General features: G+C 71.7%; 96 protein-coding genes (2 of these 96 only partly in view). 50 read left to right on the top strand and 46 right to left on the bottom strand.

All coding sequences use genetic code 11. From position 1 onward, the window contains the following. The 11 genes from BKK79_RS22345 to BKK79_RS22295 all read right to left on the bottom strand — a co-directional run. Window positions 1-800, bottom strand: partial view of an amidohydrolase family protein gene (locus tag BKK79_RS22345; protein ID WP_071038817.1) — the 5' portion only. Its footprint begins 112 nt before the window's first position; only the first 800 of its 912 coding nucleotides appear in the window; it begins with the start codon at window positions 798-800; the stop codon falls past the left edge of the window. Window positions 801-929: 129 nt separating this feature from the next. Beyond that, complete coding sequence (locus tag BKK79_RS22340; protein ID WP_157903435.1) at window positions 930-1,868, bottom strand: tripartite tricarboxylate transporter substrate binding protein; 939 nt, start codon at window positions 1,866-1,868, stop codon at window positions 930-932. 352 nt (window positions 1,869-2,220) lie between these two features. Continuing rightward, window positions 2,221-3,153, bottom strand: coding sequence for a tripartite tricarboxylate transporter substrate binding protein (locus tag BKK79_RS22335; protein WP_071022241.1), 933 nt, complete (start codon window positions 3,151-3,153; stop codon window positions 2,221-2,223). Window positions 3,154-3,438: 285 nt separating this feature from the next. Further along, complete coding sequence (locus BKK79_RS22330; protein ID WP_071018591.1) at window positions 3,439-4,374, bottom strand: NAD(P)-dependent oxidoreductase; 936 nt, start codon at window positions 4,372-4,374, stop codon at window positions 3,439-3,441. Further along, window positions 4,371-5,057 carry a methyltransferase gene (locus tag BKK79_RS22325; protein WP_071018593.1) on the bottom strand — a complete coding sequence of 229 codons (687 nt, stop codon included), beginning with the start codon at window positions 5,055-5,057 and terminating at the stop codon, window positions 4,371-4,373. Before BKK79_RS22325 ends, BKK79_RS22330 begins: the two co-directional genes overlap by 4 nt. Before the next feature lie 132 nt (window positions 5,058-5,189). Then, entirely contained in the window at window positions 5,190-6,197 is a 1,008-nt protein-coding gene (locus tag BKK79_RS22320; RefSeq protein ID WP_071018594.1) for a Bug family tripartite tricarboxylate transporter substrate binding protein, read from the bottom strand. Window positions 6,198-6,260: 63 nt separating this feature from the next. Next, window positions 6,261-7,262 carry an amidohydrolase family protein gene (locus BKK79_RS22315; RefSeq protein WP_083384420.1) on the bottom strand — a complete coding sequence of 334 codons (1,002 nt, stop codon included), beginning with the start codon at window positions 7,260-7,262 and terminating at the stop codon, window positions 6,261-6,263. Between the two features lie 377 nt (window positions 7,263-7,639). After that, window positions 7,640-9,469 carry an enterochelin esterase domain-containing protein gene (locus tag BKK79_RS22310; protein ID WP_232346431.1) on the bottom strand — a complete coding sequence of 610 codons (1,830 nt, stop codon included), beginning with the start codon at window positions 9,467-9,469 and terminating at the stop codon, window positions 7,640-7,642. Beyond that, window positions 9,469-11,937, bottom strand: a complete 2,469-nt coding sequence (locus tag BKK79_RS22305; RefSeq protein ID WP_084085058.1) for a TonB-dependent receptor — start codon at window positions 11,935-11,937, stop codon at window positions 9,469-9,471. Before BKK79_RS22305 ends, BKK79_RS22310 begins: the two co-directional genes overlap by 1 nt. A gap of 116 nt (window positions 11,938-12,053) precedes the next feature. Then, window positions 12,054-13,187: a FecR domain-containing protein gene (locus tag BKK79_RS22300; RefSeq protein WP_157128502.1), complete on the bottom strand. Its 1,134-nt coding sequence runs from the start codon at window positions 13,185-13,187 to the stop codon at window positions 12,054-12,056. Next, window positions 13,169-13,711, bottom strand: a complete 543-nt coding sequence (locus BKK79_RS22295) for a sigma-70 family RNA polymerase sigma factor (protein ID WP_084085056.1) — start codon at window positions 13,709-13,711, stop codon at window positions 13,169-13,171. Before BKK79_RS22295 ends, BKK79_RS22300 begins: the two co-directional genes overlap by 19 nt. Window positions 13,712-14,108: 397 nt before the next feature. Between BKK79_RS22295 and BKK79_RS22290 the strand changes: the two genes are divergently transcribed. Next, window positions 14,109-15,140 (top strand): tripartite tricarboxylate transporter substrate binding protein, encoded by a 1,032-nt coding sequence (locus BKK79_RS22290; RefSeq protein WP_071038816.1) that lies wholly within the window; start codon window positions 14,109-14,111, stop codon window positions 15,138-15,140. A gap of 65 nt (window positions 15,141-15,205) precedes the next feature. On the opposite strand, the gene BKK79_RS22285 is transcribed toward BKK79_RS22290, so the two are convergent. Then, window positions 15,206-16,216, bottom strand: a complete 1,011-nt coding sequence (locus BKK79_RS22285) for a GlxA family transcriptional regulator (protein ID WP_071022251.1) — start codon at window positions 16,214-16,216, stop codon at window positions 15,206-15,208. Window positions 16,217-16,413: 197 nt separating this feature from the next. On the opposite strand from BKK79_RS22285, the gene BKK79_RS22280 reads away from it, so the two are divergent. The 3 genes from BKK79_RS22280 (at window position 16,414) to BKK79_RS22270 (ending at window position 19,902) form a co-directional block, all read left to right on the top strand. Beyond that, window positions 16,414-17,067, top strand: coding sequence for a DJ-1/PfpI family protein (locus BKK79_RS22280; RefSeq protein ID WP_071038815.1), 654 nt, complete (start codon window positions 16,414-16,416; stop codon window positions 17,065-17,067). Window positions 17,068-17,093: 26 nt separating this feature from the next. Beyond that, window positions 17,094-18,320, top strand: coding sequence for a DJ-1/PfpI family protein (locus BKK79_RS22275; RefSeq protein WP_071040295.1), 1,227 nt, complete (start codon window positions 17,094-17,096; stop codon window positions 18,318-18,320). Between the two features lie 100 nt (window positions 18,321-18,420). Next, window positions 18,421-19,902: a CoA transferase gene (locus tag BKK79_RS22270; RefSeq protein ID WP_083384422.1), complete on the top strand. Its 1,482-nt coding sequence runs from the start codon at window positions 18,421-18,423 to the stop codon at window positions 19,900-19,902. Window positions 19,903-19,930: 28 nt separating this feature from the next. Here the strand turns inward: BKK79_RS22270 and BKK79_RS22265 are convergent, their stop codons facing one another. From BKK79_RS22265 to cyoA, 5 genes are read right to left on the bottom strand one after another with little or no spacing between them, the layout of a single operon-like run. Further along, complete coding sequence (locus BKK79_RS22265) at window positions 19,931-20,371, bottom strand: hypothetical protein (RefSeq protein WP_071018600.1); 441 nt, start codon at window positions 20,369-20,371, stop codon at window positions 19,931-19,933. Window positions 20,372-20,416: 45 nt separating this feature from the next. Then, complete coding sequence (gene cyoD, locus BKK79_RS22260; RefSeq protein ID WP_071038814.1) at window positions 20,417-20,848, bottom strand: cytochrome o ubiquinol oxidase subunit IV; 432 nt, start codon at window positions 20,846-20,848, stop codon at window positions 20,417-20,419. Continuing rightward, window positions 20,845-21,486 carry a cytochrome o ubiquinol oxidase subunit III gene (gene cyoC, locus BKK79_RS22255; protein ID WP_071018604.1) on the bottom strand — a complete coding sequence of 214 codons (642 nt, stop codon included), beginning with the start codon at window positions 21,484-21,486 and terminating at the stop codon, window positions 20,845-20,847. The genes cyoD and cyoC overlap by 4 nt, the downstream gene beginning before the upstream one ends. A gap of 3 nt (window positions 21,487-21,489) precedes the next feature. After that, complete coding sequence (gene cyoB, locus BKK79_RS22250; RefSeq protein WP_071018605.1) at window positions 21,490-23,466, bottom strand: cytochrome o ubiquinol oxidase subunit I; 1,977 nt, start codon at window positions 23,464-23,466, stop codon at window positions 21,490-21,492. A 2-nt stretch (window positions 23,467-23,468) separates the two neighbouring features. Continuing rightward, window positions 23,469-24,500: a ubiquinol oxidase subunit II gene (gene cyoA / locus BKK79_RS22245; protein WP_442873276.1), complete on the bottom strand. Its 1,032-nt coding sequence runs from the start codon at window positions 24,498-24,500 to the stop codon at window positions 23,469-23,471. 198 nt (window positions 24,501-24,698) lie between these two features. Here cyoA and BKK79_RS22240 point away from each other — a divergent pair, with 198 nt between their 5' ends. Next, entirely contained in the window at window positions 24,699-26,132 is a 1,434-nt protein-coding gene (locus tag BKK79_RS22240; protein WP_157128501.1) for an aminotransferase-like domain-containing protein, read from the top strand. A gap of 118 nt (window positions 26,133-26,250) precedes the next feature. Here BKK79_RS22240 and BKK79_RS22235 read toward each other — a convergent pair whose 3' ends face one another. Next, window positions 26,251-26,973 (bottom strand): alpha/beta hydrolase, encoded by a 723-nt coding sequence (locus tag BKK79_RS22235; RefSeq protein WP_071038813.1) that lies wholly within the window; start codon window positions 26,971-26,973, stop codon window positions 26,251-26,253. Window positions 26,974-27,211: 238 nt separating this feature from the next. After that, window positions 27,212-30,565, bottom strand: a complete 3,354-nt coding sequence (locus tag BKK79_RS22230; protein WP_071038812.1) for an SNF2-related protein — start codon at window positions 30,563-30,565, stop codon at window positions 27,212-27,214. 670 nt (window positions 30,566-31,235) lie between these two features. On the opposite strand from BKK79_RS22230, the gene BKK79_RS41625 reads away from it, so the two are divergent. Both BKK79_RS41625 and BKK79_RS22220 read left to right on the top strand, forming a co-directional pair. After that, complete coding sequence (locus BKK79_RS41625) at window positions 31,236-31,403, top strand: hypothetical protein (RefSeq protein ID WP_232346430.1); 168 nt, start codon at window positions 31,236-31,238, stop codon at window positions 31,401-31,403. A 101-nt stretch (window positions 31,404-31,504) separates the two neighbouring features. Beyond that, window positions 31,505-31,831, top strand: coding sequence for a hypothetical protein (locus BKK79_RS22220; protein ID WP_198173389.1), 327 nt, complete (start codon window positions 31,505-31,507; stop codon window positions 31,829-31,831). A gap of 73 nt (window positions 31,832-31,904) precedes the next feature. Here the strand turns inward: BKK79_RS22220 and prpR are convergent, their stop codons facing one another. Then, window positions 31,905-33,875, bottom strand: coding sequence for a propionate catabolism operon regulatory protein PrpR (prpR, locus tag BKK79_RS22215; protein ID WP_071038809.1), 1,971 nt, complete (start codon window positions 33,873-33,875; stop codon window positions 31,905-31,907). Window positions 33,876-34,108: 233 nt separating this feature from the next. Here prpR and BKK79_RS22210 point away from each other — a divergent pair, with 233 nt between their 5' ends. Further along, window positions 34,109-34,996 carry an isocitrate lyase/PEP mutase family protein gene (locus BKK79_RS22210; RefSeq protein ID WP_071018630.1) on the top strand — a complete coding sequence of 296 codons (888 nt, stop codon included), beginning with the start codon at window positions 34,109-34,111 and terminating at the stop codon, window positions 34,994-34,996. A gap of 75 nt (window positions 34,997-35,071) precedes the next feature. After that, window positions 35,072-36,508, top strand: coding sequence for an MFS transporter (locus BKK79_RS22205; protein WP_071018632.1), 1,437 nt, complete (start codon window positions 35,072-35,074; stop codon window positions 36,506-36,508). Between the two features lie 64 nt (window positions 36,509-36,572). On the opposite strand, the gene BKK79_RS22200 is transcribed toward BKK79_RS22205, so the two are convergent. The 3 genes from BKK79_RS22200 to BKK79_RS22190 form a co-directional block, all read right to left on the bottom strand. Then, the gene (locus BKK79_RS22200; protein ID WP_071038808.1) at window positions 36,573-37,907 is read right to left on the bottom strand and encodes a sensor histidine kinase; all 1,335 of its coding nucleotides are present in this window, start codon (window positions 37,905-37,907) and stop codon (window positions 36,573-36,575) included. A 164-nt stretch (window positions 37,908-38,071) separates the two neighbouring features. Then, window positions 38,072-39,370 (bottom strand): alpha-hydroxyketone-type quorum-sensing autoinducer synthase, encoded by a 1,299-nt coding sequence (gene cqsA, locus BKK79_RS22195; RefSeq protein WP_071038807.1) that lies wholly within the window; start codon window positions 39,368-39,370, stop codon window positions 38,072-38,074. A gap of 295 nt (window positions 39,371-39,665) precedes the next feature. Next, window positions 39,666-40,121, bottom strand: coding sequence for an Lrp/AsnC family transcriptional regulator (locus tag BKK79_RS22190; protein WP_071018637.1), 456 nt, complete (start codon window positions 40,119-40,121; stop codon window positions 39,666-39,668). Between the two features lie 90 nt (window positions 40,122-40,211). On the opposite strand from BKK79_RS22190, the gene BKK79_RS22185 reads away from it, so the two are divergent. After that, window positions 40,212-40,847, top strand: a complete 636-nt coding sequence (locus BKK79_RS22185) for a LysE family transporter (protein ID WP_198173388.1) — start codon at window positions 40,212-40,214, stop codon at window positions 40,845-40,847. 53 nt (window positions 40,848-40,900) lie between these two features. On the opposite strand, the gene BKK79_RS22180 is transcribed toward BKK79_RS22185, so the two are convergent. Then, window positions 40,901-41,188: a nicotinamide mononucleotide transporter gene (locus tag BKK79_RS22180; RefSeq protein WP_071018639.1), complete on the bottom strand. Its 288-nt coding sequence runs from the start codon at window positions 41,186-41,188 to the stop codon at window positions 40,901-40,903. 201 nt (window positions 41,189-41,389) lie between these two features. Here BKK79_RS22180 and BKK79_RS22175 point away from each other — a divergent pair, with 201 nt between their 5' ends. Further along, window positions 41,390-41,614 carry a ParD-like family protein gene (locus BKK79_RS22175; RefSeq protein WP_071018641.1) on the top strand — a complete coding sequence of 75 codons (225 nt, stop codon included), beginning with the start codon at window positions 41,390-41,392 and terminating at the stop codon, window positions 41,612-41,614. Next, entirely contained in the window at window positions 41,614-42,444 is an 831-nt protein-coding gene (map, locus tag BKK79_RS22170) for a type I methionyl aminopeptidase (protein ID WP_071018643.1), read from the top strand. The genes BKK79_RS22175 and map overlap by 1 nt, the downstream gene beginning before the upstream one ends. 18 nt (window positions 42,445-42,462) lie before the next feature. On the opposite strand, the gene BKK79_RS22165 is transcribed toward map, so the two are convergent. Continuing rightward, on the bottom strand, window positions 42,463-43,839 hold the full coding sequence (locus BKK79_RS22165) for an ATP-binding protein (protein ID WP_071040293.1): 1,377 nt from the start codon (window positions 43,837-43,839) through the stop codon (window positions 42,463-42,465). A gap of 40 nt (window positions 43,840-43,879) precedes the next feature. Beyond that, window positions 43,880-44,614, bottom strand: coding sequence for a response regulator transcription factor (locus BKK79_RS22160; protein ID WP_071038806.1), 735 nt, complete (start codon window positions 44,612-44,614; stop codon window positions 43,880-43,882). Between the two features lie 209 nt (window positions 44,615-44,823). Between BKK79_RS22160 and BKK79_RS22155 the strand changes: the two genes are divergently transcribed. From BKK79_RS22155 to BKK79_RS22130, 6 genes are read left to right on the top strand one after another with little or no spacing between them, the layout of a single operon-like run. Further along, window positions 44,824-46,194, top strand: a complete 1,371-nt coding sequence (locus tag BKK79_RS22155) for an efflux RND transporter periplasmic adaptor subunit (RefSeq protein WP_084085052.1) — start codon at window positions 44,824-44,826, stop codon at window positions 46,192-46,194. Window positions 46,195-46,197: 3 nt separating this feature from the next. Beyond that, complete coding sequence (locus BKK79_RS22150; RefSeq protein WP_071038805.1) at window positions 46,198-49,353, top strand: efflux RND transporter permease subunit; 3,156 nt, start codon at window positions 46,198-46,200, stop codon at window positions 49,351-49,353. After that, window positions 49,350-50,849, top strand: coding sequence for an efflux transporter outer membrane subunit (locus BKK79_RS22145; protein WP_232346429.1), 1,500 nt, complete (start codon window positions 49,350-49,352; stop codon window positions 50,847-50,849). Before BKK79_RS22150 ends, BKK79_RS22145 begins: the two co-directional genes overlap by 4 nt. A 5-nt stretch (window positions 50,850-50,854) precedes the next feature. Then, window positions 50,855-52,096: an efflux RND transporter periplasmic adaptor subunit gene (locus tag BKK79_RS22140; RefSeq protein WP_071018649.1), complete on the top strand. Its 1,242-nt coding sequence runs from the start codon at window positions 50,855-50,857 to the stop codon at window positions 52,094-52,096. A gap of 13 nt (window positions 52,097-52,109) precedes the next feature. Beyond that, on the top strand, window positions 52,110-54,086 hold the full coding sequence (locus BKK79_RS22135; RefSeq protein WP_071038804.1) for a MacB family efflux pump subunit: 1,977 nt from the start codon (window positions 52,110-52,112) through the stop codon (window positions 54,084-54,086). A gap of 4 nt (window positions 54,087-54,090) precedes the next feature. Beyond that, entirely contained in the window at window positions 54,091-55,545 is a 1,455-nt protein-coding gene (locus tag BKK79_RS22130; protein ID WP_232346428.1) for an efflux transporter outer membrane subunit, read from the top strand. A gap of 70 nt (window positions 55,546-55,615) precedes the next feature. On the opposite strand, the gene BKK79_RS22125 is transcribed toward BKK79_RS22130, so the two are convergent. The 4 genes from BKK79_RS22125 to pstS form a co-directional block, all read right to left on the bottom strand. Further along, window positions 55,616-55,924 carry an H-NS histone family protein gene (locus tag BKK79_RS22125; RefSeq protein ID WP_071038802.1) on the bottom strand — a complete coding sequence of 103 codons (309 nt, stop codon included), beginning with the start codon at window positions 55,922-55,924 and terminating at the stop codon, window positions 55,616-55,618. 711 nt (window positions 55,925-56,635) lie between these two features. Further along, window positions 56,636-57,079, bottom strand: a complete 444-nt coding sequence (locus BKK79_RS22120) for a BLUF domain-containing protein (protein ID WP_071038801.1) — start codon at window positions 57,077-57,079, stop codon at window positions 56,636-56,638. An 11-nt stretch (window positions 57,080-57,090) separates the two neighbouring features. After that, window positions 57,091-57,816, bottom strand: coding sequence for a GTP cyclohydrolase I (gene folE / locus BKK79_RS22115; protein ID WP_071022283.1), 726 nt, complete (start codon window positions 57,814-57,816; stop codon window positions 57,091-57,093). Window positions 57,817-57,949: 133 nt separating this feature from the next. Then, window positions 57,950-59,026: a phosphate ABC transporter substrate-binding protein PstS gene (gene pstS, locus BKK79_RS22110; protein WP_071038800.1), complete on the bottom strand. Its 1,077-nt coding sequence runs from the start codon at window positions 59,024-59,026 to the stop codon at window positions 57,950-57,952. Between the two features lie 235 nt (window positions 59,027-59,261). Between pstS and BKK79_RS40500 the strand changes: the two genes are divergently transcribed. After that, entirely contained in the window at window positions 59,262-59,459 is a 198-nt protein-coding gene (locus tag BKK79_RS40500) for an arsenite efflux pump ArsB (RefSeq protein WP_156811444.1), read from the top strand. 39 nt (window positions 59,460-59,498) lie between these two features. On the opposite strand, the gene BKK79_RS22105 is transcribed toward BKK79_RS40500, so the two are convergent. From BKK79_RS22105 to BKK79_RS22095, 3 genes are all read right to left on the bottom strand, one after another. Further along, window positions 59,499-60,755: an arsenic transporter gene (locus BKK79_RS22105; protein ID WP_071038799.1), complete on the bottom strand. Its 1,257-nt coding sequence runs from the start codon at window positions 60,753-60,755 to the stop codon at window positions 59,499-59,501. A gap of 90 nt (window positions 60,756-60,845) precedes the next feature. Further along, the gene (locus BKK79_RS22100; RefSeq protein ID WP_071018660.1) at window positions 60,846-62,912 is read right to left on the bottom strand and encodes a penicillin-binding protein 1A; all 2,067 of its coding nucleotides are present in this window, start codon (window positions 62,910-62,912) and stop codon (window positions 60,846-60,848) included. Between the two features lie 85 nt (window positions 62,913-62,997). After that, window positions 62,998-63,936 (bottom strand): alpha/beta hydrolase, encoded by a 939-nt coding sequence (locus BKK79_RS22095; RefSeq protein WP_083384429.1) that lies wholly within the window; start codon window positions 63,934-63,936, stop codon window positions 62,998-63,000. A gap of 513 nt (window positions 63,937-64,449) precedes the next feature. On the opposite strand from BKK79_RS22095, the gene BKK79_RS22090 reads away from it, so the two are divergent. After that, entirely contained in the window at window positions 64,450-64,692 is a 243-nt protein-coding gene (locus BKK79_RS22090) for a hypothetical protein (RefSeq protein ID WP_071022287.1), read from the top strand. A gap of 34 nt (window positions 64,693-64,726) precedes the next feature. Here BKK79_RS22090 and BKK79_RS41975 read toward each other — a convergent pair whose 3' ends face one another. From BKK79_RS41975 to BKK79_RS22075, 4 genes are all read right to left on the bottom strand, one after another. Beyond that, on the bottom strand, window positions 64,727-64,849 hold the full coding sequence (locus tag BKK79_RS41975) for a hypothetical protein (protein ID WP_257786786.1): 123 nt from the start codon (window positions 64,847-64,849) through the stop codon (window positions 64,727-64,729). Window positions 64,850-65,032: 183 nt separating this feature from the next. Further along, a complete protein-coding gene (gene adhP, locus BKK79_RS22085; protein ID WP_071038798.1) occupies window positions 65,033-66,055 on the bottom strand; it encodes an alcohol dehydrogenase AdhP in 1,023 nt (340 codons plus the stop codon). A 184-nt stretch (window positions 66,056-66,239) separates the two neighbouring features. Then, window positions 66,240-66,557, bottom strand: coding sequence for a YnfA family protein (locus BKK79_RS22080; protein ID WP_071018664.1), 318 nt, complete (start codon window positions 66,555-66,557; stop codon window positions 66,240-66,242). After that, window positions 66,554-67,585, bottom strand: a complete 1,032-nt coding sequence (locus BKK79_RS22075; protein WP_071018666.1) for a 5'-nucleotidase — start codon at window positions 67,583-67,585, stop codon at window positions 66,554-66,556. Before BKK79_RS22075 ends, BKK79_RS22080 begins: the two co-directional genes overlap by 4 nt. Window positions 67,586-67,843: 258 nt before the next feature. Here BKK79_RS22075 and BKK79_RS22070 point away from each other — a divergent pair, with 258 nt between their 5' ends. Beyond that, complete coding sequence (locus BKK79_RS22070) at window positions 67,844-68,482, top strand: hypothetical protein (protein ID WP_232346427.1); 639 nt, start codon at window positions 67,844-67,846, stop codon at window positions 68,480-68,482. Next, window positions 68,479-69,000, top strand: coding sequence for a hypothetical protein (locus BKK79_RS22065; RefSeq protein ID WP_071018668.1), 522 nt, complete (start codon window positions 68,479-68,481; stop codon window positions 68,998-69,000). The genes BKK79_RS22070 and BKK79_RS22065 overlap by 4 nt, the downstream gene beginning before the upstream one ends. Before the next feature lie 52 nt (window positions 69,001-69,052). Here the strand turns inward: BKK79_RS22065 and BKK79_RS22060 are convergent, their stop codons facing one another. Beyond that, complete coding sequence (locus tag BKK79_RS22060; protein ID WP_071038797.1) at window positions 69,053-71,185, bottom strand: EAL domain-containing protein; 2,133 nt, start codon at window positions 71,183-71,185, stop codon at window positions 69,053-69,055. 145 nt (window positions 71,186-71,330) lie between these two features. Further along, window positions 71,331-72,224, bottom strand: a complete 894-nt coding sequence (locus BKK79_RS22055; protein ID WP_071018672.1) for a LysR family transcriptional regulator — start codon at window positions 72,222-72,224, stop codon at window positions 71,331-71,333. A gap of 195 nt (window positions 72,225-72,419) precedes the next feature. On the opposite strand from BKK79_RS22055, the gene BKK79_RS22050 reads away from it, so the two are divergent. The 26 genes from BKK79_RS22050 to BKK79_RS42070 all read left to right on the top strand — a co-directional run bounded on the left by BKK79_RS22050 (window position 72,420) and on the right by BKK79_RS42070 (window position 102,128). Continuing rightward, on the top strand, window positions 72,420-72,653 hold the full coding sequence (locus tag BKK79_RS22050) for a hypothetical protein (RefSeq protein ID WP_071038796.1): 234 nt from the start codon (window positions 72,420-72,422) through the stop codon (window positions 72,651-72,653). Window positions 72,654-72,772: 119 nt separating this feature from the next. Next, window positions 72,773-74,890, top strand: a complete 2,118-nt coding sequence (locus tag BKK79_RS22045) for an FUSC family protein (RefSeq protein WP_071040289.1) — start codon at window positions 72,773-72,775, stop codon at window positions 74,888-74,890. Between the two features lie 31 nt (window positions 74,891-74,921). Then, entirely contained in the window at window positions 74,922-75,131 is a 210-nt protein-coding gene (locus BKK79_RS22040; protein WP_071018678.1) for a DUF1656 domain-containing protein, read from the top strand. Then, window positions 75,128-76,027 (top strand): efflux RND transporter periplasmic adaptor subunit, encoded by a 900-nt coding sequence (locus BKK79_RS22035; RefSeq protein WP_071038795.1) that lies wholly within the window; start codon window positions 75,128-75,130, stop codon window positions 76,025-76,027. Before BKK79_RS22040 ends, BKK79_RS22035 begins: the two co-directional genes overlap by 4 nt. Further along, window positions 76,024-77,502, top strand: a complete 1,479-nt coding sequence (locus tag BKK79_RS22030; protein WP_071018682.1) for an efflux transporter outer membrane subunit — start codon at window positions 76,024-76,026, stop codon at window positions 77,500-77,502. Before BKK79_RS22035 ends, BKK79_RS22030 begins: the two co-directional genes overlap by 4 nt. A gap of 128 nt (window positions 77,503-77,630) precedes the next feature. Then, window positions 77,631-78,083, top strand: coding sequence for a hypothetical protein (locus tag BKK79_RS22025; protein WP_071018684.1), 453 nt, complete (start codon window positions 77,631-77,633; stop codon window positions 78,081-78,083). Beyond that, window positions 78,080-78,370, top strand: coding sequence for a type II toxin-antitoxin system RelE/ParE family toxin (locus BKK79_RS22020; RefSeq protein WP_071038794.1), 291 nt, complete (start codon window positions 78,080-78,082; stop codon window positions 78,368-78,370). Before BKK79_RS22025 ends, BKK79_RS22020 begins: the two co-directional genes overlap by 4 nt. 384 nt (window positions 78,371-78,754) lie before the next feature. Then, entirely contained in the window at window positions 78,755-79,096 is a 342-nt protein-coding gene (locus tag BKK79_RS22015; RefSeq protein ID WP_071018686.1) for a hypothetical protein, read from the top strand. Window positions 79,097-79,425: 329 nt separating this feature from the next. Then, a complete protein-coding gene (locus tag BKK79_RS22010; protein WP_071038793.1) occupies window positions 79,426-79,614 on the top strand; it encodes a hypothetical protein in 189 nt (62 codons plus the stop codon). 257 nt (window positions 79,615-79,871) lie between these two features. Beyond that, the gene (locus BKK79_RS22005) at window positions 79,872-80,093 is read left to right on the top strand and encodes a hypothetical protein (RefSeq protein ID WP_071018689.1); all 222 of its coding nucleotides are present in this window, start codon (window positions 79,872-79,874) and stop codon (window positions 80,091-80,093) included. Between the two features lie 241 nt (window positions 80,094-80,334). Then, window positions 80,335-81,594, top strand: coding sequence for an ROK family protein (locus tag BKK79_RS22000; protein ID WP_071038792.1), 1,260 nt, complete (start codon window positions 80,335-80,337; stop codon window positions 81,592-81,594). Beyond that, window positions 81,581-83,233, top strand: coding sequence for a sugar ABC transporter ATP-binding protein (locus tag BKK79_RS21995; protein WP_071038791.1), 1,653 nt, complete (start codon window positions 81,581-81,583; stop codon window positions 83,231-83,233). The genes BKK79_RS22000 and BKK79_RS21995 overlap by 14 nt, the downstream gene beginning before the upstream one ends. Before the next feature lie 94 nt (window positions 83,234-83,327). Beyond that, window positions 83,328-84,323: an ABC transporter permease subunit gene (locus BKK79_RS21990; protein WP_084085050.1), complete on the top strand. Its 996-nt coding sequence runs from the start codon at window positions 83,328-83,330 to the stop codon at window positions 84,321-84,323. A gap of 142 nt (window positions 84,324-84,465) precedes the next feature. After that, window positions 84,466-85,401, top strand: coding sequence for an ABC transporter substrate-binding protein (locus BKK79_RS21985; RefSeq protein WP_232346492.1), 936 nt, complete (start codon window positions 84,466-84,468; stop codon window positions 85,399-85,401). Window positions 85,402-85,431: 30 nt separating this feature from the next. Further along, on the top strand, window positions 85,432-86,922 hold the full coding sequence (gene zwf, locus BKK79_RS21980) for a glucose-6-phosphate dehydrogenase (protein WP_071018694.1): 1,491 nt from the start codon (window positions 85,432-85,434) through the stop codon (window positions 86,920-86,922). Window positions 86,923-87,060: 138 nt separating this feature from the next. Continuing rightward, entirely contained in the window at window positions 87,061-88,743 is a 1,683-nt protein-coding gene (pgi, locus tag BKK79_RS21975) for a glucose-6-phosphate isomerase (protein ID WP_071040286.1), read from the top strand. Next, complete coding sequence (locus BKK79_RS21970) at window positions 88,740-89,660, top strand: carbohydrate kinase family protein (protein WP_071038790.1); 921 nt, start codon at window positions 88,740-88,742, stop codon at window positions 89,658-89,660. The genes pgi and BKK79_RS21970 overlap by 4 nt, the downstream gene beginning before the upstream one ends. Window positions 89,661-90,142: 482 nt before the next feature. Continuing rightward, entirely contained in the window at window positions 90,143-91,768 is a 1,626-nt protein-coding gene (locus BKK79_RS21965) for an ABC transporter substrate-binding protein (RefSeq protein WP_198173387.1), read from the top strand. Window positions 91,769-91,855: 87 nt separating this feature from the next. Then, window positions 91,856-92,833 (top strand): ABC transporter permease, encoded by a 978-nt coding sequence (locus BKK79_RS21960; protein WP_071038788.1) that lies wholly within the window; start codon window positions 91,856-91,858, stop codon window positions 92,831-92,833. A 10-nt stretch (window positions 92,834-92,843) separates the two neighbouring features. Next, complete coding sequence (locus BKK79_RS21955) at window positions 92,844-93,671, top strand: ABC transporter permease (protein ID WP_071018701.1); 828 nt, start codon at window positions 92,844-92,846, stop codon at window positions 93,669-93,671. Window positions 93,672-93,682: 11 nt separating this feature from the next. Further along, a complete protein-coding gene (locus BKK79_RS21950) occupies window positions 93,683-94,750 on the top strand; it encodes an ABC transporter ATP-binding protein (protein WP_071038787.1) in 1,068 nt (355 codons plus the stop codon). 29 nt (window positions 94,751-94,779) lie between these two features. Continuing rightward, entirely contained in the window at window positions 94,780-95,922 is a 1,143-nt protein-coding gene (locus tag BKK79_RS21945; RefSeq protein ID WP_084085046.1) for an ABC transporter ATP-binding protein, read from the top strand. Window positions 95,923-96,030: 108 nt separating this feature from the next. Further along, the gene (locus tag BKK79_RS21940; RefSeq protein WP_071038786.1) at window positions 96,031-97,692 is read left to right on the top strand and encodes an amidohydrolase; all 1,662 of its coding nucleotides are present in this window, start codon (window positions 96,031-96,033) and stop codon (window positions 97,690-97,692) included. Next, the gene (locus BKK79_RS21935) at window positions 97,692-98,708 is read left to right on the top strand and encodes a CobW family GTP-binding protein (RefSeq protein ID WP_071038785.1); all 1,017 of its coding nucleotides are present in this window, start codon (window positions 97,692-97,694) and stop codon (window positions 98,706-98,708) included. Before BKK79_RS21940 ends, BKK79_RS21935 begins: the two co-directional genes overlap by 1 nt. 334 nt (window positions 98,709-99,042) lie before the next feature. Continuing rightward, window positions 99,043-99,813: a ferredoxin--NADP reductase gene (locus tag BKK79_RS21930; protein WP_071018710.1), complete on the top strand. Its 771-nt coding sequence runs from the start codon at window positions 99,043-99,045 to the stop codon at window positions 99,811-99,813. A gap of 680 nt (window positions 99,814-100,493) precedes the next feature. After that, window positions 100,494-102,128 carry a methyl-accepting chemotaxis protein gene (locus tag BKK79_RS42070; protein WP_071018712.1) on the top strand — a complete coding sequence of 545 codons (1,635 nt, stop codon included), beginning with the start codon at window positions 100,494-100,496 and terminating at the stop codon, window positions 102,126-102,128. A gap of 40 nt (window positions 102,129-102,168) precedes the next feature. On the opposite strand, the gene pdxR is transcribed toward BKK79_RS42070, so the two are convergent. The 6 genes from pdxR to BKK79_RS21895 form a co-directional block, all read right to left on the bottom strand. After that, window positions 102,169-103,710: a MocR-like pyridoxine biosynthesis transcription factor PdxR gene (gene pdxR / locus BKK79_RS21920; protein WP_071018714.1), complete on the bottom strand. Its 1,542-nt coding sequence runs from the start codon at window positions 103,708-103,710 to the stop codon at window positions 102,169-102,171. Between the two features lie 595 nt (window positions 103,711-104,305). Further along, window positions 104,306-104,659: a SorB family sulfite dehydrogenase c-type cytochrome subunit gene (gene sorB / locus BKK79_RS21915; RefSeq protein ID WP_071018716.1), complete on the bottom strand. Its 354-nt coding sequence runs from the start codon at window positions 104,657-104,659 to the stop codon at window positions 104,306-104,308. A gap of 11 nt (window positions 104,660-104,670) precedes the next feature. Continuing rightward, complete coding sequence (gene sorA, locus BKK79_RS21910; protein ID WP_071038784.1) at window positions 104,671-105,942, bottom strand: SorA family sulfite dehydrogenase catalytic subunit; 1,272 nt, start codon at window positions 105,940-105,942, stop codon at window positions 104,671-104,673. Between the two features lie 78 nt (window positions 105,943-106,020). Beyond that, complete coding sequence (locus tag BKK79_RS21905) at window positions 106,021-107,460, bottom strand: NAD(P)/FAD-dependent oxidoreductase (RefSeq protein WP_071038783.1); 1,440 nt, start codon at window positions 107,458-107,460, stop codon at window positions 106,021-106,023. Window positions 107,461-107,488: 28 nt separating this feature from the next. Next, the gene (locus tag BKK79_RS21900; protein WP_071018721.1) at window positions 107,489-107,890 is read right to left on the bottom strand and encodes a nuclear transport factor 2 family protein; all 402 of its coding nucleotides are present in this window, start codon (window positions 107,888-107,890) and stop codon (window positions 107,489-107,491) included. A gap of 284 nt (window positions 107,891-108,174) precedes the next feature. Continuing rightward, window positions 108,175-109,611 carry an amino acid permease gene (locus tag BKK79_RS21895; RefSeq protein WP_071018723.1) on the bottom strand — a complete coding sequence of 479 codons (1,437 nt, stop codon included), beginning with the start codon at window positions 109,609-109,611 and terminating at the stop codon, window positions 108,175-108,177. Window positions 109,612-110,082: 471 nt separating this feature from the next. On the opposite strand from BKK79_RS21895, the gene BKK79_RS21890 reads away from it, so the two are divergent. Next, window positions 110,083-111,051 carry an AAA family ATPase gene (locus tag BKK79_RS21890; protein WP_197524072.1) on the top strand — a complete coding sequence of 323 codons (969 nt, stop codon included), beginning with the start codon at window positions 110,083-110,085 and terminating at the stop codon, window positions 111,049-111,051. Further along, complete coding sequence (locus tag BKK79_RS21885; RefSeq protein WP_071018727.1) at window positions 111,048-112,994, top strand: cobaltochelatase CobT-related protein; 1,947 nt, start codon at window positions 111,048-111,050, stop codon at window positions 112,992-112,994. Before BKK79_RS21890 ends, BKK79_RS21885 begins: the two co-directional genes overlap by 4 nt. Here BKK79_RS21885 and BKK79_RS21880 read toward each other — a convergent pair. Then, on the bottom strand, window positions 112,922-113,383 hold the 3' portion of the coding sequence (locus BKK79_RS21880) for an MFS transporter (protein ID WP_084085043.1). It continues 1,005 nt past the right edge of the window; the window shows 462 of its 1,467 coding nt (coding positions 1,006-1,467); its start codon lies beyond the right edge, outside the window — the gene reads right to left on this strand; the stop codon is at window positions 112,922-112,924. The genes BKK79_RS21885 and BKK79_RS21880 overlap by 73 nt on opposite strands.

Raw genomic sequence — 113,383 nt, 5'->3', positions numbered from 1 at the left:
TTGACCGTGCCCGCGGCCTCGGTGGTGTGGGGCCAGTCGCTGCCCCATACCAGCCGTTCCGGCACGGCCTGTACCAGGGCCCGTCCCAGCGGCAGCGTGTCGGCGTAGCTCGGCCCGTGCACGGCCGAACGCATGTAGGCGCCCGACAGCTTGACCCACGTGCTGCCGCGCTCGAGCAGGCGGCGCAGCGCCGCGTAGGCCGCGCCCGCGGTGCCCTCGGCCGGGTCGATGCGGGCCAGGTGGTCGACCACCAGCGGCACCGGCAGCGCCGCCAGCACGGGTTCGAGCGCCACCAGTTGCTCGGGATGGACGAAGACCTGGATATGCCAGCCCAGCCGCGCGGCCTTGCCGGCCAGCGTGGTGAGCATGGCGGCCGTGGTCTCGCCCCACGACTGCGGCGTGACGAAATTCACCCGCAGGCCGCGGATGCCGCGCGCGTGCAGGCGGTCCAGTTCGTGCTCGGCCACCTCGTGGCCGACCACCGCCACGCCGCGCGCGCAGTTGCCGAGCTGGTCCAGCGCGTCGAGCGTGCAGGCATTGTCGGTGCCGTAGGTGGACGGCGTGACCACTACCGCGCGCGCGGTGCCGAGGCGCGCCTGCAACCGCCGGTAGGCGGCCACGTCGGCATGCGGCGGCGTGCGCCGCCAGTGCGGCGACGGCGCGAAGCGCGGGTCGAAGATGTGCATATGGCTGTCGCAGGCCAGCGCGGGCACGGCCTGCGCCGGCCGGTTGAGGCCGGCGGAGTGCGGCACGGCGGAATCGCCCGGCACGGGATCCAGAGGGGGGCTGGTGGCGAACATGGGTGTGGCGTGGCAGGGGTCTCAGGAATCTCAGGAATCTCGGAATCTCGGAATCTCGGAATCTCGGAATCTCGGAATCTCGAGGGGCGCAGGAGTTGCAGGAGTCGCAGGGACCGGCGCCCCGGTGGCTCAGTCCAGATGGATATTGCCCTGGCGCACGACCGTTGCCCACTTGCTGTCTTCCTTCTTCAGGAAGGCGGCAAAGTCGGCGGGCGAGGAGCCCACCGGCTGCGCTCCCAGGTCGGCCAGGCGGCGCTTGACGTCTTCGTCCTCCAGCGCGTCCACCACGGCCTTGTGCAGGGTACCGGCGATGGCGGGGGGCGTTCCCGCCGGCAGGAAGATGCCGTTCCACTCGTAGGCTTCGTAGCCGGGAATGGCCGCCTCGGCCACCGTGGGCACGTCGGGCAGGCGCTTGGAGCGGACCGGCGCGGATACCGCCAGCGCGCGCAGCTTGCCGCCCGCGATCAGGGGATAGGAGGCGGCCACGGTGCTGAACATGAAGTCCACCTGCCCGGCCATCACGTCCGAAATCGCCGGCCCACCGCTCTTGTACGGCACATGCACCATCTCCAGGTGGAGCCGCTGGCGGAACAGCTCGGCCGCCAGGCGCTGCACCGTGCCGCCGCCGCCCGAGGCGAAATTGAGCTGGCCCGGCTGCGCCTTCGCCCTGGCGACCAGGTCACCGACGGTCTTGAACGGCGAGTCGGCCTTGACGATCAGGATGTTCGGCGCCAGCAGCACCAGCGACAGCGGCTGCAGCGCCTGGCTCGCATAGGGCATCCTCGGGAACAGGTGCGGATTGATGGAGTACGGCGTGGCATCGTACAGCAGGGTGTAGCCGTCGGCGGGTGCCTTGGCCACGAAGGCCTCGCCGATGGTGCCGCTGGCGCCCGCGCGATTGTCGACGATCACGCTGCGGCCCAGCCTGGCGCTCATGCGGTTGGCCAGCAGGCGGGCCACGGCATCGGCGGCGCCGCCGGGCGCGTAGGGCACGACGATGGTGATCGGGCGTTCGGGATAGGCCGCGTGCGCCGCGGGGAGGGCGAGGCAGGCCAGCGCGGCCAGCATGGTCCCCATGGCCTGCAAGGCGCGCCGGGCGCGCGGATAGGATGGAAAGCGCTTCATTGTCGATGTCTCCAGTTGCCGGCGAGCGGTGGCGACCGCCTGGGCCGCGACGATGGTGTTGGCGCCGGGTTTGTTGTCGACCACGAAGGGTTGGCCCAGCGCGCGGCTGGCATAGTCGGCGAAGGCGCGCGCCACCACGTCGGCCCGCCGGCGGCGAAGCCTGCCACGAGGCGCACCGGCCTGGCCGGATAGGTGCCGGCCTGCGCCAGGCAGGCGCCGGACACGGCCAGCAGGAGCGCGGCCAGGGCCTGGCCGGCGCGGTGGCCACGATGTCGCTTGTCCATGGCAGGGGCCCTCATTCCAGGTGGATGCCGCTGGTGCGGATCACGCCGGCCCACTTGCCGGTCTCCGCCTTGACGAACGCGTCGAATTCGCGCGCGCTCGAGCCCACGCCCTGCACGCCCAGTTCCGCGAAGCGCTGCCGCATGCCCGGGCTGGCGACGCTGGCGCGCGTCTCGGCCTCCAGGCGCGCGATGATCGCGCCAGGCGTGCCGGCCGGCGCGAACAGGCCGTTCCATTCGTGCGCCTGGAAGCGCGGCAGGCCGGCTTCGGCCATCGTCGGCACCTGTGCCCAGCCCTGGCCGCGCTCGGCCGAGGTGATGGCCAGGGCGCGCAGCTTGCCGCTCTTGACGAGGGGGCCGCTGGCGGTGGTCGCGCTGAACATCAGGTCGACCTGGCCGCCGATGAGGTCGGTCAGGGCCGGCGCTCCACCGCGGTACGGGACATGGGTGAGCGAGATCCGCGCGGCCTGCTGAAACAGTTCGCCCGCCAGGTGCTGCGCGCCGCCGTTGCCGGCCGAGGCGAAGGTGAGCTTGCCGGGACGGGCCTTGGCCGCCGCGATCACGTCGGCCAGGGTCTTGAACGGCGAGGCGGCGGGCACCACCAGCAGCAGGGGGGCCTGGTTGACCAGCGAGATCGGCGTGAAATCCTTGGCCGCATCGAACTGCAGGCTGGGGAACAGGCTCGGGTTGACCGTGAAGGCGGTGGCATCGAGCAGCAGCGTGTAGCCGTCCGGCCGGGCCTTGGCGACCGCCGTCTCGCCGATGGTGCCGCTGCCGCCCGGCCGGTTGTCCACGACCACCGGCTGGCCCAGGCGGCCGGCCAGCTGGGTGGCCAGCAGACGGGCCGTGTTGTCGGCGTTGCCGCCGGCCGGATAGGGGACGACCAGGCGGATCGGCCGCTCGGGCCAGGACTGTGCCTGCGCCGGCGCGGCGCCCAGCGCCAGCATGGCCGCCGCCAGGGCGGCCAGCGAGGCCAGGGAAGCGATGGCGCGCAGGATGCCGGCGACGGGGCCGTCCGGCGAGGTTCGTGGTATCAAAGTTGTCTCCTTTCGGGGCGCCGGCCGTGCGGCCGGCGCCCATATTGCGCTTTCGGTTGCGCTTCCAGTTGCACTTCTCATTGCGCTTCTAGTGCTTCGAGCACTTCGGACACGCCGAGTGCCTCGTGTGCTTCGCGCGTCTCTGGTACTGCGGGTGCAGCAGGTGCAGCAGGTGCAGCAGGTGCCGGGGCTGCCTCAGGCCGCCACCGTGCCGGCCGCCTCGAGCACGGCCAGCGCATTGCGCGCGGCGCCGAGGCCCATGTTCACATAGGCATCGCTGGTCACGCCGCCGATATGCGGACTCAGGATGAAGCCGGGCTGGCGCTGGAAGGGATGGCCGGCCACCATCGGCTCCACCGCGAAGCTGTCGAGTCCCGCGGCGCGCACCTGCCCGTCCTGCACGGCGGCCAGCAGCGCCGCCTCGTCGATCAGCCCGCCGCGTGCGGTATTGACCACGATCACGCCGGGCTTGCAGCGGGCCAGCGTGGCCGCGTTGAGCAGGCCGCGGTTGTCCTCGGTCAGGGGGCAGTGCAGCGAGATCGCGTCCGCTTCGCGCCAGAGCGTGTCGAGGTCGACGCGCTGCACGAAGTCCGGCAGCTCGCCGGCGAAGGGATCGAAGCCGATCACGCGCATGCCCAGCGCCGCGGCCATGCCGGCGAAGCGCCGGCCGATCGCCCCCAGGCCGACCAGGCCGATGGTGCGCCCGCCCAGCTCCACGCTCTTGTGCGTGGCCTTGTCCCAGTGGCCCGCGTGCATGCGCGCATCGAGCTGCGGCACCGACTTGGCGCAGGCCAGCAGCAGCGCCAGGGCCTGCTCGGCCACCGCGGCGGCGTTGGCGCCCACCGCGGCCACCACCTCGATGCCGCGCGCCCTGGCGGCGGCCTTGTCGATGGTGTCGGTGCCGCTGCCGTGCTTGGAGATGACCCGCAGCGAAGGCGCGGCATCCATGGCGGCGGCGCCGACCTTGCTGTAGCGCACGATGATGGCGACCGGGTCGTGGCGGCCGCACAGGGCGACGATATCGTCCTCCGTCGGCGTCTTGCCGGCGTAGACGATCTCGTAGCCGGCCAGCAGCGCCAGGGCCTGGGGTGCCAGGTCGGCGGCGGTGATGAGAATGGTCGGGCGGCTCACAGCGCCTCTCCTTCGGCCAGCACGCCGGCGGCACGCAGTGCGGCCGGCAGCCATTTGGCGGCGGTGTCGCCGCGTCCGATGGCGTCGAGGCGCGCCGCCTCGTCGGCCACCTTCTTGGTGGCCAGGGCCATCATGGCGGGCGCCTTGGCGCGTTCGATCACCACCACGCCGTCGGCGTCGCCGACCACCAGGTCGCCCGGGTTCACGGTGGCGCCGCCGGCGGTGATCGGATGGTTGAGGCGGCCCGGCACGAACTTGGTCGGTCCGGCCGGGTTGAAGCCGGCGCTGAACACCGGGAAGTCCAGTTCCAGCAGTTCCAGCTTGTCGCGGATGGCGCCGTCGACCACCACGCCGCCGAGCTTGCGCTGCTTGCAGGCACTGAGCATCAGCGTCCCCATCAGGGCGGCGGTCTGGTCGCCCTTGCCGTCGATCACCAGGATGTCGCCGGGCTGCGCGAGGGCGATGGCGGCATGGATCATCAGGTTGTCGCCGGGGCGCACCTCGACGGTGAAGGCCGGGCCGGCGAGCTTCATGCGCGCATGCACCGGGGCCACGCGGGCATGCATGGTGCCGCGGCGGCCGGCCACGTCGGCCAGGATGGCGGCCTGGAAGGTGGCGGCTTGCTGGACGACCTCGGCGCTGACGCGCTCGATGTTGCGGATGACTTCGGGAAGCTGGTTCATGGTGCGGACTCGATCAAGGAATGGAGGGCAGGGGAAAGCGAAAAGCAAAAAGTGAAAAGCGAGAACGGAAAGCGGAAAGCTGCGTACGGCATACGGAGACCGGCAGGCTGCGCGCCGGGCCTGGCAGGGGCGTCAATCGATGCGGATATTCCCCTTGGCGATGACCGCGGCCCATTTGGCGGAGTCCGCCTTCTGCAGCGCGCCGAGCTGTTGCGGGGTGCCGCCGACCAGGGTCACGCTGAGCCGGCCGGCCAGCGCGACGATGGCCGGGTCGCGCAGCGCCTGGGCGATCTCCTGGTTCAGGCGCTGCACCACGGCGGCCGGCGTGCCGGCCGGCGCGAACACCGCCTGCCATTGCTCGACCACGAAATCGTGCAGGCCCGCTTCGCCCATGGTGGGCACGTCCGGCAGGGCCGCGAGGCGCTGGGCGGAGGTCACGGCGAGGGCGCGCAGCTTGCCGGCCTGCACGTGCGGCAGGGCAGCGGCGGCGGGCGCGAACATGAACTGCACCTGGCCGCCCAGCGTGTCCTGCAGCGCCGGCGTGTCGCCCTTGTAGGGCACGTGGACGAAGCGCGTGCCGGTCTGTTGCTGCAGCAGTTCGCCCTGCATCTGCAGGATGGTGCCGTTGCCGCCCGAGGCGAAGGCGAGCTTGCCGGGCTGGGCCCGGGCGGCCGCCAGCAGGTCGGCCACGCTGCGCAAGGGCTGGCTCGCGCCGACCACCAGCAGGTGCGGAATGGTGCCGAGGGTGATCACCGGCGCGAAGCTGGCGATCGGGTCGTAGGGCAGGTGGCCCAGCAGGTGCGGCGCGATCGCCTGCGGGCCGATCGAGGTGCCCAGCAGCGTATGGCCGTCGGGGGCGGCCTTGGCCACGAAGGCCGCGCCGATGGTGCCGGTGGCGCCGGGTTTGTTGTCCACGATCACCGTGCTGCCCAGCGCCGCGCCGATGCGCTGCGCCACGTTGCGGCCGAGCACGTCGGTGCTGCCGCCGGGCGGATAGGGCACCACCCAGGTGATGGCACGGCCGTCGGGCCAGGCGGCCCGTGCCAGGCCGGAGCCGGCGGCCAGCGCCGCGCCGAGGGTGGCCAGGACGCGCCGGCGGGTCGCGCCGTGGGCGGGAAGCGGGGAAGGGTGGAAGGGCATCTGTCGTCTCTCGTGTCGTTGTCGTTGTCGTGTCGCGGTCGTGTCGCCGCGGTATCGCCGTGCTTATTCCGTGCTTATTCCGTGGCTTGTTCCGTGGCTTATTCCGTGCTGCTGCGGTGACGTCGCAGCCGTGCCGGGACGGCCGGGCACCAGTGCCCCCCCGGGCGGGGCGGGAGGGAAGCCGTACAGCGCGGCCGGGTTGTCGCTCAGCACGCGCCGCAGCGTGGCCGCGCCGCCTGCCGCCGCCGTCCAGTCGGCCAGGCGGTCGAGCTGGCGGGCATCGTCGGGCATGGGCTGCAGGCCGGCGCTGGCGGTGGCATGCGGCCAGTCGCTGCCCCACACCACGCGCTCCGGGGCGGCGCGCAGGTAGCCGGCGGCCAGGGCATCGAGCGCGGGGTCTTCGACGCTGTGGCGCGCACTCACGAGGTAGCCGCCGGAGAGCTTGATCCACGCGCGCCCCGCCTGCAGCAGGGCGAGCAGCAGGGCGTGCGCGGGGTGCTGTCCGGCCTGCGCGGGGGCGATGCGGCCGCAATGGTCGAACACCAGCGCGACCGGCAGGCGCCGCAGCACCGGGGCGAGCGCGGCCAGCAGGTCCGGCGCCATCAGCAGCTGCAGGTGCCAGCCCAGCGGCGCGATACGCTGCGCCAGCGGCTCGACCTGTTCGGCCGACCCGACCACGCCCAGCGAGAGATTGAGCCGTACGCCGCGCACGCCCCGCGCGTGCAGGGCCTCCAGTTCGCCGTCGCTTTCCGTGCCGTCGATCACGGCGACGCCGCGTGCGCGGTCGGTGCCCAGGGCCGCCAGGCCGGCGAGCATGCAGCGGTTGTCGCTGCCGTAGGTGGACGGCGTCACCAGCACCGCGCGCTGCGTGCCCAGCCGGCGCTGGAGCCGGCGATAGTCGTCGGCCGAGGCGTCGGGCGGCAGCAGCCTGGCGCCCGGCGCGGCGGCGAAGCGTCCGTCGTAGACATGCACATGGCAATCGCAGGCGCCGGCGGGCAGCGCGGTGCGGGGGGCGGCATGCCCTGCCGAGAACGGCACGGGCGCGAGCGGGCTGGCGTGATCCATGGGGCCGGTGGTCCGGATGCGGGGCGAAGGCAGCGCGGGAGGGCGCTCAGCCCCGCGACGTGCCGGGACGGCTGGCGGGTCTCTTCCGCCGTGGCGAGGCGGCGCGCGGGAACCGGGTTGGCATGGCTTGTCTCCGTTTCTATGTCGTGCCGGCGCTATCGTTTGCACCGGGCTATTGGAAGGCGACTATAGATTTACGTTTCGGCCTGCACAATGGCGTTTCGTTTGGCGAAACGAATTGCGCGATGAGCAACGGCAGGCGGCTGGTGGAGCACCCGCCGCGGGTGGGGCCAGCGCTCTCCCCTAGAAAAAAACAGGCACTCAAGGAGTGCCTGGCAAGGAAGCGGTGCGGCGTGGCCGCGCGCCGGCCGGCCGTGTCACGACATCGGACAGGCCCGCGCCACCTCGCCGTCGCCCGCCAGTTCGCGCTGCGCCTTGGCGGTGCCGGCCAGCGCCATCAGCCCGCAGGCCAGGGTGCCGCGCCACTGCAGGTAGTCATGTCCGCTGGCGAACTCGGCATGGCGCACCGGGTACCCGCGTGCGCGCAGCACGTCGCGCAGGTGGCGCGTGGTGGTGAGGATGCCGGTCGGGCCGCGCCCGTCCTCGAAGCGGCCCGCCTCCAGGTAGAAGCGCAGCGGCAGGCGCGGGCTGGCGGCGTAGCGGCGCGTCAGCCATTCGGGGGCCGCGTCGCCTGCCGCCGGGCCCGTGCCGGGGGCCGCTCCCGGGGCCCACCAGAAGGAGCCAGACTGGCTCAGCACCAGGCCGAAGCGCTGCGGGTGGCGCAGTGCCGCGTAGGCCGCTGCCAGCCCGCCATAGCTGGAGCCGGCAATGATGGTGCGCGCGGCCGGCGCCGCCACGCCTTGCGCGGCGGCCCAGGGCAGCAGTTCCTCGGCGAGGAAATCCGCGAAGGCGGGCCTGGGCGGCAGGTCGGTGGCGCGAGCCTGCGCGCTCGGGTTGGCCAGGATCAGCGCTGGCATGGGCGGCAGCAGTCCGTCGTGGACCAGGTTGTCGAGGATGACTGGCGTGGGTACCGCGGACAGGTAGGCGTGGGCGTCGAACAGCACCAGCAGCGCTGCCGCCCGGGCTCCACGCGGCGCCTGCCGCTGGCCGGCCGCCGCGCCCGGGGCGGGCCGGTAGACGTAGACCTCGCGCGTGTCGCCGAGCAGGCGGCTCGCCAGGCGGTGGCGCTGCACGGTGCCGGCCGGCACGCCCGGCCGCCGCGCGAGCCACGGCTGGGGTGGGGCACCCGGGAGTTCCAGCACCGACTTCTGCGCATAGGCATCGGGCGCCTGCGCGGGAAACGCTTGTGGATTGAGCGGGTCGCGCCGGGCCGTGGCGAGGATGGCGCGGCGGCGCTGCGCGGCGGGGGCGTCCAGCTCCGGCACGTCCGGCGCGAGCTGGTAGCTCAGGCGCGTGCCGGCGGGGACGCGGTAGCTGCGGTACCAGACATCGCTGTCGTCCAGGCGGGCCAGCGGGTCGTGGTCGCCGGCCGGGCTGCCCAGCAGCCGCACGCCGTGGGCGGCGCCGCGCCACAGGAAGGTCACCAGGACCTCGGCGGGGCCGCCGGCGGACGTCTGCGCGGGGCTTGCGGTATCTGCCAGGGCCTCGACCAGCGGCGTGCCGCGTGCCGCCATTTCGTGCCAGAACGCTTCGCTGCCGCCGCCCTCGGCGAGATCCCGGGCCAGCCGGCGCAGGCGCGGGCTCTCCAATGGCGTGCCGGGCGCGCGTTGCCGGGCGCGCGGCACCGGCGGCGCGATGGTCAGCACATGGGGCGCGGCGGCGGCTGAGCGATCGGCGGGCTGCACGCGCAGCAGGTAGTCGGCATCGTTCGGCGCCACGAACAGGAAGCCGCGCGAGAGGCCATCCGCGGCGACCAGGCGGCGCAGGTGGCGGCCCTGCGCGTCCAGCAGGTCGAGCGTGGCGGCGGGGCCGTCCAGCGTGCCCTCGACGAAGTCGCCGGCCTGCAGGGCGAGCGTGGCGGTGGCCGGTGCCTGCTGAGCGGCGGCGAGGCGCAGCGGCTGGCCGGGCAGCGCGCGCGGCGTGGCGGCACTCGCCTGGGCGGGCGCGGCGTCCGGGGTGTCGGCAGTCGCAGCAGTCGCGGCGGTGGATGCGGTGGCGGGCGGCAGGCCCGCAGCCAGCAGCATGGCGGCGCTGACGGCATGGGCGGCATGGGCGGCATGGGCGCGCAGACGGGAGAGCCGCCGCATCAGAAGTCCACCGTGGTCGTCAGCCGGACCGTGCGCGGTGCGTTCATGGTCACGTAGCCATCGTTGAAGGAACCGGCCCAGTAGCTCTCGTTGAACAGGTTGTCGACGTTGGCGTAGAAGCCGACGCGCTTGCCGGCGATGCGCGTGATGTAGCGCGCGCCGGCGTCGAAGCGCCACCAGGCGGGGATCTTCTGCGTGTTGGCGGTATTGACGTACTGCGTGCCGGTGTAGGTGGCGCGGCCCGAGAGCGTCAGCCCGGGCAGCCAGGGCAGGTCCCATTCGGTGCCGAGGTTGGCGGCCCATTGCGGCGTGCCAAAGGCGGTATTGCCGTCGTAGGCACCGTTGGCGGTGCGGGTCAGCACGGCGCGCGTGTAGGCCACGCCGCCGAGCACGCGCACGCCGCGCGCCGCTTCGCCGAACACATTCCATTCGATGCCGCGGTGGCGGCGCTCGCCGTCCGGGTGGTAGGTGCGGGTCGCCAGGTCCTGGACCAGGCTGGGCCGCGTGATCTGGTACACGCTCAGGGTCTGCGTCAGCCGGCCGCTGTCCCACTTGACGCCGGCCTCCATCTGCCGGGTCTTGTAGGGCGCGAACATCTGGCCGAAGTTGCGCGCGGCGGTGTCGGTGACGGTGTCGCCCTGGCTCAGCCCTTCGATGTAGTTGGCGAACAGCGACAGGCCCGGCCCCCATGGCTTGAGCACCAGCCCGAGCGCGGGCGTCACCGCGCTTTCGTCGTAGCTGGCGGTACGCGCGCCGGTGGCGGCGGCGAAGGTGTCGGCCTGCACGCGCTGCTGGCGCAGGCCGAGCGTGAGCTGCACCGTGTCCCGGGCGAAGGCCAGCGTGTCGGCCAGCGCGAAGCTGGTCAGCGTGCTGTCCGAGGTCTTCGGCGCGCTGCCGGGGTCGGCCGCCAGCGGCGGAGCGATCGGCCGGTAGATGTTGGAGAGATAGGCGCCCGAGCTCTTGTTGAGGGTGCCGGTGCGCTGGTTCAGGAAACTGAAGCCGAGCACCAGGCGGTGCTCGACCGGGCCGGTGCGCGCGGTGCCGCGCACGCCGGCCTCGGCCGACAGCGTGTCGGTGAAGCCGCGCTGGTTGTAGGTGTAGCCGGTGTAGTCGCCCGAGGGCTTGACGCCGTTGGCGCGCGTGCCGTTGAGGAAGCCCGCGTAGCGGTGGCTGAGCGTGCCGACGCCGCCGTAGACGGTCCAGTCGTCGCGGAGGTCGAACTCGCCGCGGCCGACCACGGCCATGTTGTCGATCTCGCCGTGCGTGCCGCGCAGGATGTTGGTGCCGGCCTTGGGCGCGGCGGGGATCACCGGGCCGGTGAAGGAGGCCATCCACGCGCTGCCGTTGCTGACCCGCTCGCGGTTGGCATAAGCGTCCAGCGACAGGCGCAGGCGCTCGCCGGCGTAGTCGAGCGCGAGGGCGCCGAGCAGCCGCTGCTTGGACTGGCCGTCGATGCCGGTGCGGCCATCGTCGGCGGCACCGTTGAAGCGCATGCCGAAGGCCTTGTCGGGGCCGAAGCGCCGGCTCACGTCGAGGCTGCCGCCGAAGTTGGCCGAGGACCGGTAGGTCGTGGACAGGCGCGTCAGCGGGTCGGCCCCGGCGCGCTTGGGCACCAGGTTGATGACGCCGCCGACGGCGCCACCGGGCGCCATGCCGGTCAGCAGGGCGGTGGGGCCGCGCAGCAGTTCGACACGCTCGATGAACTCGGTCGGTGCGTGGCCGGAGGGCGCCAGGCCGTACATGCCGTTGAGCGCCAGCTCGCTGGAGGTGATGTCGAAACCGCGCACCGCGTAGTTCTCGTAGATATGCCCGGCAGTGGTGGTGAAGCGCACGGTCGGATCGTTGGCCAGCACGTCGGCCACGGTCCTGGCCTGCTGGTCCTCGATGGTGGCGGCCGTGTAGGCGGCACCGCTGAAGGGCGCGTCCATCAGGTCGGTGTTGCCCAGCATGCCGAGGCGCGCGCCGCGCGCGACCTGGCCGCCGGCGTAGGGCAGGGGCAGGGCTTCGGCATCGTGGCGGGTGGCGCTGACCGTGACCGTCGGCAGTGTCGCGCCGTCGGCGGCGGCGGGCGGAACGGGGCGGACGAGGAAGCCGTTGGGGACGGCCTGGGCTTCGAGCCCGGTGCCGCGCAGCAGCGTGGCCAGGCCGTCGGCGGCGCCGTAGCTGCCTTGCAGCCCGGCGCTGCGGCGGCCGCCGACCGCGGCCGCCTCGTAGGAGACGAGCACGCCGGCCTCGATGCCGAAGCGGGTCAGCGCGTCCTGCAGCGGGCCGGCCGGGATGGCATAGCCGCGGCGGGTGGCGGTGGCGTCTGTGGCGGCGGCGGCGGTGGCGGCGGTGGCGGCGGTGGTTTGGGCCGCAGCCGGCGGCGGCAGCGCCATGGCGGCCGCGCCGGCGCCGGCCAGGGCCAGCGCGCGCAGGGCGGCGGCATGCAGGCCAGAACGGGGCGGACGGGAGGAGGTCTTGTACATCGGAGGGTTTCCTTTCGCGAGCGGCCGCGATGCGGCCTTCTCCTGCCAGGCCACGCGAAACGGAAAAAGACCTCAGGTCCTGCAGATTATTTTTTGTTGTGGCGCCCGCGGGCGCGTCAGTCCGGGCGCCGGCGCACGTCGACCCAGTAGCGCGTGAAGCGATGCACCGCCACCGGCAGCAGGTGCGGCAGGGTCTCGAGCACGGCCTCGGTATCGGCCAGCGGGAAGATGCCCGACAGGCGCAGGTCGGCGACGTCCGCGCTGCAGCCCAGGCGGCCGTGGCGGTAGCGCGACAGCTCGGCCAGGAAGCGCTCCAGGCGCATGTCGTGCACCGCCAGCATGCCGGCCGTCCAGGCCGTGTCGGTTGGGCTGGCCGGGGTCGGCGGGGCGGCTCCGGCGCGCGTGAAGGTGGTGCGCTCGCCGGCCTGCAGGGTCCGCGTGGGGCCACCGCCGGCCGGCTGGATCTCGACCGCGCCCTGTTGCACGCCGACCTCGCCGTGCCGCGGCAGCAGGCGCACGGTGAAGCGCGTGCCGAGCGCGCGCAGGCGGCCGTGCCCGGTCTCCACCAGGAAGGGGCGGGCGGCGCCGGCACGGTCCGGGTCGGGCGCGGTGGCGACGGCGATCTCGCCGGCCAGCAGTACCACCACGCGCTCGGCCGGGCCGTAGCGCAGCGCGATCGCGCTGTCGGTATTCAGGTCGACCACGGTGCCGTCCGCCAGTGCGATGCGGCGGCGCTGGCCAACGCCCGCGCGGTAGTCGGCGCGCAAGCCCGGCCAGCCGCCGGCGCGCTCGAACTGCCAGCCGATGGCGACGGCGCCGCCGGCCAGCAGCAAGGCCAGTGCACCGCGCCGGCCGCCCGTAGCACCCGGACCGCCCGGAGCGCCGGTGCGCCGTGCCGGGCGCGCCAGCACCGCGTGGGCCACCGGCGCCGGCAGGCCGCGCAGCGCCGCGCAGACCGCGCACAGGTGCTGCCAGGCGCGTTCGTGGTCGGCATGGGCGGCACGCCAGCACCGGCATTGCGCCTCGCATTCCGCCTCGCTTCGCGCGTCGCCGGCGGCCGCCATGAGCTGCACCATCCATTCGGTGGCGCGCAGCGTGACAGCCTCATCGATCGGGGGCTCGGGGGCGGCGGGCCAGGATGCGGCGGGTTTCGGGGCGGTGTCGGCGGACATGGCGGCGGGGGGACTGGCGAGGATCTGGTGGAAGCGGTTGCGATCGGGCGGACGCGGGCTCAGGGCGCGAAGCAGCACTGGTGCAGCGCCTTGACCAGGTAGCGCTGCACGGTGGCCAGCGAGACCCCCAGTTGCGCGGCGATCTCCGCCTGTCCCAGGCCGTCGAGCTGGGACAGCAGGAAGGCGCGCCGCACCGCGGGCGCCAGGCCGTCGAGGCGGCGGTCGATCTCGACCAGCGCTTCCAGCGCCAGCGCGCGCGCCTCGGGATCGGGCGCGGTGGCTTCGGGCTGCGCTGCCAGGGCTTCGAGGTAGGCCATCTCGATCTGGCGGCGCCGGTAGAAATTGGCCACCAGGCCGCGTGCCACCGTGGCCAGCAGCGCGCGCGGCTCGCGCGCCACGATGGCCGCGTCGCGCGCGAGCAGGCGCAGGAAGGTGTCGTGCGCGAGGTCGGCGGCATCGCCGGCGCTGCCCAGGCGCTGTCGCAGCCAGTGCTTGAGCCAGCCGTGGTGGTCGCGGTACAGCGCGCGGATCTCCTGGTGAAGGGAAGGCTCGGCGGCACCGCTGGCGGTGCCTGGGGTGCCGGGGGTGCCGGTGGCTTGCATGCGAGCGAGGAGGTGGAAAGCGATGGCGCCGCGGCCCCGTGGCTGCGCAACGCCGGGCGGGCAGGGTCGGCTGTGTCGTGCCGTGCGTTGCGCCGTGCCTTGTGTTGCGTGTTGCGTGTTGCGTGTTGCGTGTTGCGTGTTGCGTGTTGCGCAGGTATCGCGGAAGTCGCGATTCTATTACGAATGAGAATGATTCGCAATTATTTGGGGCTGACGGAAGACATGCCGCCTGCCGGTGACCGCACAAAAAAACCAGCCGTTCTTGTCCCAATGTCCCTACTTTCCGTCAAGGCATGGCATGGTTAGGCAGCGTGCGCGGAGACCGCACCGGCGTGGCCCCGGCACGCGGCTCACCAGAACGACATCAGAACGACATCAGAACGACAAGAGGAGCACCATGGCAGTACCCCAACCGTTTGCCGGCCGCCTGCCGGCCGCCAGCACCCGCCTCACCCACCTGACCCGCCTTGCCGGCGTGTGCGCCGCCCTGCTGGGCCTGGGCGCCGCCGCGCCCGCCGCCGGCGCGGCCGAGGACGCCTGGCCCAGCAAGCCCATCCGCGTGATCGTGCCCTACACCCCCGGCGGCTCGACCGATACGGTCGCGCGCGTGGTTTTCGAGAAGGTCGGCGAGCGTCTCAAGCAGACCATCATCGTCGAGAACCGGCCCGGCGCCAACAGCACCGTGGGCACCACGGTGGCCGCCCGCGCCAAGGGCGACGGCTACACCTTCCTGGCGGTGCTGGCGGCGTACTCGGCCAATCCCAGCCTGTACAAGTCGCTGCCCTACAAGCCCGCCGACCTGAAGCCCGTCAGCCACATGGCCGACCTGCCGCTGTTCCTGTTCAGCGCCAAGCAGATCCCCGCGCGCAGCGTGGCCGAGCTGGTCGAGTACGGCAGGCGCAATCCCGGCAAGCTGAATTTCGCCTCCAGCGGCACCGGCTCCAGCGCGCACCTGGTGGGCACCCGCTTCGCCATGGTCAGCAAGCTGGAGATGACCCACATTCCCTACAACGGCAGCGCGCCGATCCTGACCGACCTGATGTCGGGCCAGGTGTCGATGGTGTTCGATCCGCTGCTGGTGCCGATGCCGCAGGCTCGCGCCGGCAAGATCAACGTGCTGGCGGTGGCCTCGGCCAAGCGCCTGGCGGCGGCGCCCGACGTGCCGACCATGGAAGAGGCCGGCTTCCCGGGCTTCGTGATGAGCTCCTGGACCGGCCTGCTGGCGCCGGCGGGCACGCCGCAGGCGGTGGTCGACCGCATGTCGCGCACCATCGCCGAGGTGGTGCGCCAGCCCGAGGTGCAGAAGCGCCTGGAAGACCTGGGCTATGTGGCGGTGGGCAGCACGCCGGCGGAGTTCCAGAAGCTGATCGAGCGCGATGGCGCACGCTATGCGGAGATCATCAAGGCGGGCCACATCTCGCTCGACTGAGCGCCGCCGCCGGGCGCGCGGCGCCCCGGCTCCCCGATCTCTCGGCCGGCTGGCCGGCCAGGCGGCTAGCCGGCCCGGGCGCCGAACTGCGCCCGGTACTGCGATGGCGTCAACGCGAAGCGGCGCCGGAAGGCCTTGGCCAGGTGGGCTTCCGAGCCGAAGCCCGCGGCCCGCGCCGCGGCCTTGACCGACTCGCCCGCTTCCAGCCGGGCGCGCGCGGCCTGCAGGCGCAGCGTTTCGAGGAAGGCGTGCGGCGTCATGCCGGTGGCCTTGAGGAAGCGGCGGTGGAAGCTGCGCGGCGCCTCGCCGGCCCGCTCCGCCATCGCCTCCACGTCGATGGGCTGGTCCAGGCGGGCGCGCAGCCAGTCCACCAGCTCCGCGTACTGTCCCGACTGCGCTTCCAGCGCGAGCGAATACTGCGACTGGTTGCCCATGCGGCGCACCGCCAGGATCAGTTGCTTGGCCACGCGTGCCGCCACCCAGCGCCCCAGGTCCTGCTCGACCATCGACAGGCACATATCGATGCCCGAGGTCACCCCTCCCGAGGTCCACACCTTGCCGTCCTGCACGTAGAGCGCCTCGGCCTGCACGTCGACGCCGCCGTAGTAGCGCTGCAGCAGGTGGGCCGAGGCCCAGTGCGTGGTGGCGCGGTGGGCGTCGAGCAGGCCCCAGTGCGCCAGCGCGAAGGCCCCGGTGCAGACCGAGCCGTAGCGGCGCGCGTGCCGGCTGGCCTGGCGCACCCAGTCGGCCAGCGCGTGGTCGGCCACGCTCGCCACCAGGCCGTCGCGCTCGCCGCCGGCGACCAGGCAGGTGTCGACGCGGCGCGCCGGCAGGGACGCGACCGGCTCGGTATGCAGCGCGATGCCGTTGGAGGCCGCCAGCGGCCCGCCGGCGGCCGAGACCACCGTGACACGATAGGCCGGTTCCACGTGGAAGGCGTTGGCCATGGCGAACACGTCGGCCGGGCCGGCGATGTCCAGCATCTGGAACTCGGGGAAGGCGACCAGCGCCACCTGGCGCAGGGGCGCCGGCGCGGTGGCGGGCTTGGTGGCTGGCTTCGGCGATTTCGGTGGCATGCGGGAGCGGGCGGCCGGCGCGCTGCTGTGCATTGCATTGCGCTACGCCGCTGGTTGGCAGGAATCGACAAATCATTGTCATTGCCGCCAGACCCGCGCGTCAAGATACTCGCCCTGGCGGCGCTGCATCGCAGCCGCGCCGCCTTCCGTACCTTCCACTACCCCGCGCCACCGCGCGCAGCCTTCCGGGACCCGCCATGCACGCACCGCTGTCGATCGGCTTCCTTCTCTACCCTCACCTGACGCAACTCGACCTGACCGGTCCCGCGCAGGTCTTCTCCCACCTGCCCGGCGCCACCCTCCACCTGGTCGCCAAGGCGCGCGCCAGCGTGCCCTGCGACGGCGGCATCGCGCTGACGCCCACCACCGACTTCGACACCTGCCCGCCGCTCGACATCCTGTGCGTGCCCGGTGGCCCCGGCACGCTGGCGGCCATGCGCGACGCGCCGACGCTGGCCTGGCTGCGCCGCCAGGGCGAGCGGGCCGCCTGGGTCACCAGCGTCTGCTCCGGCTCGCTGCTGCTCGGCGCGGCGGGTTTGCTGCAAGGCTATCGCGCCGCCTGCCACTGGAACTACCGCGAGCACCTGGCGCGCTTCGGCGCCGTCCCCGACGCGGCGCGCATCGTGCGCGACCGCAACCGCGTGAGCGGCGGCGGCGTGACGGCCGGCATCGACTTCGCGCTGGAACTCGCCGCGCTGACGCACGGGCGCGACCAGGCCCGAGCGATCACCCTGATGCTCGAGTACGCGCCGGCGCCGCCGTTCGACTGCGGCCGGCCGGAGCAGGCCGATGCCGCCACCATCGCGCGCGCGGTGGCGGCGCTCGACGCGGCCGTGGCGCGTTTGTCGTGAGCACGCTCGCCATGACCGGGTTTGTCATGAGCGCGCTTGTCGCGAGCGCCTGCGTCAGGATCGCGCGTCGGCGGCTGCGAGGACTGGCCTGCGGCGCCGCGCTGCTGGCCTGCGCCGCTGGCGGCGCGGCGCAGGACGCGGCGTCCGCCCGGGACATGGCGCCCGTCCAAGCGCCCGTCCAAGCGCCCGTCCAAGCGCCCGTCCAAGCGCCAGCCGCCGCGCCCGGCCCGGCCAGCGCGCGCATCGCCCCCGCGCCGTCGCGTCCGGGACGGGAACGGCCGGTCGTCGCCGTGGTCGGCCACAATACCTTCACCGAACTGACCGACTACGTCGTGCCCTACGGCGTGCTCAAGCTGGCCGACGTGGCCGAGGTCCTCGCGCTGGGCACCGGGCCGGGACCGGTGCGGCTCTTCCCGGCGTTCTCGGTGGTGCCCGATGCGTCGCTGGCGGCATTCGACGCGCGCTTCCCGGAGGGCGCCGACTACGTGGTCGTGCCGGCCGTGCACGAGGACGACGATCCCGCGCTGCTGGACTGGGTGCGGCAGCAGCGCGCCAAGGGCGCGACCGTGATCGGCATCTGCGACGGCGCCTGGGTGCTGGCCCGCGCCGGCGTGCTGGACGGCCGCCGCGCCACCGGCCACTGGTATTCGCGCAGCGCGCTGGCGCGGCAGTTTCCCCGCACGCGGTGGGTGCAGGACCGGCGCTATGTGGTCGACGGCCCGGTCGTCACCACCACCGGCGTCAGCGCCTCGGTGCCGGTCTCGCTGGCACTGGTCGAAGCCATCGGCGGCCGCGCGCGCGCCATCGAGGTGGCACGCCGTCTCGGTGCCGGCGGCTGGGATGATGCCTATGACGCCGCGCCGTTCCAGCTCGGCGTGCGGGACCTGTACACGGCGGCACGCAACTGGCTGGCGTTCTGGCGGCATGAGACATTGGGCGCGGCCCTGCGCCCGGGCGCCGACGATGTCGCGCTCGCCCTGGTGGCCGATGCCTATGCGCGCACCTACCGCACGCAGGTCGTGGCGACCGCGCCATCGCCGGCCGGCGTGCGCCTGCGCAGCGGACTGGTGTTCCTGCCCGAGCGCCACGGCGCCGCACTGCCGGCGCCGCTGCCCGATGCCGGCGCGGGGCTGCCCGCCGTGCCCGCGCTCGCTGCGGCGCTGCGCGGCATCGCCGCCCGCTACGACGATGCCACGGCGGGCTTCGTCGCGCTCCAGCTCGAGTATCCGGAGGCGCGGCGGCCGATACATTGATCGCAAGGATCAAGATTGACTGGCCGGCTGGCGGGACTAAGCTTCGCATCGAACGCAAGCCGTCCGAACCATCCAGTCTCTCCCACACCCGAGGTCGATCATGCGCGACGAAGCCTCCGCGAGCCTTGCCGGCTCCTCTCCTTCCTCCTCTCCTTCCACCACCACCGCCACGCCTGCCGCCACCGGCGCGTCCGTCGCCGAGCGCGTACTGCGCGACTTCTGGCTGGCCACGGGCGGCAGCGAAGCCGACCTGGCCAGGCTGCGGTTCACCGGCACCGGTGCCGCGCCTTCGGCCTTCGCCTTCACCGATTTCGCCGCCGGCGCTGTCGGCGCGGCCAGCCTGGCGTTGGCCGAGCTGGTCGCTTCGACCTCGGGCCGCTGGCCCGACGTGGCTGTCGACCGGCGCCTGGCTTCCTTCTGGTTCCTGACCTCGCTGCGGCCGCAGGGCTGGGCGCTGCCGCCGCAGTGGGACCCGGTGGCCGGCGACTACCAGGCCGCCGATGGCTGGATCCGCCTGCACACCAACGCGCCGCATCACCGCGACGCCGCGCTGGCGGTGCTGGAGGCGCCGGTCGAGCGCGAGGCGGTGGCGCGCGCGGTGGCGCGCTGGCGTGTCGACGAGCTGGAGGCGGCGGTGGTCGGGCGCGGCGGTTGCGCGGCGGCGATGCGTTCGGCCGCCGCCTGGACGGCGCACCCGCAGGGCAGGGCGGTGGCGGCCGAGCCGCTGCTGCACCGCGAGGCCGCCGGCGCGGTGGCCCGGCCGGGCTGGGCGCTGGCGCCCGAGCGTCCGCTGCGCGGCATCCGCGTGCTGGACCTGACCCGCATCCTGGCCGGTCCGGTGGCCACGCGCTGGCTGGCCGGTTTCGGCGCCGAGGTGCTGCGCATCGATCCGCCGGGCTGGGAGGAACCGGGCACGGTGCCGGAAGTGGTGGTGGGCAAGCGCCGTGCGCGCCTGGACCTCAAGCAGGCCGGCGATCGCGCGTGCCTGGAGCAGTTGCTGCGCGGGGCCGATGTGCTGGTGCATGGCTATCGCCCGGATGCGCTGGCGCGCCTCGGACTGGATGCGGCGCGCCGGCGCGAGCTCAATCCGGCGCTGGTCGACGTTTCGCTCGATGCCTATGGCTGGAGCGGCCCCTGGCAGGGCCGGCGCGGCTTCGACAGCCTGGTGCAGATGAGCAGCGGGATCGCCGAGGCGGGCATGCGCGTGACCGGCAGCGCGCGCCCGGTGCCCTTGCCCGGGCAGGCCCTGGACCATGCCACCGGCTATCTGCTGGCGGCGGCGGCGCTGCGTGGCCTGACGCGGCGGCTGGCGACGGGGGAGGGCGGCAGCGCGCGCGCTTCGCTGGCGCGCACGGCCGGCCTGCTGCTGGCCCATCCGGCGGCGCCGGGCGCGCCGTTGCCGGGACGCCCCGGCACGCTGGCGGCGGAAGGCGCGGACGATCTCGATGCGGCCATCGAGCACACCAGCTGGGGGCCGGCACAGCGCCTGCGCATGCCGGTGACGGTGGCCGGCACGCCGATGCGCTGGGAGTTGCCGGCAGGAACGCTGGGGTCGTCGGCGCCCGAGTGGGTGGCGCGCTGAAGCCGGGCGTGGCCGCCGGCCCCGGCGGCTAGGCGCAGCAGGCCGGCAGCGCGCTCATGGCTTGCGCCGGCACGCCGGCGGCCGCGGCGGCCTCGGCCGGACGGGAAGGGGCCCTGCGCGCGCGCACCGCATCGGCCGCGGCGGCGGCGGCGGTGGCGGCCGCTGCGGCGGCGGCGCGGAAGGGTTCGGGCCCGACCCGGCGCAGGGTGTCGGCCAGGCGCTCGTGGCCCGGCGCGCGGCGGTCGCGCATGGCCAGGTAGGCGGACAGCACGGCGGCGATGGCGTCGCCGAGCTCTTCGGCGCGGAAGGCCGGGCCGACCGCGACACCGGCCGGCGTGCCCGCCGCGGCGCCGCTGCCGTCCAGCGTGAGCCGGTACCACTGCTGGCCGTTGCGGTCGACGCTCTCGATGCCGAGGCGGGCGCCGTCCGCGCCGCCGGCCATGGTGTGTTCGCCTTCGTCCTGGTTCATGGGGCCCCCTTCTGCCGGGGCGGCCGATGCCGCCCGCATGGCGGACTACTCTCGTGCCTTGGCGCTTTCCACCGACATGGTGGTCGGCATCATATTGGTGTTGGCGTTGTGCATCACCCACAGCGAGCCGGCCACGATGATGGCGATCAGCCCGGCCGAGCAGAGGAAGATGCCGGCGTTCTCGCGCTGCGAGGGCGCCGTGCCGATGTGCAGGAAGTACACCAGTTGCACCACCAGCTGCGCCACGCACAGCAGCACGATGGCGGGCAGCGCCATGCCGCGCGGCACCAGGCCGGTCATCACCGCGCCGAACGAGGCCAGCGTCAGCAGCAGCGACAGCGCCAGTCCGATCACATAACTTTTCAGGCTGCCATGGTCGCCGCCGGCATGGCCGTCATGGCCGGCATGGTGGGCATGGTGGGCGCCGTGGTGGGCATGGTGGGCGCCGTGGTGGGCATGCAGGGAGGTGGGCTTCATACGAACTCGCGCAGGTAGACGAAGGTGAACACGCAGATCCAGATCAGGTCCAGGAAGTGCCAGAACAGGCTGAGGCAGGCCAGGCGGCGGCGCGTCGGCGCGTCCAGGCCGAAGCGGCGCACGTGGTGCATCATCACCAGCAGCCACAGCAGGCCGACGCTGACGTGCAGGCCGTGGGTGCCGACCAGGCCGAAGTAGGCCGACAGGAAGGCGCTGGTCTGCGGGCCGGCGCCCTGGTGGATCAGCTCGGCGAACTCGTAGACCTCCATGGCGATGAAGGCCGCGCCGAGCACGAAGGTAAGGCCCAGCCAGGCGTTGACGCGGCCGGGGCGGGCGCCCTGCATGCCCAGCATGGCCATGCCGAAGGTGAAGCTGCTGGCGAGCAGCAGCATGGTCTCGCCGAGCACGAAGGGCAGCTCGAACAGGTTGCGCCCGGTCGGGCCGCCGGCGGTGCTGTTGGCCAGCACCGCGAAGGTGGCGAACAGGCAGGCGAAGATCAGGCAGTCGCTCATCAGGTAGATCCAGAACCCCAGCGTGGTGCGGGAGCCGTCGTCATGCCCGTGGTGAGCGTGGTGAGCCTGGTGAGCTTGGTGGCCGTGGGCGTGGCCGGGTTGTTGGTGAACGAGTACGGTGGTCATGGCTCAGGCGGCCTCGCGCAGTTGCGCGAAGCGCGCGTTCTCGATGCGGGCGACTTCCGACGCCGGCACGTAGTAGTCGACATCCCGGTCATAGGTGCGGGCGATGAAGGTGGCGATCACGCCGACCAGGCCGATCGCTGCCACCACCCACATATGCCAGACCAGGGCGAAGCACAGCACCAGGCCGAAGCCCGAGATGATCACGCCCGCGCCGGTGTTGCGCGGCATGTGGATGTCCTCGTAGCGGGCCGGCTGCTGGTAGGCGCGGCCGGCTTCCTTGTCGTCCCAGTGCTGCTCCAGCGAGGTGATCTGCGGCACGTGGGCGAAGTTGTAGAAGGGCGCGGGCGAGGACGTGGACCATTCCAGGCTGCGGCCGTCCCAGGGATCGCCGGTCAGGTCGCGGTTGGCGTCGCGGCGGCGGATGCTGACGTAGAACTGCACGGCGATGGCGAGGATGCCCAGGGCGATGATGACCGCGCCGACCAGCGCGACGATCAGCCACGGCTGCCAGCCCGGCACGTCATAGTGGTTCATGCGCCGGGTCATGCCCTTGAAGCCGAGCACATAGAGCGGCATGAAGGCCAGGTAGAAGCCGACCAGCCAGCACCAGAAGGCCACCTTGCCCCAGAACTCGTCCAGCGTGAAGCCGAACACCTTGGGGAACCAGAAGCTGATGCCCGCCAGGCAGCCGAACAGCACGCCGCCGATGATCACGTTGTGGAAGTGGGCCACCAGGAACAGGCTGTTGTGCAGCACGAAGTCGGCGCCCGGCACCGCCAGCAGCACGCCGGTCATGCCGCCGATGGCGAAGGTGACCATGAAGCCGATCGTCCACAGCGTGGCCGAGTGGTAGCGGATGCGGCCGCGGTACATGGTGAACAGCCAGTTGAACAGCTTGACGCCGGTCGGGATCGAGATGATCGAGGTCATGATGCCGAAGAAGGCATTGACGTTGGCGCCCGAACCCATGGTGAAGAAGTGGTGCAGCCAGACGAAGAACGACAGGATGCCGATCGACGAGGTGGCGTAGACCATCGACTTGTAGCCGAACAGCGGCTTGCGCGAGAAGGTGGCGATGATCTCGGAGAAGGCGCCGAAGGCGGGCAGGATCAGGATGTACACCTCGGGGTGGCCCCACACCCAGATCAGGTTGATGTACATCATGGCGTTGCCGCCCAGCTCGTTGGTGAAGAAGTGCATGCCGAGGTAGCGGTCGGCAGACAGCAGCGCCAGCGTGGCGGTCAGCACCGGGAACACGGCGACGATCAGGATGTTGGTGATCAGCGCGGTCCAGGTGAACACCGGCATCTTCATCAGGTTCATGCCCGGCGCGCGCATGCGCAGGATGGTGACGATGAAGTTGATGCCGGTCAGCGTGGTGCCCAGCCCCGATATCTGCAAGGACCAGATGTAGTAGTCCACCCCCACCGTCGGGCTGTAGCCCAGGCCGGACAGCGGCGGATAGGCGACCCAGCCGGTGGCGGCGAAGTCGCCGACGAACATCGACAGCATGACCAGCACCGCGCCCACCGCCGACAGCCAGAAGCTCAGCGAGTTGACGAAGGGGTAGGCCACGTCGCGCGCGCCGATCTGCAGCGGCACGATCACGTTCATCAGGCCGACGATCAGCGGCGTCGCCACGAAGAAGATCATGATCACGCCGTGCGCGGTGAAGATCTGGTCGTAGTGGTGCGGCGGCAGGTAGCCGGCTTCGCCGCCGGCGGCGATGGCCTGCTGGGTGCGCATCATGATGGCGTCGGCGAAGCCGCGCAGCAGCATCACCAGCGCCAGCAGGATGTACATCACGCCGATCTTCTTGTGGTCGACCGAGGTGATCCACTCCTTCCACAGGTAGGTCCACTTGCCGTAGCGGGTGATGGCGGCCAGCATCGCGGCGCCGAGGATGGCCACGGCCGCCAGCGTGCCCATGATGATGGGCTCGTGGGTGGGGATGGCGTCGAGATTGAGTTTTCCGAGCATGATTACTGTTCTTCTGCGGCCTGGTTCCCGTTGCGTTGCGCGATCACGCGCGCGAAGGGGGTGTCACGGACATCGTTGCGGCAGATGTCCTCACCCGACGGTCCGCGCATGAAGCGGTTGACCACACCTTCGAACAGGGCGGGGGTGGCGTTGGCGTAGACGGTGACCGGGTGTCTGGTGCTGGGCTGCTCGAGTTCGCGGTAGCTGGCGGGGTCCAGCTTGAGCGGCGAGCGGCGCGCCTGCGCCACCCAGGCGTCGAACTCGGCGCGGGAACTGGCGATGGCGTCGAAGCGCATGTCGGAGAAGCCTTCGCCGCTGTAGGCGGCCGACAGGCCGTGGTAGGTGCCGGTGTGGTTGGCGACCAGGTGCAGGCGGGTCTGCATGCCGGCCATCGCGTACACCATGCTGCCGAGCTGGGGAATGAAGAAGGAGTTCATCAGCGACTCGGCGGTCAGGCGGAATTCGACCGGGGTGTCGACCGGGATCTGCAGCCGGTTGACCGAGGCCACGCCGTAGTCGGGGTAGATGAACAGCCACTTCCAGTTCAGGGCGATCACGTCGACCCGCACCGGCTTTGTCTGGGAGGCAATCGGCTTGTATGGATCAAGCTCGTGGGTGGTCTTCCAGATCAGCACGGCAAGCACCGCGACGATCACGCAGGGGATGCTCCAGACCACGATCTCGATCGGGGTCGAATGTGACCATTTCGGCGCGTAGGTCGCCTGGGTGTTGGTTTCGCGGTAACGCCAGCCGAAGTACAGCGTCAGCACGATCACCGGCACCACCACCAGCAGCATCAGGAACAGGGCGACCAGGATCAGCCCTTTCTCCTGCTCGCCGACGGCGCCCTTGGGGTTCATCAGTTCCAGCTGGCTGCAGCCGGACAGCAGCACCGGCAGCACCAGCAGGCCGGCGCCGGCCAGCCTGCCGGCGGCCGCCCGGGCGCCTGGGGGAAGGAATGCCTGGAAGCCGGCACGGGACGGGCTGGCCCGCGATCCGTCGGCTCTTGCTGCTGCATCGCACATATCACGCATCTTGGTTACGGAGCACACGGTCCATCCGCCGACCCGGCTGCGTGGCCCGTCACGGCCCGTGCCGACCCGCGCGGGACGCGGCGGCCGGAAGAGGGGGCGCATACAAGACGTTGGATGTATGTGTTTTGGTTTGGTTGGCGCGATGCTAAAGTAAGACATAATCCATACATCAGCGACAAAATGACGCAGCGCGGAACCATGCAAGAGACGGAAGGGACGGGCGGCAGCCAGGACGTCGCGGCACCCGGCGCGCCGCCGCCGGCCTGGATCGGCGGCTTCGTGCGCGGCGCCGGTCCGCGCTACCAGCAGATCGTCGATGCCATCGAGCGCGCGGTCGCCGACGGCGGCCTGCGCGTCGGCGACCGGCTGCCGGCCCAGCGCCGCCTGGCCGACTGGCTGCAGGTGGACCTGACCACGGTCACGCGCGCCTACGCCGAGGCCAAGCGGCGCCACCTGCTGGAGGCGCGCGGCGCCATGGGCAGCTACGTGACCGCGCCCAAGGTGGAACTGGAGGGCCTGGTCGATCTCGGCATGAACATCCCGCCGCCGCCGGCCGGCCTCGACCTCGAGGACATGCTCAAGCGCGGACTGGCGCAGGTGCTGCTGCGCGCCGATGCCGACCTGCTGATGACCTACCATCTCGGCGGCGGCGGCCAGGCCGACCGCCAGGCCGGCGCGCTGTGGCTGGCGCCGATGTTCGGCAGCGTGGACGCGCGGCGCGTGGTGGTCTGCCCGGGCGCCCAGGCCGCGCTGGCGGCGCTGGTGCTCGCGCTCAGCGCGCCCGGCGACGTCATCCTGGCCGAGCCGCTGATCTATCCCGGCGTGCGCGCCGCCGCCGAGCAGTTCGGCCGGCGCCTGGTGGCGGTGGAGTGCGATGCCGAAGGCATGCTGCCCGACGCGCTGGAGCGCGCCTGCCGCACGCACGGCGCCCGCCTGCTGTATCTCAACCCGACCCAGCAGAACCCGACCACCGCGACCCTGTCCGCGGCGCGCCGGCGCGCGCTGGCCGAGACCGCGGCGCGGCTGGACCTGCGCATCATCGAGGACGATCCCTACTGGCGCTTCGCCGCCGCCGCGCCGCCGCCGCTGGCGCAGTTCGCGCCGCAGCGCGTCTACTACATCTCGACCCTGTCCAAGTGCCTGTCGCCGGGACTGCGCACTGCCTTCGTGCTGCTGCCCGACGGTGTCGGCGAGGACGGCTTCCTGGCGGCGCTGCGCTCGTTCGCGCTGATGTCGACACCGCTGACCACGGCGCTGGTCACGCAGTGGATCCACGACGGCAGCGCCGACGCCTTGCACCAGGGCGTGCGCGAGGAAGCGCGCCTGCGCCTCGGCCTGGCCGGGCAGGTGCTGGGCGGCGCGCCGGGCGGGCTCGATGGCGGCGCCTCGGGCATCCACGTCTGGTATCCCTTGCCGAGCTACTGGACGCCGGCCGACCTGGCCCACGCGGCCCGCGCCGAGGGCCTGGCGGTCACGCCCGCCGGCGCCTTCCAGGCCGGCGGCGCGGCCGCCAGCGCCATCCGCATCTCGCTCGGCGGCGTGCGCGACCGCGCGGCGCTGGGCGCGGCGCTGAAGAAGCTGTCGGCGCTGCTGGCGCGGCGACCGCAGGGGGCGCAGGAGATCGTGGTGTAGTCACGCCGGCGCGGCCCGGCGGCAACCCCGGCGCAGCGTGAGGACCGCCGCGGCGGCGCCGCGCGGAGACAGCTTCGCGAGCTACCGCATGACCCGTGCGGAATGCCTGAAGCGGCAGCTAGGCGGCGGCCGTACCTGGCGCTCCCACCGCCTCGGCCAGCACCGCGCACAGCCGCGCCATCAGTGCGGCATCCTGCGCGGCCTGCACCGACAGCATGTGGCCGGCGCCGGGCAGGTCGACGATGCGCGCGTCCTGCGCCTGCGCGGCGTTGGCCTGCAGCGTGGCGGCGATTTCGGGCGGGATGACCTGGTCGTGGCCGGCGCGCACCAGGGTCATGCGGCCGCGGAAGGCGGCGATGTCGCGGAACGCGCGCGAGCGGCGCCAGCTCTGCTCGCGCCGGATCTGCGCGCTGAAGGCCGGCCCGAAGGGCGTGGCAAAGGCCGCTTCGTCGTAGGCGGCGCCGACCACGGTGACCAGGTGCCCGATGCGGTGGCGCGGGTCGCAGGCCAGGCGCACGGCGATCTCGCCGCTCATGCTGATGCCGATCACGCTGCGCGGGCCGTCGGTATCCAGGCAGGACAAGGCCGCGGCCGCTTCGGCGTGGCGCTTGGCCAGCGAGTTCGGCGTGCGCGCGCTGCTCTCGCCGTGGCCGGAGAAGTCGATGGCGAGGCTGCCGATGCCGCGCGCGGCCAGGGCCTGGCGCACCGCCAGCCAGCGGCCGCGGTGGCTGGTGCCGGCACCGTGCAGCAGCAGGCAGCGGATGCCGCCGGCGGCGTCGAGGCGGTCGGCGGCGAGGGTTTCGTCGGGCGTGTCGATGGTGAAGGGGCGCGGCGCGTGCATGGTATCCGGTGAGCAAGGCCGCGCCGGGCCGGCGCGGGCGCGGTCATTCTACGCCGCGCCGACGGCTGTCGACGGCTGTCGACGGCTGTCGATGGCTGCCGATGGCTGTCGATGGCGGCCGTCAGCCAGCCGCACTGCGGCGGCGAGTGCGTTGTCGCAGGACGGGGAGTCTGCCCTGTGCCGATCTGAACGATGGCGTGAGCCGCCGCATCGCCGCCGCGTATGGGCGCGCTTCCCGTTATGTTCCCGCCCTGGTACGAGACCGCGCCTTCGTCGCGGGCATGACAGCCTGCGCCGTCGGGATCGGTTCAAAGAGTGCCTCGATGTCTTCAGCGGAGAACTTGACGGCGCCGGCGGCATCCTCCGACAGGATCGCCTCGGCGAGCGCCGCCTTCTGTTCCTGCATCGCGACGATCTTCTCCTCCACGCTGCCGGCGGTGATCAGCTTGTAGACGAACACGGGCTTGTCCTGCCCGAGCCGGTGCGCGCGGTCGGTGGCCTGGTTTTCCACGGCGGGGTTCCACCAGGGATCGTAGTGAATGACGGTGTCCGCCGCCGTCAGGTTCAGGCCGACACCGCCGGCCTTCAGGCTGATCAGGAAAAGCGGCACCTCGCCCTGCTTGAAGCGCTTGACCGGCGTGGCGCGATCTGCGGTATCCCCGGTCAGCAGGACATAGGGAATGCCGGCCTTTTCCACCTCCGCCGCAATGAGGTCGAGCATGCTGGTGAACTGCGAGAACAAGAGGATGCGGCGACCTTCCTCGATCAGTTCGGGCAGCATGTCGAGCAGCAGTCCGAGCTTGGCCGATTCCTTGACCCGGGCCGACTGCCCGACCTTGGCCAGACGCGGATCGCAGCAGACCTGGCGCAGCTTGAGCAAGGCCTCCAGCACGATGATATGGCTGCGCGCGAGGCCTTTGGCAGCAACGGCCGCCCGGACCTTTTCCTGCATGGCGGCACGTACCGTCTCGTACAGGTCACGCTGCGCGCCTTCGAGCTCGACCGTTCGCACGATCATTGTCTTCGGCGGCAATTCGGTGGCGACCTCATCCTTGCGCCGGCGCAGCATGAACGGGCGGATGCGCCGCGCGAGCAGTTCACGCCGTACCGCATCGCCGCCCTTTTCGATGGGGGTGCGCCAGCGCCGGGTGAAGTCCTGGCGGGTGCCGAGGAACCCCGGCAGCAGGAAGTCGAACTGGGCCCACAGTTCGCCAAGATGGTTCTCGAGCGGGGTCCCGGTCAGGCACAGGCGGTGTCGCGCCTGCAGTTCGCGGATGGTCGCCGCCGACTTGGTGGCGGCGTTCTTGACATACTGCGCCTCGTCCAGGATCAGCAGGTGATAGTCGTGCCCGGCAAGGATCTCGCGGTCGCGCCACAGCAATGCGTAGGTGGTCAGGACCACATCGTGCGCGCCGATCCGGTCGAACCGTTCGCGGCGTTGAGGGCCATGCAGATCCAGCACGCGTAGCGTCGGCGTGAAGCGCTGCGCTTCCTCGCACCAGTTGTGCATCAAGGTCGTCGGCACCACGACCAGTGCCGGCCGGTCCAGCCTGCCACCTTCCTTCTCGGTGAGGATGTGGGCAAGCGCCTGGACGGTTTTGCCCAGGCCCATATCGTCGGCGAGCACACCTGACAGCCCGTGCTCGCGCAGGAACTGCATCCAGGCGAGTCCCTGGCGCTGGTAGGCGCGCAGTTCGGCGTGCAGCCCGCGCGGCACCGGCACGTCGGCTACGCCGGGCCCGGCCATCAGGCGCTGCGCGAGTTGCCGGACCGATGCATCACCGTGAAACTGCCAGCGCCCTGACTGATCCAGGGCATGCAGCCTGGCCGCATCCCACCGGGCAATGCGCAGGCCGGTGCCGAGCGCGTCGAACAAGTCGATCAGCACGCGTACGACCGGCTTGAGCCGATCGGCACGCAGGCGGAGCCGCTCGTTGCGATCGGTCTTCAGGTCGATCGCCTCATCGTCGGCGATCGCATCCAGCTTGCCGGACAACCAGCGCGCGTCGCGACGGAAGAGGTCTGCCAGCAGCGGTTCCAGGCGCACCGTACGGCCATTGACGCTGATGCCCATCTCCACGTCGAACCAGCCGTCGCCAGTCGGGCGCAGCGTGCCGTCTATCGCTTCGATCTCGATCACGTTGTGCCGGAACGCGTCGCTCATCACGACGCGCCAGCCGCTCGCCCTGAGCGCGGGCAGGCCCCGTTTCACGATCTCCGGCCAGTCTCCGCTGTTGTCGGGACCGAGCATGCCATCCGGGAACGGCTTTGGCCCGAAGATGCGATCAGCCCGGAGTTTCCGCAATCCGGCCTTGTGCAGCTCGGTCAGGCGTTGGCGTTCGGCGTCGGCATCTCTTCTGATCTGGACGATCTCTTCGCCGGCGTTGCGCACCAGCGTCGTGTTGCTGTGTGCCGGAAGGCTGTGCTCTGCGTAATCGAAGCTGACCGTAGCAAAATCCTGCGGTGATGCCCAGGTCGGCAAGGTGTCCAGTGCCAGCACGGGGACGGGCGCGGTGTCGACGATCCGCACCGGCGCGGCCTCATGCGACGGAGGGGCGGGCAGGTCGGGCGCAATGTCACGCAGCACGTTGCCGACCAGCGCGGATTCCTCCGGCGTGATGGCCGGCATCGACAGGAAATCCTCGACCTGCTCCGCGGGCCATGGCAAAGCGAGGAGGCCGGCCTCGCCGGAGTGCGTATCCACATACCAGCATGGCCGGATGGCGGTCAGCAGCAGGGCGGCCGGCGGCTCGGCCTGCAAGACTGGCCGCAGGCGCGCGTCGGCCTGTGCTTGCCACACGATCTGTGTACTGCGCGCAGGCCCGCCGCGTACCAGGCAGCGCGTGCCGGAATGCGTCGGGCCCGTGGCGGAAGACGCGAACAGCCGGCCGGTAGCGACCAGCTTCTCGAACGTGCCGGCACCATTAGCACCTTGCAGGCTGAAGCTGCCGGTGTAGGTACCACGCGAGCGGTCCAGCCACAAGCCGCGCAGGATCGGCAGGTCCTCCTCGCTGACGAACTTCGGCGGCTCGATCAGCGCCCTCTCCAGGTTCTGCCAGGGGGCGTCGAGCGAGCGGATCGACCCGTCCACGCCCACACGGGCCTTGTACAGGAAGACCTCGACGCCGCGATAGGTCTGCCCGACCACATAGGCCAGCGCATGGGTGGCCTTGGCGGCCTTCTGCCTGGCCGAGGAAGCGGGCGCCGCGCGTCTGGCACGGAAACCGTCCAGCCACGACATCAATTCCGCGCGCACGCCGACGGCTGCCGGCCTGGGCCGCTGTGCGAGGCCGGCGTGGTGTGCGGGATCGGCGCCGTGTGCGAGAGCGGCGATCAGGAGCGCTGCCACGTGCTTGCAGTCAACGCCGACCGGGCACGTGCATTCGCCTTTCATCGACACGTCTTCCTTCGTGTGATGGAAATAGACATGCACAGCGTAGGGGAGGCTGCGCGTGCCTTGCACCAGGCCCGCCAAGGTATCGTCGTCCGTCCAGTGAAGCTTGGAGACCGCGCGCGCGTAGGAGCGGGCCTTGGATACGGTGTAGGGGCCTAGCCACTCCTTAATCTGCGCGGAATTGTAGGAGACAGGCATTGGCGGGATTCAGGTTGAACAGGCGGCGAGTATTCTACGCTGCGAGCCCTCCGGCCGGTCGCTTCGACGTCCCGCGGCCGGCGCTCCGGCGTGGTCAGCGGATCGTCGCTGTCGAGCGGCACGCGATCCTTCGGCGGCGTGTAGGCGTGTAGGCGTGTAGGCGTGCTGGATGGGTTGTCTGGGGACGTACTTCGAGCCCCATCCGCCCGGCGCCAGACTCAAACTCGCAGGGCTGGCGGGCCTCGGCTTCAGGACGGCGCTCGATCTCCGGCGCATATTTATCTCTCTCTTCTGCTTACGGTCGATCGGCTGCTGTCGAGGCCATTCGGTCAGTTGACGCGCACGAGCCAATCAAGAAGATTCAAAAGACTAGCCAGGCCCACTTTCCGCCAACCAAGGTGAAAGGAGGGCTCGGCGAGCGCGTGCTTGGCTTGCACTTCTACCCCGCGATCATATTGAATTCGAATTCCGTACGGATCTGCGAGGTACGAGGATCTTTTACTCAGACATTGATACGTGGCTGCTGACGAAGCAGGGTAAGGTTTTCCACGACACGCTTGAGGACTGGGTCGCATTCCGCAGAACGACAAAGATTGCTGCAGAGGGCTGGACTAAGTACCGGTTTGCCGATACGCAGGATCTTGAGCAATATGTCGACTACACCCTCTTGATGAATCCGAAGTTCGATCAACACCCCGCGATCCAGAAGATCCTCGCCGAGACTAAGGACAGGCCCGGCGCCTTCGGTGCGGCCATGGAGAACCTGGCCACGCCGCTTGTCGAGGAATTGAGGCGCAACCAACCCAAGGCATCCGCGACGGGAGGAACCCATGGCTGAGCCCACCCAGCTCGACCCCATAGACGGAGCGCGCCGGCACCAACAAGCACTACGAGACCGAAGGCGTCTGGGCCTGGGTGCGCATGCTGGAGCATGCGCAGGTGACGCCCATCGACAGCGCGACCGTCCAGCTCACCTTCCAGGCCGTCCCTGACACGGAGGCAGCGGGCCCGGGTGACAGCGCCGCGGCGGCCGGGGCGGACAACCCTGAGAGTCCCGAGAGCCTGCTGCCACGCGCCGGGCGGCTCGCGGCTCCGGCCCACATGGTCTATCCGATCCGCTTCGAGCTGCGCGCAGCGGTCGGCCGCGGGCCACTGGAGGCGCTGGAGCTGCGCAACCCGCGGGTTCCCGAGCGGATCTTCGTGGCGAAGGCGGCGCAGGTCCAGGCCCCGGCCCCGGTCCGGAGCACGCCGGCTCAGCACAGGTAATCACCATGTTCAACCATCTTCTGAACGCGCTGTTCGGCACGCGCGCCCGGTCCATCCCCGCCAGGCAGCGCGGCTATCCCTTCATCAGCCGCCACAGCGTGGTGCGCCCGATGCCCAGCTCGCGGCTGGCGGCGGCGCGGTTGCCGCCGTGGCGCGCCAGCGCCTGCAGCACCGCTTCGCGCGTGACGGGCGCGCGTGCCTCGGGGGCGGGCGGGCTTGCCGCGCCGCTTTCGCTCGCCGCCTGCCCGGTCATGCGCCCGAATTCCGGGAAGGCCTCGCGTGCCTCCTCGTCCAGCGCGGCGCCGGGGGCGTGCAGGTAGATGGCCGCGCGCGCCAGCAGGTTCTCCAGTTCGCGCACGTTGCCGGGCCAGTCGTAGCCGTCGAACAGCGGGGCGAGGAAGTCCAGCACGCGCTGCCTGCCTGCGCGTGCCAGGCCGTACTGCGAGGCGGCGCGCGCCAGCAGGTGGTGCGCCAGCAGCGGCAGGTCCTCGCGGCGCTCGCGCAGTGCCGGCAGCCGGATCGGCAGCAGGTTGAGACGGAAATACAGGTCGGCGCGGAAGCTGCCCTGGGCCACCAGCGCGTGCAGGTCGCGGTGGGTGGCGGCGATCACGCGCACGTCGATGGGGGTGGCGCGGCCCGAGCCCAGTTTCATCACCTCGCGCTCCTGCAGCACGCGCAGCAGGCGGCTCTGCAGCGCGGCGGGCATTTCGCCGATCTCGTCGAGGAAGATGGTGCCGGTGTGGGCGATCTCGAACAGCCCCGGCTTGCCGCCGCGCCGCGCGCCGGTGAAGGCGCCTTCCTCGTGGCCGAACAGTTCGCTTTCGATCAGTCCTTCGGGCAGCGCCGCGCAGTTGAAGGCGACGAAGGGATTGCCGCGCCGGCGGCTGGCGTTGTGGATGCCCTGGGCCACCAGTTCCTTGCCGGTGCCGCTCTCGCCGCTGAGCAGCACGGTGGCGTCGTGCGCGGCGGCAGCGCGTGCCAGCCGCCGCACCCGCTCCAGCGCCGGCGACGCGCCCGCCAGGTCGTCGAGCCCGTGGCGCGCCACCAGGTGCTTGGGGCGCTGGCTGGTGCGCAAGGAACGGTCGACACGCTGCGCCACCAGCGCATCCTGCGCGGTCACCACCGAGCCGGCGCGCTGTCCGTGTTCCACGATGGGCATGCAATTGACGATCAGCGCGCGCCCGTCGATCTGTTCGATGCGCTCGACGATGGCCGTGCCCTGTTCGCCGGCCTCGCGCAGCAGCGAGCCGGCCACCTGTGCGAGCCGTGCCGGTACCTCGGCTTCGCGCGCCAGGCCCAGCAGTTCCAGCATGGCGGGGTTGACGGCCTCGAGCTGGCCGTTGCCGTCGAAGGCGGCCACGCCATCGCGCAGGTGGGCCACGATGGTGTTCAGGCGCACCCGCTTGGACTCCTTCTGCCGGCTCACGCGGGCCAGCTCCACCGAGCGCTCGAACGCCTCTTCCACCGCCCCCAGCGAATAGAGGAAGACGCTTTCCAGGCCGGCCTGCTGGGCGAAGTCGCAGGCCATGCCGGGGCCGATGATGACGCTGCAGCCCTCGGCGGCCAGTGCGTCCACCGCGGTGCGCACCTCGTCGATGGAGCGGTAGGCGCGCTGCCGGAGGCCGACGTTGAGCCAGGCGCCGAGCGCGGCCAGCTCCTTGGAGATGGATTCGTGCAGCACCAGGCCGATGTCGGCGCCGGGCCAGGCGGCCACCGCCTGGGTGATGGCGCGCAGCACGTCGAAGCCGTTGACCTTGACCATCACCACCGGCACGTTGAGGTTGTCGCGCAGGTAGGCGCCGTTGGAGCCGGCGGCCAGCACCACGTCGACGCTGCCGGCTTCCACGTGCGCCTGCAATGCCGCCACCGCGGCGCCGTAGCCGGCGCGCACGGAGAGGAAGCGGGCGCGGTCCGCGTAGCGCGGCGCCACGCTTTCGCACAGGGTCTGCAGGCGGCTGATGCTGACCAGCGCGACGCCTGGGCGGTCGCCCGGGGGCGTGGCGGGGGACGGGGAGGCGGCGTGGCGGGGCAGGTCGGAGTCCATGCGGGCGGTCGCTGGAAAGGGTGGGAGCCGGAGCGTTCCAGGCTGGAACGTTCCAGCTTGCGTTTCTTGAAACGGTGGAACATTCTGCCATGAGGCGCCGTTGCGCGTACGCCGCCCGCGCGGCGCGCAAGTCCTTGATTTGACTGGCCTGCCGGGGGCCGCGGCGCGTGGCCGGGCCGACTGGCACGATTCTCGCAAAACGCGGGCTTCTTCCCTCCACAGGAATTTCCATCATGTCTTCGTCTTCCGCCCAACGCCGTGCCGCTTTCCGCGCCAAGGTCGCCGAGCGCCGTGGCCTGCTGGTGCCCGGCGCCTTCAATGCGCTCAGTGCGCGCGTGATCGCCGACGCCGGCTTCGAGGCGCTCTACCTGACCGGCGCCGGTGTCACCAATATGTCGCTCGGCCTGCCCGACCTCGGCTTCATCGGCCTGGCGGAGATCGCCGAGCACACCGCGCGCGTGCGCGACGCGGTCGCGCTGCCGCTGATCGTCGATGCCGACACCGGTTTCGGCAACGCGCTCAACGTGCGCCACACGGTGCGCACGCTGGAACGCAGCGGCGCCGACGCGATCCAGTTCGAGGACCAGGTGATGCCGAAGAAGTGCGGCCACTTCGCCGGCAAGGAGGTGATCGGCGCCGGCGAGATGGTCGGCAAGATCCGCGCCGCGGTCGACGCGCGCGAGGATGCCAACCTGCAGATCATCGCGCGCACCGACGCCGCCGCGGTGCACGGCATCGAGGACGCCATCGAGCGCGGCCACCGCTTCCTGGAGGCGGGCGCGGACATCCTGTTCATCGAGGCCACCGAGTCGCTGGCCGACATCGAACGCCTGCCGGGGCTGTTCACCGCGCCGCAGCTGATCAATATCGTCATCGGCGGCAAGACACCGGTGCAGTCGCGCGAGGCGCTGGCCAAGCTGGGCTACGGCATCGTGCTGTACGCCAACGCGGCGCTGCAGGGCGCGGTGCTGGGCATGCAGCGCGCGCTCGGCCAGCTCGCCGCGCAGGGCCGCCTGGACGAGGATCCTGCGCTGGTGATCCCCTTCGGCGAGCGCCAGCGCCTGGTCGACAAGCCGCTGTACGACCGCCTCGACCGCCTCTACGCAGAGGGCGGCGCATGACGGCGCGCGGCGCCCGGCATCAGGCGCGGCAACCGGCGCGGCACCCGGCGCGGCACCCGGCGCGGGAGAGCGGGCATGGCTGAGAGGAGCGCAGGGCGCGGCGGCGCCGTCAGCGGCTGGCTGCCCTATATCGTGGCGGCCACCTTCTTCATGGAGTACCTCGACACCACGGTGATCGCCACCGCGCTGCCGCAGATGGCGCACTCCTTCGGCGTCGGCCCCAACAGCCTCAGCCTGGGCATGACCGCCTACATGCTGGCGCTGGCCACCTTCATCCCGGCCAGCGGCTGGGTGGCCGACCGCTGCGGTTCGCGCACCGTGTTCTTCAGCGCGGTGGTGATCTTCACCGTGGCCTCGGTGCTGTGCGGGCTGTCGCAGGACGTGGTGCAGTTCACCGCGGCGCGCGTGCTGCAGGGCCTGGGCGGGGCGATGATGGTGCCGGTGGGGCGGATGATCGTGGTGCGCAGCACCGACAAGAGCGGCCTGATGCGCGCCATCTCCACCATCACCTGGCCGGCTATCGTGGCACCCGTGGTGGGGCCGCCGGTGGGCGGTTTCATCACCACCTACGCGTCGTGGCGCTGGATCTTCCTGCTCAACGTGCCGTTCGGCCTGGCGGTGCTGGTGGCGGTGGCCATGCTGGTGCCCAACCTGCGCGGCAGCGAGCGCCGCCCGCTCGACGTGGCCGGGCTGGTGCTCAGCGGCGCAGCGCTGACCGCGGTGCTGTACGGTGCCGAGCTGGCCAGCCAGCCGGGTGCCGGCGTGTGGGTGGCGGCCGGCTGCGTGCTGGGCGGCCTGCTGCTGGGCTGGGTCGCCTATCGCCACGCGGCGCGCCATCCGCATCCGCTCATCGACGTCTCCACCTTGAAGATCCCCACCTTCTCGGTGACGGTGGTGACCGGCTCGCTGACGCGCATCGGCATCGGCGCGGTGCCCTACCTGATGCCGCTGCTGTTCCAGATCGGCTTCGGCCTGTCGGCCTTCCAGTCGGGCCTGCTGCTGCTGGCCAGCGCGCTCGGCAACCTGGGCATGAAGGCACTGACCACGCGCATCCTGCGGCGCTGGGGCTTCCGCCTGGTCTCGATCGTCGACGTGGCGGTGGCCGGTGTCTTCACCATCGCCTGCGGCATGCTGACGCCGCAGACGCCGCTGGCCTGGGTGCTGATCGTGGTCTTCGTCTACGGCGTGGCGCGCTCGATGCAGTTCTCGACGCTGGCCACGCTGGCCTATGCCGACGTGCCGCCGGCGCAGACCAGCGCCGCCAGCACCTTGTGGAGCGCGGCGGCGCAGATGACGATCGGGCTGGGCATCGCCTATGGCGCGGTGTCGCTGCGCGCGGCGGCGCTGATCCACGGCGAGGAGGCGGGGCGCGCCTTCACGCTGGCCGACTTCCGCCTGGCCTTCCTCTTCGCCGGCGTGCTGACACTGGTGTCGATGTGGGGCTACTGGCGCATGGCGCCCGATGCCGGGCAGAGCGTCGGCGGCGGCACGCACCGGCGCGGCACGGCCTGAGGCGTGCCCGGTGCCGCCGCGCGCGCTGGCGCGGCGGCACCCGCCATGCCAAGGTGCCGGCGCCTCAATGGTGCAGGCCGACCAGCAGTTCGGCGCGCAGCTCCGGGCGCGGAAAGCGGATGCGGAACTCGGTGTACTCGTGCTCCACCGAGTCGCAGGAGATGGACGCGCCCCAGCTGCGCAGCACGTTGCGGCAGAAGGCCAGGCCGATGCCGGTGCCGCGGTGGGCCGGGTAGGAGAAGAAGGGCTGGAACATCTGCTTGAGCACGTGCGGCGGCACGCCCGTGGCGGTGTCGCGGAACACCACTTCGATGCTGTCGCCGGTGATGGCGCAGCACACGTGGATCTCGCCCTTGCCGGCGCGCCGGATGGCTTCGAGCGCGTTCTTGGTCAGGTTGGTGATGACCAGTTCGAACAGCTGCGCATTGCCCAGTACCTGCATGGGCTCGCAGCCCTCGATGCGGACCAGGCGGGCGTGGCCCGGCTCGAAGGGAAAGCGCGCGATGGCCTCGTGGATCGCCGTGCCCGGGTCGAACAGGGCCTTGGTGGCGGCGAGCGGGTCCTTGGAATTGGCCACCAGCAGCTCGATGCTGTTGTGCACGTGGGCGAGGTCGGCGCGCATGCGCTCGGCCGCCTCCAGCAGGACCGGCAGCTGCGGGTCGGTGGCGGGCAGGACGCGCGGCAGCCGCGCGCGGATGCCGTCGACCGTCATGGCCAGGCTGGTCAGCGGCGTGCGCAGCTCGTGCGCCACCGTGGCCAGTGCCGCCGCCATGCCGCGCTGCTTCTGCTCGACCAGCACCTGGCGGTCGATCTTGATGACGAACAGCACGGCGATCACGAAGGCCAGGATGGGCAGCTGCAGCAGCACCGCGTCCCATGGGATGCTGGCCATGGAGTTGCCGCCCAGCAGGAACACCGCCACCGCGGCGGCGGTGCCGCTCAGCAGGGAGATGGTGGCGAAGGCGGTACTGAAGTGGTACAGGATCACCACCGCGATCAGCACCGATTCCGCCCAGGCCAGCGCGCCGGCGTTCTCCAGGTAGAAGAAGACGAAGGCGAAGGGCAGGCCGACCGTGATGGCGAACAGGGCGTAGGGCGAGAGCCAGCCGTGCCGCGACAGGCGCGAAGCGAACAGCAGCGGAATGAACAGGGCGGTGCACAGCAGCCGCAGCCCGAGGTTTTCGTAGCGCTGCGGGAAGACATGGCTCCAGATCCAGTAGTAGAGCGGATGGCCGACGACACCCAGCATCCCCACCAGCTGGATGCGGCGCAGCCGCGCCACGCTCTCCTCGTCGAGCAGCGCCGCGCGCGCGGCCGTATCGAACACGGCCTGCCAGGCCCGCGCGAAGCGCCCGGTCCAGGCCCCGCCGCTGTGCTTGCGCTGATGCGTCTTGTTCATCCTGTGTGCCGATTTTCCCGTATGGCAGCGCATCGTTCCGTCTTGCTGCCTTGTCACATTGTGACCGTACAGTGACCGTTCTATGACGATCTTGGTTCTGCCGCATGACCGCATGACCGCATGACCGCATGACCGAGCGCCGGCCGGCACGGCCGCCCGCGCCGTCAGGCAGCGAGCGATTGCGCCGGCGGCTGCGTGCCAGGCATGCCCGGCACGGCGCGGCGGGCGCGCCGCGTCGACGACCATTGGTCGAGCCGCACCTCGTCGCGGATCTCGGCCAGCACACCGAGCAGGCGCTCGATTTCCGCGGCCGTCAGTTTGGCATGCAGGGTAAGGCGCATCAATGCCCGATTCCTGGGGGTTGCGGGAGCGCAGAAGACCGAGCCGAAAATACCGCGAGCCTGCAGCGCGTCGCGCAGCCGCATGACCTGGGGTTCCGAGCCGGCCTCGAGCCCGATGATCTGTTCGCTGCCGTCGCTGATGTTGTAGCCGAGCGCGGCGATGGCGTCGCGCGTGCTGCGCGTGATCGCGTGCAGGCGGGCGCGCCGCTCGTCGGCGGCGGCGATGAAGTCGGCGGCGGCTTCGAACCAGGCGATCTCGTGCCGCAGCAGGCCGGAGCTGAAGATGGCCGGCCGCGCCTCGACCGCGAAGAAGTCCTTGAACTGCGGCGAGCAGGCGATGAAGCCGGCCCGTCCGCCGAAGGCCTTGGCCAGCGAGGCGGTACGGAAATGCACCCGCGCGCCCAGTCCGAGCGCGGCCACCAGGCCCGCGCCGCCCGGTCCGTGCGTGCCGAGCGAGTGTGATTCGTCCACCACCAGCACCGATCCGCTGGCCTGGGCGACATCGGCCAGCCCGGCCAGCGGCGCGACGGCGCCGGTGGTGCTGTACACGGAGTCGGCCAGGATCACGCCCGGCCCCAGGCGTTCCACCTGGCGCCGCAGGTGGTCGACGTCATTGTGGCGGATCGGCACCGCCTGGGCACCGGCCGCGGTGATGCCTTCCCATAGCGAGGCATGGCCATTCATATCGATGTAGACCGGGATGCCCGGGCCGGCGATGCACTGCACCAGGCCGACGTTGGCGGCCCAGCCGGACTGGGCGATCAGTCCGTCCTCGGCCTGCATCAGCGCTGCCAGGCGACGTTCGGCGCGGCGTTGCGGCGTGTCGCCGTGCTGGAACACGGTCGACATCAGCAGTTCGCGCTCGCCGCGCAGCAGCGTGCGCGCCTGGGCCCGCACCAGCGCCCGCTCGCCGAGCAGGCAGAGATAGTCGTTGCTGTTCAGGTAGAGGGCGTCGGCGCCGGGCACGCGGCCGTGCAGCAGGTGGTCGCCACCCCAGAGCCGGCCCAGCCGGTCGTCGAAATGCCGTCGCATGCGTGCCTGGATCCACTCCGGCAGAGGGGGGGTGTCGCGCGCCGGGGCGGGCTTGCGCAGGGAGATGATGTTCGCGGCTTGGGCGTTCATGGACCGTTCCTCGGTTCGGAGTGGACTGCGGAAACTACCGGCCGGGCGCCGGGCCGCGCGGCTGCCGCCGCCACGGATGCGTCCGGGGACGTGGTGATGCACCGCTTCCGCGCGGGAGGCGGCAGGGCAGGGCCGTTCCTTCGCCGCGCCGGCCGGCGGTGGGCGTGGCAGCGGCGCGCAAGGCGGCAGGGCCGCAATCCTGGTCCCGCTCAGCGCGGAGGTCCGGGAGTGCGGGGCGCGTGCGGTCGGGCCGCGTGCCCGCCCGCTCCCGGGCAGGGTCGCCGCCATGGCACGGTCAGGGCCTTTGCAGGCCGCGCCGGGGCAGCGGCTCTGACATGACGATCGAAGTGCGTGTCTCGCCATAGCCGTTGATGGTGCCGATGAATTGTTCCAATTCGGCGATGTCGGCCGCCACCACGCGCAGCAGGTAGGAGTCGGCCCCCGTGACGTGCAGGCATTCGAGCACCTGCGGCGAGCGGCCGAGCAGGTCGAGCAGCTTGCGCTTTTGGGGTTGCGGAGCTGTGATGCCGATCACCGCCTGGATGCCGTAGCCGGCAGCGGCAGGCGAGATGTCGGCGTGGTAGCCGCGGATGATGCCGGCCTCCTCGAGCTTGCGCACGCGCTCGGCCGCCGCCGGGATCGACAGGCCGGCGGCCGCCGCGGCGGTTTTCAACGGGCAGCGCGCGTCGGCCTGCAGGACGCCCAGCAGGCGCCAGGACTTGTCATCGATTTCGGGCTGTTTCGGCTTCATGGCGGATCGCCGGAAAAAATTCAGGCCAAACCGTAGTTTTGCCTAAAAATGGCGATTCATGTTGAAAGTGGCGTTCGCTAGACTGGCCGCATGGACATGACGAACCCGATATTGTTTGCCAAGGCCGCGCTGATCGGCCTGTCGATCGCCGCGCCGGTCGGCCCGATCGGCCTGCTCTGCATCCAGCGGACCTTGGAGCAGGGGCCGCGGGCCGGCCTGGCGGCCGGCCTTGGCGCGGCCAGTGCGGATGCGCTCTATGGCGCGCTGGGGGCCTGGGGCGTGAGCGCGCTGATCGCGCTGCTGTCCGGCGCGCGCGTGGCGCTGGGCCTGGGCGGCGCCCTGTTCCTGCTATGGCTGGCGTGGGGAACCTGGCGAGGAGGCGCCGGCGCGGGCGGTGCGGTGGCGCGGCCGGGGCGTGGGCGGCCCCTGGGGATTTTTGCGGCCACCTTCGCGCTGACGCTGGCCAATCCGGCCACCATCCTTTCCTTCGTGGCCATCTTCTCGACGCTGGCCGCCGCCGTCGGTGCAGCCTCGCCCGCGTGGATGGTGGCCGGGGTGTTCGCCGGCTCGGCGGCCTGGTGGCTGGTGCTGGTGGCGTGCGTGGCGCGGCTGCGCCACGCGGTCAGCCCGGCCCGGATGCGCTGGATCCGGCGCGGTTCGGCGCTGGTGCTGGGCGGCTTCGCGGCGCTCCAGCTGGTGATGCTGGCGCGCGGCCTGGCCGGCTGACCGGCTGCTGACCGGCTGGCCGGCCAAGGTGGCCCGCGCCGGCCCGCGCCGGATCATGCCGGCTGCTTGCCGGCGTCCAGGTCGCGGTGGTACTGCGTGTGACGGTACAAGCCGTACAGGCTGGTGGCGGTGAAGCCGAGCTGCTGGACGAACAGCCCGTAGGTGCCGGTGACCAGTGCGAAGGCGCTCCAGACCAGGTTGGAACACAGATAGGAGATCCAGCCCCAGCGCGAGGCCTTGTTGTGCAGCGCGACCAGCAGCGAACCGCTCATGGCCAGCGCGCAGCCGGACCACTCGAGCCCGTTGAGCAGATTGGGAAAGACTTGCTGGGCAAGCTCCATGGTGACTGTCTCCTGGATTATTTTGTGTTCATATTTTGCATACAAAATTGCATGCAATCGGCCGCGACTTTAGCGCGGAACGGTGCCGCGACGCAAGCGCCACCGGTGATGAGGAGGGGCGGGGCGCGCGGATGCTGTGGCGCCGGAGGCGCTGTGCTGCTAATATACGAAACGTTATAAATCGTATATACCCAACCTGCCATGGGCATCGTCAAGATCTCGGACGCCATGCACGCGTCCCTGCGCCAGGCCAGCGGCGCACTGAGCCGTTCCGTCAACGCCCAGGCGGAGCACTGGCTCCGCATCGGCATGCTGGCCGAACTCAATCCGACCCTGAGCTATGCCGAGATCTGCCGCATGCTGGTCGAGGCGGAAGCCGAGGGCGGCACCGCGGCGGACGGCGCCGGCGAAGCGAGGGCGGCGTGATGGTGCGTTCCGCGCGGGTTCCTCTCCATCCCCCCTCCGCCGTTGCCATGGCACGCCGGGCCGGCGGGCTCGCGGCCCAGGTGCTGGCAGCCGTCGCGCCGCGGGTCAAGGCGGGCGCGACGACCGACGACCTGGACCGTTTCTGCCACGACTACATCGTCGAGGTCCTGCAGGCCCGGCCCGCCAATGTCGGCTACCACGGCTATCCGAAGACCTTGTGCGCCTCGGTCAACCACGTGGTCTGCCACGGCATTCCCTCCGGGCAGGTGCTGAAGGACGGCGATATCGTCAACCTCGACATCGCCATCGAGAAGGACGGCTGGTACGGCGACACCAGCCGCATGTTCATCGTGGGCCAGCCAAGCGCGCTGGCGCAGCGCCTGGTCCGCACCACGCTGGAGGCGATGATGGCCGGCATCGAGGCGGTGCGCCCGGGCGCGACCCTGGGCGACATCGGCCATGCGATCCAGTCGGTGGCGCGGCGCGAGGGTTTCGGCGTGGTGCGCGAATACTGCGGCCACGGCATCGGGCGGATCTACCACGACGAGCCCCAGGTGCTGCACTACGGCCGTCCCGGCACCGGCCTGCGGCTTTCTCCCGGCATGATCTTCACCATCGAGCCGATGCTCAACGCCGGCCGGGCAGAGACGCAGCAGTTATCCGACGGCTGGACGGTAGTGACGCGGGACCGTTCCCTGTCCGCCCAGTGGGAGCATATGGTGGTGGTGACGCGGGACGGCTACGAGATCCTGACACCGTGGCCCGACGCGGTCGAAGCGGGCCCGGCGGCGCAGCCGCCCGGTGACCTGTCCCTGCCGGCAGCGGGCTGAGCGCGCCGCGCATGCCTGCTAAGCGGCCTCGTCGCACATCGGCACGCGGATGGTCACGGCCAGGCCGCCGCCGCTGCGGTTGGCGGCTTGCATGGTGCCGCCATGGGCCGCCACCGCGCGGCTGGCGATGGCCAGGCCCAGGCCGAAGCCTTCGCGCTGCCCGTCGTGCGCCTGCACGAAGGGCTCGAACATCGTCTTGAGCGCCTCCGGCGGCACGCCCGGCCCGCGGTCGCTGACCGTGATGGCGTAGGTCTGCGTGGCGGCATCGCGTGTGAAGCGGACCTCCACCGGCACGCCTTCGGCGCTCACATGCAGCGCATTGCGTACCACGTTCTCGATGGCCCGGCGCAGCAGTTCCGGGTTGCCGCGCATCAGCGCGGCGGGCGCCTCGCCGGTGCCGCCCAGCGCGGCGCCGCTTTCCAGCAGGATCGCCTTGCCGCTCGCGGAGCCCTCGAAGCCGGCATCCTCGACCACGGCGGCGCACAGCGCGCGCGGATCGAAATAGGCGTCCAGCTCCAGGCTGCCGTGCTCGATGCGCGACAGGGTCAGCAGCTCGCCGACCAGGGTGTTCAGGCGTTCGGCCTCGCGCTCGATGCGTGCCAGCGCGCCGGCGGTCCTGGCGGGATCCTGCCGCGCCAGGTCGACCGCTACGTGCAGGCGCGCCAGCGGCGAGCGCAGTTCGTGCGAAACGTTGTGCAGCAGGCGCTCGCGTTCGGCGATCAGGCCCTGGATGCGCTCGGCCATCTGGTCGAAGTCGCGCGCGAGATCGGCCACCTCGTCGCGGCGGCTGCCCACTGCGGGCGCCGCGCGCTCACCCAGGTCGCCGGCGGCGAAACGGTCGAAGGCGCGGCTCAGGCGCCGGATCGGCGAGGTCAGGTACCACGCCAGCAGGGCGCTGAAGGCCAGGCTGCCGAGCAGGCAGGAGATCAGCAGCTCGGGCGGCGGGCCGGGGTCGCCCTCGTAGGGCAGGCCCTCGACGGTCTCGCGGTACTGCAGCCGGTAGCGCCGTCCGTCGGGCGCGGCGGCGCGGATGGTGGCTTGCGGGGCCAGCAGTTCGCCGCGTTCCACCGTGACCGCGCCGGGCGCGGGCGGCGACGGGGCCTGCGCCGGAGTCTCCGACGGGGCTGGCGTCTCGTCTTCCTGCACCGAGAAATGGCGGCGCTGGTCAGGGTCAAGCGTGGCCAGCCAGCGCGATAGCGCATCCGTGCCGCCCAGGGACAGCGTGGTGGCCGCGCTGCGCACCACGGCTTCGCTGGTGCGCGCGGCCAGCGCACCGAGCGCGGCATCCTGCGGCGGGTGCGCGCGCTGCAGCGTGAACCACAGGCCGGTGCCGCCGGCGACGGCGACCAGCGTCAGCCAGAAGCCGAGCAGGATCTTCCAGAACAAGCGTCCCATGGGCATGTGCGCTCCGCGCGGGTCGTGGACGGGCGGCCGCTCAGGCCACCGGCCGGGATTCGAGCCGGTAGCCGAAACCCCACACCGTGGCGATCAGGTGGTCGGGGCCGCCGGCCGCCGCCAGCTTCTGCCGCAGCTTGCCGATGTGCACGTCGACGCTGCGGTCGTAGGCTTCGCGCGCGCGGCCCAGGATGCGCTCGGAGAGCTCGTCCTTGGAGATGGCGCGGTCGACGTTGCGCAGCAGGTATTCGAGCAGGTTGAACTCGGTCACGGTCAGTTCCAGCAAGGTGTCGGCGAAGCGGGCGATGCGCTGCGCCGGCTGCAGGACCACGCCGGCCGCCGCCAGCTGGTCCGCCGGCCCCGTGCCCTGGCCCGGCCCGCCCTGTCCCTGTCCCGTTCCCGGCATGCCGCCGCCGTGCTGCGTGCGGCGCAGCACGGCACGCAGCCGCGCCACCAGCTCGCGCGGATAGCAGGGTTTGGGCAGGTAGTCGTCCGCGCCCAGTTCCAGGCCCACCACGCGGTCCACGTCGCTGCCCTTGGCGGTGAGCATGAGCACGGGCACGGCGGCGCGCTGGCGGATCGCGCGCAGCACGTCGATGCCGCTCATGCGCGGCAGCATGATGTCGAGCACCACGGCGTCGTAGGCGCCGCTCACGGCGGCCTCGGTGCCGGCTTCGCCGTTGCCGCATACCGTGACCTCGAAGCCTTCGGCTCCCAGGTATTCGGCCAGCATGGCACACAGTTCGGCGTCGTCGTCGATGAGCAGGATCTTCACATTCGGGTCTCGTCAGGGGGCCGTTCATATGGCCCCCATGCGGCGCCATTATGGGTGGCGGCCCGGGCGCCGGCAATGCGCCGTGACCTGCCGTCACCCGCCTTTACACCTTCTTTACACCTTGCTTGCCGGCTGCTTACCCCTGCGACGGCGCGCTCTCGGGACAATCTGGCCATGGCGCACGATCGCGCGCAGACCGGAGTCAAGGCATGATATTCCCGTCCGGGCCGGGTGGCCGGCGCGGCACCCGCGAGCCCTCGCATCGCGGCCCAGCATTCCTCGTCGGGCACCGCCCCGAAGTGCTTCCCCAATCCCTGCCGCAGCGCGGGCACCCGCGCCGTACCGGGGGGCTGGCCGTGGCCCTGTGCCTGGCCGCCGCGCTGGCCGCCTGCGGCCGCCAGGCGCCACCGCCACAGGCCGCCGCCGTGCCCGAGGTCAGCGTGGTGACCGTGCGCGCGGCGCCGGCCGCCGTGACCAGCGAGCTGCCGGGCCGCGTGTCCGCCGTGCAGAGCGCCGAGGTGCGGCCGCAGATCAGCGGCATCGTGCGCCAGCGCCGCTTCACCGAGGGCGCCATGGTCAAGGCGGGCGACGTGCTGTACGAGATCGACGATGCGACCTACCGTACCGCTGTCGACAACGCCAGCGGCACGCTGACCCAGGCCGAGGCCACGCTGGCCACCGCCCAGGCCAAGGCCGAGCGCTATGCCGGCCTGCTCAAGATCCAGGGCGTGAGCCGCCAGGACTACGACGACGCGGTGGCCAGCGCCAAGTCGGCCGCCGGCGCCGTGGTGTCGGACCGCGCCGCGCTGCGCAGCGCCCGCATCGACCTGGAGCGCACCCGCATCCAGGCGCCGATCTCGGGGCGCATCGGCAAGTCGAGCGTGACCGCCGGCGCACTGGTGACCGCCAGCCAGGACAGCGCGCTGGCCACCATCAACGACCTCTCGGCCGTCTACGTCGACGTGACGCAGTCGAGCGCCGAGCTGCTGCGCCTCAAGAAGGAACTGGCCGCCGGCAGGCTGCGCCAGGCCGGCGATGGCGCCGAGGTCCGGCTGCGCCTGGAAGATGGCAGCCTCTACCCGCACGCGGGCCGGCTGGCCTTCACCGACGTCACGGTCTCCGAGACCACCGGCACCGTGACGCTGCGCGCCACCTTTCCCAATCCTGACGGCCTGCTGCTGCCGAACATGTACGTGCGCGCGCTGCTGCAGGAGGGGGTGGACGAGCAGGCCATCAAGGTGCCGCAGCTCGCGCTGGCGCGCGATGCCAAGGGCAATGCCTCGGTCAAGGTGGTCGACGCCGGCGGGCGCGTCGCGACCCGCGCCGTCACGGTGCGCGGTAACGCCGGGGCCGCCGGTAACGCCGGCAACGACGCGCTGGTCGCCGGCGGCCTCGCCAGCGGCGACAAGGTGCTGGTCGACAGCCTGCAGACGGTGCGCGACGGCATGCAGGTGAAGGCGGTGGAAGCCGCCGCCGCTGCCCCCGCTATCGCCGCTGACCCCGTCCGCCAGGACGCCGCGTCCGTGCCCTCCGCCAGCCCGGCCGCCGGCGCGGCCGCCACCGTCACCGCGGCGAGGTAAGCGATGGCCAGCTTCTTCATCGACCGTCCGGTCTTCGCCTGGGTCATCGCCCTGGTGATCGCGCTCGCCGGCGCGCTTTCGATCACCACCCTGCCGGTGGCGCAGTATCCCGACATCGCGCCTCCCTCCGTCTCGATCTCCGCCACCTATGCCGGCGCCTCCGCCAAGACCATCGAGGACAGCGTCACCCAGGTGATCGAGCAGAAGATGAAGGGCATCGACAACCTGCGCTACATGGCCTCGACCAGCGACTCGGCGGGCAATGCCAGGATCACGCTGACCTTCAATGCCGGCACCAACCCCGACATCGCCCAGGTGCAGGTGCAGAACAAGCTGCAGCTGGCCGAGCCGCTGCTGCCCACCGCGGTGCGCCAGCAGGGCGTGACGGTGACCAAGGCTTCGTCGAGCTTCCTGCTGATCGCCGGTTTTGTCTCCCGTACCGGCAAGCTCGGCCAGGCCGACCTCTCCGACTTCGTCGCCGCCCACGTGCAGGACCCGATCGCGCGCGTCGACGGCGTGGGCGACGTGCAGCTGTTCGGCGCGCAGTACGCCATGCGCATCTGGCTCGACCCGGCCAGGCTGCAGCAGTACGCGCTGGAGCCCGCCGACGTGACCAGCGCGCTGCAGGCGCAGAACACCCAGGTCTCGGCCGGCTCGGTGGGCGCCGCGCCGGCGCTGGCCGGCCAGCAGGTGCAGGCCACGGTGACGGCGCAGAGCCGGCTGCAGACCCCCGGGCAGTTCCGCCGCATCCTGCTGAAGACCAATAGCGACGGCTCGGAGGTGCGGCTGGCTGATGTGGCGCGCGTGGAGATCGGCAGCGAGAGCTATGACTCCGTGTCGCGCTTCAACGGCAAGCCGGCCACCGGGCTGGCCGTCAAGCTGGCCACCGGCGCCAACGCGCTGAAGACCGCCAACGCGGTCAAGGCGCGGCTGGCGCAGCTCGAGCTGCCCGCCGACGTCGAGGTCGTCTATCCCTACGACACCACGCCCTTCGTCAAGATCTCGATCGAGGAGGTGATCAAGACCCTGGCCGAGGCCATCGTGCTGGTGTTCCTGGTGATGTACCTGTTCCTGCAGAACCTGCGCGCCACCCTGATCCCGACCATCGCCGTGCCGGTGGTGCTGCTGGGTACCTTCGGCGTGCTGGCGGCACTGGGCTTCTCCATCAACACGCTGACCATGTTCGGCATGGTGCTGGCGATCGGCCTGCTGGTGGACGATGCCATCGTGGTGGTGGAGAACGTCGAGCGGGTGATGACCGAGGAAGGCCTGTCGCCGCGCGAGGCCACACGCCGCTCGATGCCGCAGATCACCGGCGCGCTGGTCGGCATCGCCCTGGTGCTGGCCGCGGTATTCGTGCCGATGGCCTTCTTCGGCGGCTCGACCGGGGTGATCTACCGCCAGTTCTCCGTGACCATGGTGTCCGCCATGGCGCTGTCGGTGCTGGTGGCGCTGGTGCTGACGCCGGCGCTGTGCGCCACGCTGCTGCGCGCGCCGGCGCCGCACGCGGGCGGGCACGGTGGCGGTGACGGCGCGGGCGGCGGCTTCTTCGGCTGGTTCAACCGCGCCTTCTCGCGCGGTGCCGCCGGCTACCAGGGCGGCGTGCGCCGCGTGCTGACGCGCCCGCGCCGCTGGCTGGCCGTGTTCGCCGTGCTGGGCGCGGTGATGGTGGCGGCGCTGCTGCACCTGCCGACTTCCTTCCTGCCCGACGAGGACCAGGGCATCATCATGACCTCGGTGCAGCTCCCGGCCGGCGCCACCCAGGCGCGCAGCGTGGCGGCGCTCGAGCAGGTGGAGCGCTACTACCTGCAGCACGAGGCGGGCGCGGTCGAGTCGGTGTTCGGCGTGGCCGGCTTCAGCTTCGCCGGCAGCGGCGAGAACGTCGCCATGGCCTTCGTCAAGCTCAAGGACTGGAGCGCGCGCGGCGCCGGGCAGGGCGCGGCGGAGGTGGCGGCGCGCGCCAACCGCGCCTTTGCCGGCCTGCGCGACGCGCGCGTGTTCGCCATGATGCCGCCGGCGGTGCAGGGCCTGGGCAATGCCAGCGGCTTCGACCTGGAACTGCAGGACAGCGGCGGCCTCGGCCACGACAAGCTGGTGGCCGCGCGCGACGCGCTGCTGGCCGCCGCGGCCAAGGAGCCGGCGCTGGCCGGCGTGCGGGCCAACGGCCTCGACGATACGCCGCAGGTGCAGCTGTCGGTCGACTTCGCCAAGGCGGGCGCGCTGGGCGTTGCGGTGGCCGACGTCAACGATGTGCTGTCGACGGCCTGGGGCGGCGCCTACGTCAACGATTTCCTGCACGAGGGCCGCGTCAAGAAGGTCTACCTGCAGGGCGAGCCGTCCAGCCGCATGCAGCCCGCGGACATCGCCCAATGGTATGTGCGCAACAGCAGCGGCGGGATGGTGCCGTTCTCGGCCTTCGCCACGGCCGCCTGGACCTATGGCGCGCCCAGGCTGGAGCGCTACAACGGCCTGTCGTCGATCGAGATCGTCGGCAGCGCCGCGCCCGGGTACGCCAGCGGCGATGCCATGGCGGCACTGGAGCGCCTGGTCAAGCAGCTGCCCGCCGGCATCGGTGCCGAATGGACCGGCCTGTCCTACGAGGAGCGGCTGTCCGGCTCGCAGGCGCCGGCCCTGTACGCGGTATCCGTGCTGGTGGTCTTCCTGTGCCTGGCCGCGCTGTACGAGAGCTGGTCGATCCCGTTCTCGGTGATGCTGGTGGTGCCGCTGGGCGTGCTCGGCGCGCTGCTGGCGGCCACCCTGCGCGGACTCTCCAACGATGTCTATTTCCAGGTCGGCCTGCTCACCACCATCGGCCTGACGGCGAAGAACGCGATCCTCATCGTCGAGTTCGCCAAGGCCCGCCACGAAGCCGGCGAGGCGCTGCTGCCCGCCACGCTGGCGGCGGCGCGCATGCGCCTGCGCCCCATCCTGATGACCTCGCTGGCCTTCATCCTGGGCGTGGTGCCGCTGGCTGTCAGCCATGGTGCCGGCTCGGCCAGCCAGCACGCCATCGGCACCGGCGTCATCGGCGGCATGGCGGCCGCCACCGTGCTGGGGATCGTCTACGCCCCGCTGTTCTACACCCTCGTCGCCGGCTGGCTGGGGCGGCGGCGCGAGCGCGCCGCCACGGCCCAGGCGGCAGCGCGGATCGGATCATGACCATGCCCATGCCCATGCCCACCAAGACCATCGAGCGAATCGTGCCCGCCGCGGCCGTCGTGCCCGTGGCGCCGGGGTACCGCCGCCACGCCGCGGCCGCGCTGGCCGCCGCGCTCCTGGCGCTGGCCGGCTGCACCACGCTGGCGCCGGCGTACCAGCAGCCCGAGAGCGCCGTGCCGTCGACGTTCCCAGCCGCCGCGGCCACCGCCACCGCCGCGCAGCAGCGCCTGATGCCGGCCGAGACGCCCTGGCAGGACTACTTCACCGACGCCAGGCTGCGCAAGCTGATCGCCATCGCGCTGGAGAACAACCGCGACCTGCGTGTCGCGGTGCTCCAAATCGAGAAGGCCCGCGCCGCCTACCGCATCCAGCGCGCCGCGCTGCTGCCGACCCTGTCGGCGGGCGGCAGCGGCACCGCCACGCGCACGCCGGCCGGCCTGTCGTCGAGCGGTGCCGCCACGGTTTCGCACGAGTACACCGCCACGCTGGGCACCTCCAGCTACGAGCTGGACCTGTTCGGCCGCGTGCGCAGCCTGAAGGACGCGGCGCTGGCCAGCTACCTGAACACGGAAGCGGCGCGCCGCGCGGCCCAGATCACGCTGGTGGCCAATGTCGCCAGCGCCTACCTGGCCTGGGCCTCCGACCGCGCGCTGGAGCGGCTGGCACAGGGCACGCTGGCCAGCCAGCAGGCTTCCTACGAGATCACGCGCGGCAGCGCCGCGCTGGGCACGGCTTCGGCCGTGGATGTGAAGCAGGCCGAGCAGTCGGTCGCTGCGGCCCAGGGCGACGTCGCCAGGTATGCCGCCCAGGTGGCGCAGGACGAGAACGCGCTGGCGCTGCTGCTGGGCGTGCCGGTGCCGGTGGAACTGGCGCCGCCGGCCGGCGTGGAAGCGGTGACGGCGGTCGCGGCGGGCAAGGAGATCGATGCCGGGCTGCCTTCCACGGTCCTGCTGGCGCGTCCCGACGTGGTGGAGGCGGAGCAGACCCTGCGCGGGGCCGATGCCGACATCGGTGCCGCGCGCGCCGCGCTGTTTCCCACCATCACGCTGACCGCGGCCGGCGGCACCGCCAGCGCCGGCCTGTCGAGCCTGTTCAAGGCGGGCACCGGCTACTGGAGCTTCGCGCCCAGCGTCAACCTGCCCATCTTCGACGGCGGCGCGCTGCGCGCCTCGCTGGAATCGGCCAAGGTGGCGCAGCGCATCGCCGTGGCGCAGTACCAGAAAGCGGTGCAGAACGCCTTCAAGGAGGTGGCCGACGCGCTCGCCGTGCGCGCCACCATGGCCGACCGGCGCACGGCGCAGCAGCGCCTGGTGGCGTCGGCGCAGGCGGCCTATGAGCTGTCGCTGGCGCGCTACCGCGCCGGCGTCGAGTCCTACACCACGGTGCTGACGTCGCAGCGCAGCTGGTACAGCGCGCAGCAGGACGACATCTCGCTGCAACTGGCGTGGCAGGACAACCTGGTCACGCTTTACCAGGTCCTGGGTGGTGGCGCATGAGACGGATGCCGAAGATCCTGGCGCAGCCGCGCTGGCGCTGGCCGGCGGCGGCCGGCGCGGTGCTGCTGCTCGCCGGCGCGGCGTTCGCCTGGCGCGGCCGCCCGCAGCCGCCGGCCTACCTGAGCGCCGCCGCGGTACGCGCCGACATCGAGGACACCGTGCTCGCCAGCGGCATCATCAAGGCGGCGCGGCAGGTCTACGTGGGCGCGCAGGTGTCAGGCCAGATCAAGACGCTCGCGGTGTCGGTGGGCCAGCAGGTCAAGCGCGGCGAACTGCTGGCGGAGATCGATTCGCTGACGCAGCAGAACACCCTGAAGAACGCCCGCGCGGCGCTGCGCGACGTGCAGGCGCAGCGCGCCGCCAAGGCAGCGCTGCTCCAGCAGTACGAGCTGGCCTTCGCGCGGCAGGAAGTCATGCTGTCGCAGGATGCGGGCAGCCGGGCCGACTACGACAGCGCCAGGGCCCTGCTGGACAGCACGCGCGCGGGCATCGCCTCGCTCGACGCCCAGATCGAGCAGGCCCGCATCGCCGTCGACACGGCCACGGTGAACCTCGGCTACACGCGCATCGTGGCGCCGATGGACGGCACCGTGGTGGCAGTGCCGGTGCAGGCCGGCCAGACCGTCAACGCGGCGCAGTCGGCGCCGACCCTGGTCACGCTGGCCGACCTCGGCACCATGACCGTGATGGCCGAGATCTCCGAGGCGGACGTGCTGCGGGTCAAGCCCGGCATGCCGGTTTCGTTCACCGTGCTGGGCGAGCCCGACCAGCCCTACCGCACGCGGCTGGCCTCGATCGAGCCGGGCCCGGAATCGATGTCGAGCACCAGTACCGCCACCAGTAGCAGCAGCGCGTCGACGTCGACCGGTTCGAGTTCGTCGAGCAGCAGTACTTCCAGCTCGGCGATCTACTACTACGGCCAGTTCGACGTGCCCAACCCGCAGGGCAAGCTGCGCATCTCGATGACCGCGCAGGTGGCGGTCACGGTGGCGGCGCACCGCGGCGCGCTGACCGTGCCGGCGGCCGCCCTGGGCGCGCGCGGCGACGACGGCCGCTACCGGCTGCGCGTGCTCGGCGCCGACGGCCGGCCACGGCCGCGCTGGGTGCGGGTCGGCATCAACAACCATGTCAGCGCCGAGATCCTCGGCGGCCTGGCGGATGGCGAGCGGGTGGTGGTGGGCGACCCGGCCGCGGCGCAGTCGTCCTCCCGCGGGGGGCCGATGGGCCCGCCGCCGATGGGCATGTGAGGGCGGGGACGGCATGCACACGGCAGAACCATTGCTGGCCCTGCGCGGCGTCTCGCGCAGCTTTCCCGCGGGCGAGGACAGCGTCACGGTGCTGCGCGACGTCGACCTGGACATCGGCGCGGGCGAGATGGTGGCCATCGTCGGCCCGTCCGGCTCGGGCAAGTCGACCCTGATGAACCTGCTGGGCTGCCTGGACCAGCCCAGCACGGGCAGCTACCGCATCGCCGGGCAGGACACGCGTACCTTGGACGACGACCAGCTGGCGCGGCTGCGGCGCGAGCATTTCGGCTTCGTGTTCCAGCGCTACCACCTGCTGGGCGACCTCGACGCACAGGACAACGTCGCCATGCCGGCGGTCTATGCCGGCACGCCGCCGGCCGCGCGCGCCGCGCGCGCACGCGCCTTGCTGGAGCGGCTGGGCTTGCCGCACCGCATCGGCTACCGGCCGGCGCAGCTGTCCGGCGGCCAGCAGCAGCGCGTGTCGATCGCGCGTGCGCTGATGAACGGCGGCCAGGTCATCCTGGCGGACGAGCCGACCGGCGCGCTGGACTCGGCCAGCGGCGAGGAGGTGCTGGGCATCCTGGAAGCGCTCAACGCCGCCGGCCACACCGTGATCCTGGTCACCCACGACATGCAGGTGGCGGCACACGCGCGGCGCGTGGTGGAGATCAGCGACGGGCGCATCGTGGCCGACCGGCGCGCTGCGCCGCCGGCCGCGGCGGCGCCGGCGCGGATCGAGGCCGGCGCCGCGGCCCTGCCTGCGGCCGGCGCGGGCCGGCATGGCGCCGCGGCATGGCCGCGCCTGGCGGAGGCCGGGCGCATGGCCGCCATCGCCATGCGCGCGCACAAGCTGCGCACACTGCTGACCATGCTGGGCATCATCATCGGCATCGCCTCGGTGATGTCGGTGGTGGCGCTGGGCGAAGGCTCGCGCCAGCGCATCCTGCAGGACATCAGCGCCATCGGCACCAATACCATCGAGGTCTATCCGGGCGCCGGCTTCGGCGACGAGCGTGCCGCGCGCGTGCAGACGCTCAATACGCGCGATGCCGACGCGCTGGCCGGCCAGCCCTTCGTCGCCAGCGTGTCGCCGGGCGTCAGCGCCTCGCGCTCGGTGCGCTACCGCAACGTGTCGGCCACCGCCAGCATCGCGGGTGTCGGCGCCGGCTATGCGGACGTGCGCGGACTGACGCTGGCGGCCGGGCGCTGGTTCGGCGAGGACGCGGTGGGGCTGCGGGCGCAGCAGGCGGTGATCGACGACAACACGCGCAAGGCCTTTTTCGCCAGTGCGCAGCAGGCCGTCGGCAAGATCCTGGTGCTGGGCAACGTGCCCTGCCGGGTGGTGGGCGTGACCGCCCCCAAGCAGAGCACCTTCGGCGGCAACGACAGCCTGACGGTGTGGATTCCCTACACCACGGCGATGACGCGCCTGCTGGGACAGAACTACCTGAAATCGATCACGGTGCGCGTGGCCGACGACGTGCCCACCGCGGCGGCACAGGCCGCCATCGAGAACCTGCTGCAGCGCCGCCACGGACGCAGCGATTTCTACGTCAACAATATGGACACCATCCGCCAGACCATCGAATCCACTTCCGCCACCATGACGCTGCTGATCTCCCTGATCGCGGTGATCTCGCTGCTGGTCGGCGGCATCGGCGTGATGAACATCATGCTGGTGTCGGTCACCGAGCGCACGCGCGAGATCGGCGTGCGCATGGCGGTGGGCGCGCGCCCGGGCGACATCCGCGTGCAGTTCCTGCTGGAGGCCGCGCTGGTGTGCCTGACCGGCGGCATCGGCGGGGTGCTGCTGGCCGGACTGGGCCGGCTGGCCTTCACGGTCTTCGCCGATGGCTTTCCCATGGTGTTCTCGGCGGCGGCGGTCAGCGGCGCCTTGCTGTGCTCGACCGCCATCGGCGTGCTGTTCGGCTTCCTGCCCGCGCGCAATGCGGCGCGCATGAAGCCGATCGATGCGCTGGCGCGGGAGTAAGGCCATGACGCATCGTCTGTCTGCCGCACTTCGCCGCCGGGCCGGCGCGGCATGGATGCTGGCGACCCTGGCCGCCGCGCTGGGCGGTTGCGGCGGGCTGGTCAATCCACCCTACCAGGAGCCGGCGCTGGCGGTTCCGGGGAGCTGGCGGCAGGAGGCGGCGGGCGCCGCGCGCGGGGCCGCCGAGAACGGTGGCGAGGGGGGCGGCGGGGGCGCCGCCAGGGTCGCGCCGGCCGCCGAAGGCGACGGCTGGTGGCGGCGCTTCGGCGATGCCGGCCTGGACCGGCTGATCGAACAGGTGCTGGCGCGCAACGGCGATCTCGCCGCCGCCGCCATCAGCGTGCACGCCGCCCAGCTGCAGGCCCGGCTGACCCACACCGGCGAGCTGCCGACACTGGCCGCCGAATACGATGGCGCGCACGCGCGCGGGCTCGCCCGCGGCGGCAGTGCCACGTCGCACGCGCTGACCGGCACCGTCAGCTACGAAGCCGACCTGTGGGGCAAGCTGGCCCAGCTGACCGACGCCGCGCGCTGGGAGGCGCTCGCCACGCAGCAGGACCTGGCCAGCACGCGCCTGTCGCTGATCGGCACCACCGCCAACCTGTACTGGAAGCTGGCCTACCTGGCGCAGCGCATCGCCAGCGAGCAGGACAGCGTGGCCTACCTGGAGCGGGTGCTGGAACTGGTGCGGGTGCAGCGTGCGGCCGGCGCCGCCTCGCCACTGGAAATGCTGGAAGCCGAGCAGAGCCTGGAATCGGAACGTGCCACCTTGTCGCAGCTGCAGGCGCAGCAGGCCGCAGCGCGGCTGTCGCTGGCCGCGCTGCTGGCCGATCCCGCGGCGGACCTGGTGTCGGCGCCGCCGCCCCTGTTCTCGCTGCGGGCGCCGGCCATCGACGCGGGCGTGCCGGCCGGGGTGCTGGCGCGGCGGCCGGACCTGCGCGCGGCGGAGCTGCGCCTGCGCGAGCAGTTCGCCAATGTCAACGCCACCCGCGCCAGCTACTATCCGACGCTGGCGCTGACCGGCACGCTGGGCACCTCCAGCACGGCACTGGTGGACCTGCTCAAGAATCCGATCGGCACGCTCGGCGCGAGCCTGGCCCTGCCGCTGCTCAACTGGCGCCAGCGCGACCTCAGCATCCAGTCCAGCCAGGCCAGCTACGACAAGGCGGCCGTGTCGTTCCGGCAGACGCTGTATGTGGCGCTCACGGATGTCGAAACCGCCTTGTCGGCCCGCACCCGCTACCTGCAGCAGGGCGAGCAGCAGCAACGGGCGCTGGCCGCCGCGCGTGCGGCAGAACGGGTCTACGCGGTGCGCTACCGCGCCGGCCAGGTGTCGCTGCGGGCCTGGCTGGAGGCGCAGGAAAGCGCGCGCGCGGCGGAACGGACGCTGGCCGAGAACCGCTACAACCAGCTCACCGCGGCGGTGACGCTGTTCCAGGCACTGGGGGGAGATGTTTAAGCAGAATGCATTGACCTGCCCCGGCCTGGCCGGGGCAGGTCGCCCGGGATGCCCGGGACGCCGCGGGCGATTACTCGGCGTCCTGGATCAGGAAGCGGGCGCGGTTCTTGCCGAGCCAGGCCGGCGCGCGGCCGCGGCCCGACCAGGTGGCACCGGTCTTGGGGTCGCGGTACTTCGGCGGCAGCGGTTCGCTGTGCCGGGTCTTGCTGCCCGCCGGCCGGCCCCGTTTGCGGGGAGCCAGGTCGTCCACCGACAAGTCATATTCCGCCATCAGCGCGCGGATCTGCTCGATGACGCCGGCAATCTCGTTGGCCCGGACTTCCGCGAGTTTTTCTTCCAATGCTTTCTTTTCCGCCAGCAACTGCTTGTAAGTGGCCATTGTCGTTATCCTTGAAGGGGGGCGCATAGAAATAATCAAACACTTTCCATCATATGGCATTCTCATTGGGAAGGGCAAATCGAATTGTTGAATTACACCAAATCGGCCGGCCTGCGCGAGGTATCCGCCAGCCATTGCGGCGCTCAGGATGTATTCTCTTGCAGTGATTTCCAGTGCCCGGGTGATTTCCCTTTTCTTTTTTCCTTTAATGGCCCTGATCGTTCGCCGTCCCTGCGCTGCATGGGCGGCGCATATACGGCGCATATGCAGCGCACCTGTGGCACACATGTGGTGCACATGTGGCGGGCGCGCGTGGCGGCCTGCGGATAGCGCCTGGCTTGCGCCGCAGTGAGGCCGGGCGAAGCGCCTTCGCCCAATTCCCGCACATGCATGGCGCTGCCGGCAAGGCGATTTAAACGCTGCGAATACCGCAAGCGCGGCTGCAGCAAAAAGGGAGGCTGGCAATCCGATTGGGAATAATCCGGGACGGTAGGCAAGCGTATTTGACCGCATCCGGCAAAGCCGTGGTTTCCGCCGTTCCCATTGCGCCGCGCTTGACGCCGGGTTTGCGAGCGGGCGAGCGGCTGCCGATGCCAGGGCAGGGCGCTTTTCCATTGCCTGCCTGTTTCGGCCGCCGCGCGGCCGGCGTGCCGCCGGCACAGGGCGAGGGAAGCCGCGTGGCAGGGGCCTGGCCCGGGACCGGCGGGGCGGCTAGCTGCGCCCGCGCTCCGGATTGCGCGCCACCAGCGAGGCCCCGGCGATCAGCTCCTTGAGCAGGGCCAGCGAGGCCGCGCCGCTGGTGCGGTAGGGGTCGAGCTCGCCGTGCGTGGAGTATTTCAGCATGGTGGCCGGATTGACCTTGGCCGCATTGACACGGACCATGGACCAGCCGGGGAAGTCGCGCTGGACGATTTCCTCGAACTGCAGCAGCACCACCTCATGGTGGCGCGCATCGCGCGAGATTGCCTGGTACAGCGCATTGACTTCCTCGCGGTCGCCTTCCAGCGCCTGCAGGAAGACGCCGTTGCCGTGGCACAGCACGCCGGTGATGCCGTGGCGCGGGTTGTATTCCACGCTGGTGGCGAGGATGTCGTCGATCGCGGCGGGCGCCAGCGGCTGGCGGGCGCGGCTTGCGTACAGCAGGCGGACGAGCATGGCGGCCTCCGTCAGCTACGGTTCAGGCTCAGCAGGGTCAGGAATTCGCGGCGCAGGCTGTCGTCCTTGAGGAAGCAGCCGCGCATCACGCTGTTGGTCATCTTGGCGTCGGTGTCGCGCACGCCGCGCCAGTGCATGCAGAAATGCTCGGCCTCCATCACGATGGCGAGGCCGTCCGGATTCATCTTTTCCTGCAGCAGGTCGGCGAGCTGGGCCACGGCTTCCTCCTGGATCTGCGGCCGCAGCATGACCCATTCGGCCAGGCGCGCGTACTTGGACAGGCCGATCAGGTTGGAGTGCTGGTTCGGCATCACGCCGATCCACAGCTTGCCGATGATGGGACACAGGTGGTGCGAGCAGGCGCTGCGCACACGCATCGGGCCCACGATCATCAGTTCGTTGAGCTGTTCGACGTTGGGAAATTCGGTGACATTGGGCGCGCCGACGTAGCGGCCGCCGAAGACCTCGCGCAGGTACATCTTGGCCACCCGCCGCGCCGTCTCGCGCGTGTTGTGGTCGCGCTCGACGTCGATCACCAGGCTGCGCAGCACGTCCTCCATGCGCGCCTGCACTTCCTCCTGCAGCGCCTCGAATTCGCCGGGCTCCAGGTAGGCGGCGATATTGTCGTTGGCGTGGAAGCGCTGGCGCGCCGCTTGCAGCCGGGCGCGGATCTGCTCCGACACCGGCGGGCCGTCGGCCTGGTCCGGACGGGGCGGGACCGGGTGCTGCTTGCTCATGTCGTTCGCGTCCTGGAAAGTGGCGGCGAAGCCGGATGCCATGCCTTACGCCACTATATGGCACGCACCGGGGGGCGACAAGCAAGCGGCGGCAAGGGAGGACAAGCGGTGTCCGCGCGCCGCGGCGGCGCTTTCAGCGCGCGCCGGCCGCCGGCCCGCCCATGCTTTGCAGGCCGATGGCGTTGCCGGCGCGGTCGGTGACGCCGGCGAGTTCGCGGTAGGCGCTCGCCTGCACCCGCTCGGGCAGCGGCACGAAGCGGGCCTGGCGCGCCAGCTCGTCGCCGTGCAGGTAGCCCCAGGCGAGGAAGCGCAGCGCCGCCAGCGTGCGCGGGCCGTCACGGCTGACCGCCGGCACGGCGATGAAGGTGCCCATGGTGATCGGCCAGGTATCGTGCCCCCCGCGGTTGACCAGGGGACTGGCGAAATCGCCCTTGCGGTTCCAGTCGCTGTTGAGCACGGCCTGGCGGAAGGCGTTGACGCCGGCGGCGACGAACTGGCCGGAGGCATTGCGCAGCAGCACGGCGTTCAGGCCGGCCTCCAGCACATAGTTGTAGTCGACGTAGCCGATGGCCCCGCTGGTGCCCTGTACCGCGTGCACCACTTCGCCGCTGCCCTTGGCCGGCAGGAAGCCGGCCGGCCAGGCCACCGTCGAGCGCGCGCCGAAACGCGCTTTCCAGTCGGGGCTGACCTCGCTCAGGTAGCTGGTGAAGTGGAATGTCGTGCCCGAAGCGTCGGTGCGGGCCACCGGGCGGATCTTCAGGCGCGGCAGCGCCAGGCCGGGATTGAGCGCGCGGATCTCCGCCGCGTCCCAGGACTCGATCTGCCCGAGGTAGATCGCGGCCAGCGCCTCGCCGCTCAGGTGTAACTGGCCGGCGGGTACGCCGGGCAGGTTGACCACCGGCACTGCGGCCGTCACCACCGTGGGCACCAGCACCAGTCCTTGGCGCCGGGCCTCGTCCGGGGCCAGCGGCACGTCCGAGGCGCCGAAATCCACTTCGCCGGCGCGGATACGCCGCATGCCTTCGCCCGACCCCACGGCGTCATAGGCGACGGCGCTGCCGGAGGCGGCGCGGAAACTGTCGGCCCAGACGCGGTAGACGGGGGCGGCGGCGGTCGAACCGGCGCCGCGGATCTGGGCCTGGGCTGCGGCGCCGCAGCAGGCCAGCAGCACAAAGGTGGTAAGGAGGGCGCGAAGGCGGGGCGGGAACATGAAGGCGGAGCGGTGCGTGCGATGGAGCCGGCGCCAGGCCTGGCGCCGAAAGCCTAGAGGAAAGCACGTCTTGGCACAGGCTCTTGTGAATTCTTTGTGACAGTACTCAAGCCGCCACAAAAGGGCACCGTTATGCAGACATAATGCTCAACCGGGGCGTTCCTGGCCCCGACGACGCCTATCTCGCCAACGACAAGCTTGCGCCCCGAGGCGGCGAACCTGTGAGGACGGGCAAGTGAATCCATTGATCGCGTTTCCCTGCAGCAGCCTTCTTCTCCTGCCCGTTGCAACCGTGCCGCCGCCGCAGGCGATGGTCGAGCACGGTGTGCTGGAGCGACCCGACGCGACCCAGGGCGCCGGCGGCGCGCGCCTGCTGCGCGTGACGATCGGATCGGCCTCCCCCTCGGCGCCGGGGCCGGCGCGGCCGCGCTAGCTGCCGCCAGCCGCCCGCAGGTTCAAGCCGCCCGCAGGTTCAAGCCAGCACGGCCAGCGCCGCCAGCAGCGCGGGCGGCGTCACCAGCATGCCGACGCGCAGGAACTGCAGCGTCCCCACGGCATGGCCTTCGCGCCGCAGTGCGGTGAGCCACAGCAGCGTGGCCAGCGAGCCCGTCACCGACAGGTTGGGGCCCAGGTCGATGCCGACCAGCACGGCGCTGGTGACGGTCTGCGAGGCATGTCCCGCCGCCAGCGCCGATGACGCGACCAGGCCGGCAGGCAGGTTGTTGGCCAGGTTGCAGGCCAGCGCCACCACCGTGCCGATGCCCCACAGGCTGGCCACCCCGTCGGCTTCGGCAACGGCCGACACGGCACGCCCGAGCGCATCGATGGCGCCGGTCTGCTGCAGTCCGGCCACCAGCACGAACAAGCCCGCCACCAGGGGCAGCACGCTCCAGGAAATCCCGCGCAGCGAGGGCATCAGCAGCGCCGGGCGCGAGGCGCACACCAGCAGCAGCGTGGCCGCACCGGCGGCGAAGGTGGGCCAGCCCAGCGGCAGGCCGAAGCGCGAAGCCGCCAGCAGCGCCACGCCGGTCAGCACGATGCCCAGCGCGGTCAGCCAGGCCTGGCGCGACAGCGGCGGCACCGGCACCGCGGCGGCGATCGGTTCGCGCAGGGCCTCGCGCTGCGTCCAGTACAGCACCGCCAGCGTCGCTGCGATGGCGGCGGCGGACGGCAGCGCGAAGCGCGCCAGCCAGCCGGCCAGCGGCGGCAGGCGCTCGCCGAACACGACCAGGTTGGCCGGATTGGAAATGGGCAGCACGAAGCTGGCCGCGTTGGCGATGAAGGCGCAGGCGTAGAGGTGGGGCAGCGGCCGGCGCAGGCGCGCGGCGCGCGCCGCCGCCAGCACGGCGGGCGTCAGCACGACGGCGGTGGCGTCGTTCGACATGAAGGCGGTGACCAGGGCGCCGAAGCCATAGACCAGCAGGAACAGGCGGCGCGCCGAGCCGCGCGCCTGGCACACGGCGCGTGCCGCGACGTGGTCGAACAGGCCGGTCTTGCGCGCCAGTTCGGCGATCAGCATCATGCCGGCCAGGAACAGGTAGACATCCCAGCCGCTGGCCACGGCGGCGGCCGCGGCCGGCAGCGCCAGCAGGCCGGTGAGGCACAGCACGGCGGCACCGGCCGTGGCCCAGAACGCCTCGGGCAGGCGGAACGGGCGCAGCAGCACCCCCACGGTGGCCAGCGCGGCCACGCCCCAGATCATCGCGATGCTTGAAGAGGAATCGGCCATGTCGTGCCCGCGCCGCGCGGCGCGCTTCTTGTTCTCGTTCGTGAGGCGGCGGCTGCGTGCCGCCGACCGGTGTCCGCTTTCTGCCTGGGACTAGAGGGGGGCGCTGTTGCCGCCGCGCGGGCCGCCGCCGGTGGGCACGGCCGCCGGCATCATCTGCTGCCCGGCCGTGCCGGCGGACTGGGCCTCGGCGTCGGCCGCCGCCGCGCCGGCGCCGTCGCCGGATGCGTCGGGCTGCGGCGGCGGCAGGCCGATGGCGGCGACGCCATGGCTGCCGTCGGCATTCTCGGCATAGATCCAGTCGCCGCCGTTGCGCACCACGTCGGACGGTGCCGGCGGCGCGGATTCCGGCAGGCCGGCCAGGCGGCCCTCCATGTAGGCGGCCCAGATCGGCAGCGCCGTGGTGGCGCCGAACTCGTGGTTGCCCAGGCTGCGGTTATCGTCGAACCCCATCCATGCCACCGTGGCGATGTCGGCCGCATAGCCGGCGAACCAGCCGTCCATGGCGTCGTTGGTGGTGCCGGTCTTGCCGGCCACGTCGCCGCGCCGCAGGTAGCGGCGCACCGCGTTGCCGGTGCCGCTGTCGACCACGCTGTGCAGCAGGCTGTCCATCACGAAGGCGTTGCGCGCCGGGATGACCCGCTGCGGCGCCGGCTGGTCCTGGTCGGCGGCGAACAGGACCTTGCCGTCGCCGTCGGTGATGCGCGCGATCAGGTAAGGTTCGACACGGAAACCGGTATTGGCGAACACCGCATAGGCGGCGGCCAGCCGCAGCGGCGTGGTCTCGCCGGTGCCGAGCGCGAGCGGCAGGTAGCGCGGCAGGCGCGTGGGCGAAAAGCCGAACTTGCCGGCGTAGTCGACCGCGTAGGGGATGCCGATGGTCTGCAGCGTGCGGATCGCCGGCAGGTTGCGTGATTCCGCCAGCGCCTGGCGCACCGTGATGGGGCCGAGGAAGCGGCCGTCGTCATTGCCCGGCTGCCAGCCGGATGCGGTATCCAGCGGCGCGTCGTTGATCAGCGTGGCCGGCGACACGCCGCGTTCCAGCGCCGCCGAATAGATGAAGGGCTTGAAGGTCGAGCCCGGCTGGCGCTGGGCCTGGGTGGCGTGGTTGAAGCGGCTGACGGTGAAGTCCGAGCCGCCCACCATGGCTTCGATGGCACCGGTGCGCGCATCGAGCGACACCAGCGCCGCCTGCGGCGCGGGACCCTTGCCGCCATGGCGGCGGGCATAGCCCTGCAGCCCGGCCTGCACCGCATCGTAGGCCAGCGTCTGGCGCACCGACGACACCGTTGTGTACACATTGATGCCGCGCGTATAGGCCGCGTCGCCGAAGCGCTCATAGGCCAGCTGGCGTGCCAGTTCCGCCACGTACTCGGCATGGGAGCCGAAGCGGCCGCCGGCGCCATCGGTCACGGCGACCCGCTCGGCCTTGGCCTGGTTGAACTCGTCGGGTGAAATCATGCCCAGCGCCAGCATGCGGCCCAGCACATACTCCTGGCGGCGTTTCGCGCGCGGGTAGTTGACCACCGGGTTCATGGTCGAGGGCGCCTTGGGCAGGCCGGCCAGCATGGCCGTCTCGGCCAGCGACAGCGAGGCCAGCGGCTTGCCGTAGTAGGCCTGCGCCGCGCTGCCGAAGCCGTAGGCATGCTCGCCCAGGTAGACCTGGTTCATGTACAGCTCGAGGATGCGGTCCTTGGGCAGCGTGCGATCGATCTTCCAGGCCAGCAGGATCTCGTACCACTTGCGCGACAGCGTCTTTGCGCGCGACAGGTAGAAGTTGCGCGCCACCTGCATGGTGATGGTGGAAGCGCCCTGGGCATAGCCCTCGCTGATGTCGGCCAGCGCCGCCCGCGCCAGCCCGGAGAAGTCGACGCCGGCATGCTCGTAGAACTGGTCGTCCTCGGCGGCCAGCAGGGCCTGGGTCATGCGCTTGGGCATGCGCTCGAAGGGGATGAATTCGCGGTGTTCGTTGCCGAATTCGCCGATCTGCACGTTGTCGCTGGTGAAGACGCGCAGCGGCAGGTCGGGGTGGTAGTCGCGCAGGGATTCCACCGAGGGAAGCTGCTCCAGGCTGAGCACGGTGGCGAATCCGCCCAGCAGGGCACCGGCTGCGGCCAGCGCCAGGAAGGCGCCGGCGGCTTTTGCTGCAATTCTGTTCATGCGCGCATTCTACAGTGCCGGCCGACGGGCGGCCGTATGGTGTCGGCGGCACTTTTCCCGGCCCTGGTTCCGCTGCCGGCCCGCATCATGCGGCGTCGGCACCGAACACGGAGGCATCTTGCCGGGCCGCCTCGCCGGGCGGCTGGACCTCCCGCAATGGCGCGGCGGGTGCCTGGGACGCCTGGCACCCCATGTCGGACTGCAGGGCGAATTCGCTCAGGGCCAGCCAGGTCTCCGGTTGTTCGATGATGGTGTAGTGGTCGGTGCCGGCCATGGTCTGGCGCGCCACCTGGCCGGGCCACGCCGCCATGAGCCGCTCGGAGCACGCGTGCGGCACCACGTTGTCGTGTTCCGCCAGCAGCACCTTGGTGCGCTGCATGACCTTTTCGCAATGCGAGATGGAGTCGAAGTGGTGGCGCATCAGCTGGCGCATCGGCACCAGCGGGAAGCGCTTGCTGGCCAGTTCGAGCAGGGAATCGTAGGGGGTGATCAGCTGCAGGCTCTCGAAATCCTGCAGGTCGGCGAGCTGGATCGCCACGCCGGTACCCAGGCTGCGCCCGACCACATGGACCCGCGTGCCGGGGAGGGCGCGCCGCAGGTGCAGCAGGAACTGGCTGGCGTCGGCCACCGCCGCTGCCTCGCCCGGGCGCCCGTCCGAATGGCCGAGGCCGCGGTAGTCGAAGCTGGCGAAGCCGATGTGGCGTGGCAGCCATTTCAGGTGCTGCATGGTCTGCAGCACGTCTTCGCCCCGTCCGGGCAGGTAGAACAGCAGGTCGCGCACGCCGCCGGCGCCGGCATCCTGGTAGACGTAGCCGCTCAGCATGCCGCCGGGCACCTCGTGCGCGTACAGCGAGATGCCATCCGGCAGCACCTCCTGGGCCGGGCGCCGGCGCGCATCGAACAGCAGGCGGCCCTGGTTCACGGTCAGGTAGGTCCAATAGCAGGCGAAGCCGCCGGCAGCGAGCAGCGTCGCCTTGAGGGCGGTGCGCGCGAGCACGGGCAAGGGGCGGAGAGGGGCCGTCATGGCGGATGGTGATGCTGGCAGGTGGGAGCGGGGGCAGGGGCAGTGGACTAGTGTAGGCGCTGCGTGCGCGCTCGTGCCGCCCTTGCGGCAGCGGCTCCCTCTTGGAGCTTAGGTCAGGTCGCGCGGCAGCGCGGGTTGGACCGTGCGTCCGGCCACAGGTTCATGCCGTGCCGTTGCGCTGCAGCTGCCGTTACGGCTACCGCTACAGCAGGGGTTCCAACGGCAGCAGCGAGAGCCGCCAGACCAGCAGGCGCTGCCACGCCGTGGTGCCCGGCCCGCTTGTCGTCGTGCGCCTCGTCCTGCGGCAGGGCGGACGAGACGCTGCGCCCGTTCCGCGGCGGCGGGCGTGCTGCCCATCAAGGGGATCGGTAGAATGTGGGGCAACGGCGCCGGAGGGCGCCCGGTGCGGACAGGGGGCGCTTCCAGGCCTCCGGGCTCCGCCAGGGAAAGCGCATGCGCGCCGGCACGCCGCCGCAGCAAGGCGGCGAGCGGCCGCGCAAGGGAGTGATCGGGATGGAAGAGCAGAACGCAGCCCAGGCACGGGCAGAAGAAGCACAGGCGATGGAGCGCGTGGTCAGCGCGACGCGCCAGGTGCAGGTGGCATTCAACGCGCTGCAGTCGCAGTTCCCGCCGGACGGCAGCGGCAAGCCGTCCAAGCTGGCCCTGCAGACCTTCGACGCGGCCCTGCAGGCACTGGAGGACGCGCAGCAGGCGTTCGACGAGATCCTGAACGACCTGCTCGACGGCAACCGCTGAGCCGGCGTCCGGCGCCGCGTTTGCGGCCGGCGCTTCAGCCCAGCAGATAGCGCGCCAGGTTGGCGGCGGCCAGCGTCGCCACCAGCGTCACGGTCGCGAACAGCAGCGTGCGGTTGTTGCGCGCGTGGCGGGTATCGGGATCCTGGATGTCTGACATGGCGGCTTCTCCACAAGCATGGCTCGGCAGCGCACCGGCCGCCGGGCAGTTCCGTCCGGCGCCGGGTGCATGGTGGAATTTTGTGGCAGGGCCAGGGCGGGCCGCGGTAAACGATTGTGACGGCGGCGGCGTCAGCGCGGCCGTCCGCCGCCCCCCGCCCCCCGCCCCCCGCCCTGAACGGGCCTACATCTTCATCACCACCCGTCCTTCGATCTGCCCGGCGCGCATGCGCTGGAAGATGTCGTTGATCTGCTCCAGCGGCGCCGTGGACACGGTGGCCTTGACGGCGCCGTGCGCGGCGAAATCCAGTGCTTCCTGCAGGTCGCTGCGCGTGCCCACGATGGAGCCGCGGATGGTGATGCCCTTGAGCACCACATCGAAGATCGGCGTGGCAAAGTCGCCCGGCGGCAGGCCGTTGAGCGCGATGGTGCCGCCGCGCCGGACCATGCCGATGGCCTGCGAGAAGGCCTGCGGCGACACCGCGGTCACCAGCGCGCCGTGCGCGCCGCCGATGGCCTTCTGCAGGAAGGCTGCGGGATCCGCGTGGCGCGCATTGACCGTGACCTCGGCGCCCAGTTTCTCGGCCAGCCGGAGCTTGTCGTCGTCGATGTCGACGGCCGCCACGCGCAGGCCCATGGCGCGAGCATACTGCACCGCCACGTGGCCGAGGCCGCCGATGCCGGAGATGGCCACCCACTGGCCCGGGCGCGTGTCGGTGACCTTGAGTCCCTTGTAGACCGTCACGCCCGCGCACAGGATGGGGGCGATCTCGACGAAGTCCACGCTGTCGGGCAGCAGGCCCACGTAGTCAGGGTCGGCCACCACGTATTCGCCGTAGCCGCCGTTGACCGAATAACCGGTATTGAGCTGCTTCTCGCACAGCGTCTCCCAGCCTTGCAGGCAGTGCTCGCAGTAGCCGCAGGCGCTGTACAGCCATGGCACGCCGACGCGGTCGCCTTCCTTGACGCGTGTGACGCCGGCGCCTACCGCGGAGACGTAGCCGACGCCTTCGTGGCCCGGTATGAACGGTAGCGTGGGCTTGACCGGCCAGTCGCCTTCGGCGGCGTGCAGGTCGGTGTGGCAGACGCCGGACGCTTCGATCTTCACCTGGACCTGGCCGCGCGCCGGCTCCGGTACGGGCACCTCGTCAATCTCGAGCGGCGCACCGAACTTGCGCACCACGGCGGCTTTCATTGTCGCTGGCATGTCGACTCCTCGTAGCATGAACGGGAACAGGCCGGGGCGCGGCGGCGCGGGCCGCCGGCGCCACCGGGGACCTGCCGATGATGTCATGCCACGTGCGGGTGGACTTGCGCTGGATCAAAGAGGCGGGACGGGCGGCTGGAATGCCGGCCCCCGGGGGTGGCCGGGGGCCGGGCGCGGTGCCGGCTCAGCGCGGCTGGAAGGCGATGATGGCCATGCCGCCGACCGCCACCGCCGCGCCGGCCAGGTCCCAGGGGCTCGGCCGCACCCCGTCCACCAGCCACAGCCAGAGGATGGCGGTGGCGATATAGATGCCGCCGTAGGCCGCGTAGACCCGGCCCGAGGCGGCCGGGTGCAGCGTCAGCAGCCAGGCGAAGGCGGCCAGCGCCAGCGCGCCGGGCAGCAGCAGCCAGGCACTGGCGCCCTGGCGCAGCCACAGCCAGGGCAGGTAGCAGCCGACGATCTCGGCGCAGGCGGTCAGCAGGTAGAGCAGGACCGTCTTCATGCGGCCGGCTCTGCGCCGTCGGTGCACCGGGAGGCATCGCCCGCCGCTGCCGCTGTCGTTTCCGTTGCCGCATCGCCGTGGACGTTGTCCGGCGCCGCCGCGCGCCGCGCGCGCTTGCGCGGCGGCAGCAGCTCGCCCCCCTTGTAGGGCACGCGCCCGGCCGGCACCACCGCGGCGGCGGCGCTCACGTGGCCGTCCTGGTCGTCGAAGAACATGTGTGCGCCGAAGGCGGCCAGCACGCGGTCCTTGGGCAGCCCGCCGAGGAAGTAAGCTTCGTCGATGCTGACGTTCCAGGCGCGCAGCGTGTGTACCACGCGCGTGTGCGCCGGGCTGTTGCGCGCCGTGACGATGGCGATGCGCACCGGGCCGTGCCCGGGCGGGAACTGCTGCTGGATCTCGGCCAGGCGCAGCAGCAGCTTGGCGAAGGGGCCCTCGGCCATGGCCTTGTGGCGGTGGCGCTGTTCGTGCCGCACGAAGGCGTCCAGTCCCTTCTCCTTGTAGATGCGCTCGGACTCGGGCGAGAACAGCACGGCATCGCCGTCGAAGGCGATGCGGATCTGCTCGTCGCGCGCACGGAAGCCGTCGGGCGCGGCGTAGAGCTGCGCCGCGGCGACGCCGCCGTCGATGGCGGCCTGCACGTCCTCGGCATCGCGCGAGAGGAACAGATCGACCTTGAAGGCCTGCAGGTAGGGCGCGATCGGGGCGCCGCCGGTGAAGGCCGCGCGCGTGATATCCAGCTTGTGCGCGGCGATGGCGTTGAAGGCGCGCAGGCCGGTGTCCGGCGAATTGCGCGAGATCACCACCACTTCCACCAGGCGGCGGCCGGGGATCAGGGCGTTGAGCTGCAGCAGCGCCCGCACCAGCGGGAAGGCGGTGCCGGGCGAGAGCGCCTCGTCTTCGTGCCGGCGCTGGAACTCGGCGTAGGCCGCCACGCCCTCGCTCTGGTAGATGGCATTGGCCTGTTCGAGGTCGAACAGGGCGCGCGAGGAGATGCCGATGACGAGCTTGTCGGTGAGATCGTAGGCCATGGGGACGCAGTATAGGGGCAAGCCAGGGGCCGGCGCGGCATCGGCATGGGGCGCCGCAATCCTTTCCCGCCGCCGGGCCGGCGTCCGGGCGTATTGCATTTTCTTACATTAAGGCGCTTTCGTCACTTGGTGGCCTCGCGTATGCTGGCGCCGATTCCAGCCGTGCACGCCTTGCGCCGGCGCTGTCCGGCCTCGCGCGAGTGCGCGGGGCAGCGGCGGGAGGCAGCGGCGCGGCCATTGCCGATCCTACCGTCCCGCATGCACAGCCTCCGCCGCCTTCCCCGTTTCCTCTGCCTGCTCCGCCTCGTTTCCCCTGTCGCCATCCTGCGCGGCGCGGCCGCGCGCAGCGCGCTGCCGTTGCTGCTGGCCGCCGCCGCCCTGGCCGGCACGGGTTGCAGCTCGCTGCTCAACGAGGGCACGGCGGCCGGGGCCGGCGTGGCCGGCGCCGCGATCGCGGGCGCGGTAACCGACAATGCCGCGGTGGCGACCGGCATCGGCCTCGGCGTGCAGGCCGGCGCCAAGGCGGCGCTGCAGTACAGCCAGCGCCAGGTGCACGCCGCCGCGCAAGACCGCATCGCGCAGGCCGCCGGAGCGCTGGCGGTGGGCGCGGTGGCCTCCTGGGCCACCGACCACGCGGCGCCGCTGGAGGCGGAAGAGCGCGGCCGCGTGACGGTCAGCCGCCTGATCGGCGACAAGCAACTGAGCTGCAAGGAAATCGTGTTCTCGGTCGATCCGCCGGCGCCCGCCGGTGCCGCATCGTTGCCGGCGTCGTCGCCCGCGGCGGCGGCGCCGGGGGGCGGCAGCGCCTTCTATGTCGCCGCCATCTGCCGCGACGGCGACCAGTGGAAATGGGCCTCGGCGGAGCCGGCCACGGCGCGCTGGGGCAACCTGCAATGAATGCGGTGCCGGGGGCGCAGGCGCCGCGCCGCGTCCTGCTGCGCATCCTGGCGGCCGGCGCGCTGCTGTCATCGCTGGGCGGATGTTCCTCGTTCGGCGATATCTCCGGTGCGGTGGCCGGTGTCGCCACCGGTGCGCTGACCGCCAATCCGGCGCTGGGCGCGGGGGTGGCGATCGGCGTCAGTGCGGCGGCCGACGCCGCCGGCAAGGCCTTCTTCCGCCATTGGCACGAAGCCGAGCAGGACAGCATCGCCGCCGTCATCGGCACCCTCGAGCCCGATCGCCTGGAGCGCTGGGAGATCCGCCACCCCTTGCCCTATGGCAACGCGCATGGCTGGCTGCGCGTCACCCGTGTCATCGACACGCCGCTGGCGCGTTGCAAGGAAGCCCTGTTTTCGGTCGACGACGACGCCGCGCGGCGGCGCGCCTGGTTCCTCACCACGGCCTGCGAGCAGGGCGGGCGCTGGAAGTGGGCTGCCGCCGAGCCGGCGGTGCCGCGCTGGGGCAACCTGCAGTAGCGGGGCACGAGTCCACTAGTCCACTGCTGGTCTATTTCCATGATTCAGCGGTCTAGGCCGCGCACAGGGTCGAGACCAGGCGTTCGCGCGCGGCGGCGTAGGCCGGGCTGCGCGGCCCGTGCGACCAGGCCGCATGGAGCAGGTCATGCATGCGTTGATGCAGGTGCCGGCTCCTGGCGCGCGGGGGCGCCGGTGCCAGCAGCAGTTCGGCCATGCCCGCCAGGGAAGCGTGCCGGGGGCCGGCCCCGGCCGCGCCCGGCGGCGGTGCGTCCGCGCCGCCGTCGGCGGTGCGCTCCGGCGCTTCGCGCAGCAGCAGGTGGAGGGTCTCCTCCCACACCAGCAGCCGGGCCAGCCTGGCCAGCGTGCTGCCCGGTGCCGGCGGACTTGCCGGAAGCCGCGCCTGCCTGCCGGCCAGCCATTCCAGCAGCTGCCCGGAGGACATCGGGCGGGCCACCACATAGCCTTGCACCGCGTCCGCGCCGAGAATCGCGATGGCTTCCAGCAGGTCTTCGTCCTCGACACCTTCGACGATGACCGACTTGCCCAGGGCATGGCCGAGACGGGTCAGCTGGTAGATGAAGTGCAGGGCGCTGTCGCCCGGGGGCTGGTCCGCGCGCGCGGCGACCAGGCTGCGGTCGATCTTGATCGTATCGAAAGGCAGGTTGCGCAGGCGCGTCAGGCTGCTGTGCCCGGAGCCGAGGTCGTCCTCGGCCAGCCGCACGCCGAGCGTCTTGAAGCGGGCCAGCTCTGCGCCGATGTCGATGCCGCGCGGAAGGTCGTCTGTCTCCAGGATCTCCAGGGTCAGCTTGTGGCCGGGGCAGTCCTGCTCGCTCAGCAATTGCCGGGTGGCCTCGAAGTAGCGGCGGTCGCCGAGTCCGCTGAACGGCAGGTTGAGCGACAGGTCCAGGTCGAAGCCGTGGCGCAGCCAGTGCCGTCGCTGCGCCAGCGCCTGGCGCAGGCCGCGGGCATACAGTTCAAGGAAGTCCTCCGGCGACAGCGCGGGCAGGAAGGTGCCGGGCGCGAGCAGCCGCTCGCCGTCGCGCAGCCGGGCCAGCGCCTCGGCCTTGCTGACGGTGCCCGAGCGCAGGTCCAGCAAGGGCTGGTAGTGCATCTCGAGAGCGTCCGATCGCAGCAGCGCGGCCCAGTGCTGGCGCGTGACGTAGGGGATCGCCACCGAGAGTCCCGTGCGCAGGTCGAACCTTGCCAGCGCGAAGGTCAGCAAGGCCTGCAGCTGTGTCAGGAAGGCCTCGTGGTGCGGCCCGGCGAAGCCGCCCGGATAGGCGCAGTACAGTGTCAGGACCGCGGTCGGCGCGCAGCCGGGCTGGTGCAGCGGGATCGCCGCGCTGGAGCGGTAGCCGGCCTGCGCCGCGGCGTCGCGCCACGGTGCCATGCGGGCGTCGGTGGCGAAGTTCAGGCAGCGCTCGATGGTCCGGCCCAGCCAGGCGCGGCCGGTGGGCCCACGGCCCCGGCTGCCGCTGTCGGCCTCGATGGCGCTGGCCGGCGAATGCTCCAGATAGGTCAGGTAGGGTTCGATGTTCGTCCCGCTGGCCGCCTCGAAGCGGAAGCGCCCGTGCTGGTCCGGCCGCCCGATCGAGCAGCCGGCGATCTCGCCATGCCGGCCGAGGATCCCGACGGCCTGGCCGATCAGGTCCGTATAGCTGCCGGCCGCCCAGGCCAGGCGGGTGATGTCCAGCAGTACCTGGTGGCGCGAGCTTTCCATCTCCTCGTAGGCGCGGATCTGCCAGGCCACGTCGCGGATCAGCCGGCGCGACAAGATCGACAGGGCTTCGCCGTGCCGGCTGGCGTCGAGGTGCCGGTGGACGGCGGTGTGCAGGATGTCCTCGCTGTGGACCAGGGCCTCGCTGGCGAGGCCGACCATGGCATGCACCTTGCCGACCCGCATCGCCATGGTGCCGTGGTCCGTCTCGTTCAGGTCGGTTGCGGCGAGCGCGAGCAGGTTGCCTTGCTGGAGCTGCTTGAGCCGGGCCAGTTCGGCGGCCGACAGCGCCTCGAGCAGCGGCTGCCGGCCGGAAAGCCGTGCCAGACGGTCGTAGAACTCGTCGACGATGGCGGGCGCGGCGAGGCGCAGGTCTGTGCCCAGGTCCCGCAGCGGGGCGGCGCAGGCGGTGCCGTATAGCTGGGAAGCGTCGCTCCTCGAGTCGCTGCGGTAGTCTGTGGTGTTCATGCGTCGGAGCGTGGTTCGGCGGGCAGCGGCGAGCCGGCGCACGCCGCCGTGCCTGTTCCAGGCTCCGGCTTGTCGTGACTGCCCTGCGACGGATAACGGCAGCCGGGCGCCGGTCCTGAAGGCGGCCAGCCCGGTCCGGTGCCGCTCAGGCCCCCAGCACCTCGCTGCACACGTCCAGCCAGGCGCGCGCCGCATGCGACAGATAGCGGCCGGGCTGCCAGATATGCGCCAGCGCCCAGTCCATATCGGGCTCGACCAGCCGCGCCACGGCCAGGTCGTCCTCGATGTGCAGCTTGGCCAGCAGCGGACGCGGCAGGAAGGTCGTGCCCAGGCCGGCCGCCGCCATCGAGGCGAGGAAGTCCCAGTGCCCGCTCTGCGCCACGATGCGCGGTTCGATGCGGGCGTCGAGGAAGGCCAGGCGCAGCTTGCGCGTCAGCGAGAAGTCGTCGTTGAGCAGTACCAGCGGTTCGTCGCGCAGGGCGGCCAGCGTGACGGTCTTGCCCTTGGCCCACTTGGCCTTGCGCGGCCCGGCCACCCAGATCGGATGGCTGGCGAACTGGCGCGAGGCGAGCGCCAGCCCGCTGTCGCCCGGCAGCACGGTGGCGCCGACTTCCAGTTCGCCGCTGGCCACCTGCTGCTCGACCAGGTGCCCGCCGTGCTCGGCCAGGCGCAGTTCCAGGTTGGGGTAGCGCTGGCGGAAGGCACTGACCGCCGGAGAGAAGAACAGGTTGGCCATCGGCGGGATGCCCACGGTGAGCTGGCCGCGCCCGAGCGAGGACAGGTCGGCCACCTCGAGCTGGAGCCGGTGGACCACGCCGAGCGCTTCCTGGCCGCGTTCGTAGACCACCCGGCCCACGTCGGTCAGGCGCACCTGCTTGCCCTCGCGGATCAGCAGCGGCTGGCCGACCTCCTCTTCCAGTTGGCGCACCATCTTGCTGATGGTGGACTGGGTCACGAAGAGGGAGGCGGCGGCCTGCGTGAAGCTCCTCAGCCGCGCGGTTTCGACGAAATAGCGCAGGGCGCGGATGTCCATGGCCACGGTGGCCTCCTTGTATGAAAAAAGCGAATGCGATGTGTAATATTAAATCATTCTGAGAATGCCGGGGATTTGACTACACTTTGTTTCCACCGGTGCCCCCGGATGCCCCCGTGGCCCCCGCGCCACACCGCGCGCCTTGCCTCGGCGGGCGCGGGCCGGGCCATCCGCCGGTTTTCGCAGAATGAAGGAAGCAAGATGATGATCCGTGCGCATGCGCGTCCCGCCACCGTCGCGACGGCCGTCGCCATCGTGGCCGCGGCGGGCTGTTGCATTTTCCCCGCGGGCAATGCGCGCGCCCGTGAGCTGTCCGGCGGCCTGGCCCGTCTCGACGGCGCCAGCGCGCACACGCCGCGCCGGCCTGGCACGCGGCGCGCGGGCCGGTCGGCATGCCGCAGCCTGCCCTTGGCCGAGGTCGCCGGCATCGCTTGACGACGATCGCGCGGCGCCCGCCCCGGCGCGCGCCGCCCCTTCCGCACGGCGCGGCCGCCAGCGCAGCGGCCGTGCCGGCGCCCCATCCATTCCCATTCCATTCCAACAGGTTCGTCACCATGTCCGGCTGGCCCAGTGCCCGGCAGTGGCTGTTCTCGCTGAAGGCCTTCCTTGCGGCGATGCTGGCGCTCTACATCGCGCTGTGGATGGACCTGCCACGCCCCTACTGGGCCATGGCGACCGTCTATTTCGTCTCCCATCCGCTGACCGGCGCGACCCGCTCGAAGGCGGCCTACCGCGTGCTCGGCACGCTGCTGGGCGCCAGCGCGGCGGTGGTGACGGTGCCGCTGCTGGTCAACGGCCCGGTGCTGCTGATGGCGGCGGTCAGCCTGTGGACCGCGCTGCTGCTGTACCTGTCGCTGCTGCAGCGCACCCCGCGCAGCTACGTCTTCCTGCTGGCCGCCTACACCCTGCCGATCGTGGCGCTGCCCGCGGTGGGCCAGCCCGAGCAGATCTTCGACATCGCGGTGGCGCGCATCGAGGAGATCGTGATCGGCATCGTCTGCGCCGGCGTGGTGGGCTCGGTGGTCTTTCCGGCCAACGTGGCGAGCGCGCTGGGCGCGCGTGCCGCCGCCTGGCTGGCCGACGCGGCGTTGTGGGCCGGCGACATGCTGTCGGCCGACGCCGAGGCCAGCGTACTGCGCCACGGCAGCCGCCACCGGCTGGCGGCGGACATCCTGGCGCTGGACCAGCTGATCGCCCAGCTGTCCTACGATGCCGAGAATGCGCAGGTGCTGCGCATGGCGGCGGCGCTGCGCGAGCGCATGACCCTGCTGCTGCCGGTGCTGTCCTCGCTGGCCGGCGTGATGCAGGACCTGCGCCGCCATCCCGAGGGCATCCCGGCGCCGCTGGCGGACGCCATGGCGCGGCTGCGCGCCTGGTGCCGCGCCGGCTTTGCCGGGCCCGCGCCGCGGCTGGATGGCGACCTCGAAGGCAGCGGCCAGGCCCCTGCGGCCGCCGGCGCGGATGAGGCCGGCGCGGGTGACGCCGCCGCGGGTGACGCCACCGCGGGTGACGCCACCGATACGCTGGCCGGCCATCGCCGCTGGCATGCCAGCCTGGTTGCCGCCGCCGCCGACCACCTGCGCACGCTGGCCGCGCTGTGCGAGGACTGCCGCACGCTGCAGCGGCGCCTGGCGGGCCGGCGCACCGGGCTGCGCGGCCTGCGCGGGCCGCGCCTGCGCCACCGCGGCGAGCCGGTGGTGCGCGCCCACCACCACGATCACGGCATGCTGCTGTGGTACGCCGGCTCGACCGGCCTGGCCGTGTTCTGCGCCGGCCTGCTGTGGATCGCCTCGGGCTGGGAGGACGGCGGCGGCGCGGTGGCGGTGGCCGCGATCGCCTGCTGCTTCTTCGCCACCATCGAGGAGCCGCGCCCGGTGGCACGCACCTTCGTGCGCTGGTCGGCGATGTGCCTGGCGGTGTCCTGCTTCTACCTGTTCCTGGTGGTGCCCACCACTCACGATTTCGAGACCCTGGCCGCGCTGCTGGCCCTGCCTTACCTGGGCATCGGCGTGCTGATCCAGCGTCCCGGCTTCAACCTGATCGCCATGCTGCTGTCGGTCAACACCGCCTCGCTGGCCAATTTCCACAGCGTCTACGATGTCAATTTCCTCGGCATCTTCAACACCATGCTGGCCAGCGTCGGCGCCATGCTGTTCGCGCCGTTCTGGTCGATGGTGACGCGGCCTTTCGGCGCCCGCGTGGCGGCGCACCGCCTGATCCGCGCCGGCTGGAAGGACCTGGCCGACGCCGCCGTGACGCGCGTCGCCGGCGCGGGTGCCGGCCCTGGCGCGCTGGGCGGCCGCATGCTGGACCGGCTCAGCCAGCTGGTGCCGCGCCTGGCCGCCAGCGACGCTTCGCTGTCCAGCGATGGCTTTGCCGAATTGCAGGCCGGCTTCAGCGCGCTGGCGCTGCACCGCAGCCTGCCGGCCCTGCCGCCGGCGGCGCGCGCGGCGGTGGCCGGCGTGCTGGACGGCATGGCCGCGCATTTCCGCGGGCGGCTGCATGCCGCGCACATTCCCGCGCCGAGCACGCTGTCGCTCGGCATCGATGCCGCCCTGGCCCAGCTCGCCGCGCCGCCCAACCGGGCCGCGCGCGAGGCCCGCGCGGCGCTGGTGGTGCTGCAGGTCACGCTCTATCCGACCTGCCACGACATGCCGGGACGTGCGTCATGAGGCGCCGCCGTACTGCCCGCCGGGAGATGCGATGAGCGGCGAGATCAACGTCTATGGCGTGTTCGTGCCGACGCTGCTGCTGCTGATGCTGCTGGCCCTGGTCCTGATGGTGCTGCTGCGCGCTGGCCTGGCCCGCGCCGGCTTCTATCGCGTGGTCTGGCACCGTTCCCTGTTCAACCTTGCTCTCTACACCCTGCTGCTCGGTGGCGTCGTGGCCGCCGCGCGCTGGTTGCACCCATGAGTTTCCGTCCGCGTTCCCTTCTTTCCGTCGTGCTGACCCTGGCCGCGGCGGCGCTCGCCGCCTGCGTCGCCTTCCACTTGTGGCAGTACTACACCGTGGCGCCCTGGACGCGCGACGGCCATGTGCGTGCCGAGGTGGTGCAGGTGGCGCCCGATGTCTCCGGACTGGTCACGCAGGTGCTGGTCAAGGACAACCAGCGCGTGCACCGCGGCCAGCCGCTGTTCGTGATCGACCGCGACCGCTTCGCGCTGGCGCTGCGCCAGGCGCAGGCCAACGCCGCGGCCCGCCGCGCGGTGCTGGCGCAGGCGCGGCGCGAGGCGGCGCGCAGCGTGGCGTTGAGCGGCGTGGTGTCGGCCGAGGTGGTGGAAGAGGGGCGGGCGCGCGTGGAGGAGGGCGCGGCGGCGCTGGCCCAGGCCGAGGCCGCGGTGGCGGTGGCGCAGCTCAACCTGGCGCGCACCACCGTGCTGAGCCCGGTGGAGGGCTATGTCAACGACCGCCTGCCACGCCTGGGCGACTATGTCAGCACCGGCAAGCCGGTGTTCTCGATGGTGGACGTGGAGTCCTTCCATGTCGAAGGCTACTTCGAGGAAACCAAGCTGCACGGCATCCGTGTCGGCGCGCCGGTCGACATCCGCATCATGGGCGAAGCGCAGCCGCTGCGGGGCCACGTGCAGAGCATCGCCGCCGGCATCGAAGACCGCGACCGCAGCAACGGCGCGACCCTGCTGCCCAACGTGAACCCGACCTTCAACTGGGTGCGGCTGGCGCAGCGTGTGCCGGTGCGCATCGTCTTCGACGCGGTGCCGGCCGGCGTGCGGCTGGTGTCCGGCCGCACCGCCACGGTGTCGGTGCGGGAAGACGGCGCGGCCGCGGCGCCGCAGGGGAGCCGCTCATGAGGACCCCGCGCCTGGCTGCGCTGCCGTTGCTGGTTGCCACGCTGCTGGCCGGCTGCACCACCGTCGGCCCCGATTACCACGTGCCGGCGCAGGCGCTGGTGCAGGCGCCCGCCGCCAATGGCCCGCTCACCGGCGACGGCGCGGACGGGGCCCGGGCCGCGGCCGGGGTCTCGGCCGACGCGCCGCCCGACGACTGGTGGCGCCTGTACGACGATGCCAGGCTCGACCAGCTGGTGCGGCAGGCGCTGACCGCCAATACCGACCTGCGCGCGGCCGCCGCCAACCTGCGCCGCGCCATCGCCATCTACCACGAGGTGGAGGCCGAGAACCTGCCGCAGGGCGCGCTCTGGGGCAGCGCGCAGCGCACCCAGCTGTCCGGCGAGAGCCTGCTCAAGACGGAGAAGATCCCGGCCCTGAGCATCGGCGATGCGGGCTTCTCGGTGTCCTACCTGATCGACTTCTTCGGCAAGCTCGCGCGCGCCGACGAAGCCGCGCTGGCCGGCGCCGAAGCCGGTGCCGCCGCGCTCGACGCGGCGCGCGTCGGCGTGGTCGCCGAGACGGTGCGTGCCTATGTGCAGGGTTGCGCCGCCACGCACGAGCACGAGGTGGCCACGCAGCAGGCCAGGCTGGCCGAACACCAGGCCGAACTGGTACGCAAGCTGGTGGCCGCCGGCCGCGGCCAGCCGGCCGACGCCATGCGCGCGCAGGCCCAGGCCGACACCCTGCGCGCGGCGCTGCCGCGCTTCGAGGCCGAGCGCGAAGGCGCGGGCTTCCGGCTTGCCGCGCTGCTGGGCCAGCCGCCCGGCTCGCTGGCGCCGGAGGCCTTCGCCTGCGAGGAGGAGCCGCGCCTGAGCCGTCCGCTGCCGGTGGGCGACGGCGCCGCGCTGCTCAAGCGCCGCCCGGACGTGCGCCAGGCCGAGCGCGAGCTGGCTGCCGCCACCGCGCGCATCGGCGTGGCCACGGCCGATCTGTATCCGTCCATCCGCATCGGCGCCTCGGCCGGCCTCACCGGCATGCTGTCGGACTTCGGCACCGGGCCGACCGCGCATTGGGGCATCGGCCCCGGCATTACCTGGAACCTGCCCACCAACGGTGTACGCCCGCGCATCCACGGCATGGAAGCCGGCGCCGACGCGGCGCTGGCGCGCTTTGACGGCGTGGTGCTCAAGGCCCTGCTGGAGACCCGCACCGCGCTGAGCCGCTACGGGCGCGAGCAGGAACGCAATGCCGCGCTGCGCGCCGCGCGCGACCAGGCCGCCGGTGCCGCCGCGCAGCAGCGGCGCCTCTACCAGGCGGGGCGCACGCCCTACCTGTCGAGCCTGGACGCGGAACGCAGCCTGGCATCGGCGGAAATGGACCTGGCCGCCTCGGACAGCCAGCTCGCCTTCAACCAGATCGGCCTGTTCGTGGCGCTGGGCGGGGGCTGGCAGCAGGCGCCGGCGGTGCGGGAAGTGCCGGCTACGGCGCGCGATTGATGGCAATTCGTCGTCGGCGAGACGGATTTCCCATTCCTGAAAGTATTTGATACTGCATTTTTTGTGAGGTAATTGAGTTTTTATCTAGTATTTGTCAGACTGCTTCCTGTTGTGTGAAGGAGGTGCGAGTGAGGACCCGAACCATAGACACGCCCAACGCCCGTCGTCTCGTCGAGGCGTCGGTCATCACCGGTGCCGCCATTGTCGGCCAGCCCGGTGGCTGGTCCGTGACCTTGCGGATCGGCGCGCAGGACACCCCGTTGGGGACCCAACGTGACGACAGGCCGCGCACCTGGCGCAGCCTGGACAGTTGTGTCGAATACCTGCGGAGGGAGTTGCATATCGTCAGGATCGACGGGATCGACGCCAGCAATTACAGCGTGTCCGCGGGCCAGCGGACGCGCGAGGATGCTGCGGCGCGGATGAAGGCGGCGCATGAGGCACTGTCCCATGCCGAATGGCTGCAGCAGAAGGTCGAGGCAGCGCGTGCCGGCCTCGACGACGGCAGCAACCAGCGCATCGAGCCGGACCAATGGGAAGCGATCCGGGCGGCCAAGCGGCGTCAGCTCGATAGCCCATGAAGGTCGTGCTGCGCACGCAGAGCTACCGGGACGACCTGGATGAAATCGAGGCCTATATTGCGCAGGGCAATCCGCGCGCAGGCGCCACGCTGTGGCCCCACATCGATGACCAGGTGGCTAGACTGGCCGACGCCTTGTTTCCCCGCAGGCCGGGCCGCGTTGCCGGCACGCGCGAACTGGTCGCGCACGAGAACTATCTCGTTATCCTGGAAGAGAATGAGATGACCGTGACGGCGCTGGCCGTGCTCCACGCGCGTCAACGCTATCCCGGACCACCTGCAACCTGAGCTGCCCGGCTTCTTCCCTTCGCGTGAGGTGCGCCTGAGGCAAGCGCGAAGCGCCAAGCTGCGTCCGGCAGCGAACGCGCCTTGCCATGCCTTGCCTGCCAAGCCGTCGGCGTTCGTCCCAGCATGTCCCCGCCGATCTGACTGAAGCGCAGATTGCCTGCCCGCCCGCTTGTCCGGTTCTTTCTATGAAAAAACCGACTGGACAAAAGAAAAATAAATCACTTCTAGAATGAGTGACCCATGGCTACACTGGGTTCCTGTGCACGACGCGATTGCCGAATGCACAGCTCAAAAGGCGAACAGGACGGCGCGCGGGACGCAGATCCGCCCATCCCGCACCGTGAAAATGGAAGTGCCGTCCTCCCCCAAACCTGCTTAACCATCATGAACACGAAGCTCCTCAAGACCCTTGCAACCGCAGCCGCCCTCAGCGCCTGCGTCCTGGCCAGCGCTCAGGCCAATGCATCGGGTCCGCGGGATAGCGGCATTGCCGGCGACCGTTACGGCTACACCATGCATAACGGCAAGCGTGACCCCTACTCCGAAGGCGCCAACCTCGGCAAGCGCGACCCCTACTCCGAAGGTGCCAACCTCGGCAAGCGCGATCCCTACAGCGAAGGCGCACGCGGCAACGCGCCGCGCGATCCCTATAGCGAAGGCAACCGCGCCGGCGGCATGGACCTGGCCGGCCGCGACCTGACCGGCGTTTCCGCTCAACCCGTCTGACGTTTCCGGCCGGCACGGCCGGCTCGGGCAGCAAGCGCTGCCCGCAGGCATCGCAGCACAGGCATCACACCAGGCTTCGCCTTGTCCGCCGTCCGGCATGCGTGCCGCCATGACCGCCGCGCCTCGTCCTCCAGGAGAGCGCGCCGGCATGGCGGGGCAGGGCGGCGGGCCTTTCTACACGGGCCGGCGGCGGACCGCCTTCCTCCTCCCCCAGTTCGGGGAAGGCGGGCGCCGCCGGCAGGCGCAGCAGGGCAGGTCCGGTGCCTGTCCGGGCCTGCCGGCCGCTCCGCTCCCCCGCCTTGCCCCCCCGACTCCCTCTCCTCCTCGCCATGAAGACCCTGATCCTCGCCCTGGCCGGCGCCGCTACCCTGGCCGCCGCCCTGCCTGCCCTCGCCGGTCCCGACTGGACCGTGATCGAACGCGCCCGCGCCGAGAAGCGTGCCGCGCAACGCGCCGCGCTGCAGCAGGCTTCCTGCGGCCAGGCCGCCACGGCGCCCACGCCGGCCCGCGCCGGCTGAGCCTGCGCTGCCGTTGGCGGGCGGCGGCCACGCCGCGCGGCTGGTCTGCCTCTGGTCATGCGGCCGCCGCTGTGCGAGGATCGCGGTCTTTGCGCTTTTCTGTTGCGCTCTTCTGTTGCGCTGCAGTGTTGCGCTGCAGTGTTGCGCCGTAGCGTTGCGTTCTACCGCCGTTCGATTGCATGCCCCCCGCCGTCCCCGTCGATTCCCCTGTCGCTGCAGCGCCTGCGGGCGCACTTCCCGTGCGCCGGCGGCCGGCCATGAAACTGCTGCACCTTGCCTTGCCCTGTGTGGTGACCCTGGCGCTGGCCGCGGTGCCGCTGCTGTACCGCTCGGCCGCCAGCGGCTCCGACCGGGCCGTGATCGAGCGCGTGCGCACGCAGCGGCCGGTCTATGCCGGCGGCCATCTCCACCACCATCTCTTCGAGCCGCTCCCGCTCGCCGGCGTGGCGGCCAGCGCGCCTGCCGCCAAGGCCGACTGAGCGCGGTCCGGGCGCAGCCTGCGCCACTGGGCGGCCGAGCGGCTGACCGGTCGTAAGTGTCGCAATCTGCATTTTCAGCTTCCCGCAGCGGGTAGCCGCACCCTCTCCAACCGTCGTCTCCGGGTTTGTCCCCACTTGAGCCGGTCTCCGTCCTAATCTTTAATTCAACGTGAATTAATTAATCGAGGCGTGACGCGGTCCGGACCAGCCGGTGCCGCGCACGACCGGGACAGGAGACAGCATGTCGCTTTCCAAGGCCGGACGCGGGGTCAACTCCGCCAGCCTCCGCCTCTACAACGAGCGGGCCCTGCTGCTCGCCTTGCGCCGTGCCGGCGAGGCTTCCAAGGCCGACCTGGCACGCATGGCCGAGCTGACCAACACCGCGGTCGGCAGCATCGTGCAGACGCTGACCGAGGAGGGGCTGGTGTGCGAAGCGGGACGACGCCAGGACGGGCAGCGCGGCCAGCCGGCCAGCCTGATCCGGCTGCAGCCGCGCGGCGCCTTCGGCCTCGGGGTGCGGCTGGACCGAGCCAGCATCGAGTGCGTGCTGGTCGACTTCAGCGGCCGCATCCTGGCCAGCCGTGCGCGCCAGCAGGTCCTGCCCCATCCGCAGCAGGCCCTGGCCATGGTGCGCGAAGACCTGGATGCGCTATGCGAGGCGCTGGCGCCGGCCGAGCGCAAGCGCCTGCTCGGCATCGGCCTGGCCCAACCCTATAACCTGGGCGCCTGGCTGCGCGAGCTGGACCTGCAGGACGCGGCCCTGCGCGACAGCTTCCATGCCTGGGACGACACCGATTTCGGCGCGGCGCTGGCCGCCGCCACCGGGCTGCCGGTGTTCAGCGAGAACGATGGCACCGCGGCCGCCATCGCCGAGCTGTTCTACGGCCGCCACCACGCCCAGGATTTCCTCTATGTCTTCCTCGGCCCGGCGATCGGCGGCGGCGTGGTGCTCGACGGCGACTGCGTGCGCGGCGTGTCGGGCAATGCCGGCGACATCGGCATGATGCCGGTGGCGCCCAGCACGCTGGACTCGGCGCCCCGCACCGGGCGGGCCCGCGACATCCTGCTGGCGCGCGCCTCGCTCAACGCGCTGGCGCGCCACCTGCGCCACCACGGCGCGCAGGTGGACGGCCACGCCGACCTGGAGGCGCACATCGCGCAGGGCCATGTGGCCGTGGCGCAGTGGCTCGACGACTGCATCGACGCGCTGGCGCCGGCCATGCAGGCGGCGCTGGCGGTGCTCGACGTGCCCCTGCTGGTCTTCGATGCCGACGTCGATGCCGGCCTGGTCGGCACGCTGATCGCGCGCCTGCAGGCGGCGCTCGACGAGGGGGCGCCGGAGGCGCGGCGGGCGCCGCGCGTGGTGCGCGGCGGCTTCGGCGCCAACGCCGGCGCCGTGGGCGCCGCCGCGCTGCCGCTGTTCATGAATTTCTCGCCGCGCGCCGAATGGCTCAAGGGTGCGTCGGCCCGGATCCCGGAGGCCAGCGATGTCGTCGCCTGAACATACCGTCGATGCCGCGCGCACCGCGCCGCTGCTCGCGCTGCGCCATATCAGCAAGACCTTCCCCGGCGTGCGCGCGCTGCGCGACGTGCAGCTCACCGCCTATGCGGGCGAGGTCCATGCGCTGATGGGCGAGAACGGCGCCGGCAAGTCCACGCTGATGAAGATCCTGTCAGGCGCCTACCTGCCCGACGCCGGCGCCAGCATCCGCATCGACGGGCGCGAGGTGGCCATCGACGGGCCGCAGGCCGCGCGCGCGCTCGGCGTGGCGGTGATCTACCAGGAGCTGAGCCTGGCCCCCAACCTGAGCGTGGCCGAGAACGTCTATCTCGGCCGTCCGCTGCGCCGCCACGGCCTGGTCGACCGCGCCGGCATGGCGCAGGCCTGCGCCGCCACGCTGGCGCGCCTGGGCGCCGACTTCGGCGCGCTCGATGCCGTGGCCGGCCTGTCGATCGCCCAGCGCCAGCTGGTGGAGATCGCGCGCGCGGTGCATTTCGAGGCGCGCATCCTGGTCATGGACGAACCCACCACGCCGTTGTCCACGCATGAAACGGAGCGGCTGTTCGCGCTGATCCGGCAACTGCGCCGGCAGGGCCTGGCCATCCTCTACATCAGCCATCGCATGGCGGAGATCGACGAACTGGCCGACCGCGTCACGGTGCTGCGCGACGGCGGCTTCGTCGGCACGCTGGCGCGCGCCGAGCTGTCGCAGGCGGCGCTGGTGAAGATGATGGTGGGACGCGACCTGTCCGGCTTCTATACCAAGGACCACGGCGCCGCGCGCCAGCAGGCCGGCGCCGGCCGGGCCGTGCTGTCCGTGCGCGACATGGCGGACGGGCGCCGCGTCAAGGGCTGCAGCTTCGACCTGTGCGCCGGCGAGGTCTTGGGACTGGCGGGCCTGGTGGGAGCGGGGCGCACCGAACTGGCGCGGCTGGTGTTCGGCGCCGACGCGCGCCTGCGCGGCGAGGTGCGGCTGGCGGGGCAGGGCGGCGGCGCATGCGCGCCGGTGCGCCTGGACACGCCACGCCAGGCCATCGAGGCCGGCATCGCCTACCTGACCGAGGACCGCAAGCTGCAGGGGCTGTTCCTCGACCACAGCGTGCACGAGAACATCAACCTGATCGTGGCGGGGCGCGACGCGCGCCGCTTCGGCCGGCTCGACCGCGCCGCCGGCAGCGGCCGCACCGAGCGCGCCATCCGCGCGCTGGGCATCCGCGTGCCGCACGCGCGCGTCAACGTCGGCGCGCTGTCGGGCGGCAACCAGCAGAAGGTGATGCTGTCGCGCCTGCTGGAGATCCGTCCGCGCGTGCTGATCCTGGACGAGCCCACGCGCGGCGTCGACATCGGCGCCAAGTCGGAGATCTATGCCCTGATCGATGCCCTGGCCCGGCAAGGCGTGGCCATCCTGCTGATCTCCAGCGAGCTGCCCGAGGTGGTGGGCCTGTGCGACCGCGTGCTGGTGATGCGCGCGGGGGAGATCGCCGGCGAGGTGCATCCCGGCGACAGCGCGGCACGCATGCAGGAACGCATCATCGCGCTGGCAACCGGCGCGGCCGGGCCGGACGACGCCATGCCGGCAACCGTGGCGGCCATGTCCGCGGCAGCGGGCGCTGCCGCCGCCGGTCCGCTCCGGCACTGAGGCCGCCGGCCGCACACCCGGACCACAGACCGGAACCCTGGACCGGAACCCACAGACCAGAAGGGCGCCACGCCCGCCCCCGCAGGAGACGACCATGCAAGATTCGCTGACCCACGCCCCCGGCGCGGCCCTGGCCGGCGCCGGACCCACCGCGCAGGAACGCCTGCGCGCCCTGGGCATGCTGCCCATCCTGCTGCTGCTGTGCACGGCCTTCGCCGTGCTGACCGACCATTTCGCCAGCTGGCAGAACCTCTCCATCGTGGCCCAGCAGGCCTCGATCAACCTGGTGCTGGCGGCCGGCATGACCTTCGTCATCCTGACCGGCGGCATCGACCTCTCGGTCGGCTCCATCCTGTCGATCTCGGCGGTGGCCGCCATGCTGGTGTCGCTGGTGCCGCAGCTCGGCGCGCTCAGCGTGCCGGCGGCGCTGCTGTGCGGCCTGGCGTTCGGCCTGGTCAACGGCGCGCTGGTCGCCTTCATGAAGCTGCCACCCTTCATCGTCACGCTCGGCACGCTGACCGCCGTGCGCGGGCTGGCCCGCCTGGCCGGCCACGACAGCACCCTCTACAACCCCGACATCGGCTTCGCCTTCCTCGGCAACGGCGAGCTGCTCGGCGTGCCCTGGCTGGTGGTGATCGCCTGCGCGGTGGTGGCGCTGTGCTGGTTCGTACTGCGCCGCACGGTACTGGGCATGCAGATCTACGCGGTCGGCGGCAATGCGGAGGCCGCGCGCCTGTCGGGCATCAAGGTGTGGGTGGTGCTGCTGTTCGTCTACGCGATGTCCGGCCTGCTGTCGGGCCTGGGCGGCGTGATGTCGGCGGCGCGGCTGTATGCCGCCAACGGGCTGCAGCTCGGCCAGTCCTACGAACTCGACGCCATCGCCGCGGTGATCCTGGGCGGCACCAGTTTCGTCGGCGGCACCGGCTCGATCGGCGGCACCCTGGTGGGCGCGCTGATCATCGCGGTGCTGTCCAACGGCCTGGTGCTGCTGGGCGTCTCCGATATCTGGCAGTACATCGTCAAGGGCCTGGTGATCATCGGCGCCGTGGCGCTGGACCGCTACCGCCGCCGCGATTCGGCGCGCACCTGACGGGACACAGGACATGGGACACGGGAAACGGGAACGAGACACATCGGGCAGGAGATACGACGTGCTGACACGCTACTTCCCCACAGCGCTGGCGCGTGCCGCCGCCATCATCGCCGCCATTGCCGTCGCGCTGCTGGCGGCCCTGGCCGCCGGCAGCGGCCGCAGCGCGGCGCAGGCACCGGCCGCCGCGCCGCCGGCGGCCGCGGCGGAACGGCCCTTGCGCAAGGTCGGCGTCACGCTGGGCTCGCTGGGCAACCCTTACTTCGTCGCGCTGGCGCGCGGCGCGGAGGCCGCGGCCAAGGCCGCCAACCCGCAGGCCAAGGTCACCGTGCTGTCGGCCGACTACGACCTCAACAAGCAGTTCACGCAGATCGACAGCTTCATCGTCTCGCAGGTGGACCTGATCCTGATCAACGCCGCCGACGCGCGCGCCATCGAGCCGGCGGTGCGCAAGGCGCGCCGCGCCGGCATCGTGGTGGTGGCGGTGGACGTCGGGGCCGCCGGTGCCGACGCCGTGGTGCAGACCGACAACACGCGGGCGGGCGAGCTGGCCTGCGGCTTCCTCGCCGAGCGCCTGGGCGGCCGCGGCAACGTGATCATCCAGAACGGCCCGCCGGTGTCGGCGGTGCTGGACCGCGTGCGCGGCTGCAAGCGCGTGCTGGCCGAGCATCCCGGCCTGCACCTGCTGTCCGACGACCAGGATGCCAAGGGCTCGCGCGAGGGCGGCCTCAACGTGATGCAGCTCTACCTGACGCGCTTCCCGAAGATCGACGCTGTCTTCACCATCAATGACCCGCAGGCCATCGGCGCCGACCTGGCCGCACGCCAGCTCAACCGCCGTGGCATCCTGATCGCCTCGGTCGACGGCGCGCCCGACATCGAGGCCGCGCTCAAGTCCGACACCCTGGTGCAGGCCTCGGCCAGCCAGGATCCGTGGGCCATCGCCCGCGCCGCGGTGCAGATCGGCATCGGCCTGATGCACGGCCAGGCGCCGGCCAGCCGCACCGTGCTGCTGCCGCCGACACTGGTCACGCGCGCCAACGTCGGCCAATACCAAGGCTGGTCGGCCCCCCGCTGACCGGCGCCCCTCCCTTCGACAGACCGCACCATGAACCGCCCTGACCCCAACGCCGTGCCCGAGTTCGACTTCGTCCTGTTCGGCGGCACCGGCGACCTCGCCCGGCGCAAGCTGCTGCCCGCCCTGTTCGACGCCCATGCCAGCGCCACGCTGCATCCGCGCGGCCGCATCCTGGCGCTGGGCAGCCAGGCGATGTCGCGCGAGGCCTATCTCGATATGCTGGAGAGCGAGGTGCGCCCCATGCTGCCGGGCGCCGTCGCTGTCGACACCTGGCGGCAGTTCCTCGAGCGCGTGGCCTACCAGCAGGTGGACGCCCGCGCGCCCGAGGGCTTCGACGCGCTGGCCGAGCTGGTGCAGGCGCGCGGCGCCCCGGTGGTGGTGTGCTACCTGGCCACCGCGCCGCACCTGTTCGTGCCCATCTGCGAGCAGCTCGCCCGCACCGGGCTCAACCACGCCGGCGTGCGCGTGGTGCTGGAGAAGCCGCTGGGCCACGACCTGGCCTCGTCGGAGGCGATCAACGACGCCGTGGGGCGGCATTTCGGCGAGGAACAGATCTACCGCATCGACCACTACCTGGGCAAGGAGTCGGTGCAGAACCTGATGGCGATCCGCTTCGGCAACGCGCTGTTCGAGCCGCTGTGGCGGCGCGAGTGGGTGCGCGACGTGCAGATCACCATCGCCGAGGAACTGGGCGTGGAGCGGCGCGGCAACTTCTACGACGGCATCGGCGCCTTGCGCGACATGGTGCAGAACCACCTGCTGCAGCTGCTGTGCATGGTGGCGATGGAGCCGCCGTCGAGCCTGTCGGCCGACGCCATCCGCGACGAGAAGCTGAAGATCCTCAAGGCGCTGCGCCCGCTCGCCCAGCATGAGGTGGCCGAGAGGGTGGTGCGGGGGCAGTATTGCCGCGGTGCCGCCGCCGGCAACCCGGTGCCCGGCTATGCCGGCGAGCCCGGCATCGCTGCCGACAGCAGCACCGAGACCTTCGTCGCCATCAAGGCCGAGATCGCCAACTGGCGCTGGGCGGGCGTGCCGTTCTACCTGCGCACCGGCAAGCGCATGCAGGCGCGCGTGGCGGAAATCGTGGTGCAGTTCCGCGACGTGCCTTACTCGGTGTTCCCGCGCCCGCTCGACCATGAGCCCGGCAACCGCCTGGTGATCACGCTGCAGCCGGAGGAGAGCATCCGCCTGCATTTCCTCGTCAAGCAGCCCGGCGACACCCAGGCGCTGCAGCCGGCCTCGCTCGACCTGCAGCGCATGCTGCCGCGCGGGCAGGGCGCCCGCCACGAACGCAAGACCGGAGCCTACGAGCGGCTGCTGCTGGACGTGATCCGCGGCCGCCTGGGGCTGTTCGTGCGCCGCGACGAGCAGGCCCAGGCCTGGCGCTGGGTGGCGCCCATCCAGCAGGCCTGGACCGACAGCGGCCTCGCGCCCAAGCTCTATACCGCCGGTACCTGGGGCCCGGCCGCGTCCTCGGCGCTGCTGTCGCGCGACGGCGCGGTGTGGCACGAGGAGCTGTGAGAGCGGCATGCCGCGGGAATGCACCGGCCCAAGCGAAGAATTGACCGTGACAAAGCGCGCTGACATGCGGGACGCCGGGCGCCCGTCTCTGCTATCGTCCCCAGCCTGTCCGCCCACGACCACACCCGAGCCGACATGATCTTGTCCTCCCTACCTGCCTGGCAGGCCCTGCAGGCCCATGCCGAGAGCATCCGCCACGTCCACCTGCGCGACTGGTTCGCCGGCGCCGCCGGCGAGGCGCGCAGCACCGCCTTCACGCTGGAGGCGGCCGGCCTGACGCTGGACTACGCCAAGAACCGCGTCGACGCCGGCGCCATCGCGCTGCTGCACGAACTCGCGCAGCAGGCCGGCGTGCTGTGCAAGCGCGACGCCATGTTCCGCGGCGAGCCGGTCAACACCACCGAGCGGCGCGCGGCCCTGCACATGGCCTTGCGCGCGCGCCCCGAGGACGGCTTCCAGGCGGCCGGCGTGCCGGTGGCGGCAGAGGTGGAAGCCGTGCTGGCGCGCATGGCGCGCTTTGCCGGCGCGGTGCGCGAGGGCGCCTGGCGCGGCTGGGACGGCCGCGCCATCACCGATGTGATCCACCTCGGCATCGGCGGCTCCGACCTCGGTCCGCGCATGGTGTGCCGCGCGCTCGGCCACCTGGGCGGCGGCCCGCGCCTGCATTTCGTCGCCAATGTCGACGGCAGCGACCTGGCCGCGGCGCTGGCGCGCGTGCAGGCGGCCACCACGCTGGTGGTGGTCTGCTCCAAGACCTTCACCACCCTGGAGACCATGGCCAACGCGCATACCGCGCGCGCCTGGTTCCTGCGCCAGGGCGTGCCGGAGGACCAGCTGGCCCGGCATTTCGCCGCGGTCTCCACCCACCGCGAGGCGGTGGCTGCCTTCGGCATCGGCGCGGAGCAGATGTTTCCCTTCTGGGACTGGGTGGGCGGCCGCTTCTCGCTGTGGTCGGCGGTGGGCCTGCCGATCGCGCTGGCGCTCGGCTTCGACGCCTTCCGCGCGCTGCTGGACGGCGCGCGCGAGATGGACCGGCATTTCGCCGAGGCGCCGGCGGCGGCCAATATGCCGCTGGTGCTCGGCCTGCTCGACGTGTGGAACCGCAGCTTCCTCGGCGCCGCCAGCCGCTGCGTGGCGCCGTACTGCGAGCCGCTGGAACTGCTGCCGGCCTTCCTGCAGCAACTGGAGATGGAGAGCAACGGCAAGTCGGTGCAGCTCGACGGCACGCCGGCCGCCTGCGGGACCGCGCCGGTGGTGTGGGGCACCACCGGCACCAACGGGCAGCATGCCTACTTCCAGATGATGCACCAGGGCTCGCACTGGGTGCCGGTGGACTTCATTGCCGCGCTGGAGCCGGTGCACGCGGTGCCCGGCCATCACAGCAAGCTGCTGGCCAACTGCTTCGCCCAGTCCGAGGCGCTGCTGCGCGGGCGCACCGCCGACGAGGTGCGTGCGCAGGGCGTGCGCGACGAGGCACTGGTGCCGCACCTGGTGTTCGAAGGCAACCGTCCCAGCAATACCCTGCTGCTGCAGCGGCTCGACCCGCGCCATCTCGGCGCGCTGCTGGCCCTGTGCGAGCACCGCACCTTCGTGCAGGGCGCCCTGTGGAACATCAATTCCTTCGACCAGTGGGGCGTGGAGCTGGGCAAGCAGCTCGCCGCGCCCATCGCGCGCGAGCTGGAGGGCGGGCCGGCGTGCGCGCACGATGCCTCCACGGCCGCCCTGATCCGCCGCGCGCGTGCCGCCGCCACGGCGGCCGCTGGCACCAGTGCCGCCAGTGCCGCCAGCGCAGCCGCGCTGCCCGAGGAGATCGCCGGATGAATGCCACCCTGCCTGCCTACGTCGTGTTCGGCGAGGCCCTGACCGACATGGTCCACCAGGGCGGCCAGCAATGGCTGGGCCTGCCGGGCGGCTCGTGCTGGAACGTGGCGCGCGTCGGCGCGCGCCTGGGCGTGCCGACGGCCTTTGCCGGCGCCATCAGCGAGGACCAGCTGGGCGACCAGCTCGCCGAGGCCAGCGCGGACGCCGGCCTCGACCTGCGCTTCCTGCAGCGGGTGCCGCGCTCGCCCTTGCTGGCCTTCGTCGGTGCCCAGCATCCGCCGCGCTATTTCTTCGTCGGCGACGACAGCGCCGACCTCCATTTCGATCCGGCGCGCCTGCCGCAGGGCTGGCGCCAGGCAGCCCTCGTGGTGCATTTCGGCTCGCTCAGCCTGGCGCGCCAGCCGCTGGCCGCGCGCCTGTGCGAGGAGGCCACGCTGGCCAGCGCCGCCGGCAAGCGCATCGCCTTCGATCCCAACTTCCGCGAGCCGATGCGCGCGCCGGACTACGCCGAGGTGTTCGCCCACCTGGCACGTCTGGCCGACTACATCAAGGTCTCGGACGAGGACCTGCGCGGCCTCTACCCGCGGCACGACGAAGCCGGCGCGCTGGCCGCGCTGCGCGCATTGGCGCCGCGCGCGCGCGTGCTGCTGACGCGCGGCGCGCAAGGCATGGTGCTGCTGGACGGCGCGCAGCGCTACGAGCAGCCGGTCTTCGCCGTGGCCGTGGCCGACACCGTCGGCTGCGGCGACGCCGCCATGGGCGGCTGGATGGCCGGCCTGCTGCGCGAGCCCGGTGCCGCGCCCGCGCGCCAGGCCCGCTGGGCCGCCGCCAGCGCCGCCGTGGCCGCGACCCATGCCGGCGCCCACGCGCCGGCGCTGGCGCAGGTGGAGGCCCTGCTGGCTGCGACCGCCGCCTGAGCGCCGCCTGAGCGCTGCCGGGCGGCGCCCGCCAGCCCGCCCAGGAAATCCGCCATTGACAGACCGCGCGCGAGCCGCTCCCCCGCCTGCCGGCTGGGGGGCGCCGCGCGCCGATCCTGCTGGCCCAAGCGATACGTCCCAACTGGACCTAACGGCAGCTTCCCTGGCTCGCATATAAAGGGGCCACGGGGGTTGCCTGTGCGCCAGCCGGCCCGGGGCGGTCCGACCTTCCACCGCTCCACCGCTCGACGGTTCCATGCGAAGCCGGCATCGCGCCTGGGCGGCGATGCCGCGGCGCTTCCCCGCAGGACTGCATGCCGCGCCGCATGCCAGCCACCACGCAGCACGCAGCACGCAGCACGCAACACGCAACACGCAACACGCAGCATGCAGAACGCCGCCCCCGCCTGCCCGCGCCGGCGCGGGGTGCCTTCGATCCTGCCGTGCCGCCGCCAGGCCGGCATGGCAAAAGGGGAGCATCGATGTCGACGTGTCTTACGCGCCCGCGCCGCCTGCTGGCGGGGCTTTGCACCAGTGCGGCCATGTGGTGCGCCGCCGTCTCCGGCAGCGCCGCCGCACAAGCTGCCCAGCCCGCCCAGCCGGCGCGCGGCGGCAACCTCAACGTGCTGTCGATCACCGCCATCAACTCGCTGAACCCGGCCATCCAGTCCGGCGTGGCGACCGGCGTGCCGGCCGCGCAGTTGTTCGCCAGCCTGCTGCAGGCCGACGCCAGGTGGCAGTTCAAGCCCTACCTCGCCGATAGCTGGAGCGCGGCGCCGGACGGCCTGTCCTACACCTTCAAGCTCAACCCCGAGGCGCGCTTCCATGATGGCAAGCCGGTCACCTCGGCCGACGTCGCCTTCTCGGCCGAGGCGGTGCGCGCCAACCATCCCTTCGGCCCGGCCATGCTGGCCGCGCTGGACAAGGTCGAGACGCCCGACCCGCATACCGCCGTGTTCCGCCTCAAGCAGCCCGATCCGGCGCTGCTGCTGGCGCTGTCCACGCCGTCGCTGATGCCCATCCTGCCCAAGCATGTGTACGGCGACGGGCCGATCCGGCAGAACCCGCACAACAACGCGCCGATCGGCTCGGGCCCGTTCAGGTTCGGCGAGTACAAGCCCGGCGAATACCTCGTGCTGGAGCGCTTCGACGGCTTCTTCCGCAAGGGCCGTCCCTACCTCGACAAGATCACCTACAACATCGTGCCGGACCGCGCCGCCGCCGCGCTGGCGATGCAGCGCGGCGATATCCAGTACGTGGCCTACGCACCGTTCCGCATCGCCGACCTCGACCGCCTCGCCGCCGACCCCAAGCTGGTGGTGGGCAAGGCGGGCTACGAGGGCGTGGGCGCGCTCAACTGGCTGGCCTTCAACGTACGCCAGGGACCGCTGGCCAACCTGAAGGTGCGCCAGGCCATCGCCTACGCCATCGACCGCGACTTCATCACGCAGAAGCTGCAGCGCGGCCGCTCGCAGCCGGCGCTGGGCCCGATCCACCCGTCCAGCCCGCTCTACGACAAGACGCTCAATCCCTACAAGCTGGACCTGGCGCGCGCCAACCAGCTGCTCGACGAGGCCGGCTTCGCGCGCAAGGCGGACGGCATGCGCTTCGCGCTGCGGCTCGATTTCCTGCCCGGCGCGCCCGACACCTCGCAACTGGTCGCCGAGTACCTGCGTCCCCAGCTCGCCAAGGTGGGCGTGAAGGTGCAGCTGCGGCCCTCGCCGGACTTCCCCACCTGGTCGCAGCGCATCGCCAACTGGGACTTCGACATGACCACCGACGCGGTCTTCAACTGGGGCGACCCGGTGATCGGGGTGGCGCGCACCTATATGTCGAGCAATATCAAGAAGGGCGTGATCTGGTCCAACACCCAGGGCTACGCCAACGCCGAGGTCGACAAGCTGCTGGCGCAGGGCGCTGTCGAGACCGATCCCGCGCGGCGCAAAGCCATCTACGACCGCTTCCAGCAGATCGTCAATACCGAGCTGCCAGTAGCCTGGCTCAATACCACGCCATACAGCACGGTGGCCAGCAAGCAGCTGCGCGGCCTGCCGGACGGCATCTGGGGCGTGTTCGCGCCGTTCGACGAGGTGTACTGGGCCAAGTGAGCGGCCCGACGAGGATCCCCTGCGATGGCGGCGGGGCCGGGCCATGCGCCTGGCGCCGCGCCGCCGCGCGCATAGCGAGAGGCTTCGATGCAGACGCTGTTCTACCTGGGGCGCCGCCTCGGCGCCGGCGCCGTGATGGTGCTGGCCGTGATCGTGCTCAACTTCCTGCTGCTGTCGGCCGCGCCGGGCGACGTGGCCGACGTGATCGCCGCGCAGTCGGGCGGCGGCACCGCCGAGCAGGTGGCGGCGCTGCGCAGCCAGCTCGGCCTGGATGCCGGGCTCGGCCACCGCCTGACGGCCTATGTCGGCAACGTGCTGCACGGCCAGCTGGGAGATTCGCTGTTCTTCCACCAGCCGGTGCTGCAACTGATCCTGGAACGCGTGCCCAACACGCTGATGCTGGTGCTGCCGGCGCTGCTGCTGGCGGTGGTGGCCGGCACGCTGCTGGGCACGGTGTCGGCGCACCGGCCGCGCGGCGCGCTCAGCGCGGCGGTCACCTTCATCTCGCTGGCCGGCTTCGCCGCGCCGGTGTTCTGGAGCGGCATGATGCTGCTGATCGTGTTCGCCTACTGGCTGCCGCTGTTCCCGGCCTCGGGCATGTACACCATGGGCGAGCGCGGCCAGGGCTGGGTCCTGGTCCTCGACGTGCTGCACCACCTGGTGCTGCCGGTGCTGTCGCTGTCGATGATCTACCTGGCGCAGTACAGCCGCCAGGCGCGCGCCACCATGCTGGACGTGCTGGGCGCCGACTACATCCGCACCGCGCGCGCCAAGGGCATGAGCGAAGGCGTGGTGGTGTACCGCCACGCGCTGAAGAACACGCTGCTGCCCATCGTCACGCTGGCCGGCCTGCAGTTCTCGCATGCGATGGCGGGCGCGGTGCTGGTGGAGACGGTGTTCAACTGGCCGGGCCTGGGGCGCCTGGCCTCGGACGCGGTGCTCAACCGCGACTACCCGCTGATGCTCGGCATCCTGCTGATGTCCGGCCTGTTGGTGGTGGCGGCCAATATCCTGACCGACTGGCTCTACAGCCTGCTCGATCCCCGCATCCGCACCACGGGCTGAGGAGACGCCGATGAACACGGGCTGGAAGCTGTTCCTGCACAACCGCGGCGCCGTGCTCGGCGCGCTGGTGCTGCTGCTGATCGCGCTGGCGGGCCTGCTCGGGCCGCAGCTGTACGCGGTCAATCCGCAGGACGTGGTGGCGGCGCCGCTGTCGCCGCCCTCGGCCGATGCGCCGCTGGGGGCCGACTACCTCGGCCGCGACGTGCTGGCCGGGCTGCTGCACGGCGCCGGCGTGACGCTGGCGATCGGCCTCGCGGCCACCGCCGCCACGCTGGTGATCGGCGTGCTGGTCGGCGCGCTGGCGGGCTACCACCGCGGCCACGTCGACAACGTGCTGATGCGCGTCACCGAGTTCTTCCAGGTGCTGCCGCCGATCCTGCTGGCGATGGTGCTGGTGGCGGTGTTCGGGCCCAAGATCGGCAATGTGGTGCTGGCCATCGGGCTGGTCAGCTGGCCGCCGCTGGCGCGGCTCACGCGTGCCGAGTTCCTCAAGCTGCGCGAGCGCGAGTTCGTGCGCGCCGAGCGTGCCATCGGCACCTCCGGGCGCGACATCATGCTGCGCGTGATCCTGCCCAACGCGTCGCCGCCGCTGATCGTGGCCCTGGCGCTCAACGTGGGGGTGGCCATCCTGTTCGAGTCGGGTCTCGCCTTCATCGGCCTGTCGGACCCGGACGTCACCAGCTGGGGCTACATGATCGGCAGCTCGCGCGACCAGATCTTCGAGGCCTGGTGGTCGGTGGTGTTCCCAGGCGCCGCCATCTTCCTGACCGTGCTGGCCATCTGCCTGGTGGGCGATGGCCTGAACGACGCTCTCAACCCCAAGCTGCGCCAGCGCTGAAGGAGGCCCGCATGTCCCTGCTCGAAGTCGATGGCCTGTGCGTGGAGTTCGCCGGTGCCGGCGGCCCCCTGCGCGTGATCGACCGGATGGACCTGCGCGTGGAGCGCGGCGAGGTGCTCGGCATCGTCGGCGAGTCCGGCTGCGGCAAGAGCATGACCAGCCTGGCACTGCTGCAGCTGGTGCCCGCGCCCGGCCGCATCGCCGCCGGCAGCATCCGCTTCGACGGCACCGAGCTGCTCGGGCTGGGGCCGGCGCGCATGCGCGAAGTGCGCGGTGGCGAGATCGCCATGATCTTCCAGGAGCCGATGACCGCGCTCAACCCGGTCTTCACCGTGGGCCGCCAGATCGTCGAGGTGATCGAGCGCCACCGCGGCCTGCGCGGGCGCGCCGCGCGCGAGGAGGCGGTGGCCCTGCTCGACGCGGTCAGGATTCCCGAGCCGCGGCGGCGCGCCGGCCAGTATGCGCACGAGATGTCCGGCGGCATGCGCCAGCGCGCCATGATCGCCATGGCGCTGGCCGGCCAGCCGCGCCTGCTGATCGCCGACGAGCCGACCACCGCGCTCGACGTCACCGTGCAGGCGCAGGTGTTCGACCTGCTGCGCGACGTGCGGCGCCAGTTCGGCACCGCCATCATCCTGATCACCCACAATATGGGCGCCATCGCCGAACTGGCCGACCGCGTCATGGTGATGTACGCCGGGCGCAAGATCGAGGAGGGGGCGGTGGCCGACGTGCTGGCGCGTCCCGCGCATCCGTACACGCGCGGCCTGCTCGAATGCGTGCTGCACCTGGAGACCGGCGCGGCCGCCGCCCGCGCCGGCACCGGCACCGGCACCGGCACGCTGCCGGAGATCCCCGGCATGGTGCCGGCGCTCGACCAGCTCGGCCCCGGCTGCGCCTTCGCCCCGCGCTGCCGCGAAGCCCTGCCGCGCTGCCGGCAGGAGCGGCCCGCGCTGGTGGACCTGGGGGGCGGGCCGGCCGTCCATGCCGCCGCCTGCTGGCAGCGCGCGGCCGCGCCGCACGAGGGCGCCACCGTGTCCGGCGCGGCCGGTGCGGCCGCTGTGTCCATCCTGTCCTGATCCCGATCCGCCCGCAGGAGAACAAGCCCATGTTTCCCAGCCAGCCTGCCGCCGCCTCCCATGGTTCCGGCCAGCGCGATGACGTGCTGCGCGATGACGTGCCGCGCGACGACGTCCTGCTCGACGTGCGCGACCTGCGCGTGCACTACGCGCTGCGCCGCCCGCATCCCTTCGCGGCGGCGCCGATGGTGCATGCCGTCGACGGCGTCAGCTTCCGCGTGCGCCGCGGCAGCGCCTTCGGCATCGTCGGCGAGTCCGGCTGCGGCAAGTCCACCACCGCGCTGGCGCTGTTGCGCCTGGTCGAGGCCAGCGGCGGCAGTGCCAGCCTGGACGGCGCCGACCTGCTCGGCGCGCGCGGTGCCGCGCTGGCGGCGCTGCGCGCCAAGGTGCAGATGATCTTCCAGGATCCGTATTCCTCGCTCGATCCGCGCCAGCGCGTGCAGGACATCATCGCCAAGCCGATGCGCCAGCTGACCGCGCTGGCGCCCGCCGCCATCGCCGCGCGCGTCGATGAACTGATGGCCCTGGTGGGCCTGCGCCAGGACCAGAAGCGGCTGTTTCCCCACCAGTTCTCCGGCGGGCAGCGCCAGCGCATCGGCATCGCCCGCGCGCTGGCGGTGGATCCGGCGCTGGTGGTCTGCGACGAGCCGGTGTCGGCGCTGGACGTCGCCATCCAGGCGCAGGTCATCAACCTGCTGGCGCGCATCCAGCGCGAGCGCGGCCTGACCTATGTCTTCATCTCGCACGATCTCGCGGTAGTGCAGCACCTGTGCGACGAGGTGGCGGTGATGTACCTCGGGCGCATCGTCGAGCGCGGCAGCCGCGCGCAGCTGTTCGGCACGCCGCTGCATCCCTATACCCATGCGCTGATGTCGGCCGAGCCGGTCAAGGACCCGGCCCGGCGCGACGGGCACAGCCGCATCCGGCTGCAGGGCGATCCGCCCAGCCCGCTCGATCCGCCGGCGGGCTGCCATTTCCACACGCGCTGCCCGGCCGCCGAGGCGCGCTGCCGCAGCGAGGCACCGGTCCTGCGCGAGCTGGACGGCGGGCACCATGTGGCCTGCCACCGCGTGGTGTGGCGCGACGGCCGGGCTTGCCCGCCGCCGCCGTTCGCGCCCGGGGCCGCGCCCGCCGGGGTGCCGGCGGACGGCGCGGCGGCGTGCGCTGCCTGATTGCGTCCCGGCTGCGTCCCGGCGCTCGTCCGATTGCCGCCCGGTGCTCGCCCGGCCTTGCTCCGGCGGGCCGGCCAACCCTTCTCCCGACCCGACACGGAGTCTTCCATGCCCCACTCGACCACGGCGCAATCCACCACCGTCTTCGTCGCCCGCAAGATCCTCACGATGAATCCGCTGCAGCCGAGCGCCACCCACGTGGCGGTGCGCGACGGCCGCGTGCTCGCCGTCGGCGATGCCGCCTCGGTGCGCGGCTGGGGGCCGGCCCGCATCGACGAGACCTTCGCCGACAAGATCCTGATGCCCGGCATGATCGAGGGCCATTCGCACCTGCTGGAAGGGGGCATGTGGAAGTTCGTCTACGTCGGCTACTACGACCGGCGCGGCCCGGACGGGCGTGTCTGGCCCGGCCTGACCCGGCTGGAGGACGTGGTGGCGCGGCTGCGCGAGGCCGAGGCCGCGCTCGACGACCCGGCGCGCCCGCTGCTGGCCTGGGGCTTCGACCCCATCCACTTCGGCAGCGCGCGCATGACCGTGCGCGAGCTCGACCAGGTCTCGGGCGAGCGGCCGGTGGTGGTGCTGCACGCCAGCGTGCACCTGATGAACGTCAACAGCGCCATGCTGCGCCGGGCGGGCATCGACGCCGAGACGCCGGTCGACGGCATCGCCCGCGACGAGGATGGCCGGCCCAGCGGCGAACTGCAGGAATTCGCCGCGATGTTCCTGGTCTTCAAGACCATCGGCAACGTCTTCTTCGACGCCGGCCAGACCGAGGAGGGCATCTGGAACTTCGGGCGCGTGGCCCAGCAGGCCGGCGTGACCATCGCCACCGACCTCGTCAACGACCTCGGCGACGACTCGATCGAAAACCTGGCCCGTGTCACCGCCGATCCCGACTACCCGCTGCGCCTGGTGCCGGCCTACGCGCCGATGCGCGACCTGGAAGGCAAGGGCGCGGCGCGCGTCGGGCAGGCGCGCGCGCACAACACAGACAAGCTGCATTTCGGCCTGGTCAAGCTGGTCATCGACGGTTCCATCCAGGGCTTCACCGCGCGCCTGCGCTGGCCCGGCTACTACAATGGCGCGCCCAACGGCCTGTGGCTGGTGCCGCCGCAGCAGCTCAAGGAACTGCTGGCCACCTACCACGGCGCCGGCCTGACCGTGCATATCCACACCAACGGCGACGAAGCCACCGACGTCGCCATGGACGCGCTGGAGGCGGTGCTGCGCGAGCAGCCGCGCTGGGACCACCGCCACACGCTGCAGCACTGCCAGCTCGCCGACGCCAGCCAGTTCCGCCGCATGGCCGCGCTCGGCATGTGCGTCAACCTGTTCGCCAACCACCTCTACTACTGGGGCGATGCCCACTATGCGATGACGGTGGGGCCGGACCGCGCCAACCGCATGAACGCGGCCAATACCGCGCGCACCTGCGGCTTGACCTACTCGATGCACTCGGATGCGCCGATCACGCCGATCGGGCCGCTCTTCACCGCCTGGTGCGCGGTCAACCGGCAGACCGCGGCGGGCCGCATCCTGGGCCCGTCGGAGCGCATCCCCGTCTACGACGCGCTGCAGGCGATGACGCTGGGCGCGGCGCGCACGCTCAAGCTGGACCACGTGGCGGGCAGCATCGAGGTGGGCAAGTATGCCGACTTCGCCGTGCTGGAGCAGGACCCGCTCGAAGTCCCGCGCGAGGCCCTGCGCTATGTGCCGGTGTGGGGCACGGTGCTGGGCGGGCGCGTCTTCCCGGCGCCGGGGCAGTCCTGATGGCGCGCGACATCGCCCTCACGGTGCTGGGCGGCTTCCTCGGCGCCGGCAAGACCACGCTGCTGAACCACCTGTTGCGGCGCGGCAGCGGCGAGCGCGTGCTGGTGATGGTCAATGACTTCGGCGCCGTCAACGTCGATGCCGGGCTGATCGCGCGCGGCGCGGGCGCCTCCGCCAGCAGCGGCATCCTGCAGCTGACCAACGGCTGCGCCTGCTGCGCGGTCGGCGGCGACCTGATGCAGGCCTTCCTCAAGGTGCTGGCGCTGCCCGAGCCGCCCGACCGGGTGGTGGTGGAGGCCAGCGGCGTGGGCGATCCGGGCCGCATCGCGCAGATCGGCCGCGCCGGCGGCGGCTTCCGCGGCGACGGCGTGATCACCGTGGTGGACGCCGAGGCGGTGCGCCGGCTCGCCGACGACCGCTATGTGGGCGATACGGTGCGCGCCCAGTTGCGCGCCGCCGACCTGCTGCTGCTCAACAAGACCGACCTGGCCGACGCGGCCGCGCTTGCCGGCCTGCGCCGCTGGCTGGCCGCCGAAGTGCCGGATGCGCGCCTGCTCGCCTGCCACCAGGGCAGGGTCGATCCGCGCCTGGTGTTCGGCATCGGGGTGGAGGGGGACGCCGGGGCCACAGGGCTTGATATGGAGGCGGAGGCGGACGCACCGCATGCGGCCCGCTTCGCCGCCAGCCGCTTCGACAGCCATGTGCCGTTCTCGCGTCCGGCGCTGGCGCAGGCCCTGGATACGCTGCCGCCGCAGGTGCTGCGGGCCAAAGGCATGGTATGGCTCGAAGGGGAGGCTGCGCCGCGCCTGCTGCAGCTCTGCGGCAAGCGCTGGTCCCTGGGCCGGCCCGAGCCTGGCGCGGCGGCGGGGCGCTCCACCCTGGTCCTGATCGCGGTGCGCGAGGGGAGAGGTGACGGGCAAGCTGAGCGGCAAGGCGAGCGGAAAGGTGACGTTTTCGACCCGTTTTCCCACTTCGCGGGCGCGCTGGCCGACACCGGGGCACGGGTGCCGGGGTGAGGCCGGCGCACGCGCGGGCGACGTCTGGCGCGCCCGGAATGGCCAGGAATGGCCCGGAATGGCCCGGAATGGCGTGGCTGGGCCGGGCTGGCGTGCCGCCGGGCCTGGGGCGGCATAAGCATATGTGAATTATGACTATCAAGATTCATGCCCGAGTGCCGGTGCTGCCCGCGATTGGGCTTTACAATAGCGCCCGACGAAGTGGACGTGCTGGTCGACGCGGTGATCGCTTGGCTTGCTGACGCGTCCCATTCGCTGAAGCGGGAGCCGCCCTTGGGGGGCCGTTCCCGCCGTTGGCGCTGCCGTGCCGGCGGATACTGGAACTCGCAAGACTATGAGCAAATTCAATATCGCAACCGTCCAATCTGTCCACCACTGGACCGACACCCTGTTCAGCTTCACCTGCTCGCGCGACCCGGGGCTGCGCTTCAACAATGGCGAATTCACCATGGTCGGCCTGGATGTCGAAGGCAGGCCGCTGGCCCGCGCCTACAGCATCGTCAGCCCGAACTACGAAGAGCACCTGGAATTCTTCAGCATCAAGGTGCAGGACGGCCCGCTCACCTCGCGCCTGCAGCACCTGAAGGTCGGCGACGAGGTGCTGATCGGCAAGAAGCCGACCGGCACGCTGCTGGTCGACAACCTGCTGCCCGGCAAGACCCTCTGGCTGCTGTCGACCGGCACCGGCCTGGCGCCGTTCATGTCCATCATCCGCGATCCGGACATCTATGAGCGCTTCGAGCGCGTGATCCTGACCCACACCTGCCGCCACAAGGGCGAGCTGGCGTACATGGATTACATCAAGCACGACCTGCCGGGCCACGAGTACCTCGGCGACGTGATCAAGGACAAGCTCACCTACTACCCGACCGTCACGCGCGAGGAGTTCGAGAACGAAGGCCGCATCACCGACCTGATCGCCTCGGGCAAGCTGTTCAGCGACCTGGACACCGCGCCTTTCTCGCCCGAGCACGACCGCGTGATGCTGTGCGGCAGCACCGCGATGCTGCGCGACACCGTGGCGCTGCTCAAGCCGGCCGGCCTGGTCGAAGGCAAGAACAGCACGCCGGGCCACTACGTGATCGAGCGCGCCTTCGTCGACTGACGGCACCGGCGGCGCACACGGGGTGGCAGCGTTGCCGCTCCGGCCACGCTGCCTTGCCTCGCCGGGCCGCGGCGCGCTTTCGCCGCGCCTGCCCGCCACGGACGGGCCCCGCTTGCGGGCCGGAGCCGCCATGCCGGATGCCGGCCCCAGCCGTTCGCTGTCCGCTGTCTGCTGTCTGCTGCGCGCCTTTCCCTCCGTTTTTCCCCTCCCGCTTTTCACTCCCGTTTTTCCCTTCGCGTCGTCCGCTTCCCGCCATCCGCCATCGGTCCGGCGCCGCGCGGATGCTGCTCATTTCGTCCCGCCTTGCGCGTGGAGGCGAGTGCGCCCCCGGCTCGTCGCCGAATGCACCGCCGAAGTGTGACTGCCGCCTTTCCGGTGATTTTCTAAGCCAATTCTGACAGTCCAATCCCAGGCGGAAATCGGGCTCTACGCAATTGCACGCCTGGGACTCCGACCCCCCACGAAAGTAGTATGCGGCGACCCCCGCGGGCGACGTAAGGCCCAGCAGGCCAGGTGCCGGCGGCAATGCCTTCGCGGGGGAGGCAGCGCTGCCGGGGCCCGGCCGTCCTGCGTCTCCGGCAGGCTGCCCGGCGCCCGGCACGGCCGGGTCGGCACCGGGTTCCGTGCCGGAGCGTGCCCATCGCCACAACACTTCCGATATCGATTGCGAGGCACTTGTCATGAATCATCTGAAGATCTCCACCCGCCTGATCGTCCTGATCGCCACGCTGTCCGTCCTGCTGGCGGCCATCGGCTCGCTGGGCCTGTGGGGCGTGCATTCCACCGAGGCCGGCCTGGAGTCGGTCTACGTCGACCGCTTGCAGCCGACGCGCTACCTGGCCGACATCAACGACCGCCTGATGCAGGACCGGCTCGCGCTGGCATCGGCCGCGCTGACTCCTGACGCCGCCACCGTCACCGCCAGCGTGGCGGCGGTGGAGGCCAATATGGCCGCACTCGATGCGACCTGGAAGGCCTACCAGGAGACCGCCCTGACCGAGGAAGAGACGAAGCTGGCCGAGGCCTTCGCCACGGCGCGCCAGCGCTTCCTGCGCGATGGCCTGTATCCCGCGCTGGCCGCCCTGCGCGGCAACGACCTCGACGAGGCCCGGCGCCTGGTGGTCGAGCAGCTGCGGCCGCTGTTCGCGCCGGTGCGCGCTGGCGGACAGGCCCTGCAGCAACTCCAGGCCAGCGAGGCGCGGCGCGAGTTCGAGGCGGCCACCGCGCGCTACCTGCGTCTGCGCATGGTCTTCCTGCTGCTGATCGGCCTGGGCGTGGCCGCGGCCGTGCTGGCCGGCCTGCGCATCGTGCAGGCGATCGCGCGGGAACTGGGTGCGGAGCCGCGCGACGGCGCCAGCCTGGCGCGCCGGGTGGCCGCCGGCGACCTGAGCGTGGCCATCGCCCTGCGCGACGGCGACGAAGACAGCCTGATGGCCCAGCTCAAGGTCATGCAGGCGAGCCTGGGCGACGTGGTGGCCGGGGTGCGCCGCAATGCCGAGGGCGTGGCCACGGCCAGCGCCCAGATCGCACAGGGCAACCTGGACCTGAGCCAGCGCACCGAGGCCCAGGCCAGCGCGCTGGAGCAGACCGCGGCGGCGATGGAGCAACTGGGCGTGACCGTGCGCCAGAACGCGCAGCACGCGCGCGAGGCCAGCGAACTGGCGCACGACGCCGCGTCGGTGGCGGCGCGCGGCGGCGCGGTGGTGGGCGAGGTGGTGGAAACCATGCGCGAGATCAACCAGGGCTCGCGCCAGATCGCCGACATCGTCGGCATGATCGACAGCATCGCCTTCCAGACCAATATCCTGGCGCTCAATGCCGCGGTGGAAGCCGCGCGCGCCGGCGAGCAGGGACGCGGCTTCGCCGTGGTGGCCGGCGAGGTGCGTACATTGGCCCAGCGCAGCGCGCAGGCTGCCAAGGAGATCGCCGAACTGATCCATGCCAGCGTGGCGCGCGTCGACCAGGGCACCGCGCTGGTCGACCGCGCCGGCGCCACCATGGAGGAGATCGTGGGCGCCATCGGCGAGGTCAACGCGCTGATGGCCGGCATCAGCACGGCCAGCGCGCAGCAGAGCGCCGGCATCGGCCAGGTGGGCCAGGCGGTGACGCAGATGGACGAGGCCACCCAGCAGAACGCCGCGCTGGTGGAGCAGTGCGCGGCAGCGGCGGAGAACCTGCGCGCGCAGGCGCAGGAGATGCTGCGCGCGGTCGAGGTGTTCCGCCTGCCCGCGGCCGCCGGCGCGGCCACGGCGGCGCCGGCTGGCGCGGCGCAGGAAGCATACCGGGCCGGGGCGGCGCGGGCGTGGGCGGCCTGAAGCGCTGCGCCGGGCCGGTGCCCGGCGGAGGGCGGCGGCGCTAGCGCCGCGGCGTCGCCGCGTGCGCGATCAGCTGGGACAGCAGGCGCACGCCTTCCTCGATGCGTTCCTCGCCGATGGCGGTGAAGCCGAGGCGGAAGTGCGGCGATGGCGCGCCGGCGGCGAAGAAGACATCGCCCGGCTCGATGATCACGCCGTGTGCCAGCGCGGTGGTGGCGAGCTGGCGCGCATCCAGCCCGGGCGGGCCTTCGATCCAGAACGAGGAAGCGCCCGGCGAGTTCTGGATGCGGCACTGCGGCAGGTAGCGCGGCAGCAGCTCGCGCAGCATGTCGGCGCGGCGCTGGAAGATGGGCGCCACGCGCCGCAGCAGCGCGTCGTGGTGGCCCAGCGAGATGAACAGCGCGGTGGCGCGCTGGTTGTTGGCCGGCGGATGGCGCAGCATGTAGCGGCGCAGCGCGCGCGCCTGGCGGATCACGGCCGCCGGCGCCACGATATAGCCGAGGCGCAGCCCGGGCACGAAGGACTTGGACAGGCTGCCCACATAGAGCACGCGGCCGTCGCGGTCCAGGCTCTTGAGGGCCGGGATCGGCTGCGTCAGCGCCGGGTTCTCGGTGTCGTAGTCGTCCTCGATCAGCACCACGTCGTGCTCGCGCGCCTGGCGCAGCAGTGCCTCGCGGCGCTCCAGCGGCATCGTCACGGTGGTGGGGCACTGGTAACTGGGCGTGACGAAGGCATAGTCACACTGGCCGAAGGCCTCGTCCGGGCACAGGCCCGACTGGTCCACCGCGAGCGGCACCACCTCGCGCGCGCGCATGCCGAAGATATGGCGCGCATCGCTGTAACCCGGTTCCTCCAGGCCGACACGCGCGCCGCGCGTCAGCAGGTCGGCCAGCAGGTAGAGCGCGTGCTGGGCGCCGAGCGTGACCATGATCTCGTCCGGCTTGGCCCACACGCCGCGGCGCGGCAGGATGTGCTTCTGCAGCTGCTCGATCAGCAGCGGATCGTCGCGGTCGATCAGGTCGGAGGCCCAGCCGCGGATCTCCAGCACGGCGAGCGCCATGCGCGAGCATTCGCGCCATTCGGCGGTGGGAAAGAGGGCCGGATCGAACTGCCCGTAGATAAAGGGGTAGGGGTAGTTCTGCCACTCGGCCGGCTTGGCGATGGCGTGCAGGCCGGTCAGGTCCGGCAGGCGCGCGCCCCAGTCGGGGCCGGCCGCGGCCGGCGGCGGCTCGGCTGTGCCGGCCGCGGGCGCGGCACCGGTGGCCGCCGGCGTCCCGGCGCCGGGACGCACGGCACGCGGCAACTGCTCGACGACGAAATAGCCGCGGCGCGGCCGCGTCTCCAGGAAGTGCTCCTCGACCAGTTGCTGGAAGGCCAGGATCACCGTATTGCGCGCGATGCCGAGCGTCACCGCCAGCTCGCGGCTCGAGGGCAGCGCGCTGCCCTCGGGAAGCTGGCGCGAGAGGATGGCCGAGACGAGCTGCTGGCGCAACTGCGCCTGCAGGCTGACGCCGGCATCCGGGGACAGCTGCAACAGGCGGTTCCAGAAGGTATTGGTGCCGGTCTTCGCGGGGGTCGCCATGCCGGGTCTGCTGAGGGTGGTGGTGTCCATGGAGCGGTTGGAGGGATTATGGCCGAAGCCGGACGGGCCTGCGGATGCACCCGGGTCGATCGGGCGGATCTGCCGGATGCACCCAGGCGGCCCGGGCGAGCCAACAGGTGTTCTCCCTCTCCCCTCATGAGAGGGCCAGGGAGAGGGGTGGGATAGCAGGGCACCACGCTCAAGCGAAGCCAACGGTGTGGTCCGGCACGCGAGTGCAGGGTCGCAGCCAACGGCGTGGTCCAGTCAGCAGGCGTGGGACGAAGCCCACGGTGCGATGCCAAGCCACCGCGGCGCAGCCAGCGCTCGCCCTCTCCCCCAGCCCCTCTCCCGCAAGCGGGAGAGGGGAGCCCGGGCGCTGGCGAGGCTTGTGCCTTCGCGCCTGCGTGCCGTCGTATCTCCGTATCTCCGTGCCTGTGTGCCTGCGTACCTTCGCGCTGGCGACGGTCTGCTCCCCTCTCCCACATCGTGGGAGAGGGGGCGGGGGTGAGGGCCGGCGCATGCAGCCACGATCACGCCCGCCGCCCACCGGCACCAGCCATCAGCCATCGCCATCCCCCCGCAAGTCCCGCCGCATTCAGCGCTCGGGCGCCTTCGCCCCAGCCGGCCGCTCGGCCCCGTAGGTCTTCACCAGGTAGTCCACCATCGCCGGCATGTCCTCCTCCGGAAACGGCGCGCCGAACGGTGCCTTCATCTTCTTCACGGTGGCTTCCCAGTACGCGCGGCCGAGCGTCGGCGGCTGCGTCAGCACGTACTGTGCCGAATGGCAGACCATGCAGTTGCGCAGCACCAGGTTGTAGCCCGGCAGCGTGCTTTCACGGAAGGTGGCGGTTTCCTGCGGCAGCGTGATGGTCTCCGCGTGCGGCGCGGGGCCGGCGGCGAGCGCGCCCAGGCAGAAGGTGCCGGCGAGCAGGGTATGGTGCATCGTCATGGCATCCTCCTTCAAACCGCGCTGACGCGCGTGGTCTCGACCACGTTGCGCATATAGCCGGGCGGGTTCCACAGCGCCTCCATCGGCTGGCTCTGGCCGATGCGGTTGGTGGCGCGGACCTTGAGCACGTAGCTGCCGCGGCGCGGCGGCGTGAAGGTGGCGGTCCACTCGCGGAAGGCATAGCGCCCGTCGTCGCGCCCGAGCCGGGCAGCCTGCCAGCTGCGGCCGCCGTCGGCCGAGAAGGCCACGTCGGCGATGCCGTAGCCGCCGTCGAAGGCGATGCCGCGCACCGTGACCGCGCGGCCGGCCGCCACGCGCGCGCCGTCGGCCAGGCTGGTGATGAAGGAGCGCACGTTGAAGCGGTTGATCGGCACCGTGCGCGCGGGGGCCGTGCCCGGTGGCACGCAGGCGCAGGGATTGTCGGGGATGCGATAGGCGCTGCTGACCCAGAAGCCGTCGAAGGGCTTGTCGAGGACCTCGATGTCGGACAGGTGCTTGACCCAGTAGGTGCCGTAATGGCCGGGCACCACCAGCCGCAGCGGGTAGCCGTTCAGCATCGGCAGGTCCTGCCCGTTCATGCCCCAGGCCAGCATCACCTCGCCGTCCATGGCGTGGTCCAGCGGCAGCGCCTTGACGAAGTCGGGCCCGTTGCCCAGCGGCGGCTGGTCGAGGCCGTTGAAGCTGACCTGTACCGCGCCGGCCTGCACGCCGGCCTTCTGCAACAGGGCCTTGAGCGGCACGCCGGTCCAGCGCGCATTGCCCATCGCGCCGTTGCCGAGCTGGCCGCCGCCCACGCGCGGCTCGGAGAAGCCGCGGCTGTTGCCGGAGCACTGGTTGACCGCCACCAGCTCGACCGCATCGGCCAGTTGCCGGATCTCCGCCAGCGACAGTTCGAGCGGACGCTCGACCTTGCCGCCCACGCGCAGCCGGTAGCTCTGCGGGTCGATCTCGGTGGGGATGCCGCTCCAGTGGTAGCGCACGAAGAAGGCGTCGTTGGGCGTGATCAGGCTTTGGTCGAAGACCTCGAACGGTGTTTCCAGCTGGGGCGGGCGGCTGGTCAGCAGGATCAGCGGCCGCTTCTGCGGGAAGGCCACCAGCTCGCGCTCGCCGTTGGCGAAAGGCATGGTGACGCCGGCGGCGAGGGCGCCGAACGGCTGCAACGCGGCGGCCGCGCCCGCTGCCGTGCCGAGCGCGCCGAGCGTGCGCAGGGCCTGGCGGCGGCCGCCATGGAGCGGCGGCTCGGCCTGGGCGGGGAAGGGGGCACTGCGGGGTCTTGCTGCCATACCGGTCTCCTCTTGGTCTCGTTCTCGATGCGGCGGCGCGGGCCTGGCTTCCGGCCCGCGCCGCCCTGGCGCGGGCGGCTACAGCACGTCGTCCTTCAGGTGGTACCAGCGGTACAGGAACCACTGTCCCAGGCGCCGGAACGGCGCAAAGGCCTGCGCTTCCACCATCTCGCGCACATTGGGGAAAGGCAGCGCGCTGCCGAAGATGGGCAGGTCCAGTTCCTTGCCCTTGCCCGCCACCAGCGCCGCCATGCGCTTGCCCGCCTGGGCGGAATACATCACGCCGTTGCCGCCATAGCCCATTGCATAGTAGATGCTCTGCGCCGGGTCCGGCTGGAAGATGCGCGGCATCATGTCGTGGCTGACGTCGACCCAGCCCCACCAGGAGTAGTCGAGCGCAATGCCCGCCAGCGCGGGAAACTTGCGCACCATGTCCTGGATCAGCTTCTGCTCGTACTTCTTCTGCGGCGCATCATTGCCGCTGATGGCGCTGCGGCTGCCGATCTGCAGGCGCCCGTCCGGCATCAGCCGGTAGTAGTGGCGCAGGATGCGGGTATCGGTGATGACCTGGCGCGTGCGGAAGTTGCAGGCCTCGATCTCCGCCGCCGTCAGCGGGCGCGTGACGATGGAATTGGAGAGGATGGGGAAGAGCCGGTTCTTCAGTTGCGGGTGCAGCGTGGGCGAGGTGTAGCCGCCGGTCGCCACCGCCACCGCGCGGGCGCGCACGGTGCCGCCCGGGGTGCGCAGGTAGTGCACGCCGCCGCGCGTGGTCCAGCCCTGCACCGGGCTGGCGGGGTGCACGGTGGCGCCCAGCGCGCGCGCGCGGCGCAGGTAGCCGAAGGCCAGCTTGCCGGCGTGGATGCCGATGCCTTCCGGCTCGTGCATCGCGCCGGCCGTTTCCTTGTCGTCCACGTACTCGCGCCGCACCGTGTCGGCATCGAGGATGCGCGCGTCGTAGTGGAAGACCTCGCGCAGCACCTTGGCCTCCTTCTCCAGTCCCGGCATCACCTGGGGCCGGTGCGCGACGTACAGGTGGCCGCCGGGCTGCGGGTCGCAGTCGATGTCGCGGATCAGGTCCTTGAAGGTCTGCATGCCGTCGCACACCTCGCGGTGCAGGCGCAGCGCCGTCTCCAGGCCGTAGCGCTCGATCCACTGCGAGCGCTTGAGGCGTCCCGAGGCGCACTGGGCCTGGCCGCCGTTGCGGGTGCTGCAGCCCCAGCTGACGCGGTTGGCTTCCAGCACCGTGGCCTTGATGCCGTACTCCTGGGCCAGGAAGATGGCGCAGGTCAGCCCGGTGAAGCCCGAGCCGATGATGGCCACGTCGACGTCCACGTCCTGCGTGATCGGGCCGTCGTCCGGCGGCGGTTCGCCGGCGGTGCCGATCCAGTAGGTCGGCGCGTACTCGCGGCCTTCGCCCGGGTTGGGCGCGACCAGCGGATCGTAGGCGGGATCGTAGGGCCGCTGGGGCGCGGTGCTGCATCCCTCGGGCAGGATCAGCCGGGTGGCGATGGCGTCCATGGTGGTCTCCTTGGTCCGGCGTGGCGGCTCAGTTGGCTGCGGGCGCGGCCACCGGCGGGCGGTCCTTGCGGTAGGCGTTCTTCACCGCGATGCGGCCGTCGCGGAAGGTGAACACATCGACCATGCGCGCCTCGATGCGGGTGCCGTCGGCGCGCGTGCCGCGGAAGGTGGATTCGCTGACGCCGCGCTGGCCGCTGACGAAATGCTCGCCGTCGACCCAGGCCGCGTCGGGGAAGGTCTGCCAGGCCAGCAGGAAGCCCTCGCGCACTGCCGCGCGGCCGCGGAAGGCGCGCCCGGTCAGCTCGGGGCCGGCCACCGCGTGGAATTCGCAGTCGTCGGCCATGAAGGCCATCAGTGCGTCGATGTCGTGCCGGTTCCAGGCGTCGTTGAAGGCCTGCAGCGTGGCCACGGTGACCTGCGTGTCGCTCATCTTGTCTCTCCTCGTTCTCTCGGGTGGTGCGGGGAGCCGGCGCTGCCGCCCCGTCGGTGATGCCACCAGCATAGAGAGCGCGGCGGCGATGCTGTAGGGCCAGGCGCGGGAATCGATTGGGCCAGCGGGGCGGGCCGGCGCCGCCGGCTGGTACGGCTGCTGGTACGGCTGGTACCAGGGCCGGCGGCATGGCGGCACGGCGGGGCGCCATGGCTCGGCGCGCCCGCGGAGAGGGAAAGGACGTAGGGGGGAGAAGAGCGGGCCGCGGCGGCGGCCCGCCGTGGTCAGAGCTTGCGCAGGCGCGGGCGCGAGGCGCCGGCCGGCATGGTGGCCTCGGCGTGCCGGCGCAGGTGGCGGCGCAGCAGGAAGGCGCCCAGCAGCAGGCACAGGCTGGCCACGCCCAGCAGCAGCGGCGTGCGCTGGTCGGGGATGAAGGCCATCGCCACCACGATGCTGGCCATGCCCAGGATGGCGAGGTAGGTCAGCCACGGGAAGGCCCACATGCGCACGCGCAGGCGTTCGGGCGCTTCGCGCTCGATGCGCGCGCGCAGGCGCAGCTGGGAGACCGCGATCAGGATGTAGACGAAGATCGCCACGGTGCCGTAGGAGTTGACCAGGAAGGCGAACACCTTGTCCGGCGAGACGTAGGACATCACCACCGCGCCGTAGCCGAACAGCGTGGCGAACAGGATGGCGTTGACCGGCACGCCGCTGCGGCTGACCTTGGCCAGCGCGCGCGGGGCGTCGCCGCGCGCGGTCAGCGCGAACAGCATGCGCGAGGAGGCGTACAGGCCGGAGTTCAGCGCCGACAGCACCGCCGTCAGCACCACCGCGTTCATGATCTGGGCGGCGGCCGGGATGCCCATGGCGTTGAGCGCGCTGACGTAGGGCGTGGCGATGCCGTCCGAGTCCCACGGCACCAGGCATACCACCAGCAGCACCGAGCCGACGTAGAAGACCAGCACGCGCGTGATGACCGAACTGGTGGCGCGCGCCACCGCCTTCTGCGGCTCGCTGGTCTCGGCGGCGGCGATGGTGACGATCTCGGCGCCGAAGTAGAAGCCGGTGGCGGCCACCGCGCCGGTCAGGACCGGCATGATGCCGTGGGGGGCGAAGCCGCCGTGCCCGGTGAGGGTGGCGACGCTGGCCGCCGCGCTGGCGCCGGGCCACATGCCGAGCGCGTAGAGGCCGGCCACGAACAGGAAGACGACGATGGCCGCCACTTTGATCGAGGCGAACCAGAACTCGAACTCGCCGAAGGACTTCACCGAGATCAGGTTGGTCAGCGTGAGCAGCATCAGCAGCACCAGGCTGATGCTCCAGGCCGGCACGCCGGGCAGCCAGAAGCGGATCAGGTCGGCGCCGGCGACCGCCTCCAGGGCCACCACGATGACCCAGAAGTACCAGTACATCCAGCCGCTGAGGAAGCCGGCCAGCTCGCCCACCGCCGGCTTGTCGCACCAGGCCTCGCGCGCGTATTCGTAGAAGGAGCCTCCGCCGGGCATGGCGCACGCCATCTCGCCCAGCATGCGCATCACCAGCACCACCAGCAGGCCGGTCAGCAGGAAGGAGATCACGGCGGCGGGGCCGGCCGAGCGGATCACCACGCCGCTGCCGACGAAGAGTCCCGCGCCGATCACGCCGCCCAGCGCGATCATGGTCATGTGCCTCTGCTTCAGGCCGTGCTGCAGCCCGTTGCCTTGTTGCGGATTACTGCTCATTGCTTGCTGTCTCCAATGCGTCTTTGGGTTGGAAGACGCCGCGCTGTCATGTGCTTTGCTCTTTGTTGTACTACCTTGCGCGCCTGTCGGCATGGTGCCAGAAAGGCGGCAGCGCGTGCGTCGGGGAAAACGGATGCGCGGGCATGTGGCGCATGCCCGGCACCCGAGCGGCGCCATGCGGCCGCGGGGGCGGCGCGCACGGCATCCGGGATGCGGTCGATCTCCTTTTCGTGTTTCCTTTTCTTGTTAATTAAACGGAACGATTAGTCCCGTAAACATCTTTGTTTGAGCGTGACTCTAGGATCTGGTTGCGAGAAGGTCAATGCTGTAAACCATTAAACGGAATGATTTGTACAGAAAAATGAAACGGTACTATCATCCAGGGAGGCGGGCCCGCCGCGTGGCGGGCCGCAATGTGACGCAGACGAGGAGGAAGCCGTGACGGAAAGCGTGATGGCCGGACCGGACCGCATGGTTCCGGTGCGCGAGGTGTTCGGTATCGATGTGCCGCTGCAGGTGCCCGCCTTCAGCCAGCGCGACGAGCATGTGCCGGAGGTCGACCCGGCCTACCGTTTCCAGCCGGAGGCGACGCTGGCCATCCTGGCCGGCTTCGGGCGCGGGCGGCGCGTGATGGTGCAGGGCCGGCACGGCACCGGCAAGTCGACCCATGTCGAGCAAGTGGCCGCGCGCCTGAACTGGCCCTGCGTGCGGGTGAACCTGGACGGCCACATCAGCCGCCTCGACCTGGTCGGCAAGGACGCCATCGTGCTGCGCGACGGGCGCCAGGTCACCGAGTTCCAGGAAGGCATCGTGCCGTGGGCGCTGCAGCGGCCGGTGGCGCTGGTGTTCGACGAATACGATGCCGGCCGCCCGGATGTGATGTTCGTGATCCAGCGCATCCTGGAGCGCGACGGCCGCTTCACGCTGCTCGACCAGAACCGGGTGATCCGGCCGCATCCGGCCTTCCGCCTGTTCGCCACCTGCAACACCGTCGGCCTCGGCGACCTCAACGGCCTGTACCACGGCACCCAGGCGCTCAACCACGCCCAGCTCGACCGCTGGAACGTGGTGGCCACGCTGGACTACCTGCCGGCCGGGGAGGAGGTCGCGATCGTGCTGGCGTGCGTGCCCGGGCTGGCGGGCGCGGGTGGAGCGGGTGGGCGCGAACTGGCCGAGGCGATGGTGGCGGTGGCGGCGCTCACGCGCGCCGGCTTCGCCAGCGGCGACCTGTCCACCCTGATGTCGCCGCGCACCGTGATCGACTGGGCGGAGAACAGCCTGATCTTCCGCGACCCCGGCCAGGCCTTCCGCCTGACCTTCCTCAACAAGTGCGACGAAGCCGAGCGGCCGGTGGTGGCCGAGTACTTCCAGCGCGTGTTCGGGCGCGAACTGGAAATGGCGCTGGCACCCGCCGCACCGCTGCAGAGGCTGGCCGCATGAGCGGCGACGGCAACGACGGCAACGACGGCAACGAGGGCAGGGGTGGCGCCGGCACCGCCGGCACGGCGGCAAACGTCGCGGCCACCCGGTTGCGCCGCCGGCAGGAACTGTGCGCGGCGGCGGCGCGCGCGCTCAGCGGCGACGCCAGCCTGCACTACCGCGCAGGCCGCCTGTCACGCGGCCTGCGGCCGCTGCCGCTGCAGGCCCCCCATCTGCGCGCCGACACCGCCGACGGCCTGGCCGGACAGCGCGGCGCGGCCGACGGCGTGGCGCTGCGCCTGGCGTACTCCGATGCCGCTGTGCACCGCGCGCTCTGTCCGCACGATCCGCTCGAACGGCTGCTGTTCGAATGGCTGGAACAGATGCGCTGCGAGGCGCTGGTGCCGCCGGCGCTGCGCGGCGTCGCCGCCAACCTGCGCGCGCGCTTCGAAGACTGGTCGCGCGGCTTCCACCAGGCGGGCTTCACCGACGGCCACGCGGGCATCCTGCTGTACACGGTGGCGCAGATCGCCTGGTCGCGCGTGCAGGGCCGGCCGGTGCTGGAAGATACCGAAGACCTGATCGAAGCCACGCGCGCGGCCATCGTGCCCGCGCTGGGCGCAGCGCTGGCCGGCCTCAGGCGCCACCGCGCCGACCAGCGCGGCTATGCCACGCATGCACTGGCCTTGTCGCGCCAGGTCGGCGCCATGCTGGCGGCGGCGGGCTTCGGGCAGCCGGCCGCGGCGGAGGACGGCAAGGACGAGGACAGGCAGGCGGCGGTGCGCGCCGCCTTCGCGCTCTGGCTCGAGGTCGACGAGGAGGCCGGCGGCTGGATGGCGGTCGCCGGCGGGCTGGCGGCCGCGCCCGGCATGGTGCACGGCGCCGATGCCTATCGCGTCTTCACCACGCGCTACGACCGCGAGCTGCAGGCCGCGCAGCAGGTGCGGCCAGCCTTGCTGCGCGAATACCGCGAGCGGCTCGACCGCCTGCTCGCCGCGCGCGGGCTGAACCTGGCGCGGCTGGCGCGCGAACTGGCCGCCGCCCTGGCGCAGCCGCGTCCGCAGGGCTGGTCCTTCGGCGAGGAAAGCGGCCGCATCGACGGGCGCAGGCTGGCGCTGCTGGCCGCTTCGCCGGCCGAGCGGCGCGTGTTCCGGCAGGAGCGCCTGCGTCCGCGGGCCGCTTGCGCGGTCAGCCTGCTGGTCGACTGCTCGGGCTCGATGAAGGGGCATGTCGAACTGGTGGCGATGCTGGTCGACACGCTGGCACGCGCGCTCGAACTGGCCGGCGTGCCGGCCGAGGTGCTGGGCTTCACCACTGGTGGCTGGCATGGCGGCCGCGCCCGCCAGGACTGGCTGGCACGCGGGCGCCCGCCCCGTCCCGGCCGGCTCAACGAGCGCTGCCACCTGGTGTTCCAGGAGGCGGCGCGCGGCTGGCGCCGCTCGCGGGCCGGCATTGCCGCGCTGTTCAAGTCCGACCTGTTCCGCGAAGGCATCGACGGCGAGGCCCTGCAATGGGCCTGCGGGCGCTTGCGCGCGCTCGATGCGGGCGGGCCCGGCGCGCGCCGCATCGTGGTGGTGATCTCGGATGGCAGCCCGATGGACAGCGCCACCGCGCTCGCCAACGATGCGCACTACCTCGACCGCCACTTGCAGCAGGTGGTCGCGCGCGAGGAGGCGCGCGGCGAGATCGAAGTGCTGGGCCTGGGGGTGGGGCTCGACCTGAGTCCCTACTACCGGCGCAGCCTGGCGCTGGACCCGGCGCGGCCGCTGGATACCGCGCTGCTGGGCGGCGTGGTGCGCTGGCTGGCCACGCGCGGGCATGCCTTGCCGGCGGACCAGGCCGGGCCGGCGCCGGGCGTCGCCGGGGCCTCCGGCGCCGCCGGCGCGTCCACTCAGGCGGCGGCTTCCGGCGAGGCCCCGGCCGCGCCGGAAGCGCTCTCCGTGCCGCCGTCAGTACCGCGGTAGGTGCGGTCGAGCAGCCAGCAGGCCAGTCCCGCCAGCAGCAGGCACCCCGCGAACAGCTGGTAGGTCAGCCGCGGCGCCCAGCCGGATGCCAGCAGGTAGCCGGTGGCGAGCGGCGACAGGATCGACACCACGCGGCCGAAGCCGATCATCCAGCCCACGCCGGCGCCGCGCGCCGCCGCCGGGTAGACCGAGGGGCTGATGGCGTAGAAGGCGGCGATGCCCCCATTGGCGAAGACGCCGACCGCCAGCGCGAGCGCCAGCGACAGGCCGACCGCGCCGTGGCCCAGCGCATTGGCGTAGGCGAGGAAGGCGGCGGCGCCGCCGCACAGGATGAACAGGGTCGCCAGGCGTGGACGCACCACCAGGGTCAGGGCGGCGAACAGCAGCGC

It is taken from the genome of Cupriavidus sp. USMAA2-4 (genome assembly GCF_001854305.1).
In the GTDB taxonomy this organism is placed as follows: Bacteria; Pseudomonadota; Gammaproteobacteria; order Burkholderiales; family Burkholderiaceae; genus Cupriavidus; species Cupriavidus malaysiensis.
The sequence above is the reverse complement of the archived record's forward strand: the minus strand, read 5'-3'. Positions and strand labels throughout refer to the sequence as shown.

Coding starts and splice junctions, on each gene's coding strand:
- BKK79_RS22335 (WP_071022241.1), bottom strand. CDS start 3,153: ATGCTGGCGCTGGGCGCCGCGCCGGCGCAGGCACAGTCCTGGCCCGAG.
- BKK79_RS22140 (WP_071018649.1), top strand. CDS start 50,855: ATGCCGAAGATCCTGGCGCAGCCGCGCTGGCGCTGGCCGGCGGCGGCC.
- BKK79_RS22270 (WP_083384422.1), top strand. CDS start 18,421: ATGCGCGACGAAGCCTCCGCGAGCCTTGCCGGCTCCTCTCCTTCCTCC.
- BKK79_RS22290 (WP_071038816.1), top strand. CDS start 14,109: ATGGCAGTACCCCAACCGTTTGCCGGCCGCCTGCCGGCCGCCAGCACC.
- BKK79_RS21900 (WP_071018721.1), bottom strand. CDS start 107,890: ATGAGCGACACGCAGGTCACCGTGGCCACGCTGCAGGCCTTCAACGAC.
- BKK79_RS22050 (WP_071038796.1), top strand. CDS start 72,420: ATGATGATCCGTGCGCATGCGCGTCCCGCCACCGTCGCGACGGCCGTC.
- BKK79_RS21965 (WP_198173387.1), top strand. CDS start 90,143: ATGTCGACGTGTCTTACGCGCCCGCGCCGCCTGCTGGCGGGGCTTTGC.
- BKK79_RS22010 (WP_071038793.1), top strand. CDS start 79,426: ATGAAGACCCTGATCCTCGCCCTGGCCGGCGCCGCTACCCTGGCCGCC.
- BKK79_RS22205 (WP_071018632.1), top strand. CDS start 35,072: ATGGCTGAGAGGAGCGCAGGGCGCGGCGGCGCCGTCAGCGGCTGGCTG.
- BKK79_RS21995 (WP_071038791.1), top strand. CDS start 81,581: ATGTCGTCGCCTGAACATACCGTCGATGCCGCGCGCACCGCGCCGCTG.
- BKK79_RS22015 (WP_071018686.1), top strand. CDS start 78,755: ATGAACACGAAGCTCCTCAAGACCCTTGCAACCGCAGCCGCCCTCAGC.
- BKK79_RS22030 (WP_071018682.1), top strand. CDS start 76,024: ATGAGGACCCCGCGCCTGGCTGCGCTGCCGTTGCTGGTTGCCACGCTG.
- BKK79_RS22280 (WP_071038815.1), top strand. CDS start 16,414: ATGCACGCACCGCTGTCGATCGGCTTCCTTCTCTACCCTCACCTGACG.
- BKK79_RS22120 (WP_071038801.1), bottom strand. CDS start 57,079: ATGCTCGTCCGCCTGCTGTACGCAAGCCGCGCCCGCCAGCCGCTGGCG.
- BKK79_RS22165 (WP_071040293.1), bottom strand. CDS start 43,839: ATGGGACGCTTGTTCTGGAAGATCCTGCTCGGCTTCTGGCTGACGCTG.
- BKK79_RS22235 (WP_071038813.1), bottom strand. CDS start 26,973: ATGCACGCGCCGCGCCCCTTCACCATCGACACGCCCGACGAAACCCTC.
- BKK79_RS22155 (WP_084085052.1), top strand. CDS start 44,824: ATGATATTCCCGTCCGGGCCGGGTGGCCGGCGCGGCACCCGCGAGCCC.
- BKK79_RS21885 (WP_071018727.1), top strand. CDS start 111,048: ATGAGCGGCGACGGCAACGACGGCAACGACGGCAACGAGGGCAGGGGT.
- BKK79_RS21930 (WP_071018710.1), top strand. CDS start 99,043: ATGAGCAAATTCAATATCGCAACCGTCCAATCTGTCCACCACTGGACC.
- cyoD (WP_071038814.1), bottom strand. CDS start 20,848: ATGAAGCCCACCTCCCTGCATGCCCACCACGGCGCCCACCATGCCCAC.
- BKK79_RS22100 (WP_071018660.1), bottom strand. CDS start 62,912: ATGAACAGAATTGCAGCAAAAGCCGCCGGCGCCTTCCTGGCGCTGGCC.
- BKK79_RS22320 (WP_071018594.1), bottom strand. CDS start 6,197: ATGCCCTTCCACCCTTCCCCGCTTCCCGCCCACGGCGCGACCCGCCGG.
- BKK79_RS22090 (WP_071022287.1), top strand. CDS start 64,450: ATGGAAGAGCAGAACGCAGCCCAGGCACGGGCAGAAGAAGCACAGGCG.
- cyoA (WP_442873276.1), bottom strand. CDS start 24,500: ATGCGTGATATGTGCGATGCAGCAGCAAGAGCCGACGGATCGCGGGCC.
- BKK79_RS22200 (WP_071038808.1), bottom strand. CDS start 37,907: ATGAACAAGACGCATCAGCGCAAGCACAGCGGCGGGGCCTGGACCGGG.
- BKK79_RS22150 (WP_071038805.1), top strand. CDS start 46,198: ATGGCCAGCTTCTTCATCGACCGTCCGGTCTTCGCCTGGGTCATCGCC.
- BKK79_RS22210 (WP_071018630.1), top strand. CDS start 34,109: ATGTCTTCGTCTTCCGCCCAACGCCGTGCCGCTTTCCGCGCCAAGGTC.
- sorA (WP_071038784.1), bottom strand. CDS start 105,942: ATGGCAGCAAGACCCCGCAGTGCCCCCTTCCCCGCCCAGGCCGAGCCG.
- BKK79_RS21940 (WP_071038786.1), top strand. CDS start 96,031: ATGCCCCACTCGACCACGGCGCAATCCACCACCGTCTTCGTCGCCCGC.
- BKK79_RS22315 (WP_083384420.1), bottom strand. CDS start 7,262: ATGGATCACGCCAGCCCGCTCGCGCCCGTGCCGTTCTCGGCAGGGCAT.
- BKK79_RS22020 (WP_071038794.1), top strand. CDS start 78,080: ATGAAGGTCGTGCTGCGCACGCAGAGCTACCGGGACGACCTGGATGAA.
- BKK79_RS22080 (WP_071018664.1), bottom strand. CDS start 66,557: ATGAAGACGGTCCTGCTCTACCTGCTGACCGCCTGCGCCGAGATCGTC.
- BKK79_RS22295 (WP_084085056.1), bottom strand. CDS start 13,711: ATGCAAGCCACCGGCACCCCCGGCACCCCAGGCACCGCCAGCGGTGCC.
- BKK79_RS22325 (WP_071018593.1), bottom strand. CDS start 5,057: ATGAACCAGCTTCCCGAAGTCATCCGCAACATCGAGCGCGTCAGCGCC.
- prpR (WP_071038809.1), bottom strand. CDS start 33,875: ATGGACTCCGACCTGCCCCGCCACGCCGCCTCCCCGTCCCCCGCCACG.
- BKK79_RS22180 (WP_071018639.1), bottom strand. CDS start 41,188: ATGGAGCTTGCCCAGCAAGTCTTTCCCAATCTGCTCAACGGGCTCGAG.
- BKK79_RS22045 (WP_071040289.1), top strand. CDS start 72,773: ATGTCCGGCTGGCCCAGTGCCCGGCAGTGGCTGTTCTCGCTGAAGGCC.
- BKK79_RS22105 (WP_071038799.1), bottom strand. CDS start 60,755: ATGGCCGATTCCTCTTCAAGCATCGCGATGATCTGGGGCGTGGCCGCG.
- BKK79_RS22070 (WP_232346427.1), top strand. CDS start 67,844: ATGCACAGCCTCCGCCGCCTTCCCCGTTTCCTCTGCCTGCTCCGCCTC.
- BKK79_RS22075 (WP_071018666.1), bottom strand. CDS start 67,585: ATGGCCTACGATCTCACCGACAAGCTCGTCATCGGCATCTCCTCGCGC.
- BKK79_RS22275 (WP_071040295.1), top strand. CDS start 17,094: ATGAGCGCGCTTGTCGCGAGCGCCTGCGTCAGGATCGCGCGTCGGCGG.
- BKK79_RS21890 (WP_197524072.1), top strand. CDS start 110,083: ATGGTTCCGGTGCGCGAGGTGTTCGGTATCGATGTGCCGCTGCAGGTG.
- BKK79_RS21970 (WP_071038790.1), top strand. CDS start 88,740: ATGAATGCCACCCTGCCTGCCTACGTCGTGTTCGGCGAGGCCCTGACC.
- BKK79_RS22005 (WP_071018689.1), top strand. CDS start 79,872: ATGAAACTGCTGCACCTTGCCTTGCCCTGTGTGGTGACCCTGGCGCTG.
- BKK79_RS22190 (WP_071018637.1), bottom strand. CDS start 40,121: ATGAAGCCGAAACAGCCCGAAATCGATGACAAGTCCTGGCGCCTGCTG.
- BKK79_RS22125 (WP_071038802.1), bottom strand. CDS start 55,924: ATGGCCACTTACAAGCAGTTGCTGGCGGAAAAGAAAGCATTGGAAGAA.
- adhP (WP_071038798.1), bottom strand. CDS start 66,055: ATGCCAGCGACAATGAAAGCCGCCGTGGTGCGCAAGTTCGGTGCGCCG.
- BKK79_RS22240 (WP_157128501.1), top strand. CDS start 24,699: ATGCAAGAGACGGAAGGGACGGGCGGCAGCCAGGACGTCGCGGCACCC.
- BKK79_RS21905 (WP_071038783.1), bottom strand. CDS start 107,460: ATGGACGCCATCGCCACCCGGCTGATCCTGCCCGAGGGATGCAGCACC.
- BKK79_RS22230 (WP_071038812.1), bottom strand. CDS start 30,565: ATGCCTGTCTCCTACAATTCCGCGCAGATTAAGGAGTGGCTAGGCCCC.
- BKK79_RS22065 (WP_071018668.1), top strand. CDS start 68,479: ATGAATGCGGTGCCGGGGGCGCAGGCGCCGCGCCGCGTCCTGCTGCGC.
- BKK79_RS22095 (WP_083384429.1), bottom strand. CDS start 63,936: ATGACGGCCCCTCTCCGCCCCTTGCCCGTGCTCGCGCGCACCGCCCTC.
- BKK79_RS21895 (WP_071018723.1), bottom strand. CDS start 109,611: ATGAGCAGTAATCCGCAACAAGGCAACGGGCTGCAGCACGGCCTGAAG.
- sorB (WP_071018716.1), bottom strand. CDS start 104,659: ATGACGATGCACCATACCCTGCTCGCCGGCACCTTCTGCCTGGGCGCG.
- cyoC (WP_071018604.1), bottom strand. CDS start 21,486: ATGACCACCGTACTCGTTCACCAACAACCCGGCCACGCCCACGGCCAC.
- BKK79_RS22175 (WP_071018641.1), top strand. CDS start 41,390: ATGGGCATCGTCAAGATCTCGGACGCCATGCACGCGTCCCTGCGCCAG.
- BKK79_RS22285 (WP_071022251.1), bottom strand. CDS start 16,216: ATGCCACCGAAATCGCCGAAGCCAGCCACCAAGCCCGCCACCGCGCCG.
- BKK79_RS22310 (WP_232346431.1), bottom strand. CDS start 9,469: ATGCGGCGGCTCTCCCGTCTGCGCGCCCATGCCGCCCATGCCGCCCAT.
- BKK79_RS42070 (WP_071018712.1), top strand. CDS start 100,494: ATGAATCATCTGAAGATCTCCACCCGCCTGATCGTCCTGATCGCCACG.
- BKK79_RS22135 (WP_071038804.1), top strand. CDS start 52,110: ATGCACACGGCAGAACCATTGCTGGCCCTGCGCGGCGTCTCGCGCAGC.
- BKK79_RS21935 (WP_071038785.1), top strand. CDS start 97,692: ATGGCGCGCGACATCGCCCTCACGGTGCTGGGCGGCTTCCTCGGCGCC.
- BKK79_RS21945 (WP_084085046.1), top strand. CDS start 94,780: ATGTTTCCCAGCCAGCCTGCCGCCGCCTCCCATGGTTCCGGCCAGCGC.
- map (WP_071018643.1), top strand. CDS start 41,614: ATGGTGCGTTCCGCGCGGGTTCCTCTCCATCCCCCCTCCGCCGTTGCC.
- BKK79_RS21960 (WP_071038788.1), top strand. CDS start 91,856: ATGCAGACGCTGTTCTACCTGGGGCGCCGCCTCGGCGCCGGCGCCGTG.
- zwf (WP_071018694.1), top strand. CDS start 85,432: ATGAACCGCCCTGACCCCAACGCCGTGCCCGAGTTCGACTTCGTCCTG.
- BKK79_RS21950 (WP_071038787.1), top strand. CDS start 93,683: ATGTCCCTGCTCGAAGTCGATGGCCTGTGCGTGGAGTTCGCCGGTGCC.
- BKK79_RS22265 (WP_071018600.1), bottom strand. CDS start 20,371: ATGAACCAGGACGAAGGCGAACACACCATGGCCGGCGGCGCGGACGGC.
- BKK79_RS22305 (WP_084085058.1), bottom strand. CDS start 11,937: ATGTACAAGACCTCCTCCCGTCCGCCCCGTTCTGGCCTGCATGCCGCC.
- BKK79_RS41975 (WP_257786786.1), bottom strand. CDS start 64,849: ATGTCAGACATCCAGGATCCCGATACCCGCCACGCGCGCAACAACCGC.
- BKK79_RS41625 (WP_232346430.1), top strand. CDS start 31,236: ATGAATCCGAAGTTCGATCAACACCCCGCGATCCAGAAGATCCTCGCC.
- BKK79_RS22035 (WP_071038795.1), top strand. CDS start 75,128: ATGAGTTTCCGTCCGCGTTCCCTTCTTTCCGTCGTGCTGACCCTGGCC.
- BKK79_RS22145 (WP_232346429.1), top strand. CDS start 49,350: ATGACCATGCCCATGCCCATGCCCACCAAGACCATCGAGCGAATCGTG.
- BKK79_RS22340 (WP_157903435.1), bottom strand. CDS start 1,868: ATGCTGGCCGCGCTGGCCTGCCTCGCCCTCCCCGCGGCGCACGCGGCC.
- BKK79_RS21990 (WP_084085050.1), top strand. CDS start 83,328: ATGCAAGATTCGCTGACCCACGCCCCCGGCGCGGCCCTGGCCGGCGCC.
- BKK79_RS22000 (WP_071038792.1), top strand. CDS start 80,335: ATGTCGCTTTCCAAGGCCGGACGCGGGGTCAACTCCGCCAGCCTCCGC.
- cyoB (WP_071018605.1), bottom strand. CDS start 23,466: ATGCTCGGAAAACTCAATCTCGACGCCATCCCCACCCACGAGCCCATC.
- BKK79_RS22185 (WP_198173388.1), top strand. CDS start 40,212: ATGGACATGACGAACCCGATATTGTTTGCCAAGGCCGCGCTGATCGGC.
- folE (WP_071022283.1), bottom strand. CDS start 57,816: ATGAGCAAGCAGCACCCGGTCCCGCCCCGTCCGGACCAGGCCGACGGC.
- pdxR (WP_071018714.1), bottom strand. CDS start 103,710: ATGGCGACCCCCGCGAAGACCGGCACCAATACCTTCTGGAACCGCCTG.
- BKK79_RS22040 (WP_071018678.1), top strand. CDS start 74,922: ATGAGCGGCGAGATCAACGTCTATGGCGTGTTCGTGCCGACGCTGCTG.
- cqsA (WP_071038807.1), bottom strand. CDS start 39,370: ATGAACGCCCAAGCCGCGAACATCATCTCCCTGCGCAAGCCCGCCCCG.
- BKK79_RS21955 (WP_071018701.1), top strand. CDS start 92,844: ATGAACACGGGCTGGAAGCTGTTCCTGCACAACCGCGGCGCCGTGCTC.
- BKK79_RS22130 (WP_232346428.1), top strand. CDS start 54,091: ATGACGCATCGTCTGTCTGCCGCACTTCGCCGCCGGGCCGGCGCGGCA.
- BKK79_RS22060 (WP_071038797.1), bottom strand. CDS start 71,185: ATGAACACCACAGACTACCGCAGCGACTCGAGGAGCGACGCTTCCCAG.
- pstS (WP_071038800.1), bottom strand. CDS start 59,026: ATGTTCCCGCCCCGCCTTCGCGCCCTCCTTACCACCTTTGTGCTGCTG.